Annotated in this window: 113 protein-coding genes, 2 tRNA genes and 1 other RNA gene (2 of these 116 only partly in view); 58 read left to right on the top strand and 58 right to left on the bottom strand. The window is 56.0% G+C overall.

Translation table 11 applies throughout. The annotated features are described in order from the left end of the window. On the top strand, positions 1-447 hold the end of the coding sequence (gene mdh / locus ACWPW2_RS16915) for a malate dehydrogenase (RefSeq protein ID WP_042715833.1). The gene continues 492 nt to the left of window position 1, outside the view; 447 of the gene's 939 nt are visible here — the last part of the coding sequence; its start codon lies off the left edge, out of view; it ends in the stop codon at positions 445-447. Between the two features lie 51 nt (positions 448-498). On the opposite strand, the gene degS is transcribed toward mdh, so the two are convergent. The 3 genes from degS to zapG all read right to left on the bottom strand — a co-directional run bounded on the left by degS (position 499) and on the right by zapG (position 3,598). Beyond that, positions 499-1,566, bottom strand: a complete 1,068-nt coding sequence (gene degS, locus ACWPW2_RS16920; protein ID WP_023480784.1) for an outer membrane-stress sensor serine endopeptidase DegS — start codon at positions 1,564-1,566, stop codon at positions 499-501. A gap of 91 nt (positions 1,567-1,657) precedes the next feature. Continuing rightward, complete coding sequence (gene degQ / locus ACWPW2_RS16925) at positions 1,658-3,028, bottom strand: serine endoprotease DegQ (RefSeq protein WP_279794526.1); 1,371 nt, start codon at positions 3,026-3,028, stop codon at positions 1,658-1,660. 171 nt (positions 3,029-3,199) lie between these two features. Next, complete coding sequence (gene zapG / locus ACWPW2_RS16930; RefSeq protein ID WP_023480758.1) at positions 3,200-3,598, bottom strand: Z-ring associated protein ZapG; 399 nt, start codon at positions 3,596-3,598, stop codon at positions 3,200-3,202. Positions 3,599-3,787: 189 nt separating this feature from the next. On the opposite strand from zapG, the gene zapE reads away from it, so the two are divergent. The 5 genes from zapE to sspB all read left to right on the top strand — a co-directional run bounded on the left by zapE (position 3,788) and on the right by sspB (position 7,454). Continuing rightward, positions 3,788-4,915, top strand: a complete 1,128-nt coding sequence (zapE, locus tag ACWPW2_RS16935) for a cell division protein ZapE (protein WP_312122044.1) — start codon at positions 3,788-3,790, stop codon at positions 4,913-4,915. A 248-nt stretch (positions 4,916-5,163) separates the two neighbouring features. Then, positions 5,164-5,592 (top strand): 50S ribosomal protein L13, encoded by a 429-nt coding sequence (gene rplM, locus ACWPW2_RS16940; protein ID WP_023480976.1) that lies wholly within the window; start codon positions 5,164-5,166, stop codon positions 5,590-5,592. Between the two features lie 15 nt (positions 5,593-5,607). Further along, on the top strand, positions 5,608-6,000 hold the full coding sequence (gene rpsI / locus ACWPW2_RS16945; RefSeq protein WP_023480836.1) for a 30S ribosomal protein S9: 393 nt from the start codon (positions 5,608-5,610) through the stop codon (positions 5,998-6,000). A gap of 309 nt (positions 6,001-6,309) precedes the next feature. Continuing rightward, positions 6,310-6,948, top strand: a complete 639-nt coding sequence (sspA, locus tag ACWPW2_RS16950; protein ID WP_023480809.1) for a stringent starvation protein SspA — start codon at positions 6,310-6,312, stop codon at positions 6,946-6,948. A 2-nt stretch (positions 6,949-6,950) separates the two neighbouring features. Continuing rightward, positions 6,951-7,454, top strand: coding sequence for a ClpXP protease specificity-enhancing factor (sspB, locus tag ACWPW2_RS16955; RefSeq protein WP_023481029.1), 504 nt, complete (start codon positions 6,951-6,953; stop codon positions 7,452-7,454). 93 nt (positions 7,455-7,547) lie between these two features. Here the strand turns inward: sspB and ACWPW2_RS16960 are convergent, their stop codons facing one another. Next, positions 7,548-8,966, bottom strand: coding sequence for a glutamate synthase small subunit (locus ACWPW2_RS16960; RefSeq protein WP_124967172.1), 1,419 nt, complete (start codon positions 8,964-8,966; stop codon positions 7,548-7,550). Between the two features lie 9 nt (positions 8,967-8,975). Continuing rightward, on the bottom strand, positions 8,976-13,436 hold the full coding sequence (gene gltB, locus ACWPW2_RS16965; protein ID WP_454124300.1) for a glutamate synthase large subunit: 4,461 nt from the start codon (positions 13,434-13,436) through the stop codon (positions 8,976-8,978). Positions 13,437-14,103: 667 nt separating this feature from the next. On the opposite strand from gltB, the gene ACWPW2_RS16970 reads away from it, so the two are divergent. The 4 genes from ACWPW2_RS16970 (at position 14,104) to mtgA (ending at position 19,079) form a co-directional block, all read left to right on the top strand. Beyond that, the gene (locus ACWPW2_RS16970) at positions 14,104-15,030 is read left to right on the top strand and encodes a TIGR01212 family radical SAM protein (RefSeq protein ID WP_454125261.1); all 927 of its coding nucleotides are present in this window, start codon (positions 14,104-14,106) and stop codon (positions 15,028-15,030) included. A 100-nt stretch (positions 15,031-15,130) separates the two neighbouring features. Further along, positions 15,131-17,467, top strand: coding sequence for an aerobic respiration two-component sensor histidine kinase ArcB (arcB, locus tag ACWPW2_RS16975; RefSeq protein WP_139567389.1), 2,337 nt, complete (start codon positions 15,131-15,133; stop codon positions 17,465-17,467). A 230-nt stretch (positions 17,468-17,697) separates the two neighbouring features. Further along, the gene (gene elbB, locus ACWPW2_RS16980) at positions 17,698-18,351 is read left to right on the top strand and encodes an isoprenoid biosynthesis glyoxalase ElbB (protein ID WP_454124302.1); all 654 of its coding nucleotides are present in this window, start codon (positions 17,698-17,700) and stop codon (positions 18,349-18,351) included. Then, entirely contained in the window at positions 18,348-19,079 is a 732-nt protein-coding gene (mtgA, locus tag ACWPW2_RS16985; protein ID WP_454124304.1) for a monofunctional biosynthetic peptidoglycan transglycosylase, read from the top strand. The genes elbB and mtgA overlap by 4 nt, the downstream gene beginning before the upstream one ends. On the opposite strand, the gene npr is transcribed toward mtgA, so the two are convergent. From npr to ACWPW2_RS17040, 11 genes are all read right to left on the bottom strand, one after another. Next, the gene (gene npr / locus ACWPW2_RS16990; RefSeq protein ID WP_023481048.1) at positions 19,080-19,352 is read right to left on the bottom strand and encodes a PTS phosphocarrier protein NPr; all 273 of its coding nucleotides are present in this window, start codon (positions 19,350-19,352) and stop codon (positions 19,080-19,082) included. After that, the gene (gene rapZ / locus ACWPW2_RS16995; protein WP_023480906.1) at positions 19,349-20,203 is read right to left on the bottom strand and encodes an RNase adapter RapZ; all 855 of its coding nucleotides are present in this window, start codon (positions 20,201-20,203) and stop codon (positions 19,349-19,351) included. The genes npr and rapZ overlap by 4 nt, the downstream gene beginning before the upstream one ends. A gap of 45 nt (positions 20,204-20,248) precedes the next feature. Continuing rightward, positions 20,249-20,740, bottom strand: a complete 492-nt coding sequence (ptsN, locus tag ACWPW2_RS17000) for a PTS IIA-like nitrogen regulatory protein PtsN (RefSeq protein WP_023480947.1) — start codon at positions 20,738-20,740, stop codon at positions 20,249-20,251. Between the two features lie 80 nt (positions 20,741-20,820). Next, positions 20,821-21,108, bottom strand: a complete 288-nt coding sequence (gene hpf, locus ACWPW2_RS17005) for a ribosome hibernation promoting factor (RefSeq protein WP_023480744.1) — start codon at positions 21,106-21,108, stop codon at positions 20,821-20,823. 22 nt (positions 21,109-21,130) lie between these two features. Further along, positions 21,131-22,564: an RNA polymerase factor sigma-54 gene (gene rpoN, locus ACWPW2_RS17010; RefSeq protein WP_454124307.1), complete on the bottom strand. Its 1,434-nt coding sequence runs from the start codon at positions 22,562-22,564 to the stop codon at positions 21,131-21,133. A 48-nt stretch (positions 22,565-22,612) separates the two neighbouring features. Beyond that, positions 22,613-23,338, bottom strand: coding sequence for an LPS export ABC transporter ATP-binding protein (gene lptB, locus ACWPW2_RS17015; RefSeq protein ID WP_023480831.1), 726 nt, complete (start codon positions 23,336-23,338; stop codon positions 22,613-22,615). Between the two features lie 6 nt (positions 23,339-23,344). Next, the gene (lptA, locus tag ACWPW2_RS17020) at positions 23,345-23,905 is read right to left on the bottom strand and encodes a lipopolysaccharide ABC transporter substrate-binding protein LptA (protein WP_023481020.1); all 561 of its coding nucleotides are present in this window, start codon (positions 23,903-23,905) and stop codon (positions 23,345-23,347) included. Beyond that, a complete protein-coding gene (gene lptC / locus ACWPW2_RS17025) occupies positions 23,874-24,449 on the bottom strand; it encodes an LPS export ABC transporter periplasmic protein LptC (protein ID WP_023480988.1) in 576 nt (191 codons plus the stop codon). The genes lptA and lptC overlap by 32 nt, the downstream gene beginning before the upstream one ends. After that, positions 24,446-25,012 carry a 3-deoxy-manno-octulosonate-8-phosphatase KdsC gene (gene kdsC, locus ACWPW2_RS17030; protein ID WP_023480796.1) on the bottom strand — a complete coding sequence of 189 codons (567 nt, stop codon included), beginning with the start codon at positions 25,010-25,012 and terminating at the stop codon, positions 24,446-24,448. The genes lptC and kdsC overlap by 4 nt, the downstream gene beginning before the upstream one ends. 14 nt (positions 25,013-25,026) lie before the next feature. After that, positions 25,027-26,013: an arabinose-5-phosphate isomerase KdsD gene (gene kdsD, locus ACWPW2_RS17035; protein WP_023481006.1), complete on the bottom strand. Its 987-nt coding sequence runs from the start codon at positions 26,011-26,013 to the stop codon at positions 25,027-25,029. Between the two features lie 13 nt (positions 26,014-26,026). Further along, complete coding sequence (locus tag ACWPW2_RS17040) at positions 26,027-27,001, bottom strand: calcium/sodium antiporter (protein WP_023480902.1); 975 nt, start codon at positions 26,999-27,001, stop codon at positions 26,027-26,029. A 230-nt stretch (positions 27,002-27,231) separates the two neighbouring features. On the opposite strand from ACWPW2_RS17040, the gene mlaF reads away from it, so the two are divergent. The 7 genes from mlaF (at position 27,232) to murA (ending at position 32,030) form a co-directional block, all read left to right on the top strand. Continuing rightward, a complete protein-coding gene (gene mlaF, locus ACWPW2_RS17045) occupies positions 27,232-28,044 on the top strand; it encodes a phospholipid ABC transporter ATP-binding protein MlaF (protein ID WP_023481012.1) in 813 nt (270 codons plus the stop codon). 7 nt (positions 28,045-28,051) lie between these two features. Further along, positions 28,052-28,834 carry a lipid asymmetry maintenance ABC transporter permease subunit MlaE gene (gene mlaE / locus ACWPW2_RS17050; protein WP_023480856.1) on the top strand — a complete coding sequence of 261 codons (783 nt, stop codon included), beginning with the start codon at positions 28,052-28,054 and terminating at the stop codon, positions 28,832-28,834. Positions 28,835-28,838: 4 nt separating this feature from the next. Beyond that, positions 28,839-29,390: an outer membrane lipid asymmetry maintenance protein MlaD gene (mlaD, locus tag ACWPW2_RS17055; protein WP_023480973.1), complete on the top strand. Its 552-nt coding sequence runs from the start codon at positions 28,839-28,841 to the stop codon at positions 29,388-29,390. Positions 29,391-29,407: 17 nt separating this feature from the next. After that, positions 29,408-30,046 (top strand): phospholipid-binding protein MlaC, encoded by a 639-nt coding sequence (gene mlaC, locus ACWPW2_RS17060; RefSeq protein WP_023481036.1) that lies wholly within the window; start codon positions 29,408-29,410, stop codon positions 30,044-30,046. Next, positions 30,043-30,336, top strand: coding sequence for a lipid asymmetry maintenance protein MlaB (gene mlaB, locus ACWPW2_RS17065; RefSeq protein WP_454124312.1), 294 nt, complete (start codon positions 30,043-30,045; stop codon positions 30,334-30,336). Before mlaC ends, mlaB begins: the two co-directional genes overlap by 4 nt. A gap of 126 nt (positions 30,337-30,462) precedes the next feature. Beyond that, entirely contained in the window at positions 30,463-30,717 is a 255-nt protein-coding gene (ibaG, locus tag ACWPW2_RS17070; protein WP_023480818.1) for a BolA family iron metabolism protein IbaG, read from the top strand. 53 nt (positions 30,718-30,770) lie between these two features. Further along, complete coding sequence (murA, locus tag ACWPW2_RS17075) at positions 30,771-32,030, top strand: UDP-N-acetylglucosamine 1-carboxyvinyltransferase (protein WP_454124315.1); 1,260 nt, start codon at positions 30,771-30,773, stop codon at positions 32,028-32,030. 55 nt (positions 32,031-32,085) lie between these two features. On the opposite strand, the gene sfsB is transcribed toward murA, so the two are convergent. Next, a complete protein-coding gene (sfsB, locus tag ACWPW2_RS17080; protein ID WP_023481038.1) occupies positions 32,086-32,361 on the bottom strand; it encodes a DNA-binding transcriptional regulator SfsB in 276 nt (91 codons plus the stop codon). Between the two features lie 213 nt (positions 32,362-32,574). After that, positions 32,575-33,546, bottom strand: a complete 972-nt coding sequence (gene ispB / locus ACWPW2_RS17085) for an octaprenyl diphosphate synthase (RefSeq protein ID WP_454124317.1) — start codon at positions 33,544-33,546, stop codon at positions 32,575-32,577. Positions 33,547-33,806: 260 nt separating this feature from the next. On the opposite strand from ispB, the gene rplU reads away from it, so the two are divergent. The 4 genes from rplU (at position 33,807) to cgtA (ending at position 36,648) form a co-directional block, all read left to right on the top strand. Beyond that, positions 33,807-34,118 carry a 50S ribosomal protein L21 gene (gene rplU / locus ACWPW2_RS17090; protein WP_003025032.1) on the top strand — a complete coding sequence of 104 codons (312 nt, stop codon included), beginning with the start codon at positions 33,807-33,809 and terminating at the stop codon, positions 34,116-34,118. A gap of 19 nt (positions 34,119-34,137) precedes the next feature. Further along, entirely contained in the window at positions 34,138-34,395 is a 258-nt protein-coding gene (gene rpmA, locus ACWPW2_RS17095) for a 50S ribosomal protein L27 (RefSeq protein WP_017457338.1), read from the top strand. Between the two features lie 93 nt (positions 34,396-34,488). Beyond that, positions 34,489-35,454, top strand: coding sequence for a DMT family transporter (locus ACWPW2_RS17100; protein ID WP_023480720.1), 966 nt, complete (start codon positions 34,489-34,491; stop codon positions 35,452-35,454). Positions 35,455-35,469: 15 nt separating this feature from the next. After that, on the top strand, positions 35,470-36,648 hold the full coding sequence (gene cgtA, locus ACWPW2_RS17105; RefSeq protein WP_124967184.1) for an Obg family GTPase CgtA: 1,179 nt from the start codon (positions 35,470-35,472) through the stop codon (positions 36,646-36,648). Positions 36,649-36,727: 79 nt separating this feature from the next. Here cgtA and dacB read toward each other — a convergent pair whose 3' ends face one another. Further along, a complete protein-coding gene (dacB, locus tag ACWPW2_RS17110) occupies positions 36,728-38,161 on the bottom strand; it encodes a serine-type D-Ala-D-Ala carboxypeptidase (RefSeq protein WP_454124322.1) in 1,434 nt (477 codons plus the stop codon). A gap of 247 nt (positions 38,162-38,408) precedes the next feature. Between dacB and greA the strand changes: the two genes are divergently transcribed. Then, positions 38,409-38,885, top strand: a complete 477-nt coding sequence (greA, locus tag ACWPW2_RS17115; RefSeq protein ID WP_023480955.1) for a transcription elongation factor GreA — start codon at positions 38,409-38,411, stop codon at positions 38,883-38,885. A gap of 153 nt (positions 38,886-39,038) precedes the next feature. Here the strand turns inward: greA and yhbY are convergent, their stop codons facing one another. Next, entirely contained in the window at positions 39,039-39,332 is a 294-nt protein-coding gene (gene yhbY / locus ACWPW2_RS17120) for a ribosome assembly RNA-binding protein YhbY (protein ID WP_023480872.1), read from the bottom strand. 118 nt (positions 39,333-39,450) lie between these two features. Between yhbY and rlmE the strand changes: the two genes are divergently transcribed. The 6 genes from rlmE to ACWPW2_RS17150 all read left to right on the top strand — a co-directional run bounded on the left by rlmE (position 39,451) and on the right by ACWPW2_RS17150 (position 45,053). Further along, positions 39,451-40,077 (top strand): 23S rRNA (uridine(2552)-2'-O)-methyltransferase RlmE, encoded by a 627-nt coding sequence (gene rlmE, locus ACWPW2_RS17125; RefSeq protein ID WP_094422249.1) that lies wholly within the window; start codon positions 39,451-39,453, stop codon positions 40,075-40,077. Positions 40,078-40,179: 102 nt separating this feature from the next. Continuing rightward, entirely contained in the window at positions 40,180-42,111 is a 1,932-nt protein-coding gene (ftsH, locus tag ACWPW2_RS17130) for an ATP-dependent zinc metalloprotease FtsH (RefSeq protein ID WP_454124325.1), read from the top strand. Between the two features lie 98 nt (positions 42,112-42,209). Beyond that, positions 42,210-43,058 (top strand): dihydropteroate synthase, encoded by an 849-nt coding sequence (folP, locus tag ACWPW2_RS17135; RefSeq protein WP_454124327.1) that lies wholly within the window; start codon positions 42,210-42,212, stop codon positions 43,056-43,058. Further along, positions 43,051-44,388, top strand: a complete 1,338-nt coding sequence (gene glmM, locus ACWPW2_RS17140; protein WP_279794558.1) for a phosphoglucosamine mutase — start codon at positions 43,051-43,053, stop codon at positions 44,386-44,388. The genes folP and glmM overlap by 8 nt, the downstream gene beginning before the upstream one ends. A 226-nt stretch (positions 44,389-44,614) precedes the next feature. After that, complete coding sequence (gene secG / locus ACWPW2_RS17145; RefSeq protein ID WP_054802976.1) at positions 44,615-44,947, top strand: preprotein translocase subunit SecG; 333 nt, start codon at positions 44,615-44,617, stop codon at positions 44,945-44,947. Positions 44,948-44,966: 19 nt separating this feature from the next. Further along, positions 44,967-45,053 (top strand) — tRNA-Leu (locus ACWPW2_RS17150). A gap of 129 nt (positions 45,054-45,182) precedes the next feature. On the opposite strand, the gene argG is transcribed toward ACWPW2_RS17150, so the two are convergent. Continuing rightward, entirely contained in the window at positions 45,183-46,529 is a 1,347-nt protein-coding gene (gene argG, locus ACWPW2_RS17155; protein WP_023481007.1) for an argininosuccinate synthase, read from the bottom strand. A gap of 377 nt (positions 46,530-46,906) precedes the next feature. Between argG and ACWPW2_RS17160 the strand changes: the two genes are divergently transcribed. The 12 genes from ACWPW2_RS17160 to mtr all read left to right on the top strand — a co-directional run bounded on the left by ACWPW2_RS17160 (position 46,907) and on the right by mtr (position 60,606). Further along, positions 46,907-46,983, top strand: a tRNA-Met gene (locus tag ACWPW2_RS17160). Positions 46,984-47,192: 209 nt separating this feature from the next. Beyond that, complete coding sequence (gene rimP / locus ACWPW2_RS17165) at positions 47,193-47,645, top strand: ribosome maturation factor RimP (RefSeq protein WP_017457352.1); 453 nt, start codon at positions 47,193-47,195, stop codon at positions 47,643-47,645. Between the two features lie 28 nt (positions 47,646-47,673). Further along, positions 47,674-49,161, top strand: coding sequence for a transcription termination factor NusA (nusA, locus tag ACWPW2_RS17170; RefSeq protein ID WP_023480893.1), 1,488 nt, complete (start codon positions 47,674-47,676; stop codon positions 49,159-49,161). 24 nt (positions 49,162-49,185) lie between these two features. After that, positions 49,186-51,900 carry a translation initiation factor IF-2 gene (gene infB / locus ACWPW2_RS17175; RefSeq protein ID WP_023480825.1) on the top strand — a complete coding sequence of 905 codons (2,715 nt, stop codon included), beginning with the start codon at positions 49,186-49,188 and terminating at the stop codon, positions 51,898-51,900. Between the two features lie 95 nt (positions 51,901-51,995). After that, positions 51,996-52,397, top strand: coding sequence for a 30S ribosome-binding factor RbfA (gene rbfA, locus ACWPW2_RS17180; protein WP_023480926.1), 402 nt, complete (start codon positions 51,996-51,998; stop codon positions 52,395-52,397). After that, positions 52,397-53,344 carry a tRNA pseudouridine(55) synthase TruB gene (truB, locus tag ACWPW2_RS17185; RefSeq protein ID WP_454124331.1) on the top strand — a complete coding sequence of 316 codons (948 nt, stop codon included), beginning with the start codon at positions 52,397-52,399 and terminating at the stop codon, positions 53,342-53,344. The genes rbfA and truB overlap by 1 nt, the downstream gene beginning before the upstream one ends. 145 nt (positions 53,345-53,489) lie before the next feature. Continuing rightward, positions 53,490-53,759 (top strand): 30S ribosomal protein S15, encoded by a 270-nt coding sequence (gene rpsO, locus ACWPW2_RS17190; protein ID WP_017457357.1) that lies wholly within the window; start codon positions 53,490-53,492, stop codon positions 53,757-53,759. 244 nt (positions 53,760-54,003) lie between these two features. Beyond that, entirely contained in the window at positions 54,004-56,139 is a 2,136-nt protein-coding gene (gene pnp, locus ACWPW2_RS17195; RefSeq protein ID WP_023480719.1) for a polyribonucleotide nucleotidyltransferase, read from the top strand. Between the two features lie 109 nt (positions 56,140-56,248). Next, entirely contained in the window at positions 56,249-57,133 is an 885-nt protein-coding gene (gene nlpI, locus ACWPW2_RS17200) for a lipoprotein NlpI (protein WP_023481039.1), read from the top strand. A 109-nt stretch (positions 57,134-57,242) separates the two neighbouring features. Then, positions 57,243-57,323: a protein YrbN gene (yrbN, locus tag ACWPW2_RS17205; RefSeq protein WP_124971232.1), complete on the top strand. Its 81-nt coding sequence runs from the start codon at positions 57,243-57,245 to the stop codon at positions 57,321-57,323. Then, the gene (locus tag ACWPW2_RS17210) at positions 57,316-59,220 is read left to right on the top strand and encodes a DEAD/DEAH family ATP-dependent RNA helicase (RefSeq protein ID WP_094422235.1); all 1,905 of its coding nucleotides are present in this window, start codon (positions 57,316-57,318) and stop codon (positions 59,218-59,220) included. Before yrbN ends, ACWPW2_RS17210 begins: the two co-directional genes overlap by 8 nt. A 141-nt stretch (positions 59,221-59,361) precedes the next feature. Then, positions 59,362-60,606, top strand: coding sequence for a tryptophan permease (gene mtr / locus ACWPW2_RS17215; protein ID WP_454124334.1), 1,245 nt, complete (start codon positions 59,362-59,364; stop codon positions 60,604-60,606). Here the strand turns inward: mtr and ACWPW2_RS17220 are convergent. From ACWPW2_RS17220 to ubiU, 4 genes are all read right to left on the bottom strand, one after another. Continuing rightward, positions 60,603-60,764: a hypothetical protein gene (locus ACWPW2_RS17220; RefSeq protein WP_454124336.1), complete on the bottom strand. Its 162-nt coding sequence runs from the start codon at positions 60,762-60,764 to the stop codon at positions 60,603-60,605. The genes mtr and ACWPW2_RS17220 overlap by 4 nt on opposite strands. Before the next feature lie 118 nt (positions 60,765-60,882). Next, entirely contained in the window at positions 60,883-61,890 is a 1,008-nt protein-coding gene (locus ACWPW2_RS17225; protein WP_139567378.1) for a luciferase-like monooxygenase, read from the bottom strand. 140 nt (positions 61,891-62,030) lie between these two features. Next, positions 62,031-62,909 carry a U32 family peptidase gene (locus tag ACWPW2_RS17230; protein ID WP_023480775.1) on the bottom strand — a complete coding sequence of 293 codons (879 nt, stop codon included), beginning with the start codon at positions 62,907-62,909 and terminating at the stop codon, positions 62,031-62,033. Positions 62,910-62,916: 7 nt separating this feature from the next. Beyond that, the gene (gene ubiU, locus ACWPW2_RS17235; RefSeq protein WP_023481062.1) at positions 62,917-63,912 is read right to left on the bottom strand and encodes a ubiquinone anaerobic biosynthesis protein UbiU; all 996 of its coding nucleotides are present in this window, start codon (positions 63,910-63,912) and stop codon (positions 62,917-62,919) included. 240 nt (positions 63,913-64,152) lie between these two features. Between ubiU and ubiT the strand changes: the two genes are divergently transcribed. Both ubiT and ACWPW2_RS17245 read left to right on the top strand, forming a co-directional pair. Then, positions 64,153-64,677 (top strand): ubiquinone anaerobic biosynthesis accessory factor UbiT, encoded by a 525-nt coding sequence (ubiT, locus tag ACWPW2_RS17240; RefSeq protein WP_124967195.1) that lies wholly within the window; start codon positions 64,153-64,155, stop codon positions 64,675-64,677. After that, positions 64,671-65,174 carry a GNAT family N-acetyltransferase gene (locus ACWPW2_RS17245; RefSeq protein ID WP_023481033.1) on the top strand — a complete coding sequence of 168 codons (504 nt, stop codon included), beginning with the start codon at positions 64,671-64,673 and terminating at the stop codon, positions 65,172-65,174. Before ubiT ends, ACWPW2_RS17245 begins: the two co-directional genes overlap by 7 nt. Here the strand turns inward: ACWPW2_RS17245 and ACWPW2_RS17250 are convergent. Then, positions 65,161-65,463, bottom strand: a complete 303-nt coding sequence (locus tag ACWPW2_RS17250) for a GIY-YIG nuclease family protein (RefSeq protein WP_023480774.1) — start codon at positions 65,461-65,463, stop codon at positions 65,161-65,163. The genes ACWPW2_RS17245 and ACWPW2_RS17250 overlap by 14 nt on opposite strands. Positions 65,464-65,516: 53 nt before the next feature. Here ACWPW2_RS17250 and ACWPW2_RS17255 point away from each other — a divergent pair, with 53 nt between their 5' ends. After that, the gene (locus ACWPW2_RS17255; protein WP_454124340.1) at positions 65,517-65,954 is read left to right on the top strand and encodes a YhbP family protein; all 438 of its coding nucleotides are present in this window, start codon (positions 65,517-65,519) and stop codon (positions 65,952-65,954) included. Here ACWPW2_RS17255 and ACWPW2_RS17260 read toward each other — a convergent pair. Beyond that, the gene (locus ACWPW2_RS17260) at positions 65,940-66,458 is read right to left on the bottom strand and encodes a type 1 glutamine amidotransferase domain-containing protein (protein ID WP_023480806.1); all 519 of its coding nucleotides are present in this window, start codon (positions 66,456-66,458) and stop codon (positions 65,940-65,942) included. The two genes, ACWPW2_RS17255 and ACWPW2_RS17260, sit on opposite strands and share 15 nt — an antisense overlap. 119 nt (positions 66,459-66,577) lie before the next feature. Here ACWPW2_RS17260 and ACWPW2_RS17265 point away from each other — a divergent pair, with 119 nt between their 5' ends. Together ACWPW2_RS17265 and ACWPW2_RS17270 are read left to right on the top strand one after the other, a co-directional pair. Then, entirely contained in the window at positions 66,578-67,231 is a 654-nt protein-coding gene (locus ACWPW2_RS17265; RefSeq protein ID WP_454124342.1) for an NAD(P)H-binding protein, read from the top strand. 54 nt (positions 67,232-67,285) lie between these two features. Then, a complete protein-coding gene (locus tag ACWPW2_RS17270) occupies positions 67,286-68,323 on the top strand; it encodes a permease (protein ID WP_454124344.1) in 1,038 nt (345 codons plus the stop codon). A gap of 46 nt (positions 68,324-68,369) precedes the next feature. Here ACWPW2_RS17270 and dolP read toward each other — a convergent pair whose 3' ends face one another. Genes dolP through ACWPW2_RS17290 form a run of 4 tightly spaced genes read right to left on the bottom strand, consistent with a single transcriptional unit; the run spans position 68,370 to position 72,059 of the window. After that, positions 68,370-68,945, bottom strand: a complete 576-nt coding sequence (gene dolP / locus ACWPW2_RS17275; protein WP_023480922.1) for a division/outer membrane stress-associated lipid-binding lipoprotein — start codon at positions 68,943-68,945, stop codon at positions 68,370-68,372. 9 nt (positions 68,946-68,954) lie between these two features. After that, entirely contained in the window at positions 68,955-69,545 is a 591-nt protein-coding gene (gene diaA / locus ACWPW2_RS17280; protein ID WP_023481027.1) for a DnaA initiator-associating protein DiaA, read from the bottom strand. A 22-nt stretch (positions 69,546-69,567) separates the two neighbouring features. Continuing rightward, entirely contained in the window at positions 69,568-69,963 is a 396-nt protein-coding gene (locus ACWPW2_RS17285; RefSeq protein ID WP_023480805.1) for a YraN family protein, read from the bottom strand. Beyond that, entirely contained in the window at positions 69,921-72,059 is a 2,139-nt protein-coding gene (locus ACWPW2_RS17290; protein ID WP_454124347.1) for a penicillin-binding protein activator, read from the bottom strand. Before ACWPW2_RS17290 ends, ACWPW2_RS17285 begins: the two co-directional genes overlap by 43 nt. 62 nt (positions 72,060-72,121) lie before the next feature. Here ACWPW2_RS17290 and rsmI point away from each other — a divergent pair, with 62 nt between their 5' ends. Then, complete coding sequence (gene rsmI, locus ACWPW2_RS17295; RefSeq protein WP_023480862.1) at positions 72,122-72,982, top strand: 16S rRNA (cytidine(1402)-2'-O)-methyltransferase; 861 nt, start codon at positions 72,122-72,124, stop codon at positions 72,980-72,982. Between the two features lie 5 nt (positions 72,983-72,987). Then, positions 72,988-73,986 carry a Fic family protein gene (locus ACWPW2_RS17300; RefSeq protein WP_454124349.1) on the top strand — a complete coding sequence of 333 codons (999 nt, stop codon included), beginning with the start codon at positions 72,988-72,990 and terminating at the stop codon, positions 73,984-73,986. Positions 73,987-74,016: 30 nt separating this feature from the next. Here ACWPW2_RS17300 and ACWPW2_RS17305 read toward each other — a convergent pair whose 3' ends face one another. The 8 genes from ACWPW2_RS17305 to garD form a co-directional block, all read right to left on the bottom strand. After that, a complete protein-coding gene (locus ACWPW2_RS17305; protein WP_023480920.1) occupies positions 74,017-74,790 on the bottom strand; it encodes a DeoR/GlpR family DNA-binding transcription regulator in 774 nt (257 codons plus the stop codon). Between the two features lie 110 nt (positions 74,791-74,900). After that, positions 74,901-75,944: a galactitol-1-phosphate 5-dehydrogenase gene (gene gatD / locus ACWPW2_RS17310; protein WP_454124352.1), complete on the bottom strand. Its 1,044-nt coding sequence runs from the start codon at positions 75,942-75,944 to the stop codon at positions 74,901-74,903. Positions 75,945-75,988: 44 nt separating this feature from the next. Then, on the bottom strand, positions 75,989-77,362 hold the full coding sequence (locus ACWPW2_RS17315; protein WP_454124354.1) for a galactitol-specific PTS transporter subunit IIC: 1,374 nt from the start codon (positions 77,360-77,362) through the stop codon (positions 75,989-75,991). A 4-nt stretch (positions 77,363-77,366) separates the two neighbouring features. Next, positions 77,367-77,651: a PTS galactitol transporter subunit IIB gene (gene gatB / locus ACWPW2_RS17320; protein WP_023481001.1), complete on the bottom strand. Its 285-nt coding sequence runs from the start codon at positions 77,649-77,651 to the stop codon at positions 77,367-77,369. A 29-nt stretch (positions 77,652-77,680) separates the two neighbouring features. Beyond that, positions 77,681-78,145 carry a PTS galactitol transporter subunit IIA gene (gatA, locus tag ACWPW2_RS17325; protein WP_454124356.1) on the bottom strand — a complete coding sequence of 155 codons (465 nt, stop codon included), beginning with the start codon at positions 78,143-78,145 and terminating at the stop codon, positions 77,681-77,683. Between the two features lie 11 nt (positions 78,146-78,156). Next, a complete protein-coding gene (gene gatZ, locus ACWPW2_RS17330; protein ID WP_454124358.1) occupies positions 78,157-79,431 on the bottom strand; it encodes a tagatose-bisphosphate aldolase subunit GatZ in 1,275 nt (424 codons plus the stop codon). A 26-nt stretch (positions 79,432-79,457) separates the two neighbouring features. Further along, positions 79,458-80,312 (bottom strand): tagatose bisphosphate family class II aldolase, encoded by an 855-nt coding sequence (locus ACWPW2_RS17335; protein WP_454124360.1) that lies wholly within the window; start codon positions 80,310-80,312, stop codon positions 79,458-79,460. Positions 80,313-80,503: 191 nt separating this feature from the next. Further along, on the bottom strand, positions 80,504-82,075 hold the full coding sequence (garD, locus tag ACWPW2_RS17340) for a galactarate dehydratase (RefSeq protein ID WP_023480764.1): 1,572 nt from the start codon (positions 82,073-82,075) through the stop codon (positions 80,504-80,506). Positions 82,076-82,494: 419 nt separating this feature from the next. On the opposite strand from garD, the gene ACWPW2_RS17345 reads away from it, so the two are divergent. The 6 genes from ACWPW2_RS17345 to ACWPW2_RS17370 all read left to right on the top strand — a co-directional run bounded on the left by ACWPW2_RS17345 (position 82,495) and on the right by ACWPW2_RS17370 (position 88,871). Then, complete coding sequence (locus ACWPW2_RS17345) at positions 82,495-83,829, top strand: MFS transporter (RefSeq protein WP_454124362.1); 1,335 nt, start codon at positions 82,495-82,497, stop codon at positions 83,827-83,829. A 26-nt stretch (positions 83,830-83,855) separates the two neighbouring features. Beyond that, entirely contained in the window at positions 83,856-84,626 is a 771-nt protein-coding gene (garL, locus tag ACWPW2_RS17350; RefSeq protein ID WP_454124364.1) for a 2-dehydro-3-deoxyglucarate aldolase, read from the top strand. Between the two features lie 30 nt (positions 84,627-84,656). Continuing rightward, positions 84,657-85,547: a 2-hydroxy-3-oxopropionate reductase gene (garR, locus tag ACWPW2_RS17355; RefSeq protein ID WP_023480910.1), complete on the top strand. Its 891-nt coding sequence runs from the start codon at positions 84,657-84,659 to the stop codon at positions 85,545-85,547. 102 nt (positions 85,548-85,649) lie between these two features. Continuing rightward, a complete protein-coding gene (gene garK, locus ACWPW2_RS17360; protein WP_454124366.1) occupies positions 85,650-86,795 on the top strand; it encodes a glycerate 2-kinase in 1,146 nt (381 codons plus the stop codon). A gap of 32 nt (positions 86,796-86,827) precedes the next feature. Continuing rightward, positions 86,828-87,206, top strand: an RNA gene (rnpB, locus tag ACWPW2_RS17365) — RNase P RNA component class A. A gap of 912 nt (positions 87,207-88,118) precedes the next feature. Beyond that, positions 88,119-88,871: a glutamine amidotransferase gene (locus ACWPW2_RS17370; protein WP_454124368.1), complete on the top strand. Its 753-nt coding sequence runs from the start codon at positions 88,119-88,121 to the stop codon at positions 88,869-88,871. A 39-nt stretch (positions 88,872-88,910) separates the two neighbouring features. On the opposite strand, the gene ACWPW2_RS17375 is transcribed toward ACWPW2_RS17370, so the two are convergent. Then, complete coding sequence (locus tag ACWPW2_RS17375; RefSeq protein ID WP_023480931.1) at positions 88,911-89,075, bottom strand: hypothetical protein; 165 nt, start codon at positions 89,073-89,075, stop codon at positions 88,911-88,913. Between the two features lie 24 nt (positions 89,076-89,099). Then, positions 89,100-89,801: a pirin family protein gene (locus ACWPW2_RS17380; RefSeq protein WP_023480793.1), complete on the bottom strand. Its 702-nt coding sequence runs from the start codon at positions 89,799-89,801 to the stop codon at positions 89,100-89,102. A gap of 105 nt (positions 89,802-89,906) precedes the next feature. Between ACWPW2_RS17380 and ACWPW2_RS17385 the strand changes: the two genes are divergently transcribed. Next, positions 89,907-90,803: a LysR family transcriptional regulator gene (locus tag ACWPW2_RS17385; RefSeq protein WP_023480756.1), complete on the top strand. Its 897-nt coding sequence runs from the start codon at positions 89,907-89,909 to the stop codon at positions 90,801-90,803. Between the two features lie 2 nt (positions 90,804-90,805). On the opposite strand, the gene ACWPW2_RS17390 is transcribed toward ACWPW2_RS17385, so the two are convergent. The 11 genes from ACWPW2_RS17390 to ACWPW2_RS17440 form a co-directional block, all read right to left on the bottom strand. Beyond that, the gene (locus ACWPW2_RS17390) at positions 90,806-91,186 is read right to left on the bottom strand and encodes a DUF805 domain-containing protein (RefSeq protein WP_023481024.1); all 381 of its coding nucleotides are present in this window, start codon (positions 91,184-91,186) and stop codon (positions 90,806-90,808) included. A 124-nt stretch (positions 91,187-91,310) separates the two neighbouring features. Beyond that, positions 91,311-92,297, bottom strand: coding sequence for a glutathione S-transferase family protein (locus ACWPW2_RS17395; RefSeq protein WP_054802993.1), 987 nt, complete (start codon positions 92,295-92,297; stop codon positions 91,311-91,313). Positions 92,298-92,371: 74 nt separating this feature from the next. Continuing rightward, positions 92,372-92,764, bottom strand: coding sequence for a DoxX family protein (locus ACWPW2_RS17400; protein ID WP_023480714.1), 393 nt, complete (start codon positions 92,762-92,764; stop codon positions 92,372-92,374). A gap of 212 nt (positions 92,765-92,976) precedes the next feature. After that, complete coding sequence (locus tag ACWPW2_RS17405; protein WP_042715463.1) at positions 92,977-93,267, bottom strand: YqjK-like family protein; 291 nt, start codon at positions 93,265-93,267, stop codon at positions 92,977-92,979. Beyond that, a complete protein-coding gene (locus ACWPW2_RS17410; RefSeq protein WP_034813644.1) occupies positions 93,264-93,662 on the bottom strand; it encodes a phage holin family protein in 399 nt (132 codons plus the stop codon). Before ACWPW2_RS17410 ends, ACWPW2_RS17405 begins: the two co-directional genes overlap by 4 nt. A 1-nt stretch (position 93,663) precedes the next feature. Continuing rightward, positions 93,664-93,966, bottom strand: a complete 303-nt coding sequence (locus ACWPW2_RS17415; RefSeq protein WP_023480772.1) for a DUF883 family protein — start codon at positions 93,964-93,966, stop codon at positions 93,664-93,666. Positions 93,967-94,004: 38 nt separating this feature from the next. Further along, positions 94,005-94,373 carry a DUF1090 domain-containing protein gene (locus ACWPW2_RS17420; protein ID WP_270221562.1) on the bottom strand — a complete coding sequence of 123 codons (369 nt, stop codon included), beginning with the start codon at positions 94,371-94,373 and terminating at the stop codon, positions 94,005-94,007. Positions 94,374-94,518: 145 nt separating this feature from the next. Next, on the bottom strand, positions 94,519-94,905 hold the full coding sequence (gene mzrA / locus ACWPW2_RS17425) for an EnvZ/OmpR regulon moderator MzrA (protein WP_023480845.1): 387 nt from the start codon (positions 94,903-94,905) through the stop codon (positions 94,519-94,521). A 6-nt stretch (positions 94,906-94,911) separates the two neighbouring features. Then, positions 94,912-95,574 (bottom strand): DedA family general envelope maintenance protein YqjA, encoded by a 663-nt coding sequence (yqjA, locus tag ACWPW2_RS17430; RefSeq protein WP_023481014.1) that lies wholly within the window; start codon positions 95,572-95,574, stop codon positions 94,912-94,914. Between the two features lie 333 nt (positions 95,575-95,907). Beyond that, a complete protein-coding gene (gene exuR, locus ACWPW2_RS17435) occupies positions 95,908-96,684 on the bottom strand; it encodes a transcriptional regulator ExuR (RefSeq protein WP_023480820.1) in 777 nt (258 codons plus the stop codon). 121 nt (positions 96,685-96,805) lie between these two features. Next, positions 96,806-98,107 carry an MFS transporter gene (locus ACWPW2_RS17440; protein WP_279794592.1) on the bottom strand — a complete coding sequence of 434 codons (1,302 nt, stop codon included), beginning with the start codon at positions 98,105-98,107 and terminating at the stop codon, positions 96,806-96,808. Between the two features lie 466 nt (positions 98,108-98,573). Between ACWPW2_RS17440 and uxaC the strand changes: the two genes are divergently transcribed. Next, positions 98,574-99,986 carry a glucuronate isomerase gene (gene uxaC, locus ACWPW2_RS17445; RefSeq protein WP_454124375.1) on the top strand — a complete coding sequence of 471 codons (1,413 nt, stop codon included), beginning with the start codon at positions 98,574-98,576 and terminating at the stop codon, positions 99,984-99,986. 17 nt (positions 99,987-100,003) lie between these two features. Further along, a complete protein-coding gene (locus ACWPW2_RS17450; protein WP_454124377.1) occupies positions 100,004-101,491 on the top strand; it encodes a UxaA family hydrolase in 1,488 nt (495 codons plus the stop codon). Positions 101,492-101,564: 73 nt separating this feature from the next. Here ACWPW2_RS17450 and sstT read toward each other — a convergent pair whose 3' ends face one another. The 4 genes from sstT to ACWPW2_RS17470 form a co-directional block, all read right to left on the bottom strand. Beyond that, positions 101,565-102,809, bottom strand: a complete 1,245-nt coding sequence (sstT, locus tag ACWPW2_RS17455) for a serine/threonine transporter SstT (RefSeq protein WP_454124379.1) — start codon at positions 102,807-102,809, stop codon at positions 101,565-101,567. 240 nt (positions 102,810-103,049) lie between these two features. Then, positions 103,050-104,015 (bottom strand): TerC family protein, encoded by a 966-nt coding sequence (locus ACWPW2_RS17460; protein ID WP_454124381.1) that lies wholly within the window; start codon positions 104,013-104,015, stop codon positions 103,050-103,052. Positions 104,016-104,255: 240 nt separating this feature from the next. Beyond that, a complete protein-coding gene (locus tag ACWPW2_RS17465; protein ID WP_312118976.1) occupies positions 104,256-105,254 on the bottom strand; it encodes a Gfo/Idh/MocA family protein in 999 nt (332 codons plus the stop codon). A gap of 82 nt (positions 105,255-105,336) precedes the next feature. Next, positions 105,337-105,828 (bottom strand): M48 metallopeptidase family protein, encoded by a 492-nt coding sequence (locus ACWPW2_RS17470; protein ID WP_023480715.1) that lies wholly within the window; start codon positions 105,826-105,828, stop codon positions 105,337-105,339. A 70-nt stretch (positions 105,829-105,898) separates the two neighbouring features. Between ACWPW2_RS17470 and rlmG the strand changes: the two genes are divergently transcribed. Then, the gene (gene rlmG / locus ACWPW2_RS17475; protein ID WP_454124383.1) at positions 105,899-107,029 is read left to right on the top strand and encodes a 23S rRNA (guanine(1835)-N(2))-methyltransferase RlmG; all 1,131 of its coding nucleotides are present in this window, start codon (positions 105,899-105,901) and stop codon (positions 107,027-107,029) included. Between the two features lie 682 nt (positions 107,030-107,711). Here the strand turns inward: rlmG and ACWPW2_RS17480 are convergent. Together ACWPW2_RS17480 and ygjG are read right to left on the bottom strand one after the other, a co-directional pair. After that, complete coding sequence (locus ACWPW2_RS17480; protein WP_454124385.1) at positions 107,712-109,733, bottom strand: oxidoreductase; 2,022 nt, start codon at positions 109,731-109,733, stop codon at positions 107,712-107,714. 375 nt (positions 109,734-110,108) lie between these two features. Next, positions 110,109-111,488 carry a putrescine aminotransferase gene (gene ygjG, locus ACWPW2_RS17485; protein WP_454124387.1) on the bottom strand — a complete coding sequence of 460 codons (1,380 nt, stop codon included), beginning with the start codon at positions 111,486-111,488 and terminating at the stop codon, positions 110,109-110,111. Between the two features lie 430 nt (positions 111,489-111,918). Here ygjG and ACWPW2_RS17490 point away from each other — a divergent pair, with 430 nt between their 5' ends. Then, a protein-coding gene (locus ACWPW2_RS17490) for a methyl-accepting chemotaxis protein (protein WP_023480707.1) crosses the window boundary here: on the top strand, positions 111,919-113,375 show its 5' portion. It continues 64 nt past the right edge of the window; the window shows 1,457 of its 1,521 coding nt (coding positions 1-1,457); the start codon lies at positions 111,919-111,921; its stop codon lies off the right edge, out of view.

Consider the following 113,375-nt stretch of genomic DNA (forward strand, 5'->3'; position numbering starts at 1 on the left):
AAACCAGCAGAGATTGAAGTGCCGGTTATTGGCGGGCACTCTGGCGTGACAATTCTGCCGCTGCTGTCGCAGATCCCGGGCGTGACCTTCAGCGAGCAGGAAGTTGCCGATCTGACCAAACGTATTCAGAACGCGGGCACCGAAGTGGTGGAAGCGAAGGCGGGTGGCGGTTCAGCAACCCTCTCCATGGGCCAGGCGGCTGCACGCTTTGGTCTGTCGCTGGTTCGCGCCCTGCAGGGCGAGAGCGGCATCGTTGAGTGCGCCTATGTTGAAGGCGATGGCGAACATGCGCGTTTCTTCTCGCAGCCGCTGCTGCTGGGTAAAAACGGCGTTGAAGAGCGCAAGGCGATTGGCCAGCTCAGCGCGTTTGAACAGCAGTCGCTGGAAGGCATGCTGGATACGCTGAAAAAAGATATCGAACTCGGTGTCGACTTCGTCAACCGCTAAGCGCGGCTGAGATGAGAAACCGGAGCCTGTGCTCCGGTTTTTTTATGGCTGTCAGTTGGTAGCCGGGTACTCCTGAATCGTGACGTGCAGGGTCAGCTTTTTGTCGTCGCGCATCACTTCAACCGGGATCTCTGAGCCAGGCCGGATCTCTGCCACCTGGTCCATGGTCTCCAGCGCGGATACCGCCGGTTTGCCGTTCACAGAGGTGATCACGTCATTGACCTGAATACCCGCGCGCGCCGCCGGGCCGTCTGGCGATACTTCATTAACTACAATGCCCTGAATCGGATCGATACCGGTGCCCTGAGCGTGCAGCGGGGCAATCTCGCGCCCGCCGATACCGATATAGCCGCGGATCACCCGCCCGTCGCGAATCAGCTTATCCATAATCTTGGTGGCCAGCTGGAACGGAATGGCGAAACCAATCCCCTCAGGCGTCTCTCCGTCGTTACTCTTATCAAACGACAGGGTATTGATGCCCATTAACTCGCCCAGCGAGTTGACCAGCGCGCCGCCGGAGTTGCCGTGGTTGATGGAGGCATCGGTTTGCAGGAAGTTTTGCCGCCCGCTGGGGTTGAGGCCGATACGCCCGGTGGCGCTGATAATCCCCTGGGTGATGGTCTGCCCGAGGTTATAGGGGTTGCCGATCGCCAGCACCACATCGCCAATATGCGGCGTGCGCTTGGCATTGATCGGGATCACCGGCAGGCCGGAATTAGCGTTCACCTTCAGCACCGCCAGGTCTGTCAGGCTATCTGAGCCAACCAGTAAGGCTTCAAAGACGCGTCCATCCTGCAGGGCGACGATAATCTGATCCGCATCGTTAATCACATGCTTGTTGGTGATGATATAGCCGCGCTGATCCATGATGACGCCGGAGCCGAGGGTGCGGATTTCGAGGCGGTCGTGCGTGGAGCTGTTCAGGCTACGGTTATAGACGTTGACCACTGCGGGCGCGGCGCGGCGCACGGCCGGGTTATAGGACGCAGGCGTCTCATCGGCGCTGTCTAACTGATGCGTCGCGAGCGGGTTATTCTGACGTAGCGACGGCATGGCGGCGATGATCAGGCCACCGACGACAACACCGATTGCAATCGAACGTAAAAGCTTCACATACATGATGGGATAGTCGTTAAAAGAAGGACCGCAGCAGCATACCATGAGTTATCCGGACATCACACGCAGCGGTGATGCCCGGACGAGGAAAGGGTTAACGCAGCAGCAGATAGATGCTGTCGTTACCCCGCACAATGTGCAGCGCCATTATCGAGGGCCTGGTCTCCAGCACTTTGCGCATTTCGGCGATGGACTGCACGCGCGTACGGTTAACGCCGATGATCACATCATCTTTATGCAGACCCGCCTGTGCCGCCGAGCTGCCTTTCTCAACTTCACCGACCCGAATGCCTTTGGTGCCATCCTTCAGCTGACCGTCGCTCAACTCTGCGCCCTGCAATGCCGGGGAAATCAGCTCTGCGCTGGCGGAAGCGGAGGTGCTCTTATCCAGCGTCACTTCAACGTCGAGCGGTTTACCGTCTCGCAGCAGCCCAAGCTTCACTTTCGCGCCCGGTTCGGTCGTGGCGATGCGCGAGCGCAACTCCGCGAAGCTGTTCAGCGCTTTACCGTTGAGGCTGACAATCACATCCCCGGATTTGATCCCCGCTTTTGCCGAGCCAGAGTTAGGCAGCACTTCGCTGACAAACGCCCCGCGCTGCACATTCAGGTTAAAGGCTTTGGCGATATCCGCGCTCATCTCCGTGCCCTTAATACCGAGCAGGCCGCGCTTAATCTCACCAAACTGAATCAGCTGGTGGGAGAGGGTTTGCGCCATATTGCTGGGGATAGCAAAGCCGATGCCGACGCTGCCGCCGCCGGGAGCGAGAATGGCGGTGTTAATGCCGATCAGCTCACCGTTGAGATTGAGCAGCGCGCCGCCGGAGTTGCCGCGGTTAATCGAGGCATCGGTCTGGATAAAGTTCTCCAGCCCTTCGAGGTTAAGTCCGCTGCGCCCGAGCGCTGAGACAATCCCGGACGTTGCGGTCTGCCCGAGGCCAAACGGGTTGCCGACCGCGACGACAAAATCACCGACGCGCAGCTTATCGGAGTCCGCAATGGCGATTTGCGTCAGGTTGCTGGGGTTTTGCAGCTGTATTAGTGCGATGTCGCTCTGGTCATCGCCGCCGATCAGTTTGGCGTCGAATTCACGGCCATCATTAAGCTGTACGCTGATTTTTTGCGCCTGGTTGATGACGTGATTATTGGTCAGGACGTAGCCCTTCGCGGCATCAATAATTACTCCGGAGCCTAGCCCTTCAAACGGCTGCGGCTGTTGCGGCTGATCGGGCGCCTCTTCACCGAAGAATTTTTTTAGCTCTTCCGGCACCTTCTGGCCCTGTACCGCCGTGCCTTCAACCTGCACGCTGACCACGGCGGGAAGCACTTTCTCAAGAACCGGCGCAAGACTGGGTAACGCCCCCTGGCCAGGCACCTGTGACGGCATCGCCGCCGTTGCCAACGGTGCCGAGAGAGATAAGCCGACACTTAACGCGATTGCACTCAACAGCTGGGTTTGTTTCTTCATCGATGCTGGCTCTCAGTAACCTGAAGTGGAAGGATAGATGCCCAAAACAGAGTGATGTTATTGAAATTTCAACCCGGTAACAATGCGAAGAATGACTAAATAATAGCTGGAATGGGGAAGTTGCGACGGGCGCGGGGGACGCGCCCGTATAAATAAGGAGGGTGAGATGCCTTATTTGCGATTGGCGCGACCGCGCAGCAGACCCGATGCGCCTTCAGAGTAGTCGCGCGGGATCTGTACCGGGGCCTGATCGTTGTTCGCTTCAGACTCTGACAGACGGTTGCGGAACGGATTCTCTTCCGCGGACATTTCCGGCAGCAGGCTTGAGGAGCTCTTCGCCATATGTTGATAGAGCTGACGATAGTCGTCCGCCATGTTGTCGAGGAGTTCAGCGCTGCGGGCAAAGTGGCTCACCAGCTCTTCGCGGTACTCTTCCAGTTCTGCTTTGTTTTTTTCCAGTTCATACTGCAAGGCCTGCTGTTGACGCAATTTCCGGTTTCCGAAACGCATGCCCACGGCACCAATAATAATGCCGACAACTAACCCAATTAGCGCGTATTCCCAGGTCATGACTTCTCCCATTGTTGTTCGATTCCGTAGGGGGTGGGCTGCAAGCTTCTTGCCTGCGCCGGAGAGTGCCACTATAACCGCTAAAGGTGCAGAAGTGGAATCCTGACGCTGCATCGCGTAGTGTAGAGCGGCCTTTTTTTCGTCAACCCTGTGGGGGCGGATCGATTTTCAAGGAACAACAATAACACCATGCAAAGCCTTTCCCCGACATCGCGATATCTTACTGCCCTGAAAGAGGGTAGCCATCAGCCGGACGATGTGCAAAAAGAAGCTGTCACCCGACTGGATACGATCTATCAACAGTTGATTGCCGAACAGGAGCCCGCCGCGCAGCAAAGCGGAGGCCTGATGGCGAAGTTCAGCAAGCTGCTGGGCAAACGCGATACCCCTTCGCGCGAGCCGGTACGCGGCCTCTATATGTGGGGCGGCGTCGGGCGAGGCAAAACCTGGCTGATGGATCTCTTCTATCACAGCCTGCCGGGCGAGCGTAAACAGCGTCTGCACTTTCACCGCTTTATGCTGCGTGTGCATGAAGAGTTAACCACGCTGCAAGGACAGAGCGATCCGCTGGAGATTGTCGCCGACCGCTTTAAGGCGCAAACCGACGTGCTCTGTTTTGACGAATTTTTCGTTTCTGATATCACCGATGCGATGCTGCTTGGCGGATTAATGAAGGCGCTCTTCGCGCGCGGCATTACGCTGGTGGCGACATCGAATATTCCGCCGGATGAGCTCTATCGCAATGGCTTACAGCGCGCCCGTTTCCTGCCCGCCATTGAGGCGATCAAACAGTTTTGCGATGTAATGAATGTCGATGCCGGCATCGATTACCGCTTACGCACGCTGACCCAGGCCCATCTGTGGCTGTCACCGCTTGGTGAAGAGACCGCGCAGCAGATGGATAAACTGTGGCTGGCGCTGGCGGGCGCACCGCGCAGCCATGCGCCGGAGCTGGAGATTAACCACCGGCCGCTGGCGACGCTTGGCGTGGAGAATCAAACCTTAGCCGTCTCCTTTGCCACATTATGTGTTGATGCGCGCAGCCAGCATGATTACATCGCGCTGTCGCGCCTTTTCCACACCGTGATGCTGTTTGAGGTGCCGGTGATGACGAAGCTGATGGAGAACGAAGCGCGCCGTTTTATCGCGCTGGTGGATGAATTTTATGAACGCCACGTGAAGCTGGTGGTGAGCGCGGCGGCGCCGCTGCATGAGATTTATCAGGGCGAGCGGGTTAAGTTTGAGTTTCAGCGCTGTTTATCGCGCCTGCAGGAGATGCAGAGCGAGGAGTACCTGAAACGCGAGCATATGCCGTGATCCTTTTTTCATTGCCACCAGGCGCAGAAATCGAACAGCAAAAGACGAAAAGGGGTCGATCTTTGACCCCGACTTCTCTATAATCCTGCGACCCCACGTTACGGGAAAGTTTTTTTTCCCCAAAACTTTCTATGCGCCGGCATAGGCTATTCGAAGGGGTAGGTTTGCCGGACTTTGTCGTGTGAACCTCAACTGACAAACGTTTGGGTGTTCACCAACGTGAAACTAATTATTTGGGTAAGCTTTTAATGAAAACTTTTACAGCTAAACCAGAAACCGTAAAACGCGACTGGTATGTTGTTGACGCGACCGGTAAAACTCTGGGTCGTCTGGCTACCGAACTGGCTCGTCGCCTGCGCGGTAAGCACAAAGCGGAATACACTCCGCACGTTGATACTGGTGATTACATCATCGTTCTGAACGCTGAGAAAGTTGCTGTAACCGGCAACAAGCGTGAAGACAAAGTGTATTACCACCACACTGGCCACATCGGTGGTATCAAACAAGCGACCTTTGAAGAGATGATTGCCCGCCGTCCTGAGCGTGTGATTGAAATCGCGGTTAAAGGCATGCTGCCAAAAGGCCCGCTGGGTCGTGCTATGTACCGTAAACTGAAAGTTTACGCTGGCAACGAGCACAACCACGCGGCACAGCAACCGCAAGTTCTTGACATCTAATCGGGATTATAGGCAATGGCTGAAAATCAATACTACGGCACTGGTCGCCGCAAAAGCTCCGCCGCTCGCGTGTTTATCAAACCGGGCAACGGTAAAATCGTAATCAACCAGCGTTCGCTGGAACAGTACTTTGGTCGTGAAACTGCCCGCATGGTAGTTCGTCAGCCGCTGGAACTGGTCGACATGGTTGAGAAATTGGACCTGTACATCACCGTTAAAGGTGGTGGTATCTCCGGTCAGGCTGGTGCGATCCGTCACGGTATCACCCGCGCTCTGATGGAGTACGACGAGTCCCTGCGCGCTGAACTGCGTAAAGCTGGCTTCGTTACTCGTGACGCTCGTCAGGTTGAACGTAAGAAAGTCGGTCTGCGTAAAGCACGTCGTCGTCCGCAGTTCTCCAAACGTTAATTGTCTTCTGCTTCGGCAGAACGATTGGCGAAAAACCCGGTGCAAGCCGGGTTTTTTTATGGATAAAAATTGTGTTATCCACAGCAATCAGTCGCTTATCTCCTCTTTTTCAGCATTTCCGGAATCCCCTCACCACAAAGCGCGCAAAATCTGGTAAACTATCATCCAATTTTCTGCCCAAATGGCTGGGATTGTTCGTTTTTTGTTTGTTTTTTGAACAAGAGAGACAGTACGCGCGGGTAGCTAACTAACATCTGACCGGTCGAGTTAGTCCGGTAGCAGTATTTCTGAATATACCTGGAGGTTTTCATGGCTGTCGCTGCCAACAAACGTTCGGTAATGACGCTGTTTTCTGGTCCTGTGGACATCTATAGTCATCAGGTCCGCATCGTGCTGGCCGAGAAGGGTGTCAGCTTTGAAATTGAGCACGTGGAAAAGGATAATCCTCCTCAGGATCTGATTGACCTCAACCCGAGTCAAAGCGTACCGACACTTGTAGATCGTGAGCTCACCCTGTGGGAATCACGCATCATTATGGAATATCTGGACGAGCGTTTTCCGCACCCGCCATTAATGCCGGTTTATCCGGTGGCGCGCGGTGAAAGCCGTCTCTACATGCACCGCATCGAGAAAGACTGGTACTCGCTGATGAACGTCATCGAGAACAACAGCGGTGCGCAGGCCGATGCCGCCCGTAAACAGCTGCGTGAAGAGCTGCTGGCGATTGGCCCGCTGTTTACCCAGAAGCCTTACTTCCTGAATGACGAATTCAGCCTGGTTGACTGCTACCTCGCGCCGCTGCTGTGGCGTCTGCCGGTACTGGGCATCGAGCTGAGCGGCACAGGCGCGAAAGAGCTGAAAGGGTACATGACCCGCGTCTTCGAACGTGATTCATTCCTTGCCTCTCTGACAGAAGCCGAGCGCGAAATGCGCCTTGGTCGGGGTTAATCATGGATTTGTCGCAACTGTCTCCACGCCGCCCGTATTTGCTGCGGGCCTTTTACGAATGGCTGCTGGATAACCAGCTGACGCCGCATCTGGTTGTTGATGTGACGTTGCCGGGCGTACGCGTGCCGATGGAGTATGCGCGTGACGGCCAGATCGTGTTAAACATCGCACCGCGTGCGGTGGGCAACCTGGAGCTGGGCAACGACGAAGTGCGCTTCAACGCGCGTTTCGGCGGTGTGCCGCGCCAGGTGGAAGTGCCGATGGCTGCCGTACTGGCCGTTTATGCCCGTGAAAACGGTGCCGGCACCATGTTTGAGCCAGAAACCGCCTACGACGAAGAGCTCGTTAGTCTCAACGATGATGGTGAGATGCCCGAGCAGGAGAACGAGACGGTGATGTCGGTTATCGACGGTGATAAACCCGATCATGCAGTGGATCAGGATAACGATCCGGACGACGATCCGCCGCCGCGCGGTGGGCGTCCATCACTGCGTGTGGTGAAATAACCTGAGAAAAGCAGAACCCCGGTTCTGCTTTTTTATTGCCCGCAGAGCATAAAAAAAGGAGGCCGCAGCCTCCTTTTTATCGTTTTCGCAACATCACACTTCGAGATAGTTGAGGATGCCGTCCGCGGCTTTACGCCCTTCGGCAATCGCTGTCACCACCAGATCCGAACCGCGAACGATATCGCCACCGGCGAAGATTTTCGGGTTGCTGGTCTGGAACGCGTTATCGCTCCCTTCCGGGGCAATCACGCGGCCCTGCGAATCCAGTTCAACGCTGTGTTTCGCCAGCCACTCCATACTGTGCGGGCGGAAACCAAACGCCATCACCACCGCATCAGCCGGAACAACGTGCTCGGAGCCGGCAACGATCTCGGCGCGGCGACGGCCTTTCTCATCCGGCGCGCCCATTTCGGTGCGCGCCATCTTCACGCCGCTCACTTTACCGTTGGCATTCACTTCAATTCCCAGCGGCTGTACGTTGAACTGGAACTCAACGCCCTCTTCACGCGCGTTTTTCACTTCGCGGCGTGAGCCCGGCATGTTCTCTTCGTCACGACGATAGGCGCAGATTACGTGAGTTGCACCCTGGCGCACTGAGGTACGCACGCAGTCCATCGCGGTATCGCCCCCGCCCAGCACCACGACGCGTTTGCCTTCCATGCTGATATAGGGTTCTGACGGCGTTTCACCATAACCCATAATCTGCTTGGTATTGGCAATCAGGAACGGCAGCGCGTCAAACACACCCTGCGCATCTTCATTCTCAAGGCCGCCACGCATCGACTGATAGGTGCCGACGCCCAGGAACACGGCGTCGTACTCTTTCAGCAGATCGTCAATCTGCACATCGCGACCCACTTCGGTGTTGAGCTGGAACTCAATGCCCATGCCGGTGAAGATCTCACGGCGACGCGTCATCACCTCTTTTTCCAGCTTGAAGGCCGGAATACCGAAGGTCAGCAGGCCGCCAATCTCCGGGTGACGGTCATAGACCACCGCTTTCACGCCGTTACGGGTCAGCACATCCGCGCACGCCAGACCAGCCGGGCCCGCGCCAATAATCGCCACGCGTTTATCCGTTTGCTTCACACCGGTCAAATCGGGACGCCAGCCCATCTCGAAGGCTTTATCGTTGATATAGCGCTCGATATTGCCGATGGTCACCGCGCCGAACTCGTCGTTCAGCGTACAGGAGCCTTCACACAGGCGATCCTGCGGGCAGACGCGCCCGCACACTTCCGGCAGGGTATTGGTCTGGTGCGACAGTTCTGCCGCCTCAAAAATACGCCCCTCATTAGCCAGCTTCAGCCAGTTCGGAATGTAGTTATGAACCGGGCACTTCCACTCGCAGTAGGGGTTGCCGCAGGCGAGACAGCGGTCAGCCTGCGCTTTTGCTTGCCCTTCCGAGAAGGGCTCGTAGATCTCGACAAAGGCAATCTTACGCAGCTTCAGCGGTTTCTTTGCCGGATCAACGCGCTGTAAGTCGATAAATTGGTAAACGTTCTGACTCATCTCAATTCCTTACTGCGCCTGCACGCGCAACTCTGCCGCGCTACGACTACGGTGACCCAACAGCGCTTTCACATCGCTGGACTTCGGCTTAACCAGGGCAAATTTGGCGGCAAATGTCGGCCAGTTGGCCAGCATCTCTTCGCCGCGCTGCGAGCCGGTGTGCTGCACATGCTCGGTAATCAACCCGCGCAGATGCTCTTCGTGGATCGCCAGATCGTCGACGCTCAGCACTTCCACCAGCTCCGGGTTGACGCGCTTGCGGAACTCGCCATCTTCATCCAGCACGTAGGCGAAGCCGCCGGTCATGCCCGCGCCAAAGTTGACGCCGGTTTTACCGAGTACGCAGACGATACCGCCCGTCATATATTCACAGCCGTTGTCGCCGATGCCTTCAACAACGGTGATCGCACCGGAGTTACGCACGGCGAAACGCTCGCCCGCGCGGCCTGCGGCGTACAGACGACCGCCGGTTGCGCCATACAGGCAGGTGTTACCGATAATGCTCGCCTCGTGGCTACGGAACGCCGAACCGACCGGCGGACGTACCGCCAGCAGCCCGCCCGCCATGCCTTTACCGACATAGTCGTTGGCATCGCCGGTGAGGTAAAGCTCAACCCCGCCCGCGTTCCAGACGCCGAAGCTCTGGCCTGCGGTACCGCTGAAGTAGGCTTTGATCGGATCCGATGCCAGGCCCTGATCGCCATGAGTCTGGGCGATATAACCAGAGAGCAGCGCGCCAACCGAGCGGTCAGTGTTGCGGATATCAAACCAGAAAGTTTTGCTCTGGCGCTCATCAACAAACGGTTTCGCCTGCTGCAACAGCTGGGCATTCAGCACGCCATTGTCGAACGGCGGGTTGCTCTCGGTGCAGTAGAGCGCTTTGCCGGCATGCGGTTCAGCGGTCTCCAGCAGTTTGGAGAGATCCAGCTTCTGCTGACGCGCGGTAAAGCCATCAAGCTCTTTCAGCAGGTCGGTGCGGCCAATCAGATCCACCAGACGTTTCACGCCCAGCTGCGCCATCAGCTCGCGGGTTTCACGGGCGATAAATTCAAAGTAGTTGGTCACTTTGAACGGCAGGCCGTGGTAGTGATTCTTACGCAGCTTCTCATCCTGGGTTGCAACACCGGTCGCACAGTTGTTGAGGTGACAAATACGCAGGTATTTACAGCCCAGCGCCACCATCGGGCCGGTACCGAAGCCGAAGCTCTCCGCACCCAGAATCGCCGCTTTGATAATGTCCTGGCCAGTTTTCAGGCCGCCATCGACCTGCAGACGGATTTTATGACGCAGACCGTTCGCCACCAGCGCCTGCTGGGTTTCCACCAGGCCAAGCTCCCACGGGCAGCCAGCGTATTTTACGGAGGAGAGCGGGCTTGCGCCGGTACCGCCGTCATAACCGGCAATGGTGATCAGATCGGCATAAGCTTTCGCCACGCCGGTCGCGATAGTGCCAACGCCCGGTTCGGAAACCAGTTTGACGGAGATCAGCGCCTTCGGGTTGACCTGTTTCAGGTCGAAAATCAGCTGCGCCAGATCCTCGATCGAGTAGATATCATGGTGCGGCGGCGGCGAAATCAGCGTCACGCCCGGCACGGAGTAACGCAATTTGGCGATGTACGGGGTCACTTTATCGCCCGGCAACTGACCGCCTTCGCCCGGCTTCGCGCCCTGTGCCACTTTAATCTGGATAACATCGGCGTTCACCAGGTAGGCCGGGGTTACGCCAAAGCGACCGGAAGCGACCTGTTTGATGCGCGACACTTTGTTGGTGCCGTAGCGCGCCGGATCTTCGCCGCCTTCGCCGGAGTTGGAGAAGCCGCCGAGGCTGTTCATCGCTTCCGCCAGCGCTTCGTGTGCTTCCGGGCTGAGCGCGCCGATAGACATCGCCGCCGTATCGAAGCGTTTAAACAGCTCTGTCGCCGGTTCAACGTCGTTAAGACTTACTGCGTCACTGCCTGGTGTAATGGCCAGCAGATCGCGCAGCGTTGCCGCCGGGCGCTCGTTAACCAGCTTCGCGTACTGCTGATAATCGCTGTAGTCGCCGCTCTCAACCGCTTTTTGCAGCGTGCGCACCACTTCCGGGTTATAAGCGTGGTATTCGCCACCGTGAACGTACTTCAGCAAGCCGCCTTGCTCCAGCGGTTTGCGTGCCAGCCAGGCACGTTTGGAGAGGTTCAACAGATCCTGCTGGAAGTCCGGGAAGCTGGCACCGCCAATACGGCTGACCACGCCCTGGAAGCAGAGTTCGGTAACATCATCATGCAAGCCAACCGCTTCAAACAGTTTTGAGCAGCGGTAAGAGGCGATAGTTGAGATGCCCATTTTGGACATGATCTTGTACAACCCTTTGTTGATGCCGTTGCGGTAGTTCAGCATCACCGTGCGGTAATCTTTCTCAATCGCTTTGCTGTCGATAAGCTTCGCCAGCGTCTCATACGCCAGGTAGGGGTAGATCGCCGTCGCGCCGAAGCCCAGCAGCACCGCAAAGTGGTGCGGATCGCGGGCGCTGGCGGTTTCAACAATGATGTTGGCGTCGCAGCGCAGGTTCTTATCCACCAGGCGCGCCTGAATCGCACCCACTGCCATCGGTGCCGGAACCGGCAGGCGGTTTTTGGCAATGTTGCGATCGGAGAGCACCAGCAGAACGGTACCGGCACGCACCATCGCTTCCGCTTTGTCGCACAGCGCTTTAATGGTCTCTTCCAGCGTCGTTGCCGTGGCGTCGAAGGTGATATCGAGCGTATCCGCGCGATAGTGCTCCTCGGTCATGGTGGTGAGCTGTTTGAAATCGGAGTAGAGCAGAATCGGCGATTTGAAGCTCAGACGGTGCGCCTGGCCTTCCGCTTCGCAGAAGACGTTCATTTCACGGCCGATGCTGGTCGCCAGCGACATCACATGTGCTTCGCGCAGCGGATCGATAGGCGGGTTGGTCACCTGCGCAAACTGCTGGCGGAAGTAGTCATAAATGATGCGCGGCTGGCTGGAGAGCACGGCGAACGGCGTATCATCGCCCATCGAGCCGACCGCTTCCTGGCCGTTTTCGCCCAGCACGCGGATCACCGAGTCCAGCTCTTCAAAGCTGTAGTTAAACTGTTTCTGGTAGCTGGTGAGCAGATCGTCATCCATCTCGCGGATGCCGACTTCATCGTCGGAGAGATCTTCAAACGGCACCAGGCGGCGGACGTTTTTCTCCATCCACTCTTTATAGGGGTGGCGGCTTTTCAGATCGTCATCGGTCTCGGCAGAGTGCAGAATGCGCCCGCCGCGAGTATCGATAACCATCAGCTCGCCCGGCCCAACGCGGCCTTTCTCAACTACTTCATCCGGCTGGTAATCCCAGATGCCCACTTCAGAAGCGCAGGTGATGAGCTTATCTTTGGTGATGACGTAGCGCGCCGGACGCAGACCGTTACGGTCGAGGTTACAGGCGGCAAAGCGCCCATCGGACATGACGATGCCCGCCGGGCCGTCCCACGGCTCCATATGCATGGAGTTAAAGTCGAAGAAGCTGCGCAGATCCGGATCCATCTCCGGGTTATTCTGCCAGGCTGGCGGCACCAGTAAGCGCATGGCGCGCACGATATCCATCCCGCCTGCTAACAGCAGTTCCAGCATGTTATCCATCGAACTGGAGTCAGAGCCGGTTTCGTTCACGAACGGCGCGGCATCATGCAGATCGGGGATCAGCGGCGTCTGGAATTTGTAAGTACGCGCGCGCGCCCACTGGCGGTTACCGGTAATGGTGTTGATTTCACCGTTGTGCGCCAGATAGCGGAAAGGCTGCGCCAGCGGCCAGCGCGGCACGGTGTTGGTGGAGAAGCGCTGGTGGAAGAGGCAGATGGCCGATTCCAGACGCAGATCCGCCAGGTCTAAATAGAAGCGCGGCAGATCCGCCGGCATACAGAGACCTTTATAGATGTTGACGAGGTTAGAGAGGCTACAGACGTAGAACTCTTTATCCTCCTGTAAACGCTTTTCAATGCGGCGGCGGGCAATAAAGAGACGGCGCTCCATATCGCGCGGACGCCAGCCAGCCGGGGCGTTTACGAAAACTTGCTCAATACGAGGCAGTGAGGAGAGGGCGATTTCACCGAGTACGCCTTCATTGGTCGGCACATCGCGCCAGCCAACGAGCGAGAGAGTCTCACGCTGAAGTTCTTCTTCTACAACACGACGCGATGCAGCGGCTTTTTCCGGATCCTGATTGAGGAACAGCATGCCGACGGCGTAGTTTTTAGCTAAGCGCCAGCCGCGCTCTTCGGCGACGATGCGGAAGAAACGGTCAGGTTTTTGCAACAGCAGGCCGCAACCGTCGCCGGTTTTACCATCGGCAAGGATCGCGCCGCGGTGCTGCATGCGGGCCAGTGCGTGAATAGCGGTACGCACTACCTTGTGGCTAGGTTCGCCTTCTATGTGGGCGATCAGGCCGAAACCACAGTTATCTCTCTCAAGAGATTTATCGTACAACATATCAGTGAACCTCCCCAGGCTCTGCGAGAGCCCTCCCGATCGTTACGCACAGGCGCAGAAAGAGCATGGCGACGGGGCAATGGCCTCGTATGTCGCCCTCTTCATTTCCTTTTCGCATCGATTCACAAGTGTTGAGGACTTGCTTAAGAGGGAATCTCAATTACTGCATAAATATGATGAGCAGACTGCTCATCCAGAAAGCTTCCAGCGGATTTCCAACTTATCGGGAATCCGCACACAGGTCAAATGCCGAGCTTATTTATCCAAAAATGTGCTAACGCGCATTCATCTAATTGATTTAAAAGGATTTTTAATCAGTTTTACATTCAGTTATGGCAGCATAATGCAGGGGGAGAGTGTGATCTGACTCACTATAGTAATGCGCTGTTTCCGCTCTTCTGTTCTGACCTGACTTTTATTAGCAGATTATTATCCTGCTTGTGTGGCTGGCGCCGCATAATCCCACTGTTTTTGAGATAGAGACCTATTTCTGCAAATTTACCTTTCAGCATAAGGAAAAGTAATCGCCCGGAGGATGAATGAAATAGCGGTTATGTTGACTGATTATGCAATGGATAAAGCCTTCCCGGGCGATTGATCCAGGTCATCGCCGATGAAAGCTAATAGTGGCAGGCTACGCCCTTTGATTTGGGCGGCCTTTCAGATTATGCAGTTACAGAAATTAGTCAATATGTTTGGTGGGGATCTTGCCCGGCGCTATGGCGAAAAAGTTCATAAGCTGACCCTGCATGGCGGCTTTAGCTGCCCAAACCGCGATGGCACGCTGGGCCGCGGCGGCTGCACTTTCTGTAACGTTGCCTCGTTTGCCGATGAGGCTCAGCAGTATCGTTCAATTGCGCTGCAGCTTGCCGAACAGGCGCAGCGCATGAACCGCGCCCGGCGCTATCTCGCCTATTTTCAGGCCTATACCAGCACCTGGGCGGAAGTGCAGGTGCTGCGCGATATGTATCAGCAGGCGCTGAGCCAGGCCAATATGGTTGGGTTGTGCGTCGGAACGCGTCCCGACTGCGTGCCGGATGCGGTGCTGGATCTGCTGTGCGAATACCGCCAGCAGGGCTTTGAAGTATGGCTGGAGCTGGGGCTACAAACCGCGCACGATAAAACCCTGCACCGCATCAATCGCGGCCACGATTTTGCCTGCTATCAAAACACCACGCGGCTCGCCCGCGCGCGCGGCCTGAAGGTCTGTACCCATCTGATTGCTGGCCTGCCGGGCGAGCGGCTACCGGATTGCATGGCGACGCTTGAGCGCGTGGTCGAAACCGGCGTCGACGGCATCAAGCTGCACCCGCTGCATATTGTGAAAGGCAGCATTATGGCAAAGGCCTGGGAAGCGGGGCGCCTGAACGCCATCGGGCTTGAAGAGTACACCGTCATTGCTGGCGAGATGATCCGCCACACGCCGCCAGAGGTAATCTACCACCGTGTTTCTGCCAGCGCGCGTCGTCCTACTCTGCTGGCGCCGCTGTGGTGCGAAAACCGCTGGACCGGCATGGTCGAAATTAATACCTACCTTAATGCACACGGCGGCCAGGGTTCGGCGCTCGGTCGCTGCTGGACGCCGCCCGCCTGAACCTGGGTCAACCACACATTATTGCCGCATTTTTCGCACAAGCTTCAACGCCTTGCTCAGAATTGAGTATTATTGAGCGGACTTGTTTAAGGAAAACGCTATGAAGCAAATCCGTTTACTGGCGCAATATTACGTCGACCTGATGATGAAGCTGGGTCTGGTGCGCTTTTCCATGCTGTTGGCGCTGGCGCTGGTGGTGCTGGCCATCGTGGTGCAAATGGCGGTCACGATGGTATTGCAGGGGCAGGTTGAGCGTATTGACGTGATCCGCTCTATCTTCTTTGGTCTGCTGATCACCCCCTGGGCGGTCTACTTTTTATCGGTGGTGGTTGAGCAACTTGAGGAGTCACGCCAGCGCTTATCGCGGCTGGTGGAGAAGCTGGAAGAGATGCGCGAGCGCGATCTTAAGCTCAACGTGAAGCTTAAAGACAACATCATGCAGCTTAACCAGGAGATCAGCGATCGCGAAAAAGCCGAGGCGGAACGACAGGCAACCTTTGAGCGGCTAAAGATTGAGATGCAGGAGCGTGAGCAGACGCAGATCCAGCTTGAACAGCAATCCTCTTTTTTGCGCTCCTTCCTTGATGCTTCCCCCGACCTTGTCTTCTATCGCAATGAAGATAAAGAGTTTTCTGGCTGCAACCGCGCTATGGAACTGCTCACTGGTAAAAGCGAGAAGCAGCTGATTCACCTCAAACCGCAGGATGTCTACTCGCCGGAGGCGGCGCAAAAAGTGATTGAGACTGACGAGAAAGTGTTTCGTCACAATGTCTCGCTCACCTATGAACAGTGGCTGGATTATCCCGACGGGCGCAAAGCCTGCTTCGAAATCCGCAAAGTTCCCTATTATGACCGCGTTGGTAAACGCCACGGGCTGATGGGCTTCGGGCGCGATATTACCGAGCGTAAGCGCTATCAGGATGCGCTGGAGCGCGCCAGCCGCGACAAGACCACCTTTATCTCTACCATCAGCCACGAACTGCGCACGCCGCTTAACGGCATTGTCGGTTTGAGCCGCATTCTGCTGGATACCGATCTTGCGCCGGAACAGGAGAAGTACCTCAAAACGATCCATGTCTCTGCGGTGACGCTGGGCAATATCTTCAACGATATTATCGACATGGATAAGATGGAGCGGCGCAAAGTGCAGCTCGATAACCAGCCGCTCGACTTCACCAGCTTCCTGGCGGATCTGGAGAACCTCTCCGGGTTGCAGGCGCATCAAAAAGGGCTGCGTTTCGAACTCGAGCCGACGCTGCCGCTGCCGCACCAGGTGATCACCGACGGCACCCGTTTGCGGCAGATCCTCTGGAACCTGATCAGCAACGCCGTGAAATTTACCCGCGAAGGGCAGGTGACGGTGCGCGTGCGCTACGACGAAGGTGAGATTCTGCATTTTGAAGTGCAGGACTCCGGGATCGGTATTCCGCGCGATGAGCAGGACAAAATCTTCGCCATGTATTACCAGGTGAAAGATAGCCATGGCGGCAAACCGGCCACCGGTACCGGCATCGGGCTTGCTGTCTCGCGTCGTCTGGCGAAAAGCATGGGCGGCGATATCACCGTCAGCAGCCAGCCTGGCAGCGGTTCGCTCTTTACGTTGACCGTCCATGCCCCTGCGGTGGCGGAAGAGGTCGACGACGCCTTCGAAGAGGATGAGATGCCCTTACCGGCGCTGCATGTGCTGCTGGTAGAAGATATCGAACTCAACGTGATCGTCGCGCGCTCGGTGCTGGAGAAACTCGGCAACAGCGTCGATGTGGCGATGACCGGCGGTGCCGCGCTGGAGATGTTCGCCCCGGGCGAATATGACCTGGTACTGCTTGATATTCAGCTGCCGGATATGACCGGGCTGGATATCTCGCGCGCGCTGACCAGCCGCTATTCGCGCGACGAACTGCCGCCGCTGGTGGCGCTGACCGCAAACGTGCTGAAAGATAAGCAGGAGTATCTGGATGCCGGCATGGATGATGTCTTAAGCAAACCGCTGGCGGTGCCAGCATTAACGGCGATGATCAAGAAGTTTTGGGACGCCGGAGATGAGGAGGAGGAACAGGTGGCAACGATAGACAACGACAAAGCGCAAACTCTGCTGGATACCGCCATGCTTGAGCAGTACCTCGAGCTGGTTGGGCCGAAGCTGATTACCGATGGGCTGGCGGTGTTTGAGAAGATGATGCCAGGCTACCTGAGCGTGCTGGAGTCGAACCTCACCGCGCGCGACCAGAAAGGGATTGTTGAAGAGGGGCACAAAATTAAGGGTGCTGCTGGATCCGTCGGCTTGCGCCATCTGCAGCAGTTAGGCCAGCAGATCCAGTCCCCGGATCTTCCCGCCTGGTGGGATAATGTCGGCGAATGGGTGGAAGAGATGAAGCAGGAGTGGCGCAATGATGTCGCGGTGCTCAAAGCCTGGGTGGCAGACGCTGCAAAAAAATGACCCCGGATTAACCGGGGTGCGCGAATACTGCGCCAACACCAGGGAAACCGTGGCTGCGCCGTAATTTTTGGTTTTAATTGCAAGGGCGCAGTCTATTAAAATTCGACCACACGCACATAAGATAGCAAATCTTAAATGATTTGTTACAGCAATCAGTGAAATGTGTGAAGCAAGGCTCCCTTATCAAAATTTTTAGTTATTGACCGCAATTCGCAGAAAGGATGTTTGGCATGAAAAGAGTCGGCGTTGTTCTTAGTGGGTCTGGCGTGTATGACGGTTCCGAGATCCACGAAGCGGTAATTACCCTGCTGGCGCTTGCCCGCAACGGCGCAGAGGCCGTCTGTTTTGCGCCCGATAAAGCGCAGAGTGATGTCATCAACCACCTCACCGGCGAAAGTAGGGCGGAAAGCCGTAACGTGCTGGTTGAAGCTGCCCGCATTACCCGCGGCAAGATCGCGCCGCTGGCGCAGGCATCGGTAAACGATCTGGATGCGCTGATTGTCCCCGGCGGCTTTGGCGCGGCGAAAAACCTCAGCAGCTTTGCCAGCCTCGGCGGCGACTGCGCGGTGGATAACGATCTGAAAAGCCTCGCGCTGGCGATGCACCAGGCTGGAAAACCGCTCGGTTTTATGTGCATTGCACCGGCGATGCTGCCGAAAATTTTCGACTTCCCGCTGCGTCTCACTATTGGAACCGATGTCGATACCGCCGAAGTTTTGGAAGAGATGGGCGCGGAGCACGTGCCGTGTCCGGTGGACGATATTGTTGTCGATGAAGAGAACAAAGTGGTGACCACACCGGCTTATATGCTGGCGGAAGATATTGCCCAGGCGGCAACAGGGATTGAGAAGCTGGTGACGCGCGTGCTGGTATTGTGCGAATGAAGCGAGGCGGACGCGGTACGCTGAAGACCGTGCTGAAACGTCTTCTTCTGCGTGTTCTGTTAGTGCTGGTGGCCTTCTGGGGCGGCGGTATTCTGCTGTTCAGCTTCTTGCCAGTGCCGTTTTCCGCGGTGATGGTCGAGCGGCAGCTGAGTGCGTGGCTGAGCGGGGACTTTAGCTATGTCGCCCACTCCGACTGGGTCAGCATGGATGAGATCTCGCCGTGGATGGCGCTGGCGGTGGTTGCCGCTGAAGATCAGCGCTTTCCCGATCACTGGGGATTAGATGTGGAAGCCATCGAAAAAGCGCTTTCGCATAATGAAAAGCATGAGAACCGCATTCGCGGCGCTTCGACCCTGTCGCAACAGACGGTGAAAAACCTCTTTTTGTGGGACGGTAAAAGCTGGCTGCGAAAGGGGCTGGAAGCGGGGCTGACGGTAACGACGGAAGCGGTGTGGACGAAACGGCGCATCCTGACGGTCTACCTGAATATTGCGGAGTTTGGTGACGGCATATTTGGTGTGGAAGAGGCGTCGCAGCGCTATTTTCATAAACCCGCGAGCCGGCTGACGATGTCGGAAGCCGCGCTGCTGGCGGCGGTGCTGCCGAACCCGATTCGTTATAAAGCGGCAGCGCCTTCAGGTTATGTGCGTAACCGTCAGGCGTGGATCATGCGCCAGATGCAGCAGCTCGGTGGCGAAGGCTTTTTGCAGAGTAACAACCTGCACTGATTACTCTTCGTCGAACCCGGCGATAAACAGCGCCACCACCGCGGCCAGCGCTTCCTCTTCCTGGGGGCCGCTGGCTTCGACTTCAATCTGTCGGCCTTTGGCGGAATCCAGCATCAGCAGAGCGATCACGCTGCTGGCTTCCGCTTCGGTTCCCTCTTCGTTACGCAGCAGCACTTCCGCGTCAAAGCCCTGTACCAGTTCAAACAGTTTCATCGCCGGGCGCGCGTGCATGCCCAGCTTATTGGTGATCTCAACGGTTTGTTTTACGGTCATGTTTTGCGTTTTTCCAGCGTACGGTGACGGGACTGCACGTTTTTGCCGCGCGAGCGGAAGTAGTCCGCCAGCTGTTCGGCGATATAGACAGAGCGGTGTTTACCCCCGGTACAGCCGATGGCCACCGTCAGGTAGCTACGGTTGTTGGTCTCCAGCATCGGCAACCACAGCTCGAGGTAACTGCGCGTCTGATAGATAAAGTTATGCACTTCGGTGTGCCTGTCGAGGAACGCGGCAACGGGCTTATCGAGGCCGGTCATCGGACGCAGCTTCGGATCCCAGTGCGGGTTCGGCAGGAAGCGCACGTCAAAGACGTAATCAGCATCGATAGGGATGCCGTGCTTGAAGCCGAAGGATTCGAAGACCATGGTCAGTTCGCGCTCGCGTTTGCCTAAAAGGCGAGTGCGCAGCATCTCCGCCAGCTCATGCACTGACATCTCTGAGGTATCAACAATCAGATCGGCACGCGAACGCAGCGGCTCAAGCAGATTGCTCTCTTCATCGATGGCGCTCTCCAGCGACAGGTTTTTGCTTGAGAGCGGGTGCAGGCGACGCGTGTCGCTGTAGCGGCGAATCAGGGTGTTGCGATCCGCATCTAAAAAGAGCAACTGCGGCGAAAACGCCTCCGGCAGATTGCTCATCGCCTGCTCAAAGATCTCCGGCGACTCCGGCATATTGCGCACATCGATACTGACGGCGGCAGAGATCTGGCGATCGGCGAGGGTTTGCGCCAGTTCCGGCAACAGCACAACCGGCAGGTTATCAACACAGTAGAAACCCATATCTTCCAGTGCGCGTAGCGCCACGGATTTCCCTGAACCCGAACGACCACTGACGATCATCAGGACCATGGGTCATTTCTCCTCAGAACGACTGACAAGTAGAGTCTTACCCGGTTACGCATCGCCGCGCTCGCCTTCTGTCTGCGTGATGATCTCATACAGCTCTTCATCACTCTGCGCGCCGCGCAGGCGTCGACAAATGGTTTTATCCGCCAGCCGTTTGGCGACCAGCGAAAGGGTATGCAGATGCGTTTTGGTCTGATCTGCCGGCACCAGCAGGGCAAAGAGCAGATCGACGGGTTGATTATCGATAGCGTCGAAGGCAATAGGCGTTTCGAGTTGCACAAACACGCCGACGGCGCGCAGTGTATCTTCCTCGAGCTTGCCGTGAGGAATGGCGATACCGTTACCAATGCCGGTACTGCCCATCTTTTCACGCGTAAGAACCGCCTCGAAGACCACCTGCGGCGGCAGGCCTAACTGTTTCGCCGCCAGCTCGCTGATAATTTCCAGCGCGCGTTTTTTACTCTGGCAGTGAACGCCGCTACGGGTGCATTCCTGGTTAAGTACTGTGCTCAGTTGAAGAGCCGAATCGTTATTCATCATAATTTCACCTAAGCGACGCCGGAGCCAGCACCCAACCGGGTTGCGGTCGGGTGCAACGCGCCAGACGGACGCCCGGACAATTAGTGTTGTTTCAGTTTATCTTTATGCTTCGTGAGCTGCCGCGCCAGTTTATCAATTAAACCGTCAATAGCAGCATACATATCTTGTCCTTCCGCACTGGCATGCAGCTCGCCTCCATTCACATGCAGCGTGGCATCTGAAATGTGCGTCACCTTTTCCACTTTCAACACAACATAAACCTGATTAATCCTGTCGAAATAGTGCTCCAGCTTGGCAAATTTGCTGTTTACAAACTCGCGCAGGGCATCGGTAATCTCAACGTTTTGTCCGGTGATGTTTAGCTGCATAGTGTCTTCCTTATCGGTTGGGTCACACCAGCTGTTTACGCTGGTTAGACGGCGGAATGGATAAAGATTCTCGATACTTCGCAACGGTTCGCCGCGCGACCATGATCCCCTGATCGGAGAGCAGCGTCGTCAGCTTACTGTCGCTCAGCGGTTTTGCAGGGTTTTCCGCGGCGATCAACTTCTTCACCAGTGCGCGAATGGCCGTGGAGGAGGCTTCGCCGCCGCCTTCGGTATTCACGTGGCTGGAGAAGAAATACTTCAGTTCAAAAATGCCGCGAGGACTGTGCAGGTACTTCTGGGTGGTCACACGAGAGATGGTCGACTCGTGCATCTCGACGGCCTGGGCGATATCCGCCAGCACCATCGGTTTCATAAACTCTTCGCCCTGCTCAAAGAACGCCTGCTGCTGCTCGACGATGCAGCGGCTGACGCGCAGCAGCGTGTCATTGCGGCTCTCCAGGCTTTTGATCAACCACTTCGCTTCCTGCAAATTACTGCGAATGAACTGCGTATCGGCGTCATTACGCCCGCCGCTGCCCATCGCTGCATACTGCTGGTTGATCTTAAGACGCGGAATGCTGTCGGCGTTAAGCTCCACCGTCCAGCGCCCGTTGTGCTTGCGCACCAGCACATCGGGGATCACATACTCTGGCTCGCTGGTCTGGATCGACTGACCGGGGCGCGGATCGAGGGACTGGATCAGAGTGACAGCCTCTTTCAGCACATCCTCTTTCAGGCGCGTCACGCGCATCAACGAGCGAAAGTCGTGATTGGCCAGCAGATCGAGATGATCGCAGATAATCAGTCGGGCCTCTTCACACCATGGCGTCGCTTTCGCGAACTGGGAGAGCTGAACCAGCAGGCAGTCGCGCAGATCGCGCGCCGCTACGCCAACGGGATCGAAACGCTGAACGCGCTTTAGCACCGCTTCGACTTCATCCATGCCGATCTCGTCATTTCCCATGCTCTCGAGGATCTCCTCCAGCGTCACGGTGAGATAACCGGTTTCGTCCACGGCATCAACGATCGACGTCGCAATGGCGCGATCCGTATCGGAGAAGGGCGTCAACTCAACCTGCCACATCAGGTAATCCTGCAGCGACTGGGTGGTTTCGCCCTGGTAGATCGGCAGTTCATCATCAATGTAATCGTTACTGCTGCCTGATGGGGTGCCCGCGGTGTAGATCTCATCCCAGCTGGCATCGAGCGGCAGTTCGTCGGGCATCTCTTTCTGTTCAAGCGCATCTGCGGTGTCCAGGCCATCTTTTTCCTGAACCTGTTCGCTATCCACTTCTTCGTGAAGATCGGTTTGTTCCAGCAGTGGATTGCTCTCCAGCGCCTGCTGAAGTTCCTGCTGAAGTTCCAACGTGGACAACTGCAAAAGGCGAATGGCCTGTTGCAGTTGCGGCGTCATGGCTAGCTGTTGGCTAAGCCGTAGTTGCAAACCTTGCTTCATATTCAGAGCAGCACTCTCCGACAAAAAATGTCAATAAACCTTACCCTATCAGAGTCTGAAGTCTTCCCCAAGATATACGCGCTTAACATGTTCGTCTTCAAGGATTTGCTGCGGCGTGCCGTGGGCGATGAGATGTCCCTGGCTGACAATATAGGCGCGCTCACACACGGCCAGCGTTTCGCGCACATTGTGGTCGGTAATCAGCACCCCAAGCCCGCTGTCGCGCAGATGCTCGATAATGCGTTTGATGTCGATAACCGAGATCGGGTCAACGCCCGCAAAGGGTTCATCGAGCAGGATAAATTTCGGGTTTGCCGCCAGCGCGCGGGCAATCTCGACGCGGCGACGTTCACCGCCGGAGAGCGCCTGGCCCATGCTGTCGCGCAGGTGATCGATGTGGAACTCTTCCATCAGCTCATTGGCGCGATCTTCTCGCTGTTCCGCGGTGAGATCGTCACGAATTTGCAGCACTGCCATCAGGTTGTCGTAAACGCTGAGGCGGCGGAAGATGGAGGCTTCCTGCGGTAAATAGCCGATGCCGCGGCGCGCGCGCGCATGCAGCGGCAGCAGGCTGATATCTTCATCATCAATAATGATGTTGCCGGCATCGCGCGCAACAATCCCGACCACCATATAGAAGGTGGTGGTTTTCCCTGCGCCGTTAGGGCCAAGCAAGCCGACGATTTCACCGGAATTAACGGTCAGACTGACGTCTTCGACCACGCGACGGCCTTTGTAAGCCTTGGCGAGATTCTTTGCAGTTAATGTTGCCATAACGGATTAATTACTCTTCTTTTGCGCCGGGGCCGGGGCGGATTTATTGCTCTTGTCCTGCAACTGCGACGGTACCAGCACGGTAGTTACGCGCTTGCCTTTGTCGCTGAACGCTTGCATCTTCTGCTCTTTCACCAGGTAGGTGATTTTGTCGCCAGCAATATTGCTGTCTAACTGCTCGAGATAGGCGTTACCGGTCAGGATGACGAAATCTTTTTCCAGTTCGTAGTGCATCTGCGAAGCGTGGCCTTTCACCGGCTTGCCGTTGTCCTGCATCTGGTAGAAGGTGGCCGGATTACCGTAACCGTCGATAATCTCTCTGCCCTGCTGGCCGCCCGGACGGGTGACCACCACCTTATCGGCGTTGATCTTAATGGTCCCCTGCGTCACGACGACATTGCCGGTGAAGGTGACAACATTCCCCTGCATATCCAGCGACTGCTGATCGGAGTCGATGTGGATCGGCTGTTCGGTATCCCCGGTCACAGCGAGCGCCGGAAGCGCGGCAGCGAAGAGCGTACCCGCCAGGAGAAGATTAAGGCTGCGTTTGTTTGTTTTGAATTTCATAGGAGCTTCTAACCTTTTCAATCAGCTCGGCGTTTTTGCTGCGTAAATTGCCGCGCATTTTCAGGCCGGTGGAATTAAATGTTGTTCCGTATAACGTAACCTGATCGTCTGAGAAAACATCCTGGGTGACCAGGTTGATCCGGGCGTTATCCGTGGTGATTTTGCGTAATTGTGCGTCCGCAGTCAGTGCGTTAACTTCGACATGTCCATAGAGGTAAAGCATTTTGTCGTCGGTGAGCTTTGCTTTATCCGACTTGATAGACCAGGTCGGTACTTTGTTCTCATCGAAGGTGGTTAACACCGGTTTGGCAAACCAGCTAATACTATCGGCAGAGTAGTACTCCACATTCTGCGCGATCAGGCGATAGTTCAGCGCGCCTTCCGGGCTGTAAACGACAGTATCCGTATGTTGGCTTTTATAAGTCGGATCTGAACTGTTTGCGGCGCTCTGTTCCGGCGCATCCTGAGTGGTGAAGTTAATACCAATCAGAACCAGTGCGACCAGCGCCAGCAGAATAATGACCCAACGTCTGGTTTTACTCATATTGATTGCCCTTTGGCTTCATCCAGCTTGCCCTGTGCCAGCAGCAGTAAGTCACACACTTCACGCACCGCACCGCGACCGCCGTTAATCCGCGTTACGTAATCGGCGCGCGCGCTGAGCAGCGGGTGTGCATCGGCAACGGCAACGCTCAGGCCAATCTCCGCCATTACCGGCCAGTCGATCAAATCGTCGCCGATATAGGCAACCTGATCGGCGGTCAAATCGAGGCGGGCAAGTAGCTCCCGGTAGGCGATCATTTTGTCGGATTGCCCCTGGTAGAGATGTGTGATGCCCAGCGTTTCACAGCGATCTTCTACCAGTTTAGCGTTACGCCCGGTAATGATCGCCATCTCAATACCGGAGGTGAGGGCGCTGCGAATGCCGTAACCGTCACGGACATTGAACGCTTTTAGCTCTTCGCCATTATTGCCCATATAGATGAGCCCATCGGACAGCACGCCATCCACATCGAGGATCAGCAGGCGAATCTTCGCGGCTTTCTCCATGACTTGCGTGCTTACCGGCCCATAGCAGGTGGCAAGCGACGCGCCAGCATTACTCATTCTTATGTCCTTCTTTACACCACGCCCGCGCGCAGTAAGTCATGCATATGTAACACACCCAGTAACTGCTCACCATCGGCAACCAGTACGCAGGTAATGTGACGGGATTGCATCAGGTTCAGGGCATCGACCGCCAGCGTATTGGGACGTACGCGCACGCCGCCTGGCGTCATCACATCGGCGATGCCGAGGCTGCGCACATCGGCACCCATATCAAACACCCGACGCAGGTCACCATCGGTAAAGATACCCTCGATCTTCATCAGATCGTCGCAGATCACCGTCATGCCTAAATTCTTACGCGTGATCTCCAGTAACGCATCACGCAGGCTGGCCTCTTTGCTGACGTGCGGGATCTCATCCCCGGTGTGCATGATGTCATTCACTCGCAGCAGCAGTTTACGGCCCAGCGCGCCGCCCGGATGGGAGAGGGCAAAATCTTCGGCGGTAAAGCCGCGCGCTTTCAGCAGCGCCACGGCCAGCGCGTCGCCCATTACCAGCGCCGCGGTGGTGCTGGAGGTTGGTGCCAGGCCCAGCGGACAGGCCTCTTTCGGCACTTTTACGCATAAATGAATATCCGCCGCGCGCGCCATGCTGCTCTCAGGGCGGCTGGTCATGCAAATCAGCGCGACCTTGAGGCGCTTGAGCACCGGGATCAGCGCGAGGATCTCGTTGGACTCACCGGAGTTCGACAGCGCAATCACGACATCCTGCGGGCTGACCATACCCAAATCGCCGTGCGCGGCTTCACCGGGGTGGACGAAAAACGCGGGCGTGCCGGTGCTGGCAAAGGTCGCCGCCATTTTCCGGCCGATGTGGCCCGATTTGCCCATGCCCATCACCACGACTTTGCCAGCACAATAAGCGATGCTTTCGCATGCGCGGGTGAAATCTTCATTAATGTACTGATCCAGCTGTGCGAGGCCTTCACGTTCAATCGCCAGAACTTCTTTGCCGGCTTGTTGAAAGTCAAAACCCGGCTGCAAATCTATTTGCGACATAGTGCGTATCCGATTATCCCGTCAAAAGCGGCGACAGCCAGTAGAGCATCGCCAGCCATATGATAAATCCACCGAACAACAGCCCCCCGATGCCACGGCCGATCTGCTTGCGTCGCCAGCAGATAAGCGCGAAAAGGGCGCTGACCAGCACCATTACCCCGTAGTCGCGTGTGAACGCCATCGGGTTAAAGCTGCCTGGCGCAATCAGTGCCGGCAAGCCAAGCACGATCGCGATATTAAAAATGTTGGAGCCGATAAGGTTGCCGATGGCGATATCGTCTTCCCCTTTGCGCGCGCCGGCGATGGCGGTGGCAAGCTCAGGAAGGCCGGTACCGATGGCGATAACCGTCAGGCCGATAGTCAGTTCGCTAATGGCGAAGAAGTTCGCCACCACGGTGGCGTTATCCACCACCATGCGTGTCGCCATCGGCATGATAATCAGCGCCACGCCCAGCCAGAGGCAGGCAACCGACACACTTCCTTCTCGCGGCAGCTCGGCCAGCTGCTCGCGCGTCAGGCTATCATTACCCTGGCGTTCGGCCAGACGGGCGATTTTAACAATGAACACCAGCCATAGCACGGCTAATAACAGTAAAAAGATGCCGTCTACGGGCGTAAGCTGCCCATCATACAGCACGACGCCCGCCAGCAGGCTAGCTACTAAGGTTAACGGCAATTCACGGCGCAGAATATCGGAATGCACGGTAAAAGGGTGTAATAGCGCAGCAACGCCGAGGATCAGCAGGATATTGGTGATGTTCGATCCGATGGCGGTGCCAATAGCGAGATCGAGCTGGCCATGCAGCGAGGCGGCAACAGAGGTGATGATCTCCGGCAACGAGGTGCCAATACTGACCACCGTCATACCAATAATTAATGGCGGAATACCGAGAGCGCGGCAAAGAATGGAGGCGGCAAACACCAGACGATCGGCACTGTAGACCACAAGAAGTAAACCAATTATCAATAGCGCCGTCGCTAAGAGCATCTAACGTCCTTTCTTCAGGTATAATTTCGCCGGTTCGCAGGCTGCTATACCGGGTTAAAACCGGAACTTACGCGTAGCGTAATGATTCCTAATTTTGACTTTATGCGGCTCAAAAGTAAAACAAATGCCAGCTTTCGCTAACCTGGGCGGGTAATATTCTGTAAAAATGTTGGGTTCGTGATGATATCAAGCGTAATGCTTGCGGCCCACAGGGTGATAAGGAAGAGGAAATGAGCCAGACAGTGGCGAATTTGGTCGATGTTCGTGGCGTCAGCTTCTCCCGAGGCAGCCGCCCGATCTTCGACAATATTTCACTGACCGTGCCGCGCGGGAAGATTACCGCCATTATGGGGCCGTCAGGGATCGGTAAAACCACCTTACTGCGCCTGATTGGCGGGCAGATCCCGCCCGATAGCGGCGAAATCTTATTTGATGGCGAAAACGTGCCGGCCATGTCGCGTTCGCGCCTCTTCACGGTGCGCAAAAGAATGAGCATGCTCTTTCAGTCCGGCGCGCTCTTCACCGATATGAATGTGTTCGATAACGTCGCCTATCCGCTGCGCGAACATACCACTTTGCCCCCGGCGCTGTTGCACAGCACGGTGATGATGAAGCTCGAAGCGGTCGGGCTGCGCGGTGCGGCAAAATTAATGCCCTCCGAACTCTCTGGCGGTATGGCGCGGCGTGCAGCGCTGGCGCGCGCGATTGCGCTGGAGCCGGATCTGATCATGTTTGATGAGCCCTTCGTCGGCCAGGATCCCATTACCATGGGGGTGCTGGTCAAGCTTATCTCTGAGCTGAACAACGCGCTGGGCGTCACCTGTATCGTTGTATCCCATGATGTGCCGGAGGTGTTGAGCATCGCGGATTACGCCTATATTGTGGCGGACCGGAAAATTGTCGCCCACGGCAGCGCGCAGGGGCTGCAGGAGAATAGCGATCCTCGCGTGCGTCAGTTCCTTGATGGCATCGCCGACGGGCCGGTTCCGTTCCGTTATCCTGCTGGTGATTACCAGCGCGATCTTTTAGAAACAGGGAGTTAATACACTCATGCTGTTAAATGCACTGGCTGCGCTTGGCCATCGTGGGATCAAAACGATCGCGACGTTCGGGCGTGCCGGGTTAATGCTGTTCAACGCCCTGGTTGGCAAGCCGGAGTTTCGCAAACACGCGCCGCTGCTGATTCGCCAGCTCTATAACGTCGGTGTGCTGTCGATGGTAATTATCCTCGTCTCCGGCGTCTTTATCGGCATGGTGCTGGGATTGCAGGGCTACCTGGTGCTGACGACTTACAGCGCGGAGACGAGCCTCGGCATGCTGGTGGCGCTCTCGCTGCTACGCGAATTAGGCCCGGTTGTTGCCGCGCTGCTGTTTGCCGGGCGCGCAGGCTCGGCGCTCACCGCAGAGATTGGCTTGATGCGCGCCACCGAGCAGCTCTCCAGCCTCGAGATGATGGCGGTCGATCCTTTACGTCGGGTTATTTCGCCGCGTTTTTGGGCCGGCGTCATCTCTCTGCCGCTGCTGACGGTTATGTTTGTCGCGGTTGGCATCTGGGGCGGCTCGCTGGTGGGCGTTAACTGGAAAGGGATCGACAGCGGCTTCTTCTGGACTGCGATGCAGAACGCCGTCGACCTGCGAATGGATCTGGTTAACTGTCTGATTAAAAGCGTGGTCTTTGCTATCACCGTGACCTGGATTGCGCTGTTTAACGGTTACGATGCGATCCCGACTTCGGCCGGGATCAGCCGCGCGACAACACGCACCGTTGTGCACTCCTCGCTGGCCGTTCTCGGTCTGGATTTTGTGCTCACCGCATTGATGTTTGGGAATTGAGTTCATGCAAACGAAAAAAAGTGAAATTTGGGTCGGCCTGTTTCTTCTGCTGGCGTTACTGGCGGGGCTCTTTATCTGCCTGAAAGCGGCGGATGTCGCCTCGATGCGTACAGAACCGACGTACCGCGTTTATGCCACCTTTGACAATATCGGCGGCCTGAAAGCCAATTCGCCGGTGCGTATCGGCGGGGTAGTGATTGGGCGCGTATCGGATATCTCACTCGACCCGAAAACTTACCTGCCGCGCGTGACGCTGGATATCGAAGAGCGTTACAACCAGATCCCGGATACCAGTTCGCTGGCGATCCGCACATCAGGCCTGCTGGGCGAACAATATCTGGCGTTGAACGTCGGGTTTGACGATCCCGAGATGGGAACATCTATGCTTAAGGAAGGCAGCACGATTCAGGACACCAAGTCCGCGATGGTGCTGGAAGATCTCATTGGCCAGTTCCTTTACAACAGTAAAGGCGGCGACAATAAGAATTCAGGCGATGCGGCGGCGCAAAATGAAGGGAATACTCAACCTGCGCCGTCTGCGGATCAGACGCATTAACGAGGAGAAGTGACGCAATGTTTAAACGTCTCATGATGGTTGCTCTGCTGGTCGTTGCACCGTTGAGCTCGGCTTTGGCTGTTGATCAAAGCAACCCGTACACCGCAATGCAGGGGGCGGCGAAGCAGACTTTCGATCGCCTTAAAAATGAACAACCGAAAATCCGTGCAAACCCGGATTACCTGCGCGAGGTGGTCGATCAGGAGCTGCTGCCCTATGTTCAGGTGAAATATGCCGGGGCGCTGGTGCTAGGCCGTTATTACAAAGAAGCGACCCCCGCGCAGCGTGATGCCTACTTCAAGGCGTTCCGCGAATATCTGAAGCAGGCATACGGTCAGGCGCTGGCGCTCTATCACGGCCAGACTTACCAGATTGCCCCGGAACAGCCGCTGGGCGATGCCACCATCGTGCCGATCCGCGTCACCATCGTCGACCCGAACGGTCGTCCGCCGGTACGCCTGGATTTCCAGTGGCGTAAAAATAGCCAGACCGGTAACTGGCAGGCTTATGACATGATCGCTGAAGGCGTAAGCATGATCACCACCAAGCAGAATGAGTGGAGCGATCTGCTGCGTACTAAAGGTATCGATGGCCTGACCGCTGAGCTGCAATCTATCTCCCGCCAGAAAATTACCCTGGACGAGAAGAAACAATGACCCAGCAGCTAAGCTGGTCGCGTGACGGCGAACGCCTGGCGCTGCTGGGCGAGCTGGATCAGGACGTGTTAAATCCTTTATGGGATGCGCGCGCAGAGGCGATGAAAGGGGTAACCGTCATCGATCTGCAGGGCGTAACACGGGTTGATACCGCGGGCGTTGCGCTGCTGGTTCATCTGGTTGAGCTGGGTAAAAAGCAGGGTGCGGAGGTAACGCTGCTGGGCGTAAGTGAGAATGTGAGCACTCTCGCGGCGCTCTATAACTTGCCGCAAAGTGCCTTGCCACGCTAATTTTTTCAATACGTTACTATTTAAAGCCCCGTCCAGAGAGTGGATGGGGCTTTTTGCTTATTTAAGACCGTCGCACTTTCCTCTAAGATGTGTGACTGTTTTCACTTTTAGATGATATTTACGCCCATGGAAAATCATGAAATCCAGACCGTGCTGATGGAAGCACTCTCTCTCCAGGAAGCCCACGTCACTGGCGATGGCAGCCACTTTCAGGTTGTCGCTGTGGGTGAAGTTTTTGACGGCATGAGCCGGGTCAAGAAGCAGCAAACCATTTATGGCCCGCTGATGGAGTACATTGCGGATAACCGCATTCATGCCCTGTCGATCAAAGCGTATACGCCGCAAGAATGGGCGCGCGATCGCAAACTTAACGGCTTTTGAGCGCAGGCGGTATGACCCGCCGCGCGTGTGAATTCTTAACAGAGATCAGATAAATGGATAAGTTTCGTGTACAGGGGCCAACGCGTCTCCAGGGCGAAGTGACAATTTCAGGTGCCAAAAACGCCGCACTGCCGATTCTTTTCGCCGCGCTGCTGGCGGAAGAGCCGGTCGAAATCCGCAACGTGCCGAAACTGAAAGATATCGACACGACCATCAAGCTGCTGAGCCAGCTGGGTACCAAAATTGAGCGTAATGGCTCAGTGTGGATCGATGCCAGCAAGGTGAACGTCTTCTGTGCGCCGTACGACCTGGTGAAAACCATGCGCGCCTCGATTTGGGCGCTGGGTCCGCTGGTTGCCCGTTTCGGCCAGGGTCAGGTTTCCCTTCCGGGCGGTTGCGCGATTGGCGCGCGTCCGGTCGATCTGCATATCATCGGCCTTGAGCAACTGGGCGCGGAGATTAAGCTGGAAGAGGGCTACGTTAAAGCCTCTGTCGACGGCCGACTGAAGGGCGCGCACATTGTAATGGACAAAGTGAGCGTTGGCGCGACGGTGACAATTATGTCCGCCGCGACGCTGGCTGAAGGCACCACCATTATCGAAAACGCCGCGCGCGAGCCGGAAATCGTCGATACCGCCAACTTCCTCAATACGCTCGGTGCCAAAATTACCGGCATGGGCACTGACCGCATCACCATTGAGGGCGTAGAGCGCCTTGGCGGCGGCGTTTATCGCGTGCTGCCGGACCGTATCGAAACCGGGACCTTCCTGGTGGCAGCCGCCATCTCCGGTGGAAAAATTGTTTGCCGCAACGCCCAGCCGGATACGCTGGATGCCGTGCTGGCTAAACTGCGTGACGCGGGTGCGGATATTGAGCTGGGCGAAGACTGGATTAGCCTCGATATGCACGGTAAGCGTCCGAAGGCCGTTAACGTGCGCACCGCGCCGCATCCGGGCTTCCCGACAGATATGCAGGCGCAGTTCACGCTGCTGAACCTGGTGGCCGAGGGTACCGGTGTGATCACCGAAACCATCTTCGAGAACCGCTTCATGCACATCCCTGAGCTGATTCGTATGGGCGCTCATGCAGAGATTGAGAGCAACACCGCGATTTGCCACGGCGTAGAAAAGCTCTCCGGCGCGCAGGTAATGGCGACCGATTTGCGTGCATCGGCGAGCCTCGTGCTGGCAGGCTGTATTGCGGAAGGGACCACTTTTGTCGATCGCATTTACCACATCGATCGTGGTTATGAGCGTATTGAAGATAAGCTCAGCGCGCTGGGCGCGAAGATTGAGCGTGTGAAGGGCGAATAACCTTTATGCCGTTAATAAAGGGAGCGAAAGCTCCCTTTTTTTATCTGCAACATTTTCACGCTTCACTGCGTTTTTTCCTGATGAACTTCGTTTTATCAAGAAACGCGTGCGTTATGGGATCGTGGTAACGCGAGGGCCATATAACCCAGGGATCGGTATCCAGCGCCCGGGCAATAATCAACTCACCTTTCGGCCAGGGCCGGGTCAGTGCATTGGCGAGGGTGGATGAACTCAAGCCATTTTTTCGAGATTCAGCCGCCAGCGACGTCCCCTTCTTTCGCAGCCCGGCAATGATATCGGCTTGATGCCAGTCGGTATATTTCGTTTCCATAACATCTCCCTGATGAGAATCGGTTTCAACCATCGTTCGCCAACAACGCAGATTACTATACGCACATGGGAATATTTGTTCTAAAAAGTTCAGGGAGGTTGTTGTGTTTTCAGATTATGCCAAGGCTTGCGCCGCAAGGATTCGGCACTTGAAAATAGATGTTATTAGAGCTTATTGGAACTTTCCCGCGATAAATCGCGGGAAACAGAGAGTTTAACGATCGCGCTGAACGGCGATGTGGGCGAGGGCAATGAGGGCGTCGCGCCACTCAGAGTTAGGGAGAACCTGCAGCGCGGCGATGGCTTTATCCGCCTCTTCTTCGGCACGACGGCGCGTCCACTCCAGCGACCCGCACTGCGCCATTGCTTCCAGAACCGGTTCCAGAAGATGACGTCCGCTTCCCTGTTCAATTGCTTCGCGGATCATCTGTGCCTGCTCAGGCGTACCGTTATGCATCGCATGCAGCAGCGGCAGCGTCGGTTTGCCTTCGTTAAGATCATCGCCGGTATTTTTACCCAGCGTTTCGCCATCCGCGCTGTAATCGAGCAGATCGTCAATCAGCTGGAAGGCGGTGCCCAGGTAGCGGCCATAATCCTGCAGCCCCTTCTCCTGTGCCTCCGAACAGCCCGCCAGTAAACCAGAACACTGGGCGGCCGCTTCGAACAGGCGCGCGGTTTTGCTGTAAATCACCCGCATGTAGTTCTCTTCGGTAATGTTCGGGTCATTAACGTTCATCAATTGCAGCACTTCGCCTTCTGCAATCACGTTTACCGCTTCTGACATCACCTCCAGCACTTTCAGCGAGCCGAGGCTGGTCATCATCTGGAATGCACGGGTATAGATAAAATCCCCGACCAGTACGCTGGCGGCATTACCAAAGGCGGCGTTTGCCGTGGCTTTGCCGCGGCGCATATCTGATTCATCCACAACGTCGTCGTGGAGGAGGGTTGCTGTGTGGATAAATTCGATTAATGCAGCGATGGTGACATGCGCGTTGCCTTCATAGCCAACTGCGCGCGCCGCCAGTACAGCGATCATCGGACGTATGCGTTTGCCGCCGCCGCTTACGATGTAATAACCCAACTGGTTGATTAATTTCACATCCGAGTTGAGTTGTTGCAGAATCGTCGCGTTCACACCCGCCATATCTTGCGCGGTTAACTCATTGATTTTTTCTAAATTCATCGCAAAAGCCGGGCTTTCAGTCCTGTTTACCACATATCAAAAGTGGGATAACAAAGGGTTACGGGTTTGAATAGTATTGTCGATTGTACTGAAAAAACGCGCCAGATAAACGTTACCTTACACGTTGTGTTTTTTTTCTGCGAGGAGTGACGATCACACTTGTCAACGGCTCGCAATTTGCGTAATATTCGCGCCCTATTGTGAATATTTATAGCGCCCTCTGAATTAATCAGGATAGGTGCGCGGAAGCGGAGTTTTATATGTACGCGGTTTTCCAAAGTGGTGGTAAACAACACCGAGTAAGCGAAGGTCAGACCGTTCGCCTGGAAAAGCTGGACATCGCAACTGGCGAATCTGTTGAATTCGCTGAAGTTCTGATGATCGCAAACGGTGAAGAAGTCAAAATCGGCGTTCCTTTCGTTGATGGCGGCGTAATCAAAGCTGAAGTTGTTGCTCATGGTCGTGGCGAGAAAGTTAAAATCGTTAAGTTTCGTCGTCGTAAACACTACCGTAAGCAGCAGGGCCATCGTCAGTGGTTCACTGATGTGAAAATTACTGGCATCAGCGCCTAAGACCTGAGGAGAGATTTAAATGGCACATAAAAAGGCTGGCGGCTCAACTCGTAACGGTCGCGATTCAGAAGCTAAACGTCTGGGCGTAAAACGCTTCGGCGGTGAAGCAGTTCTGGCAGGTAGCATCATCGTTCGTCAACGTGGTACTAAATTCCACGCTGGTTCCAACGTAGGTTGCGGCCGTGACCACACTCTGTTCGCTTTGACTGACGGTAAAGTTAAGTTCGAAGTTAAAGGCCCGAAAAACCGTAAATTCATCAGCATCGTTGCTGAATAAGTTTTTCGCGTCCCGGTAACGGAAGAAAGCCCCGCAACACGTTGCGGGGCTTTTTACATTAGAAGCCCGGCAAAATTCGGGCAGGGAAGAAGTATGAAACAGCAGGCGGGCATCGGTATTCTCCTGGCGCTGACAACAGCGATGTGCTGGGGAGCGTTGCCGATTGCAATGAAGCAGGTGCTGGAAGTGATGGAGCCGCCGACGGTGGTCTTTTATCGCTTTTTAATGGCGGGTATTGGTCTTGGTCTGATCCTGACCTGGAAAAGAAAACTGCCGCCGCTGCGTATTTTCCGCAAGCCTCGCTGGCTGCTGCTGCTGGCAATCGCCACCGGCGGGTTGTTTGGCAACTTCATATTGTTCAGCTCTTCTCTGCAGTACGTCAGCCCGACCGCGTCGCAGGTGATTGGCCAGCTCTCGCCCGTCGGTATGATGGTCGCCAGCGTCTTTATCCTCAAAGAAAAGATGCGTATCACGCAGGTGATTGGCGCGCTGATGCTGATAAGCGGTCTGGTGATGTTTTTCAACACCAGCCTGATTGAGATCTTTACCCGGCTGACGGATTACACCTGGGGCGTTATTTTCGGCGTCGGTGCGGCGACGGTATGGGTAAGCTACGGCGTGGCGCAAAAAGTTCTTCTGCGTCGTCTGGCCTCCCAGCAGATCCTCTTTTTGCTGTACACTTTATGTACGCTTGCGCTGCTGCCACTGGCGAAGCCCGCCGTGGTGTTCCAGCTGAGCGACTGGCAACTGGCCTGTCTGGTTTTTTGCGGGCTCAACACGCTGGTTGGTTACGGCGCGCTGGCAGAAGCGATGGCGCGCTGGCAGGCGGCGCAGGTAAGCGCGTTAATTACCTTAACGCCGCTGTTTACACTGTTTTTCTCAGATTTGTTATCAATGGCCTGGCCCGATGTTTTCGCCAGACCGATGTTAAACCTTGTCGGTTATCTCGGTGCGTTTGTCGTGGTTGCGGGCGCGATGTTTTCCGCTATTGGCCATCGTCTTTTGGGACGCAGGCGTAGTCGTGAAGTGGTCGTCACTGTGCCCCGCTCAGGCGAATGAGTTACGGAGAGTAAAATGAAGTTTGTAGATGAAGCTACGATTCTGGTCGTAGCGGGTGATGGCGGTAACGGCTGCGTAAGCTTCCGCCGCGAAAAGTATATCCCGAAAGGCGGCCCTGATGGCGGCGACGGTGGCGACGGCGGTGATGTCTGGCTGGAAGCGGACGAAAACCTGAATACCCTGATCGACTACCGCTTTGAAAAATCTTTCCGCGCAGAACGTGGGCAGAACGGCCAGAGCCGTGATTGCACCGGTAAACGCGGAAAAGATATTACGGTGAAAGTACCGGTTGGTACGCGCGTGATCGACCAGGGCACTGGCGAAACCATGGGCGATATGACCAAACATGGTCAGCGCTTGATGGTGGCGAAAGGCGGCTGGCACGGTCTCGGCAACACCCGTTTTAAATCCTCGGTAAACCGTACTCCGCGTCAGAAAACGATGGGTACGCCGGGCGACAAGCGCGATCTGCAGCTGGAGCTGATGCTGCTGGCAGATGTCGGGATGCTGGGGATGCCGAATGCCGGTAAATCCACCTTTATCCGCGCGGTCTCCGCCGCAAAACCAAAAGTGGCGGATTATCCGTTTACCACGCTGGTTCCGAGCCTGGGCGTTGTTCGTATGGACAATGAGAAGAGCTTCGTGGTTGCCGATATTCCTGGGCTGATTGAGGGTGCGGCTGATGGCGCTGGCCTCGGTATCCGCTTCCTGAAACACCTTGAGCGCTGCCGTGTGCTGCTGCACCTCATCGACCTCGATCCGATCGACGGTTCCGATCCGGCAGAAAACGCCCGTATCATCGTTGGCGAGCTGGAAAAATACAGCGAGAAGCTGGCTGCCAAGCCGCGCTGGCTGGTATTTAACAAGATCGACCTGATGGATAAAGACGAAGCAGAAGCGAAAGCGAAAGCGATCGCCGAAGCGCTGGGCTGGGAAGATAAGTTCTACCTGATCTCTGCTGCCAGCCAGCAGGGCGTTAAAGACCTGTGCTGGGACGTGATGACCTTTATCATCGAAAACCCGATTGCGCAGGCGCAGGAAGAGCAGCAGCCGGAGAAAGTCGAGTTCATGTGGGATGATTATCATCGCCAGCAGCTCGAAGAGGCCGAAGCGACAGAAGAAGATGACGAAGAGTGGGATGACGACTGGGACGAAGACGACGAAGAGGGCGTCGAGTTCATCTACAAACGTTAATCTCTGCTTCCTCCCCGCTCAGGCGGGGAGAAGAGATAAAAAAATGCCGGGTCAGCATGATGCTTCCCGGCTTTTTTTATTAGTTGTTCTGATAGATATCTTTGTAGAGGCGGCTTTCGAAACGGACCAGTGGAATACGACGATTACGCTGATCGGCAGGTTCAACCGCATACCCCGATAGATACTGCACAAACGCCATTCGCTGACCGCTGGCGGTGGTGATAAAGCCTGCCAGGTTGTAGACGCCCTGCAGCGAGCCTGTTTTGGCTGATACCTTGCCGTCGACGCCCGCTTCGTGCAGCCCTGCCCGGTATTGCAGCGAGCCATCATAGCCCGCCAGCGGCAGCATCGAGATGAAGTTAAGCTCGGTATCATGCTGAGCAATATATTGCAGCACCTGCATCATGGTCGCCGGTGCCAGCAGATTATGGCGCGAGAGGCCGGAACCATCCGCAATGATGGTATTACCCAGATCGACCCCGGCCTGCTGGCGCAGGATCTGCCTCACCGCATCCGAGCCCGCTCGCCAGGTACCCGGCACGCCAAAGCGCGCATGACCAATCATGCGAAAGACGGTATCCGCAATCATGTTGTCGGACTTCTTCAGCATGATCTTCAGCAGATCGTGTAGCGGCGCGGATTGTTTACTGGCGATAACGGTACCGGGCTGATTAACCTGCGTCTGGCGCAGCAGCGTGCCGGTATAGGTAATGCCCGCCTGGGTCAGCTCCTGCTTGAGAATAGCGCCTGCATAGCTGGCACCATCCTGCACCGCAAAGGCGAGCGGCAACGGATCGGCGCGCTGGGGCAAACAGCCTGTTAACGTGAAACGGTTGAGATCGCCCGGCACTACATCGAGTTCGCAATATTGTGCTTCCGACGATCCGCGCGCCAGGGTGCGTACCTGGCTGAACATATTCACCGGATAGTAAGAGGCGACACGAATATAGGCCAAATCACCGGCGTTTTGCGCGCTATACAGCGAAATGGAGAAACAGTTGCGATCGATGATGGCGGCAGCGGGCGGGGCGCTAAAACATTGCGTCATATCGTTCCACGGCCAGCCTGGCGCTTTATCGTGACTGGCAAAGATCGAGGTATCGATCCGCACGTTGCCATCGATTTTTTGCACGCCTGACTTTTTAAGCGTTGCGACCATATTGCGAATATCCTGACGTTTTAGCGTCGGATCGCCACCAAATCGTGCAACTAAGTCGCCTTTGAGCGTACCGCCATCGACAGAACCTTTGCTTTCCAGCGTGGTTGTAAAGCGAAAGTCCGGCCCCAGTTGTAGTAGTGCAGCCAGCGCGGTGATCACTTTTTGCGTGCTCGCCGGCAACGCCATCTGTTTGGCGTGGTAATCAATTTCGGGAGCCTCGGCGCCGACCTTCTGCACCATCAACGCCAGGTTGGCACCATCCGGAAGCTGGTTGATGTACTCGTCGACATTCGCGGCCTGAACATTCAGGGCTATACTGGTGGACAATCCGATGATAAAGCTGGGAAATCGCATAATCTCGCGCTAACAAGCTGGAAACAGGCCGACATACTACGGCGCATCGACCCGGAAAGTAAACGATGACCCACGGTGAACTTCCGGTTAAAATACGTATCAAATTGAAAAATTGCGCTGACCTGGGGCTTTGTCTCCGGGTCAGTTTTCTTTTGCTCCTGCCCGGCTGTTTACGCCTGAATGCGGGGAGGTAACGCTGACGGGGTGGGGGACTACTCCTAACAGGAATGTTTAAGAGGTATAACAAATGCAAGCTATTCCGATGACCCTACGTGGTGCAGAAAAACTGCGCGAAGAGCTGGAATTTTTGAAAACCGTTCGTCGCCCTGAAATCATCGCCGCTATTGCGGACGCCCGCGAACATGGCGATCTCAAAGAGAACGCTGAATACCACGCCGCGCGTGAGCAGCAGGGCTTTTGTGAAGGCCGCATTAAAGATATCGAAGCGAAACTGTCGAATGCGCAGGTTATCGATATCTCCAAAATGCCGAAAAATGGCCGCGTCATTTTCGGTTCTACGGTGACCGTGCTGAACCTTGATAACGACGAAGAGCAAACCTACCGCATCGTTGGCGATGACGAAGCCGACTTTAAGCAGAATCTTATCTCGGTGAACTCGCCTATTGCACGCGGTCTGGTGGGGAAAGAGCAGGATGATGTGGTTGTCATTCGCACCCCTGGCGGCGAAGTGGAGTACGAAATCATCAAGGTGGAATATCTTTGATTACAGCGTCAGCGTTAATTGTTGACGGATTGTAAAGATAAGAAAAAGGCCGCATTGCGGCCTTTTATGAACTCCTGGAGCGTGGCATTTTGCTCATCTGCTGGCGGAAACCCCTCGTTTTACACTGATTTTGTGTTCAACTCAGGATATCCTTTAGCGCGGCAGCGAAATTTTACGCTCTGCGGTCGGGCGATAAAGCACCAGCGTTTTACCGATGACCTGGACATTACAGGCACCGGTTTCGCGAACGATAGCTTCCACGATCAAGGTCTTAGTTTCTCTCTCTTCAGAGGCGATCTTCACCTTGATAAGTTCATGGTGCTCAAGCGCTTGTTCGATCTCGGCCAGTACCCCTTCGGTCAAACCATTGTTGCCAAGCATAACTACCGGCTTGAGCGGATGTGCCAGACCTTTCAGGTGCTGTTTTTGTTTAGTACTCAGATTCATCGTATATTTTGCTTACGTTGGGATTGAAAACGGGTCATTCTACCGCCATCTCCTCTGTATCGCCAAATTGCGCGTCGAAATTTCTCGGTGACGCCGATGAAACCGGATGGAAAGTTAAATGACAGGTAAAAAGCGTTCTGCCAGTTCAAGCCGCTGGCTTCAGGAACACTTTAGCGATAAATATGTTCTTCAGGCGCAGAAAAAAGGGTTACGTTCCCGTGCCTGGTTTAAACTTGATGAAATACAGCAAAGTGACAAGATTTTTAAACCGGGGATGACCGTGGTTGACCTGGGTGCTGCACCCGGTGGATGGTCGCAATATGCGGTCACACAGATTGGTGGGAACGGGCGCATTATCGCGTGCGATCTTTTACCGATGGATCCAATCGTCGGCGTAGACTTCCTTCAGGGCGATTTTCGTGATGAATTAGTTCTGAAAGCGTTACTGGAACGTGTTGGTGACAGTAAAGTTCAGGTTGTCATGTCAGATATGGCTCCTAATATGAGCGGAACGCCAGCGGTGGATATTCCCCGCTCTATGTATCTGGTAGAGCTGGCGCTGGAGATGTGCCGCGATGTGTTAGCGCCAGGCGGTAATTTTTTAGTGAAAGTGTTCCAGGGCGAAGGTTTCGATGAGTACCTTACGGAAATTCGCTCCCTGTTTACGAAGGTTAAAGTGCGTAAACCGGACTCTTCGCGTGCTCGTTCGCGCGAAGTGTATATTGTAGCGACCGGGCGAAAATGATACCCCGTTGATTTCGGCCTTCGGTTTGAATGAAACGGGATATGTTGTATCCTGCCGCTGTTTTTAACACAGTTGTAATATGAGGTTAATCCCTTGAGTGACATGGCGAAAAACCTAATACTCTGGCTGGTCATTGCCGTCGTGCTGATGTCAGTATTCCAGAGCTTTGGGCCCAGCGAGTCAAATGGCCGTAAGGTGGATTACTCTACCTTCCTGCAAGAGGTCAACCAGGACCAGGTTCGCGAAGCGCGTATCAACGGACGTGAGATCAACGTTACCAAGAAAGATAGTAACCGTTACACGACTTACATCCCGGTCAACGATCCTAAACTGCTCGATAACCTGCTGACCAAAAACGTCAAGGTTGTGGGTGAACCACCTGAAGAACCGAGCCTGCTCGGTAACATCTTCATCTCCTGGTTCCCGATGCTGTTGCTGATTGGGGTATGGATTTTCTTCATGCGCCAGATGCAGGGCGGCGGTGGCAAAGGCGCCATGTCGTTCGGTAAGAGCAAAGCGCGCATGCTGACTGAAGATCAGATCAAAACCACTTTTGCTGACGTCGCGGGCTGCGATGAAGCTAAAGAGGAAGTGGGCGAGCTGGTTGAATATCTGCGTGAGCCGAGCCGTTTCCAGAAACTGGGCGGTAAAATCCCGAAAGGCGTCCTGATGGTCGGCCCTCCGGGTACCGGTAAAACGCTGCTGGCGAAAGCGATCGCCGGCGAAGCAAAAGTGCCGTTCTTTACGATTTCCGGTTCTGACTTTGTTGAAATGTTTGTCGGCGTGGGCGCATCCCGCGTACGCGACATGTTTGAACAAGCCAAGAAAGCCGCACCGTGCATCATCTTTATCGATGAGATTGACGCCGTAGGCCGTCAGCGTGGCGCAGGTTTAGGCGGTGGTCATGATGAACGTGAGCAGACCCTGAACCAGATGCTGGTTGAGATGGATGGTTTCGAAGGCAATGAAGGCATTATCGTTATTGCTGCGACCAACCGTCCGGACGTACTGGACCCGGCGCTGCTGCGTCCAGGCCGTTTCGACCGTCAGGTTGTCGTTGGGCTGCCGGACGTTCGCGGTCGCGAGCAGATCCTGAAAGTGCATATGCGCCGTGTGCCGCTGTCGCCGGATATTGACGCTGCGATCATCGCGCGTGGTACTCCGGGCTTCTCCGGTGCGGATCTGGCCAACCTGGTCAACGAAGCTGCGTTGTTTGCTGCGCGCGGTAACAAACGCGTTGTCTCAATGGTTGAGTTCGAAAAAGCGAAAGACAAAATCATGATGGGTGCGGAACGTCGCTCCATGGTGATGACGGAAGCGCAGAAAGAGTCCACCGCGTATCATGAAGCGGGCCATGCGATTATTGGTCGACTGGTGCCGGAGCACGATCCGGTACATAAAGTGACGATTATTCCGCGCGGTCGTGCGCTGGGCGTAACCTTCTTCCTGCCGGAAGGGGATGCGATTAGCGCCAGCCGTCAGAAGCTGGAGAGCCAGATCTCTACGCTCTACGGCGGTCGTCTCGCAGAAGAGATCATCTACGGTGTTGAGCATGTTTCTACCGGTGCGTCGAACGACATTAAAGTCGCGACCAACCTGGCACGTAACATGGTGACGCAGTGGGGCTTCTCGGACAAACTGGGTCCGCTGCTCTACGCCGAAGAAGAGGGCGAAGTGTTCCTCGGACGTTCCGTCGCGAAAGCGAAACATATGTCTGATGAAACCGCGCGTATTATCGACCAGGAAGTGAAGGCGCTGATTGAACGTAACTACAATCGCGCACGCCAGATCCTGAATGAGAACATGGATATTCTCCATGCGATGAAAGATGCTCTGATGAAATATGAGACCATCGACGCACCGCAGATTGATGACCTGATGTCTCGTCGTGATGTACGTCCGCCAGCGGGCTGGGAAGATCCTGGCGCGAATAACTCTGACAATAACGGTACCCCGCGCGCGCCGCGTCCGGTTGATGAACCGCGTACGCCGAACCCGGGCAACACCATGTCAGAGCAGTTTGGCGACAAATAAGCTTTCTGCAATTGATGAACTGTCTGTAATGAAACCCTGGGGCCTGCTCCGGGGTTTTTCTTTTCTGTTCAACCGTAATACCTTCAGGGACTTCAGTCATGAAACTTCATGCCCAGGGCTCCACACTTGAGCTGTCTCATCCCCACGTGATGGGGATCCTCAACGTCACGCCGGACTCCTTTTCTGATGGCGGTAGCCACAACACGCTGATTGAGGCGGTCAAACATGCCAACCTGATGATTAACGCAGGGGCGACCATTGTGGATATCGGCGGTGAATCTACGCGACCTGGTGCCGCGGAAGTGAGCATTGAAGAGGAACTGGCGCGCGTCATCCCGGTTGTGGAAGCGATAGCGCAGCGTTTTGAAGTGTGGATCTCGGTTGATACGTCAAAGCCTGAAGTGATCCGTGAAGCCGCGCGGGCAGGCGCGCACATCATCAATGATATTCGCTCTTTGACAGAGCCTGGCGCGCTTGAAGCGGCGGCACAAACCGGATTGCCTGTCTGCCTGATGCATATGCAGGGTCAACCGAAGACGATGCAGGAAGCGCCAAAGTATGATGACGTCTTTGCCGACGTGAACCGCTTTTTTGTGGAGAATATTGCGCGCTGTGAACGTGCGGGGATCGCAAAAGAAAAATTGTTGCTCGACCCTGGGTTCGGTTTCGGTAAGAATCTCTCCCACAATTATGCGCTGCTTGCCCGGTTAGGCGAGTTTCACCACTTCGGCTTACCGTTGTTGGTAGGAATGTCGCGTAAGTCGATGATCGGCCAGTTATTAAATGTCGGGCCCGCAGAGCGGTTAAGCGGCAGCCTGGCATGTGCAGTGATTGCTGCGATGCAGGGTGCGCAGATTATTCGTGTCCATGACGTAAAAGAAACGGTAGAAGCTATGCGGGTGGTGGAAGCCACACTGTCAGCGAAGGAAAATAAACGCTATGAGTAATCGTAAATATTTTGGCACTGATGGCATTCGTGGCCGTGTTGGCGACGCACCTATCACCCCTGATTTCGTCCTCAAGCTGGGCTGGGCCGCGGGCAAGGTGCTGGCGCGTCACGGCTCACGTAAAATTATTATCGGCAAAGATACCCGCATCTCGGGCTATATGCTGGAATCGGCACTGGAAGCGGGGCTCGCCGCTGCTGGTCTCTCTGCTTCCTTTACTGGACCGATGCCGACACCTGCCGTCGCTTACCTGACCCGTACCTTCCGTGCGGAAGCGGGTATCGTCATTTCTGCTTCCCATAACCCGTTCTATGACAACGGGATCAAGTTCTTCTCCATTGACGGTACTAAGCTGCCGGACGCGGTTGAAGAGGCGATTGAAGCGGAGATGGAGAAAGAGCTGACCTGCGTTGACTCTGCCGAATTGGGTAAAGCCAGCCGTATCGTCGATGCCGCTGGCCGTTATATTGAGTTCTGCAAAGCGACCTTCCCGAATGAGCTAAGCCTCAACAGCCTGAAAATTGTGGTGGATTGTGCCAATGGCGCGACATACCACATCGCCCCGAATGTCTTCCGCGAGCTGGGTGCTAAAGTCATTGCGATTGGCTGCGATCCGGATGGCGTCAACATCAATGAAAAATGTGGTGCGACAGATGTGAAAGCGCTGCAAGATCGTGTTCTGGCAGAGAAGGCGGATCTGGGCATCGCTTTTGACGGCGATGGCGATCGCGTGATCATGGTTGACCACGAAGGTAATAAAGTCGATGGCGACCAGATTATGTATATCATCGCGCGTGAAGGCCTGCGTCAGGGGCAGTTGCGCGGTGGTGCGGTCGGCACGCTGATGAGCAATATGGGGCTCGAACTGGCGCTTAAGCAACTGGGCATTCCCTTTGCGCGCGCGAAAGTGGGCGACCGTTACGTGCTGGAAAAAATGCAGGAGAAAGGTTGGCGCATCGGTGCGGAAAACTCAGGCCATGTGATCCTGCTGGATAAAACCACCACTGGCGACGGAATTGTTGCCGGGTTACAGGTTGTCGCGGCGATGGTGCGTAACCATATGACGCTGCACGATCTCTGCAGCGGCATGAAAATGTTCCCGCAGGTTCTGGTGAATGTCCGCTTTACCGCTGGTAATGGCGATCCGCTGGAAGATGAGAACGTTAAAACCGTGATGGCAGAGGTTGAAGCGACGCTGGGGAACCGTGGTCGCGTGCTGTTGCGTAAGTCTGGCACTGAGCCATTGATCCGCGTAATGGTTGAAGGCGAGGATGAAGCGCAGGTTACCGCGCTGGCTAATCGCATTGCCGATGCCGTTAAAGCGGTTTAACGATTCGGTAAGTGGCTAAAAAGGCAGCTTTTGCTGCCTCTATCTTCGCCATGTTGCGAGCTTTTGCTGTTTTTTTCCGCACTTGATAAAAAGCGTCGAAATTGCCCTTGCGCAGGTCAGTCGCTTTAGTTAGTATTCACACCCGCTTCAGTGGGAAAGCATGAAACATCCCGCGTTATTGGTTTGAAGCATTGGCTGCGGCAACCCCGCAAGGAACAGGTTGATTATGTACGAAGCTCTTTTAGTAGTTTTCCTTATTGTGGCTCTGGCTCTTGTAGCTCTGATTATGCTGCAGCAAGGTAAAGGCGCTGACATGGGAGCCTCCTTTGGCGCTGGCGCGTCCGGTACGCTGTTCGGTTCAAGTGGTTCTGGTAACTTCATGACTCGTGCAACTGCTGTGCTGGCAACACTGTTCTTTATTATTAGCCTTGTGCTGGGCAACATTAACAGCAATAAAACCAATAAGGGAAGCGAGTGGGAAAATCTGAGCGCACCGGCGAAGAGTGAACAGACTCAGCCAGCAGCGCCGGCTAAGCCGACCAGCGATATCCCGCAGTAAGTTGTGAGAAGTAAGTCGTGCCGAGGTGGTGGAATTGGTAGACACGCTACCTTGAGGTGGTAGTGCCCAATAGGGCTTACGGGTTCAAGTCCCGTCCTCGGTACCAATATTCCGAAAGAAAGACATCGAAAGATGTCTTTTTTTTCGTCTGTCGTTTGTGTGCCTGAATGGTTTGGCTACTCAACCGACAATAAAAAAGCGCCCGCAGGCGCTTTTTGCATTTCAGTGGCGGCGATTATTTCTTATCGCTGTGCTCCAGGTTTTCAACCTGCGGCAGGCCATTACCTGCGGTGGTGGAGATCAGGCCAGTCTGTACATAGTTGAAGAGCTTGGCACGGGTATCGGTAATGTCGAGGTTACGCATCGTCAGCTGACCAATACGATCGTCCGGAGAGAATACCGAGTCGCCTTTCTCCATGGTCAGACGTTCTGCCTGGTAGGTCAGGTTGTCGGAAACCGTATTCAGAATTGAGTAGTCATTCCCGCGACGCAGCTCGAGCGTCACTTCGCCAGTAATGGCACTTGCCACCCAACGTTGCAGGGCATCACGCAGCATCAGCGCTTGCGGATCGAACCAGCGGCCCTGATAGAGCAGGCGTCCGAGCTGACGGCCGTGCGCATGATACTGTTCAATGGTGTCTTCGTTATGAATGCCGGTCAGCAGACGTTCATAGGCGATATGCAGCAGCGCCATCCCCGGGGCTTCATAGATACCGCGGCTTTTCGCTTCAATGATACGGTTTTCGATCTGATCGCTCATGCCCAGACCGTGACGGCCACCAATACGGTTGGCTTCCATCATCAGTTCGACATCGTCGCTGAAAGTTTTGCCGTTCAGCGCGACAGGATGGCCCTGTTCAAAACGTACGGTAACTTCCTCGGCCGGGATCTTCACACTCTCATCCCAGAACTTCACGCCCATAATCGGGTTAACGATTTTGACGCTGGAGTTGAGGAATTCGAGATCTTTCGCTTCGTGGGTGGCACCCAGCATATTGGAGTCCGTCGAGTAGGCTTTTTCGGCTGACATTTTGTAGTCGAAGCCCGATGCGGTCATGAATTCGGACATTTCCTGACGGCCGCCCAGCTCGTCGATAAAGTCAGTATCGAGCCACGGTTTGTAGATCTTCAGTTCGGCATTGGTCAGCAGGCCGTAACGATAGAAACGTTCGATATCGTTGCCTTTATAAGTGCTGCCGTCACCCCAGATGTTGACGCCATCCTCTTTCATTGCCGCAACCAGCATGGTGCCGGTTACCGCACGACCGAGTGGGGTGGTATTGAAATAGGTCAAGCCGCCGGTGGTGTTGTGGAACGCACCGCACTGAATAGCCGCGATGCCTTCAGCGACCAGCTGTTTACGACAATCGATCAGGCGAGCATTTTCCGCACCGTACTCTTTCGCGCGACGCGGGATCGCCTCATAGTCATCCTCGTCAGGCTGGCCCAGGTTAGCAGTATATGCATAAGGAACTGCGCCTTTCTGACGCATCCACAGCAGCGCTGCGCTGGTGTCCAGACCGCCTGAAAAAGCAATACCAATACGTTGACCTGCGGGAAGATGCTTGAGAATCGTTGTCATAAAAAAATCCCTGCTTGATAGACTGATGGTGAGAGACTTAACAGCCACGCCACGCTATTTACACCACTCATTCTTACTTCTTTAGTGAATGGTTATGCAAAATAAATGAGTTTTCATTTAATCATCTTTTGGCGCGCACCGGAAGAGAGAAGCGCAATTTTCATTGTATAACTGAAAGAAAAAGCGGCATCTGTGCATAAAAACTCTCTTAATAATATGCAACAACGGCGGAGCACGTGATGCTATAGATGAGCGGTTGACACAACGCGATGTTTTTCAATATACTGCAAGCCGGTTTTACGTCCCGTCTTCGGTACCAAATCCCAGCATTATTTGCAAGTTGACGCTCAATCGAGTAAAATTTGCCACGTTTCAGGCGCGGGGTGGAGCAGCCTGGTAGCTCGTCGGGCTCATAACCCGAAGGTCGTCGGTTCAAATCCGGCCCCCGCAACCACTTTCCCTTAGTGTTCTTTTTCAAATATACTGTGAAGACTTAACGCCTTCTTTAGCGGGATTTGAAAAGAGTTCTTCCGGAAGGTTATCCAGGCCGCAGTTGCGGCTATAGGGTTCAGTTATTTAAAGCCCCGATTTATCGGGGTTTTTTGTTATCTGAGTACGAAATAACTGGGCTATATGCCCTTTTTTTATGTCTTGGGGGTGGACTTGTCCACATTAGAGCAAAAATTAACAGAGATGATTACGGCGCCGGTTGAAGCACTGGGCTACGAACTGGTCGGTATCGAATTTGTGCGTGGTCGCACATCTACACTGCGCATCTATATTGATAGTGAAGATGGCATCAATGTTGATGATTGCGCTGATGTCAGCCACCAGGTCAGTGCGGTACTGGATGTCGAAGATCCCATTACCGTAGCGTATAACCTGGAAGTTTCCTCACCAGGTCTTGAGCGACCTTTGTTTACGGCTGAGCACTACGCGCGCTTTAAGGGCGACGAAGTTTCGCTGGTGCTGCGGATGGCGGTGCAGAACCGTCGTAAGTGGCAGGGCATCATTAAAGATGTCGATGGCGAAATGATCACCGTTACGGTCGAAGGTAAAGATGAAGTGTTCGCCTTGAGCAATATTCAAAAAGCGAACCTGGTCCCCCACTTTTAACAGTCTGGATTGAGGTGAAAGGCCCCCAATGAACAAAGAAATTTTGGCTGTTGTTGAAGCTGTTTCTAACGAAAAGTCGCTTCCGCGTGAAAAAATCTTTGAAGCGCTGGAAAGTGCTCTGGCTACAGCAACCAAGAAAAAATATGAGCAAGAGATTGATGTGCGTGTAAGCATCGATCGCAAAAGCGGTGATTTCGACACATTCCGTCGCTGGCTGATCGTAGAAGAAGTGACGCAGCCGACGCGTGAAATCACTCTCGAAGCGGCACGTTACGAAGATGAGAGCCTGAACCTCGACGATTACGTTGAAGATCAGATTGAATCCGTGACGTTTGACCGTATCACCACCCAAACCGCGAAGCAGGTTATCGTACAGAAAGTACGTGAAGCAGAGCGCGCAATGGTTGTCGATCAGTTCCGCGAACACGAAGGTGAAATCATCACCGGCGTGGTGAAAAAAGTGAACCGCGACAACATCACGCTGGATCTGGGTAGCAACGCTGAAGCCGTGATCCTGCGCGAAGATATGCTGCCGCGTGAAAACTTCCGTCCGGGCGACCGCATTCGCGGCGTGCTGTACGCAGTGCGCCCTGAAGCGCGCGGTGCGCAGCTGTTCGTTACGCGTTCCAAGCCGGAAATGCTGATCGAACTGTTCCGCATTGAAGTGCCAGAAATCGGCGAAGAAGTTATCGAGATTAAAGCCGCAGCCCGCGATCCGGGTTCTCGTGCCAAAATTGCGGTGAAAACCAACGACAAGCGTATCGACCCGGTTGGGGCATGCGTTGGTATGCGTGGTGCCCGCGTTCAGGCCGTTTCTACCGAACTCGGCGGCGAACGTATCGATATCGTACTGTGGGACGACAACCCGGCCCAGTTCGTTATCAACGCGATGGCACCGGCTGATGTTGCTTCTATCGTGGTGGATGAAGATAAGCACACCATGGATATTGCTGTTGAAGCGGGCAACCTGGCGCAGGCGATTGGCCGTAACGGTCAGAACGTGCGTCTCGCGTCTCAGCTGAGCGGCTGGGAACTCAACGTTATGACCGTTGAAGATCTGCAGTCCAAGCATCAGGCTGAGGCTCACGCAGCGATTGATACCTTCACCCGTTATCTGGACATTGACGAAGATTTCGCCACTGTTCTGGTCGAAGAAGGTTTCTCAACGCTGGAAGAACTGGCCTATGTGCCAATCAAAGAGCTGCTGGAAATCGATGGCCTGGATGAAGACACCGTCGAAGCGCTGCGTGATCGTGCGAAAAGCGCACTGACTACTCTGGCGCTGGCGCAGGAAGAAAGCCTGGGGAATAAAGAACCGGCTGAAGACCTGCTGAACCTGGACGGTCTGGATCGTGCACTGGCTTTCAAACTGGCTGCTCGTGGTGTTTGTACGCTGGAAGACCTCGCCGAGCAAGGTGTGGATGACCTGAGCGATATCGAAGGGTTAACTGCCGACAAAGCCGGTGAGCTCATCATGGCCGCGCGTAATATTTGCTGGTTTGGTGACGAAGCGTAATAAACTGTAGCAGGAAGGAACAGCATGACAGATGTAACCGTAAAAACGCTGGCCGCTGAGATTCAAACCTCTGTGGACCGCCTGGTACAGCAATTTGCTGATGCAGGGATCCGCAAGTCTGCTGATGATTCAGTGACGGCGCAGGAAAAACAGACGCTGTTAGCGCATCTGAACCGTGAACACGGTTCTGCGCCTGATAAGCTGACGTTGCAGCGCAAAACGCGCAGCACATTAAATATTCAGGGCACCGGTGGGAAAAGTAAATCGGTGCAGATCGAAGTCCGTAAAAAGCGCACCTTTGTAAAACGCGATCCACAAGAGGCTGAACGTCTCGCTGCGGAAGAAGAGGCGATGCGTGAAGCGGAGGAGAAGGCCCGTCGTGAAGCAGAGGAAGCCGCTGAGCGAGAAGCCGAGGAAAAAGCCAAGCGTGAAGCCGAAGTGCGTCTGAAACGTGAAGCTGAAGAAAAAGCTAAACGCGAAAATGCCGAAAGCACGAAACGCGAAGCTGCGGAAAATAGCAAAGTGAGCAACCATCAAACTGACGAAGTGACCAGGGCAGCCCAGACGGAAAAAGCCCGTCGTGAATCCGAAGCGCAGGAACTCAAGCGTAAAGCGGAAGAAGAGGCTCGTCGTAAACTGGAAGAAAATGCACGTCGCGTAGCGGAAGAAGCCCGTCGAATGGCAGAACAGAACGAAGCAACCTGGACGGCAACGCCAGGCGAAGAAGAAGAGACGACCGGCGATTATCACGTCACCACCTCCCAGCATGCACGTCAGGCTGAAGATGATAACGATCGTGAAGTCGAAGGTGGCCGCGGCCGTACCCGTACCGCTAAAGCCCCGCGTCCGAAGAAAGGCAACAAGCACTCTGAAAGCAAAGCTGACCGTGAAGAAGCGCGTGCCGCGGTTCGCGGTGGTAAAGGCGGCCGTCAGCGTAAAGGCTCTGCACTGCAGCAGGGCTTCAACAAACCGGCCCAGGCCGTTAACCGTGACGTTGTGATCGGTGAAACCCTGACCGTCGGCGAGCTGGCTAACAAAATGGCAGTTAAAGGCTCTCAGGTCATCAAAGCGATGATGAAACTGGGCGCGATGGCAACCATCAACCAGGTCATCGACCAGGAAACCGCACAGCTGGTTGCGGAAGAGATGGGCCACAAAGTTATCCTGCGTCGTGAAAACGAACTGGAAGAAGCGGTAATGAGCGACCGTGACACAGGTGCTGCGGTTGAACCGCGCGCGCCGGTCGTGACCATCATGGGTCACGTTGACCACGGTAAAACCTCGCTGCTGGACTACATTCGTTCAACGAAAGTGGCATCCGCTGAAGCGGGTGGCATTACCCAGCACATCGGTGCTTACCACGTTGAAACCGACAACGGCATGATCACCTTCCTGGATACCCCAGGCCACGCCGCGTTTACCGCAATGCGTGCCCGTGGTGCTCAGGCAACGGATATCGTTGTTCTGGTTGTTGCAGCAGACGATGGCGTGATGCCGCAGACTATCGAAGCTATTCAGCACGCGAAAGCGGCGAAAGTGCCGGTTGTTGTTGCGGTGAACAAAATCGATAAACCGGAAGCCGATCCGGATCGCGTTAAAAACGAACTCTCTCAGTACGGGATCATTCCGGAAGAGTGGGGCGGCGAAAGCCAGTTCGTTCACGTCTCCGCGAAAGCCGGTACCGGTATCGACGACCTGCTGGATGCAATTCTGCTGCAGGCTGAAGTTCTGGAACTGCACGCTGTCCGTAACGGCATGGCGAGCGGTGTTGTTATCGAATCCTTCCTCGATAAAGGTCGTGGTCCGGTAGCTTCCGTGCTGGTACGTGAAGGTACGCTGCATAAAGGCGACATCGTACTGTGCGGCTTCGAATATGGCCGTGTGCGTGCGATGCGTGACGAGCTGGGTCGCGAAGTGACCGAAGCGGGTCCGTCCATTCCGGTGGAAATCCTCGGTCTTTCCGGCGTTCCGGCGGCGGGTGACGAAGCCACCGTGGTACGTGACGAGAAGAAAGCGCGTGAAGTTGCGCTCTATCGTCAGGGCAAATTCCGCGAAGTTAAACTGGCTCGCCAGCAGAAATCTAAGCTGGAGAACATGTTTGCCAACATGACCGAAGGCGAAGTGCACGAAGTGAACATCGTGCTGAAAGCTGACGTTCAGGGCTCCGTGGAAGCGATCTCCGACTCACTGCTGAAACTTTCTACTGAAGAAGTGAAAGTGAAGATTGTCGGCTCCGGCGTAGGTGGTATCACCGAAACCGACGCCACGCTCGCAGCTGCGTCCAACGCTATCCTGGTTGGCTTCAACGTTCGTGCCGATGCCTCTGCGCGTCGCGTGATCGAAGCGGAAGGTCTGGATCTGCGCTACTACTCCGTCATCTATAACCTGATCGACGAAGTGAAAGCGGCGATGAGCGGTATGCTCTCACCTGAGCTGAAACAGCAGATCATCGGTCTGGCTGAAGTGCGCGATGTGTTCAAATCGCCGAAATTCGGCGCGGTCGCTGGCTGTATGGTTACCGAAGGCGTCGTCAAACGTCACAACCCGATCCGCGTCCTGCGCGACAACGTGGTTATCTATGAAGGCGAGCTGGAATCCCTGCGCCGCTTCAAAGATGACGTTAACGAAGTCCGTAACGGCATGGAGTGTGGTATCGGCGTTAAGAACTACAATGACGTACGTACCGGCGATATGATCGAAGTCTTCGAAATTATCGAAATTAAGCGCTCTATCGAATAATCGACGCATTAGCGCAACGTAGGCCGGGAGCGAAGCGCCACCCGGCAAGAGATATCTAAAGGGGCTACGGCCCCTTTTTAGTCTGGAGAAGTAATATGGCGAAAGAATTTGGTCGCCCGCAGCGCGTCGCTCAGGAGTTGCAAAAAGAGATTGCCACTATCCTGCAGCGTGAAATCAAAGATCCGCGCCTGGGCATGATGACCACCGTATCCGGTGTCGAAGTCTCCCGCGATCTGGCGTATGCCAAAGTGTTCGTGACCTTCCTGAATGACAAAGATGAAGAGTCGATCAAAGCGGGCATTAAAGCCCTGCACGACGCTTCTGGTTTTATCCGCTCCCTGCTGGGGAAAGCGATGCGTCTGCGTATCGTGCCGGAACTGACATTCTTCTACGACAACTCGCTGGTTGAAGGGATGCGCATGTCGAACCTGGTCACCAGCGTGGTGAAGCATGACGATGAACGTCGTGTGAACCCGGACGACAGCAAGGAGGACTGATGAGTCGTCCTCGTCGTCGCGGTCGCGACGTGCATGGCGTACTGCTGCTGGATAAGCAGCAGGGCGCATCAAGCAATGATGTCCTGCAGAAAGTAAAGCGCCTCTATAATGCCAACCGCGCGGGTCACACCGGCGCGCTGGATCCGCTGGCAACCGGCATGCTGCCGATTTGCCTCGGTGAGGCGACGAAATTTTCCCAGTATCTGCTGGATTCCGATAAGCGTTACCGGGTGATTGCCCGTCTTGGTCAGCGCACCGATACGTCGGATGCCGATGGCCAGGTCGTTGAAGAGCGCCCGGTGACCTTTACCGCCACAGAGCTGGCGAGTGCGCTGGAGAGCTTCCGCGGTAACACGCAGCAAATCCCTTCGATGTACTCGGCCCTGAAGTATCAGGGCAAGAAGCTTTACGAGTATGCGCGGCAGGGCATTGAAGTGCCGCGTGAAGCGCGCCCTATCACCGTGTATGAACTGCTGTTTATTCGTCATGAAGGTGATGAGCTCGAGCTGGAAATCCACTGCTCCAAAGGGACTTACATTCGCACGATTATTGACGATCTGGGCGAGAAGCTGGGCTGCGGCGCGCACGTAATCTATTTGCGTCGTCTGGCGGTCAGCCGTTACCCGATTGAGCGGATGGTTACCCTTGAGCAGTTGCAGGAGTTAGTCCAGCAGGCCGAGCAGCAGGACGTTCCTGCGGCAGAGCTGCTCGATCCGCTGTTGATGCCGATGGATAGCCCGGCGTCCGACTTCCCTGTTGTAAACATTCCCATCGTGGTTGCTGCCTATTTCAAAAACGGCCAACCGGTACGCGCTTCCACTACGCCGGCCGAAGGGCTGGTCCGCGTGACGGAAGGCGAAGAGGGTAAGTTTATCGGCATGGGCGAAATTGATGATCAGGGACGAGTTGCGCCGCGTCGTCTGGTTGTTGAGTATCCTGCTGACTGACGGGCTTACCTTGCGGGAATGCCCGACTACGAGTAGAATATTGCCGCTTAACGCCGGGCTATGTATTTAACATACCCGGCGTTAAACCTGGGGGAGCTGAATTAGAGATCGGCACCCTGTCATTCTTATATCACTGGAGTTGAAAATGTCTCTAAGCGTTGAAGCTAAAGCAAAAATCGTTTCCGAGTTTGGTCGTGGTTCTAACGACAGCGGTTCTACCGAAGTTCAGGTTGCACTGCTGACTGCTCAGATTAACCACCTGCAGGGTCACTTTGCAGAGCACAAAAAAGATCACCACAGCCGTCGTGGTCTGCTGCGTATGGTTTCTCAGCGTCGTAAACTGCTCGACTATCTGAAACGTAAAGACGTTGCACGCTACACCGCGCTGATCGAGCGTCTGGGTCTGCGTCGCTAAGTCTGGCGAGTTTCAAGAAGGGGCCTTTACGGCCCCTTTTTTCAACCAGGCGGCAGCAATTGGCACTAAACTGATGTATTGTTGCCAGGTATGATCTTCATTGCAGAGGTTCGCGCGGCTAATGAGAGGCTTTATCCGTAATGGGCGGGTTAAGGTTGTCATTAGTCGCGAGGATGCAAGAAGGTCCGGTTTAATTATCAGCACGCCCTGGGTGTGCTGATGTTCATTAAGAAAGGATAGAATTTTGCTGAATCCGATCATTCGTAAATTCCAATATGGTCAACACACCGTCACGCTGGAAACCGGCATGATGGCCCGTCAGGCAACCGCTGCCGTGATGGTAAGCATGGACGACACCGCGGTATTCGTTACCGTTGTTGGCCAGAAAAAAGCAAAACCAGGTCAGGACTTCTTCCCGCTGACCGTTAACTACCAGGAGCGTACCTACGCTGCCGGTAAAATCCCGGGTGGCTTCTTCCGTCGTGAAGGCCGTCCGAGCGAAGGCGAAACCCTGATCGCGCGTCTGATTGACCGCCCGGTTCGCCCGCTGTTCCCGGAAGGTTTCGTCAACGAAGTCCAGGTTATCGCTACCGTAGTTTCCGTTAACCCGCAGGTTAACCCGGATATCGTAGCGATGATTGGTGCTTCTGCTGCACTGTCTCTCTCTGGTATTCCGTTCAATGGCCCGATCGGCGCCGCGCGCGTTGGTTACATCAACGACCAGTATGTGCTGAACCCGACTCAGGAAGAGCTGAAATCCAGCAAGCTGGATCTGGTTGTTGCCGGTACCGAAGCAGCTGTGCTGATGGTTGAATCCGAAGCAGAACTGCTGAGCGAAGATCAGATGCTGGGCGCGGTGGTTTATGGCCACGAGCAGCAGCAGATTGTTATTCAGAACATCAACGATCTGGTGAAAGAAGCGGGTAAACCGCGCTGGGACTGGCAGCCGGAAGCGGTCAACGAAGCGCTGAACGCGCGCGTTGCAGCGCTGGCAGAATCCCGTCTGAGCGATGCTTACCGCATCACCGACAAACAGGAGCGTTACGCTCAGGTTGACGTGATCAAATCTGAAACCATCGCGACGCTGGTTGCAGAAGATGAGACCCTGGACGCTAACGAGCTGGGCGAAATCCTGCACGCTATCGAGAAAAACGTTGTTCGTAGCCGCGTACTGGCAGGCGAACCGCGTATCGATGGCCGCGAAAAAGATATGATCCGTGGTCTGGACGTTCGTACCGGCGTTCTGCCGCGTACTCACGGCTCCGCGCTCTTTACCCGTGGCGAAACGCAGGCGCTGGTAACAGCAACCCTGGGTACCGCACGTGACGCGCAGAACATCGACGAACTGATGGGCGAGCGCACTGACAGCTTCCTGTTCCACTACAACTTCCCTCCGTACTCCGTAGGTGAAACCGGTATGGTCGGTTCGCCGAAGCGTCGTGAAATTGGTCACGGTCGTCTGGCGAAACGCGGCGTGCTGGCTGTTATGCCGGAAGCTGATAAATTCCCGTACACCGTGCGTGTGGTTTCTGAAATCACCGAATCCAACGGTTCCTCTTCCATGGCTTCCGTGTGCGGCGCATCGCTGGCACTGATGGATGCAGGCGTACCGGTGAAAGCCGCTGTTGCCGGTATCGCAATGGGCCTGGTGAAAGAGGGCGAAAACTTTGTCGTTCTGTCTGACATTCTGGGCGATGAAGATCACCTGGGCGACATGGACTTTAAAGTGGCCGGTTCCCGCGACGGTATCTCTGCGCTGCAGATGGATATCAAAATCGAAGGCATCACCAAAGAGATCATGCAGGTTGCGCTGAACCAGGCGAAAGGTGCACGTCTGCATATCCTCGGCGTGATGGAGCAGGCGATTAACGCGCCGCGTGGCGATATCTCTGAGTTTGCGCCGCGTATCCACACCATCAAGATCAACCCGGACAAGATCAAAGACGTTATCGGTAAAGGCGGCTCCGTTATCCGTGCCCTGACCGAAGAGACCGGCACGACCATCGAAATCGAAGATGACGGTACCGTGAAAATCGCGGCAACCGACGGCGACAAAGCGAAATTCGCGATTCGTCGTATCGAAGAGATCACCGCTGAAATCGAAGTGGGCCGTATCTACAACGGTAAAGTCACCCGTATCGTCGACTTTGGTGCGTTTGTTGCCATCGGTGGCGGTAAAGAGGGCCTGGTACACATTTCTCAGATCGCCGATAAGCGCGTAGAGAAAGTGACCGACTACCTGCAGATGGGTCAGGAAGTACCGGTGAAAGTTCTGGAAGTTGACCGCCAGGGCCGTATTCGTCTAAGCATTAAAGAAGCAACTGAACAAACTCAGCCTGCTGAAGCGTCAGAAGCGCCGCAAGCAGAACTGGGCGAGTAAGGTTTGCCTTTGCCCTCCGCGCAGGCGGAGGGCTTATTCTCAGGCAGGACGCCATGTTTGCAGCCGGGGGACAGGACGTTCATCCAATTGTTGTCTTCGGGAGTAGGAAATGAAGCCTTTTTTGCGCTGGTGTTTCGTTGCGACAGCTCTAACGCTGGCAGGATGCAGCAACTCTGCCTGGCGTAAGAGCGAAGTCCTCGCGGTGCCATTGCAACCGACTTTGCAGCAAGAAGTGATTCTGGCACGCATGGAACAAATTCTTGCCAGTCGGGCTTTATCCGATGATGAACGCGCACAGCTTTTATATGAGCGCGGAGTATTGTATGATAGTCTCGGTTTGAGGGCGTTGGCGCGGAATGATTTTTCACAAGCGCTGGCCATCCGACCCGATATGCCTGAAGTATTCAATTACTTAGGCATTTATTTAACGCAGGCAGGCAATTTTGATGCTGCCTATGAAGCGTTTGATTCTGTACTTGAGCTTGATCCAACTTACAACTACGCGCACTTAAACCGCGGCATCGCTCTGCACTATGGCGGTCGTGATAAGTTAGCGCAAGATGATCTGCTGGCGTTTTATCAAGACGATCCTAATGATCCTTTCCGTAGCCTGTGGCTTTACATCGTTGAGCGGAAGCTCGATGAGCACAAGGCGAAAGAAGCACTGAAACAGCGCTTCGAAAAATCGGACAAGGAACAATGGGGATGGAATATTGTCGAGTTCTACCTCGGTGACATTAGCGAATCTGAGCTAATGGATCGCCTGAAGGCGGACGCAACGGATAACACCTCGCTCGCTGAGCATCTCAGTGAAACCAACTTCTATTTAGGTAAGTACTACCTAAGTCTGGGGGATAAGGACAGCGCTACGGCACTGTTCAAATTAGCGGTTGCTAACAACGTCCACAACTTCGTTGAGCACCGTTATGCATTGTTGGAATTATCGCTCTTGGGCCAGGAGCAAGACGACCTGGCAGAATCGGACCAGCAATAGCTGACGACATAAACATCAGCCCGTAATCTTTTTTGATTGCCATCACCTTAACTGGTGAGGGCGTTGTTGTTCGTCAATACACCTACTTTGAGCCGGTTCACACTTTTCAATGAAAATTGCCAAATATTTTCACGATGAGTTATGTAGACTGGCCGCCAATGACATAGAGGCACTTGTACTACATGGCTGAATTCGAAACCACTTTTGCAGATCTGGGCCTGAAGGCTCCTATCCTTGAAGCCCTTAACGATCTCGGTTACGAAAAACCATCTCCGATCCAGGCTGAGTGCATTCCGCACCTGCTGAACGGTCGTGACGTGCTGGGCATGGCCCAGACTGGTAGCGGGAAAACCGCAGCGTTTTCTCTTCCGCTGCTCCATAACATCGATCCGGACCTGCGTGCGCCGCAGATCCTCGTGCTTGCTCCGACCCGCGAACTGGCGGTTCAGGTAGCTGAAGCGATGACCGATTTCTCTAAACACATGCATGGCGTGAACGTGGTTGCTCTTTACGGCGGCCAGCGTTATGACGTGCAATTACGCGCCCTGCGTCAGGGCCCGCAGATCGTTGTCGGTACGCCGGGACGCCTGCTGGATCACCTGAAACGCGGCACCCTGGACCTCTCCAAACTGAGCGGTCTGGTGCTGGATGAAGCCGACGAAATGCTGCGCATGGGCTTTATCGAAGACGTAGAAACTATCATGGCGCAGATCCCGGAAGGTCATCAGACCGCTCTGTTCTCCGCCACCATGCCGGAAGCGATTCGTCGCATTACCCGCCGCTTTATGAAAGAGCCGCAGGAAGTGCGCATTCAGTCCAGCGTGACAACTCGCCCGGACATCAGCCAGAGCTACTGGTCTGTCTACGGCATGCGTAAAAACGAAGCGCTGGTTCGCTTCCTTGAAGCTGAAGATTTTGATGCCGCGATCATCTTCGTACGCACCAAAAACGCAACTCTGGAAGTGGCTGAAGCGCTGGAGCGCAACGGTTACAACAGCGCCGCGCTGAACGGTGACATGAACCAGGCCCTGCGTGAGCAGACTCTGGAGCGTCTGAAAGATGGTCGTCTGGACATCCTGATTGCAACCGACGTTGCGGCCCGTGGCCTGGACGTTGAGCGTATCAGCCTGGTTGTTAACTACGATATCCCGATGGACTCCGAGTCTTACGTTCACCGTATCGGCCGTACCGGTCGTGCGGGTCGTGCTGGCCGCGCGCTGCTGTTCGTTGAGAACCGCGAGCGTCGTCTGCTGCGCAACATCGAACGTACGATGAAGCTGACCATTCCGGAAGTAGAACTGCCGAACGCAGAACTGCTGGGCACACGCCGCCTGGAAAAATTCGCCGCGAAAGTACAGCAGCAGCTGGAAAGCAGCGATCTGGACCAGTACCGCGCGCTGCTGGCGAAAATCCAGCCCTCTTCTGAAGAAGAGATGGATATCGAAACGCTGGCTGCCGCACTGCTGAAAATGGCACAGGGCGAACGTCCGCTGATCCTGCCGCCGGATGCACCGATGCGTCCTAAGCGTGAGTTCCGCGAGCGTGATGAGCGTTTCGAACGCCGTGGCGATCGTAACGACCGCAATGATCGTGGTCCGCGTACCGAACGTGCCGGTGAAGACCGTCCGCGTCGTGAGCGTCGCGATGTTGGCGATATGGAACTGTACCGTATTGAAGTGGGCCGTGATGACGGTGTTGAAGTTCGTCATATCGTTGGCGCGATCGCTAACGAAGGCGACATCAGCAGCCGCTACATCGGCAACATCAAGCTGTTCGGTTCGCACTCCACCATCGAACTGCCGAAAGGCATGCCGGGCGAGGTTCTGCAGCACTTTACCCGCACGCGTATTCTCAACAAACCGATGAATATGCAGCTGCTGGGCGATGCACAGCCGCGTGAGCGCAGCGAACGCCGTCCTGGCGGCGGTGAGCGTCGTAGCTTCGGCGGCGGCGAGCGTCGTGAAGGTGGCCGCGGTCCGCGTCGTGATGGTGCAGCACCGGCTGGTGCAGGCCGTTTCAGCGGTGAGCGTCGTGAAAATCGCGGTCCGCGCCGCGAAGAAGGTACTACCCGTCGTCGTGACGCGTAAACCTTACGCTTCAATCGTAAAGTAATAGATACAGCCCCGATCGAAAAGATTGGGGCTTTTTTTATCCGCAATGTACTCCTGTACTGGTACAATGCATCGGCTTTACTTTCGGCATAGCGCCATTACAGGAGAACGTTTCAGATGTCGACACTGACAACCACCCAGGCTACCCCTTCGCTGTTCGGCGGAGTGGTGATTATCGGCGGCACAATTATTGGCGCAGGCATGTTTTCCCTGCCGGTGGTGATGTCCGGCGCGTGGTTCTTCTGGTCACTTCTGGCGCTGGTCTTTACCTGGTTCTGCATGCTGCACTCGGGCCTGATGATCCTGGAAGCCAACCTCAACTACCGCAGCGGCGCGAGCTTCGACACCATCACCAAAGATCTGCTGGGCAAAGGGTGGAACCTGATCAACGGCCTCTCCATCGCCTTTGTTCTCTATATTCTGACCTACGCCTACATCTCGGCGAGCGGCTCGATCCTGCACCACACCTTTGCTGAAATGTCGCTGGATGTGCCGCTGCGCCTTTCAGGGCTGGGGTTTGCGCTGCTGGTAGCGTTTATCGTCTGGCTCTCAACCCACGCGGTCAGCCGCATGACGGCGATTGTGCTGGGCGCAAAAGTGATCACCTTCTTCCTCACCTTCGGCAGCCTGCTCGGGCATGTGCAGCCGACAACATTGTTTAATGTTGCGCAGAGCGATGCCTCTTACACGCCGTACCTGCTGATGACACTGCCGTTCTGTCTCGCCTCTTTCGGCTACCACGGCAATGTGCCGAGCCTGATGAAATATTACGGCAAGGATCCGCGCGTGATTACCCGCTGCCTGGTCTACGGCACGCTGCTGGCGCTTGGGCTGTATGTGGTTTGGTTACTGGTGACGATGGGAAATATTGCCCGTCCGGCGTTTATCGATATCGCGGCAAAAGGCGGCAATATCGATGTGCTGGTGCAGGCATTGAGCGGGGTGCTGAACAGCCGTAGCCTCGATCTGCTGCTGGTGATTTTCTCTAACTTTGCCGTTGCCAGCTCTTTCCTCGGCGTGACGCTGGGGCTGTTTGATTACCTGGCGGATCTCTTTAAGTTTGATGATGCGCCGCTGGGGCGTTTTAAGACCGCATTGCTGACATTCCTGCCGCCGATTGTTGGTGGTCTGCTGTGGCCGAACGGCTTTTTATACGCCATTGGTTATGCGGGTTTAGCCGCCACCATCTGGGCGGCGATTGTGCCAGCGCTGCTGGCGAATGCTTCACGTAAACGCTTCGGCAGCCCGGCGTTTCGCGTCTGGGGCGGTAAGCCGATGATTGTTTTAATCCTGCTTTTCGGCGCAGGCAACGCGGTAGTGCATCTGTTATCAAGCTTTGATCTGCTGCCGGTCTATCACTAATCAAACCCGGCCTGCGCAATCGCGTAGGCCGGATAAGCGCCAACGCCATCCGGCATAAAGACCGCACAATCCCCGTAGGCCGGATAAGCGTCAGCGCCATCCGGCATAAAGACCGCACAATCCCCGTAGGCCGGATAAGCGCCAGCGCCATCCGGCATAAAGACCGCACGATCCCGTAGGCCGGATAAGCACCAGCGCCATCCGGCATAAAGACCGCACGATCCCCGTAGGCCGGATAAGCGCCAGCGCCATCCGGCATAAAAGCCGGGCAACGCCCTAACCGAACAACTCCTCTTTCACCTGCATCGCCAGCTCAAACGAGTGTAGCCGCGCCTGGTGATCGAAAATCTGCCCGTTAACCATAATCTCATCCGCCTCGGTTTCCCGCAGGATCGACTCAAGACCGTGGCGCACTTTCGCTTTATCACCCACCAGCGACATGCTCAGCGCCTGCTGCACGCCATACTTTTCAGACGGCGACCAGAAGTGATCCATATTCTCAATCGGCGGCGGCAGCTGGCTCGTCTCACCGCGGCGCAGCTTCACAAACGCCTGCTGCATCGAGGTAAAGAGATACTCCGCATCGCGGTTGCTGTCGGCGGCGACAATATTGATACACACCATCGCATAGGGTTTTTCCAGCCGCGCCGAGGGCTTGAACTGGGTGCGATAGAGATGCAGCGCCTGGAACAGCATATCCGGCGCAAAGTGTGAAGCGAAGGCAAACGGCAGGCCAAGCTGGGCGGCAAGCTGCGCACTGTAAAGGCTGGAGCCTAACAGCCACACCGGGATCTTCTCGCCATAGCCCGGTACCGGGCGCACGTGCGGGTTCGGATCGTTGGCGTCAAACCAGTCGACCAGTTCCTTCACATCGCGCGGGAAATTATCAACATCGCCGCTCATATGGCGGCGCAGCGCCATCATGGTGCGCTGATCGCTGCCCGGCGCGCGGCCAAGCCCGAGATCGATGCGCCCCGGATAGAGCGTATTCAGCGTACCGAACTGCTCGGCAATCACCAGCGGAGCGTGGTTCGGCAGCATCACGCCGCCAGAGCCGAGCCGCAGGGTTTGCGTATTCGCTGCCAGGTAACCGATCAACACCGACGTCGCCGCGCTGGCGATACCGGTCATATTGTGGTGCTCTGCCAGCCAGAAGCGATCGTAACCGCGCTTCTCCGCCAGCTTCGCCAGATCGAGGGAATGGGTAAACGCGTCACGCGCGCTTGAGTTTTGTGGAATCGGCGCTAAATCCAGCACCGAAAACGCAACGGTTTTCTCAGACATAAACACTCACTTTGCTACAGCATCGTCATCAGATTGAAGGTCTTCTTCCAGCCTGGCGCAAGGAGCCGCGTCAGGCCAGAAAAGCTGCAACTTTCATACTGCATGAACGGGCGACGATTGCTGTTAACAAAGTGAGCCTTTTACGCCTCAAGCATCAGCCCCGGTAGCCTGCGCCAGTAACCATTGCAGTCGCTATTGGACGCCAGCGGCAGCGGCGCGTTGCCTGTTTCATTCCCTTTAAACGCCTCCAGCATGGCGAAGGTTTCGCTACCCATCGGCGAGAGGCGCACAACATCGACCAGCCCCTGCATTGAGGTCAGCTCGTTACCGAGGTTATAGACATAGCCGCTCATGGTCTGAATACCGTTAAGCACAAAGACCTGCTGATCTTCCTGCGAACGCATGCTGCGCCCGGTCGGGTATTTAATGCAGCAGGTTTCGCACTCATCTTTTGCCCGATTCTCCGAGCGCGCGGTAAAGCAGCGGGCAGAGTAGGCGAGAGGCAGATGGCCGTAGCTCAACACTTCAACTTCAAACTGCTGGCGAATACCGAGCGTTTCGCACTGATCGAGCAGGTTTACCAGCCAGTCGCGGGAGAGCTCCACCGGCATGCACCAGCGCACCATCCCCTGTTTCAGCAGTAAACGCAGGGTAACGGCGTTATAGCAGTTGAGGGCATGTCCGGCGACAAACGGCAGCTTGCGCTCGGCGCACAGATTCACCACCCCGAGATCGCTCGCCTCAAGCAGAAACTCGCCGTTATCGACATAGCGCTTCAGTTCGTTGAGCTCCGATGAGGCCTGCACCAGCGCCAGCGTCGAAATCACCACCTGTTTGCCGCTGTCGGCCAGCGCTTTCGCCATCGCCAGCCAGTCACCGACTTTGGTGGCGCGGCGTTTGCTGCACACCGCTTCGCCGAGATAGACCACATCGGCGCGGCTGTTTGCTGCCTGCTGATAAAAGTCCTCAAGCGTCTCTTTTGACCAGTAGTAAAGCACCGGCCCTAATGAATATTTCATGGTTTACCTACTGCCATTTACGGTGATATGCGCCGAGGGTGGTCTGGGTGCCTTCTGACATGGCACCGAGTGTTTCCATCCACGCCGGCTGCGGCACAAAATCCTGCGGTGAGGCGATGCAGCGGTCGATCGCCTGTCGCCACACTTTTGCCACCTGGCTGACATACGCCGGGCTGCGCTGGCGTCCCTCAATCTTCACCGAAGCGATATTCGCTGCCAGCAGATCCGGCAGCAGCTCAAGCGTATTGAGGCTGGTCGGCTCCTCCAGCGCGTGATAGCGCTCGCCGTCGACCCGATAGCGCCCTTTGCACAGCGTCGGATAACCGGCGTTTTCCCCCTCCTGATAGCGATCGATCAGCACATCGTTGAGGCGTGACTCCAGCCCCTGCGGCGTCTGCTGCCAGCGCACAAAGCGCGCCGGAGAGCAGGCACCGACAGTATTCGGTGACTCGCCGGTCAGGTAAGAGGAGAGGTAACAGCGCCCCTCGGCCATGATGCAGAGGCTGCCGAAGGCAAACACTTCCAGCGGCACCGGCGTCACGCGGGCAAGCTGTTTGACTTGATGAATGGAGAGTACGCGCGGCAGCACCACGCGGGCGACATCAAAGTGACGGTGATAGAAGCGGATCGCCTCTTCGTTGGTCGCCGAGGCCTGTACGGAGACGTGGCGCTCGATGTGCGGATAGCGCGCGGCGGCATACTCCAGCATCGCGAGGTCGGCCAGAATCAGTGCATCGGCACCAATCTGCGCCGCCATATCCACCGCGTGCTCCCAGCGCTGATAGCCATCCGGGTGCGCAAAGGTGTTGATGGCAATATGCAGCTTGCGGCGGTGCTGGTGGACGAAATTGACCGCTTCCTGCAACTTCTTCTCGGTAAAGTTGAGTCCGGCAAAATGGCGGGCGTTAGTGTCATCTTTCAGGCCGATATACACCGCATCGGCACCGTTTTCGATGGCCGCTTTCAGTGCCGGTAGGTTCCCGGCAGGGCAGAGCAACTCCATAGTCTTTCCTGCAATCTGGGGCGCAGTGGCCCGGGCGTACCCCGAAGGGTCACTGAATTGTTAATGAACTGGGATTCTAGTTAACCTGTCAGCGACAATTTTTGATTTGAGGCAGTTAAATGCGTATTGATGACGGCAATAATCGTTGCCCATTTATTCCGTAATTGTTGATGTGCGCCGCTATGCACACGGCTGATTGTGGCAAAATAGCGCGCATTATCACTTCAGGGAGTCATCGTCGTGTTGGAAAAATTGCGCTCACAGCTTGTTCATCTTGGCCCGTCACTGCTTGCTTTTCCGGTAAAGCTGACGCCGTTTGTCCTTAAACGTCAGGTACTTGAACAGGTGCTGCGCTGGCAATTCCAACAGGCGCTGGCGGAAGGTGAGCTTGAGTTTCTCGAAGGGCGCTGGTTAAGTATTCAGGTACGTGATATTGGCCTGACGTGGTATACCTCTGTTGAGGATGGGCAGATGATAGTACGTGAGTCTGCCGACGCGGATGTCAGCTTTAGCGCCGATGCCAGCGATTTACTGATGATTGCCGCGCGAAAACAGGATCCGGATACGCTTTTCTTCCAGCGTCGCCTGCTTATTGAAGGGGACACGGAACTGGGGCTGTATGTTAAAAACCTGATGGACGCCATTGAGCTGGAGCAGATGCCAAAACCCCTGCGGGTGATGCTGCTACAGCTGGCGGATTTTGTTGAGGCGGGCCTGAAAACGCCGCCTGCAACGACACAACCTTCTGTAGGTGAGCCATGCTGATTAGAGTTGAAATTCCCATTGATGCACCCGGTATTGATGCCCTGCTGCGCCGCAGTTTTAACGGCGAGGCTGAAGCGTCACTGGTGCACGATCTGCGTGAAGACGGGTTGATCACGCTGGGATGCGTTGCCACGGACGATGAAGGGCAGGTAGTGGGCTATGTGGCATTTAGCCCGGTCGCTGTCGCAGGTGAAGAGTTACAGTGGGTCGCGCTCGCGCCGCTGGCGGTGGATGAAGCCTACCGCGGTCAGGGCATCGCCCGCCAGCTCGTCTATGAAGGGCTGGATTCCCTCAACGAATTTGGTTACGCCGCTGCGGTAACGCTCGGCGATCCTGATTTCTACCAGCGTTTGGGCTTTGAGCGCGCCTCGCAGTACGATTTACGCTGCGCCTGGTCGCAAAGCGAAGCCGCATTCCTGGTACATCGCCTTGCTGACGACGCCTTCAATGGCGTCAGTGGCCTGGTGGAGTACAGCGATCACTTCAATCGCTTTTAACCGCTGACGTCATCAGCGTTTCCCGCAGCGCCTCGAAGATGCCCTCTCCGGCAACGAGGCGCTCTTTCTGGTGCTTGGTCAACTGCTTAATGCGGTACTCGAGGCGTAGCGCCAGCGAACGCTCACCAACCTGCGCCGAAAAGACCAGTTCCAGCGCGCCCTTACCGCGCAACGCTTTTGCTCCCTTTCCCGTTTGATGCTGCGTAAAACGCCGTGCAACATCGGTCGTAATACCGGTGTAGAGCAGGTTGTCGCGCGTGCGGATGAGATAGAGAAACCAGGGCGTCATGGCAATCTTCGCTGTGTTAAGGTGGGCGAAAAATAGCATGAGAAGGAGAAAAAATGGAGTCCCTTGCGGCGATTAACCGCTGGCTGGCAAAGCAGCATGTTGTGACCTGGTGTGTGGCGAAGGAGGGCGAACTTTGGTGCGCCAACGCCTTTTATATCTACGATCCGCAGGCCGTCGCCTTCTATGTGCTGAGCGAAGATAAAACGCGCCATTCGCAGATGACAGGAGCACACGCCCCGGTAGCGGGTACGGTTAACGGGCAGCCGAAAAGCGTTGCCTTGATTCGCGGCATACAGTTTTCGGGTGAGATAAAATGGCTGGAAGAGGGGGAAAGCGCGGTGCTGCGCGAACGCTACAACCGACGCTTTCCGATAGCCCGCGCGCTGTCAGCCCCGATGTGGGAGATTCGCCTTAGCGAAATCAAATTCACCGACAACACGCTGGGGTTTGGCAAAAAGTTTCACTGGTTACGCGACTCAGGCACCGAGTAGACGCAGCGCTTCGCGGTTAAATGCCGGTAAGTCATCAGGCGTACGGCTGGTGACCAGCTGATCTTTATCGATTACTACTTCCTGGTCGAAGAACTCAGCACCGGCGTTTTTCACATCAATCACAATCGGTTTTACCGCCGTCAGCTTACGGCCGCGAATGACGTCGGCACTAATCAGCAGCTGTGGGCCGTGGCAGATGGCGAATACCGGTTTGCCGGAGTCAACAAACTCGCGGGTAAAGGTGACAAAGCGATCGTCGCCACGCAGGGAGTCAGGAGAGTGGCCGCCAGGTAACAGCAGGGCGTCAAATTCATCCGGGCTTACGTCATCAATGGCTTTATCGATCTTAACTTTTGCCTCGCCCTGTTTGCCGGTGACGGTTTTTCCGGCCTCTTTCTCAATCGTCACAACCTCGTGTCCGGCCTTGCGATAGGCTTCTGCCGGAGAGGTGAATTCTGAATCTTCAAACTCGTCGGTGATCAAGACCGCTATTTTCTTGCTCATACTTCCTCCGTTGTTTTGGCTTCAGAAAGGGAGTTATCCATACTGTAACTCACCAGTAACCGTAAGCCTGGTTCACGAGGCTGACATTGCAAGGCAGATTCGTCTGTAAAGGAGAAGGGATGGAGCGAATATTGATCACCGGTGCGACCGGTTTAGTGGGCGGACATCTGTTGCGGTTGCTGATGGCGGATCCCAGCGTCAGCGCCATCTGTGCGCCCACGCGTCGCCCACTGCAAAGTGCCGAAGGCGTTATAAATCCGCACGACCCGCAGCTCAGCGATGCGCTGGCGCAGGTCACCGAACCGGTTGATACGGTCTTCTGCTGCCTCGGCACCACGCGGCGCGAAGCGGGCAGCAAAGAGGCGTTTGTGCTGGCCGATTACACGCTGGTGGTGGACACGGCGTTAACCGGCCAAAGGCTCGGAGCCAGACAGATGCTGGTGGTGAGTTCAATGGGCGCTAATGCACATTCGCCCTTTTTCTATAACCGGGTGAAAGGGGAGATGGAGGCGGCGCTTATCGCGCAGCAGTGGCCATCGCTGACGCTGGCGCGCCCGTCGATGCTGCTCGGCGAACGCGAGAAAAAGCGCGCTAACGAATCGCTGCTGGCACCGCTTTTTCGCCTGCTGCCCGGCAACTGGAAGTCGATTGCCGCACAGGATGTCGCCCGCGCGCTACTGGCGGCTGCGCATTCTGGCGACAATCGCGGCGTTGAGATTATCGAATCGGCACAGCTGCGGGCGATGGCAGCCCAGAGCCCGTTTGCAAAATAGCAATTCAGGCGTACTATGCCGGGGCTAAAAACTACACTATCCCCGGGGCATGTTATGGCTGGTCAGTCTTCACCTCAGGCGGCGACACCGATCCAATGGTGGAAACCCGCGCTGTTCTTTCTTGTTGTTATTGTTGGTCTCTGGTTCGTGAAATGGCAGCCTTATTACGGCAAAGCCTTCACCGCCGCCGAGACGCACAGCATTGGTAAATCGATTCTTGCCCAGGCTGATGCCAGCCCGTTTAAAGCGGCACTGGATTACGCCATGGTCTATTTCCTCGCCGTCTGGAAAGCCGCCGTGCTTGGCGTGCTGCTCGGCTCGTTAATTCAGGTGCTGATCCCACGCGACTGGCTGCTGCGCACGCTTGGTCAACAGCGCTTTCGCGGCACGCTGCTCGGCACACTCTTCTCCTTACCTGGCATGATGTGCTCCTGCTGCGCGGCACCCGTTGCGGCCGGTATGCGTCGCCAGCGTGTTTCGATGGGCGGTGCGCTCGCCTTCTGGATGGGTAACCCGCTGCTTAACCCGGCCACGCTGGTGTTTATGGGCTTTGTGCTCGGCTGGCACTTCGCCGCTATTCGCCTGGTGGCAGGGCTGGTGACGGTGCTTGGCGTGGCGATGATTGTGCAGACCGTGGTTAAAGAGAGCCCGCAGCAGGCGGAAGCCGTCGATATTACGCTGCCGGAGCCGCAGGGCAGCTTTATGTCACGCTGGGGCAGAGCGCTGTGGCAGCTCTTCTGGAGCACCATCCCGGTCTATATTCTCGCCGTGCTGGTGCTTGGCGCAGCGCGCGTCTGGCTCTTCCCCCATGCTGATGGCGCGGTGGATAACACGGTGCTGTGGGTAGTGGCAATGGCGATTGCCGGCTGTCTGTTTGTCATTCCAACGGCGGCCGAGATCCCGATTGTGCAGACCATGATGCTGGCGGGGATGGGCATGGCGCCTGCGCTGGCGCTGTTGATTACGCTGCCGGCGGTAAGCCTGCCGTCGCTGGTGATGCTGCGTAAATCCTTCCCGGCAAAAGCCCTGTGGCTGACCGCCGCGCTGGTGGCGGTGTGCGGAATGCTGACCGGATTTGTCGCGCTGGTGTAACGCGTGAAGTGAAAGAAAAAAGCCCGGTTGATACCGGGCTTTTTCATTATTTGAGCAGGGTAAAGGCGGTGGTGACGTGCTTGACGCCGCTGACGCGGCTGGCGATATCCGCCGCGGCTTGGCCTTCACGCGCGGTTACCAGGCCCATCAGGAACACTTCACCGTTCTCGGTGGTGACTTTCACGTTAGAGGATTTCACCTGGTCGCTGCCAAGCAGCTGCGAGCGCACTTTGGTTGTGATCCAGGTATCGGAAGAAGCCGTACCGAGACCGATCGGCTGACCCGGGCGGATCTCGTTAAAGACTTCCGTTGCGCCTTCCACGCCGATGGCAATCTGTTTCGCCCGTGACGAGAGTTCGGTATTCGGCGCCTGGCCGGTTAACAGCACTTTCCCCTGGTAGGCGGTGACGTTAACACGCGCCTCTTTCTTCAGCTGCTGATCTTTCGACAGTGCGCTGTTGACGCGCAGCTCCAGGGTGCCGTCATCCACCTGGGTGCCCACGGTGCGGGGATCCGTCGCGGCTTTGGTGCCGACGGCGGCAGACCCGACCACCACTGCGCCAACGCAACCCTGTAGCAGCAGTGCGGAAATAAGGACTGCGAGGGGCGTAAATGCCTTCATGTGTACTCCTTAATCATCCTGGTGAGGAAAAAGCGTGTTATCAATCAAATCGCACAAGCAATTCACCGTCAGCATGTGCATCTCCTGGATGCGCGCGCTGCGGTGAGAAGGAATACGAATTTCCACATCCTGCGGGCCCAGCAGGCCGGCCAGCTCGCCGCCGTCATAACCGGTCAGCGCGATGATCGACATATCGCGCGTCACCGCCGCTTCCACGGCTTTCACGATATCGCGGCTGTTACCCCGGGTGGAGATCGCCAGCAAAATGTCGCCGTTGTGACCCAGGGCGCGCACCTGCTTGGCATAAATCTCATCATGCAGACGGTCATTCGCTATCGCGGTTAAGACCACATTATCGGTATTAAGTGCAATGGCAGGTAAACTGGGACGCTCTGTTTCAAAGCGGTTGATCATACTGGCAGCAAAATGCTGTGCGTTGGCGGCGGAGGTGCCGTTGCCACAACAGAGGATTTTGTTGCCGTTGAGCAGGGAGTGCACCATTGTCATGGCTGCGCGGGAAATCGCATCGGGCAGCGCTTCCGCAGCTGCAATTTGAGTTTGAATGCTTTCCGTAAAGCAGACTTTAATTCGTTCGAGCACGGTAATCCCTATGATTGAGCAATTATGCGTGGCCGCCAAAGGCGTTCTGTAGCCACTCAACATCATTTCCGGTGAAGGCTACCACATCAAACCGGCAATCCACAGTATCAAAACTCCCATTGTGCCGGGCAAGCCACAAATGGGCGGTATGCAGCAGTTTGCGCTGCTTGGCGAGGGTTACGCTGCTTGCCGCGCCGCCAAAACGCGCCGAGGCGCGGTAGCGCACCTCGACGAAGACGGTGGTGCTACCGTGGCGCATAATCAGGTCGATTTCGCCGCCGCGCTCGCGCACGTTGGCGGCGATAAAACGCAATCCCTTGCTCTGCAGAAAACGGCGAGCCTCCATCTCCCAGGCGTCGCCGCTCTGTTTGCGGGTTAGTTTGCCGGGACGATCTGCCCCTGCTGGTATTTGAGCCATGACAACTTCCTGTTGATCACGCAATCCTGGGTGGCGGTGAGGTCGCCGGTGTTGCCGTTCAGCTCAAAGCCCGGCACCTGACGCATTTGCGAGAAGTTATTCGCCAGCGACCAGGCATCCGCGCCCATCGCATAGAGACGCGCCAGCGAGTAGTCGTTATTCACACTGCGCAGCGCTTGCTGCATCAGGGAAGGATTCGCGCCTGCGAGCATCGGGATCTCATTGTATTGCAGCCCTTCCATCTCAAGACGGAAGTCCGGCCCTGCGCCTCCCTGGGCGCTACGCGAGCTGGCGTAGAGCATGACACCACTCTGGCTGCCGGTGCGCAGGGTGATCATCGGTTTGATCAGCGCAATTTCATCCTGCGTCGCCAGAATATAGACCGCATCAACTTTGCCGCCGCCGCTAATCTGCGCATCGCTCGGCGGAGCCGGAATATTGAGACCGCCAATAGTGACGCCCTGCTGCTGCGGCAGGCTGGCGGAGACCGGGCTGCCGGTCATTGAGATGCCGGAGCGGCCATTCAGCCCCATACGCAGCTCAGCGGTGGACCCAAATTTCTGCGCCAGCACAACGCCGCCGCCGATTTTCTGCCACTCGTCAGCAAACGCGGTGCTGACGCGATCGCCCAGCGCGCTACGCGGGATCAGCAGCAGCGGTGCCTGGCGGCCCTGATCGTGAATATGGCGCGCCGCGTCGCGGGCTTCATCTTCCGGCGACAGGGCGAAGTAGCAGATATTCGGCCGGTTCTCGACCTGCTCCGGCTGGTTAAGCGCCAGCACATTGAGCGTGGTATGGCTGCGCATCAACTCTTCAACATGGTTTTTCAACAGCGGGCCGACGACGATGCTTGCGCCATCCTGCTGAACCTGGTTAAGGATCTGATCCATCGGCTGCGCGCTGGTGTCGTAGATTTTCAGCTCCGCGCCCGCATTAGATTGGGCGGTAACGGCGACGGGCTGAGATGGCGTGGTTTGTGGTGCTGTCACCGCAGCCGGTTGCTCCGTATTTGCCGCTGGCTGCTGCGCATTTTCAGCAGGCTGCGCTTCGCTGGCAGGAGCGCTTTGCGCCGCGCTATCCGGAGCCTGTACCGGCTGGGCATTCGGTGCGGCGATGTTCTGCTGCGCATCGCCACTGGTCAGGTCGGCAACATTTGCCTGCGAAGGGCTTACCACGTCAGAGGTGGCGGCCTGCGCGACCTGCTGCGGGACAGCCGGGCCGGAGACCGGAGAAGCGCCGTTTTTCGCCGCTTCAAAACCCTGCTGGATGGCGCGACCAAACACCGCCGCCTGGCCGTTTAACGGCAGCAGCAGGGCGATTTTACTGGTCGATGCCGGTTTGAAATTTTGCAGGTTGGAGAGCTGAGTCGGCAGCATTTTCGCCGCCGGGTTCTGCGGGTAGCGGGTCTGCCAGTCGCTGATACCGGCTTTCAGCATTTTGGCATCGTTGCGGTTGTCGAACCACATCCGTTGCAGATCGAGCCAGCCCTGTAAGGTCACTTCATCGGCGTTGATCACCAGCGCTTTGGCCTGATCCTGGGTCATGGAGGAGAGCGCCTGCCAGGTGGCATCGATATTTTTCTGCTGCTCTTCCGGCGTCGTCAACAGCGGCTGGCGGGCGATAAGGGCGCGCAGCAGCGTCAGGGAGGGTTTACCCTGCGCGGCGGCAATGGCGATCTGCCAGTAACGCGCCTGCTGGTTCTTCTCAAGCTCAGCGGGATCGATCTTATCAAGTAACGCCTGCGCACCGGCTACATCGCGCTGCGCCAGCTTCATTTCGGCGGCGAGCAGCGCGTACTCTTTACGCTGCGTATCGTTCAGATTCTGCGGCAGCTGACCAAACAGCTCGTTGGCGTGCTGGGTTTTGCCCTCTTTGAGCAGTGCACGAATGGCGAGTAATTGCCAGTTGGTCTTGCTATCATCTGTGCTTTGCTGCATCTGATGCAGATAGTAGGCAGAATCAGCCTGCGCTGAGCCCTCCATATGCGAGGTGCTCTGGTCTGTTGACTGTGTGCCGCAGCCCGCGAACAGCAGGGCGGCCAGCACCACAGGCAGGCAGCGCGTGGCTTTCGAACGAAGAAATTTTGACGGTAGCATACTGTATCCAGTGATATTTTTTACGCAGTGCTCAATATTAAATCGGCAATACGGATGAAACAATGAAACAACACGAATCGGCGGAGAATTCTCAAGGTCAGCTTTACATTGTACCTACTCCCATCGGGAATTTGGCTGATATTACCCAACGCGCATTAACCGTGTTGCAAGACGTTGATTTGATTGCCGCTGAGGATACCCGCCACACCGGTTTACTGCTGCAACATTTCGCCATCAACGCGCGGATGTTTGCCCTTCACGACCATAACGAGCAGCAAAAAGCGCAAATGCTGGTGGCGAAGCTGAAAGAGGGGCAGAACATTGCCCTCGTCTCGGATGCGGGCACGCCGCTGATTAACGATCCCGGCTACCACCTGGTGCGTACCTGCCGCGAAGCCGGTATCCGTGTCGTGCCGCTGCCTGGTCCCTGCGCGGCGATTGCCGCCCTCAGTGCGGCAGGATTGCCCTCCGATCGCTTCTGTTACGAAGGCTTTCTGCCAGCGAAATCAAAAGGCCGCCGCGACGCGCTCAAAGCGATTGAGGCCGAGCCGCGCACGCTGATCTTCTACGAATCAACCCATCGCCTGCTGGAGAGCCTGGAGGATATGGTCGCGGTTTGGGGCCCGTCCCGTTACGTGGTGCTGGCGCGCGAGCTGACCAAAACCTGGGAGAGCATTCAGGGCGCGCCGGTCGGCGAGCTGCTGGCGTGGGTGAAAGAGGATGAGAACCGCCGCAAAGGCGAGATGGTGCTGATCGTCGAAGGCCATAAAGCGCAGGAGGACGCGCTGCCCGCCGATGCGCTGCGCACGCTGGCGCTGCTGCAAGCCGAACTGCCGCTGAAAAAAGCCGCCGCGCTGGCCGCAGAAATCCACGGCGTAAAGAAAAACGCCCTCTATAAATACGCGCTGGATAACCAGGGGTAACACCGATGAGCCGCTATGTGCCTCCCTTTACCATCACCGCCGCGATCCTTAATCAGGTCGTTGAGATCGCGGAGTTGCTGGGACACTGGGCGGCGCAATCCGGGCGCTCTTCACCGCTGCTGCGCAAGAATAACCGTATTCGTACCATTCAGGCTTCGCTGGCGATTGAGCATAATAGCCTGACGACAGAGCAGGTTACCGCCGTGCTGGAAGGGAAGCGCGTGCTGGCACCGGCAAAAGATATTCAGGAAGTGCGCAATGCGATAAACGCCTATGAGTCCATGACTCGCTGGAAAAGCGGACGTGTTGCCGACTTGCTGGAAGCGCATCGCCTGCTGACGTTTGGGCTGGTGGATAATCCCGGCCATTTTCGGCGCGGTAACGTCGGTATCTATCGTGAAACGCAATTAATCCATATGGCACCGCCCGCTTCACGGGTTGTGCACCTTATGGATGAGCTACTGGAATGGCTCGCCACCACGGATTTGCATCCGTTAGTCGCCAGTTCAGTTTTCCATTACGAATTTGAATTTATTCACCCCTTTGCCGATGGCAACGGACGCATGGGCCGCTTATGGCAGACGCTTATCCTTAGTGAGTGGCGCTCCGAACTGGCCTGGCTGCCGGTAGAAACCATCATTCATTACCAGCAGGACCGCTATTACCAGGTGCTCGGAGAGTGCGATAAAGCCAGTGACTGTACGGCGTTCGTCGCCTTTATGCTCTCGGCGGTCAATGCGGCATTGATCGAGGGGCTTAATCCGTCATTCACCTTGTCGGATAGCGTGTCGGAAGAGATGTCGGAACAAAATTTCTCCCTCACCGAGGCTGAACGCGCGGTGTTAAGCCTGCTTAAAAGGCGGCCGGATCTCTCTGCAAAGGCGCTCGCCAGCGAACTGGCGGTAAGCGCGCGCACGATGGAGCGCTATCTGCACTCGCTGCAACAAAAGGGAAAGTTGCAGCGTGTCGGTGCGAAGAAAGGGGGCCACTGGCAGGTAAAATGACAGGGGCCCGCTAACCACGGCAGCAGGGCATTAAACCACCCGAAGATCCTTACCCAGCTTTCTCAGTGCCGCTTTCTCTTTCTCACCAATCCCTTCGTCGGTGATCACGCAGTCGATCTTCTCCATCGGCAGCACCTGATTAAAGCCGCGGCGGTTGAATTTGCTGGCGTCCACCACTGCCACAACCTTATGCGCCGCCGCTGCCATGACGCTGCTAATGGAGTAGCCTTCATTAAAGGTGGTGATGCCATGGGTCGGATCGATGCCATCTGCACCGACAAACATAATATCGGCGCTGATACCCTGCAGCGATCGCTCTGCAATCGTGCCGTGCATCGAGTGGGTTTTATGTCGCAAGGTGCCGCCACATACCACCAGCGTAATGTCCTTATTTTCCGACAGAGCAAACGCGGCGGGGAGGTTATTAGTGATGACGGTGATATTGCTTTTTTTCGCCAGCGCTTCGGCAATCAGCATGGTGGTGCTGCCGCTGTCGAGGATAATTGTCATCCCTTCATCGATCATCGCCGCCGCTGACTGAGCGATACGCTTCTTCGGGTCGCTCGCCAGTTTGTAGCGATCTTCCAGCACCACTTCCTGATTTTCGCTGTCGAGCATATAACTGCCCGGCTTCGCTGCGCCGCCGTGAAAGCGCGTCACCAGACCTTTCTCTTCCAGCAGCCGCAGATCGGCGCGGATAGTGACTTCTGAAATACCAAAGCTGTTGGAGAGGTCAATAACCAGCACACTTCCTTGCGCATTCACCAGATCGACGATCTTATTCCTTCGTTCAAATGAGTTCATGTTGATTTGCCTGCGAATTAACTCTCCGTAGTGTAATCGAAGGTTTGTGAAACGTGAACGTTAACTTTCGAAAGGAAATGTGAGCCAGCGCAGGTTGCTGGCTCTGTCGCTTAATCAAGGCGCAGCAGGATTTTTCCCTGCATCGGTTTGCCATTCAGCGCCTGCACCGCCTGCGCGTAGCTTTCGGGGCCACCACGATGGGCGATCAGCGGCTCAAGGGCGAGGCGTTTTTCCGTCAGCAAACGCGCCGCGGTATACCACTCCTCTCCGGGCCAGGGGCCGGAGTAGTTCATCCAGCTGCCGATAAGCGTCAGCTCTTTACGCAAAATCAGCCCAAATATCGCGGCGGTAAGCGTAAGGTCGTGATGGAGCGTCCCCACCAGCGCCACCTGCGCACGCGGCCCGGCAATTTCGATAGCCAGCGAGACCGTTTGTGGCGTACCCGCGGTTTCCAGCACAAGCTGATCAAAACACGCCTCTTCCAGCCCGGCGAGAATGTCAGCCGCGCTCTGCTCGCGGCTGTTAAAGGTGCGGGTAGCACCGAGCGCAGTGGCCAGTGCTAATTTGTCAGGGTTGATATCGATGGCGGTGACGCTTTTCGCCCCTAAGGCTCGTGCGCACTGCATTGCCAGCAGCCCGATGGTGCCAGCCCCGACGATCACCACGTTTTTATCTTTGCAGCCGCCGGCGAGGTGAAACGCGTGCAGGCCAACGGTTATCGGTTCAATAAACGCCCCATCTTCAATGGGCAGATCCGCAGGTAAGCGAACCAGGTTGGGCCGCTTAACAACAATGTATTCGGCATTGCCGCCGTCGCAGCGTGACCCGATAAACTGGTAGCGTTTGCACAGCGAGTAGTACTCCCGGCGGCAGGCAGGGCAGTCAAAGCAGGGCAGCAACGGTACGCAGGCCACGGCGTCGCCAGCGTGCAGATCGGTGACCGCCGAGCCGCAGGCTTCGACATAACCGCTGAACTCATGCCCAAGGGTAATAGGGTAAAAATGCGCACCGTTAGCGAAGATGCGCGGAATATCCGAGCCGCACAGGCCGGAGCTGACTACTCTCACCTTCACCTCATCCGCATGCTGCAACCGGGGTTCAGGGCGATCTTCAACGCAGACGTTGCCCTCAGCATGAATAACCACTGATTTCATAACACTCTCCAGGATGTAACAGGGGAGCGAAAGCTCCCCAACGATCACGATGCGGGCTGGCTTTCCGGCGTAGCAGCCGCTTTCTCTGCCGCTTTAAAGTGGCGGGCTCTGCGCCAGGTAAGCAGGACGCCGGTCAGGTAAATCGCGGCGATAACCATGAAACCGAGCAGATTTTGCCAGGTAAAGAGCTGAATGAGCAGCCAGGTGACGGGGGAACCGCCCTGGTCCATCGAGGCCACCATCCCGCCTGATTTTAGCGCGCCCGCGTTGGCGGCCAGCTGCGTATGCAGACCGATGGTTTGTGTGGCGATCCACAGGGTCATGCTCATAATAATCACCCCGGAGATCAGCGTGCGGAACAGGTTGCCCTGATGCACCGCAACTGCCATCGCCACAAAGAAACCAATGGTCGCCAGGTCGCCGAATGGCAGCACCTGGTTACCCGGCACCAGTACCGCGATCAGAATGCTCAGCGGGATAAAAATCAGGCTGGCGGAGACCACTGAGGTATGGCCCAGCAGCAGCGCCGGGTCGAGACCGATTAAAAACTCCTGGGTGCCAAACTTCGCCTGCAGACGTTTACGCGCCTGTTTCGCAATCGGCGTCAGTCCATCCATAATCGGTTTGATTACCCGTGGCATCAGCAGCATAACTGCCGCGGTTTTCACCGCCAGTTGCAGTACGCCTTTCAGGTCATAACCAGCCAGCAGCCCAATCACAATCCCCATCACAAAACCGACGGTGACCGGTTCGCCGAATGGCCCGAAGCGTTTCTGAATATCGTCGGCGCTGAAATGAATACGCCTCAGGCCGGGGATTTTGTCGATGAGGGTGTCCACCAGCACGGCAACCGGCCCCAGCCAGGCAGAGGTGCCATGAGGAATGGCGATGCCTTCGAGGCCAAAGAAGTCCCGCGTATCTTTGGCAAACCAGTCGCCCAGTTTATAGACGAACGCCGCGTGCGCCGCCACGCCGAGAATGCCAATCCAGTAAGAGCCGGTAGCGAGATGCAGCATCGCGCCGGTAAAGGTCATGTGCCAGATATTCCAGATATCGACGTTGACCACCCGCGTCATGCGCGTTACCAGCATGATGATATTCACGGCGATGGCGACAGGGATGGCAACCAGCGCAATTTGCGATGCCCATGTCATCGGTGACGATCCCGGCCAGCCAACATCAATGACCTGTAGATTGATCTGGAAATGTTCCGCCATGGCTTTTGCCGCCGGGCCGATGGAGTCGAGCATCAGGCCGATCACCAGGCCAATGCCGACAAAGCCGATGCCAATATGCAGACCCGATTTAAAGCAGTCGCCGAGTTTCATCCCCAGCAGCTTAGAGAAAATAATGATCACCACCGGCAGCATCACGGTAGGACCTAAGTCGAGGATATAACGCATTATTTCGCTAAACATAGCGTTACCCCACGAGAATGGTCAGGATTTTTTGCTGTAGCGCCTCAATGCCGACTCCTGAAACGAAGGGCATACCGTGCACAACAGGAATATCACCGAAGGCGCGATCCACTTTCGCGGTGGTGCAGATCAGATCCGCGCCGTCCATATAGGTTTCGATCTCATTTACCCGACACTGCACAAGATCGAGTTCGATGTGGTGCGTATCGCATAGCTCTTTGATCTCTTCTGCCGCCATCGTGGAGGTGGCGACCGCACCGCCGCAGGCGACAATCACTTTACGTTTCATAGGGTACTCCTTTTATTATCAGTATGTTATTAAGCCTGACCGCATGTCTCAGGCTCCAGGAACGCCTCCCGAAAACATCTCGCCAGATCGTCATCCGCAGCGTTCAGCAGCGCGTCCAGCGTGTTCGGGTTTTGTAGCTCACTAAACAGTTTTCTCAGTAGCGTCAGCTGCGCCGCCGGGTTTTCAACAATCAGAGCAATAATCAGCGAGACGGCAACCTCGCCATCATCGTCAGCCTGTTGAAAAAAAATAGGTTTGCGCGGACGAATCAGATAGAGCGCCGGCGAGAGGGCGTGGCTCGCCTCGCAGTGAGGGATAGCGATCGCATGACGCTCCAGCGCGATGCCGGTTGGGTAGTTTTCCTCGCGCGCCAGCAGCGCGGCGGGGTAGCTTTCATGGACGACGCCTTTTGCCAGCATCTCCTCGCCAATATGTGCCAGCAGCTGCTGGCGCGAGGCAAAATCCACTCCGGTTCGGACAAACAGTTGGCTCATACACACTCCGCTTAACAGGCAGTTTCAGGGGCGCATCCGTAGCGATAGGCACGCAGTACGTCCTGTATTTTGTCAATAATCAGGCTGCGTGGCGTTGTGGCTATCTCGTTTAGCGACGCGCGTTCCAGTTGTAGAGGCATAAACTGGCTAATCAGCCCCAGCGGCAGCCTGACGGTGTCGAGATTAGCGAGCAATTTTTCCACCGCCTGGCGGATGCGCGGATGGGGCCAGTAGTAGCGGATGCGGTCAGAGAGGCTGAAGTGGATATCGACCATCGCCTGGCTCCAGGTGGGGTGGTAATACTTCTTCCAGTAGTCCGGCTCGTTCAGCATCACTTCGTCAATCACCTCCAGCACCCGGCTACGGCTCTCCGGAGCAATCAGCTCGTTTTCCATCTGCGCGAGGGCGAAAATCGCTTCGCGCAAGGCAAAGGTCAGCGCCGGGCCAACTTTCAGGATGGCGAAATGATCGCGTACCAGCGCGCGATAGGCGTGGCGGGACTGGTAATCCGTCGAGTGGGCTTCATAGACCATCGGCGTCTGGCGGATCCAGCCCGAAAGCGCTTCGGCGGCTTGAGGCTGGTAATGAATCACCTGCGTATGATCGAACTCCACTCCGGGCTGAACCACGATGGCGATAACCCGCTTCATCGCCGCTTCAAGCCCCAGCGCCTCGAAGGCGACACGGTGAGTTTCCAGCGTGCGTGCGGCATCTTCCACATGGGTAACGTGCACCGTGCTGATGCTGCTGGCCTCGCCGCCCGGCACCGGTACTTCCGTGCCGATGACATAGGTCAGCGCCTGTTTCTGCACCTCGCTTGCCGTCTGCTCCGCAGCCAGACACAGGCGCGCGGCGCGCTCCGCCACCACCTGCGGAGCCAGCGGAACGGGATCGTCCGCGCAGGACATTGAGGCATCAAGGTGGATCTTGCTAAACCCGGCGGCAACGTAAGCTTCGATCAGCGCGATCGCTTTCTCCATCGCCGCATCGGCATGCTCGTTCTGCCAGCAGTTAGGCCCAAGATGATCGCCGCCGAGGATCAGCCGCTCCAGCGGAAATCCGACCTCGCGGGCGATGGCATAGACAAAGTCGCGGAAATCGGCCGGCTGCATACCGGTATAGCCGCCAAACTGGTTAACCTGGTTGGATGTCGCTTCGATCAGCACACTGTTATCGGTATGCAAATCGAAGCGCAGCGCGGCTTCAATCACTAACGGATGGGCCGAGCAGACGGAACAGATGCCAAGGTGCTCTCCCGCTTTATGGCGGGCAATAATCTCTTTCACGTGATTCTCCGGTTAAATGGGTGGGCTTACAGCTTCCCTTCACAGCCGCAATCGTGGATGACTTTGCGTACCACATTCTTCATGGCGGCTTTGGCCGGTACCATGTAGTGGCGCGGATCGCTGGCATTCGGGTTTGAGAGCAGGTACGCCTTAAGCGCGTCGGAAAAGGCGATTTTGAGTTCGGTAGCGACGTTGACCTTACAGACGCCAAGGCCGATAGCGCGGCGAATATCGGCCGCAGGCAGGCCGGAAGCGCCGTGTAACACCAGCGGAACCTCGACGGCCTGACGAATCTCCGCCAGCCGGTCGAAATCGAGCTTCGGCTCCTCACTGTAGAGGCCGTGCGCGGTGCCGATCGCCACCGCAAGCGAGTCGATGCCGCTCTTTGCGATAAAATCCTGCGCCTGCTGCGGATTGGTAAAGCGCGTGTCTTTGGCGTCGACGATCAGGTCGTCCTCCTGGCCACCAAGACGACCCAACTCCGCCTCAACGCTGACGTCATAGCGATGGCAGAAGTCGGTAACGGCTTTTACCACCGCCACATTTTCGGCATAAGGGAGGTGAGAGCCGTCGATCATCACCGAGCGCACCCCGGCGTGAACTTTGCGCTCGATATCGGCAAGCTCTTCATGGTGATCGAGGTGGATCGCCAGCGGTTGGTTATAGGTTTTTGCCAGATCGGCGGCGATGGCAACAATATTGCCGATTCCGGCGTAGCTAAAGGTCCCTGGTGTACCCGCTACAATTAGCGGTGAGCGCAACTCGGCGGCGGTCTCAACGACAACCTGAAGTGTTTCGAGGTTATGGATATTAAAGGCAGGCACCGCGTAGCCCTCGCGCTGCGCCTTAGTGAGCATGGTTTTTGTTGAAATGATAAACATCCTGCCTCCGAACCCTTTCGTTTATTTTCTTCGAAAGAAGATATAGTCTTTCGTAATGTTTTTTTGTGATTTGAATCGTAAAAACGAAAGTTACGAAAGGGAGGGAAAGAGAATGAAAGGCGTTGAGGGGCAAAAAAAAAGCATGGCCGGAGCCATGCTAATGGTGAGGTTTACACATTTTCTTGCGGGGATCAGGTCACCGGTGCCGGGTTAAATACCGCCAGCTGGTTATGCAATCCCCATTGATCGGAAAAGGTTTTTTTGCGCCCGCTGGCGACATCGAGAATAAAGTGGAACAGCTTCCAGCCCACCTCTTCTATGCTCTCCTCGCCGGTAGCGATGGTGCCCGCATTAATATCCATCAAGTCATACCAGCGGTTTGCCAGCTCGGTACGGGTCGCCATTTTGATCACCGGTACCGCCATCAACCCATAGGGCGTGCCGCGACCGGTGGTAAAGACCTGCACGGTAATGCCGGAGGCCACCTGCTGGGTGCCGCAGACGAAATCGCTGGCTGGTGTGGCGGCGTAGATCAGGCCGCGTTTGGTCGGGCGCTGTCCGGGAGAGAGCACCTCGGAAATGGCGCTCTTGCCTGATTTGGCAATCGAGCCCAGTGCTTTTTCCACCACGTTAGCCAGCCCGCCTTTTTTGTTGCCGGGCGATGGGTTGGCGCTGCGATCGGTTTTGCCAAGATCGAGGTAATTATCGTACCAGGCCATCTCTTCCAGCAGGCGTTTGCCCACCTCTTCGTTGATAGCGCGCGGAGTGAGCAGGTGGATCGCGTCGCGCACTTCCGTCACTTCCGAGAACATCACCGTGCCGCCGCAGCGGATCAGCAGATCGGAAGCAAAGCCCACCGCCGGGTTAGCGGTCACGCCGGAGAAGGCGTCGCTGCCGCCGCACTGCATGCCGACCACCAGTTCCGAAGCCGGGCAGGTTTCGCGTTTGCGCTGGTTCAGTTTTATCAGATGCCGCTCGGCGACCTGCAAAATGTCATCCACCATTGAGCGGAAGCCCACGTGGTGCTCATCCTGCAAACGCACAATGCTGGCGCCGTCTGCCGGGATCGCCTGCACATCATCTGTTCCCTGTAGCAGCCGCTCCGGCTGCAATTTTTCACAGCCGAGGCCAATTACCATCACTTCGCCGCCGAAGTTCGGGTTAAGGGAGATGTTGTGGATAGTGCGAATTGGGATCACCGCCGCCGGGGCATTAATCGCCACGCCGCAGCCGTAAAGGTGATTAAGGCCAACCACGCCGTCGACATTCGGGTATTTTGGCAGCAGATCGCGCTCGATCAGCTTCACTACATAATCGACCACCCCGGCAACGCAGTGCACGCTGGTGGTTAAGCCGAGCAGATTTTTCGTGCCGACGCTGCCATCCGCATTGCGGTAGCCTTCGAAGGTGTACCCTTCCAGTGGCGGCAAGGGTTCGGGCACTTTGGTCGCCAGCGGCAGGGTGTTGAGCGGAGGGGCCGTCGGCAGCTCAACGAGGGATTCGTCGATCCAGCTGCCGCGCGGGATCGGGCGCACGGCGTAGCCGATCACTTCGCCATAGCGCACGATCTCGCCGTGATGAGGAATATCGACCAGCGCGACTTTATGCCCCTGCGGAATATGTTCAATCAACTCCAGACCATCCGGGAAGCGGGTACCGGCTTTTAAGCCGTTGTCGTTAACGATAATCGCGACATTATCGGTGTCGTGAACCTTAATATAAAACGCGCCAGGCATTTGCTCTCTTATTTCAATGTCGGACATTATTAATTTATCTCCCGCTCACTGTACGCTGCATCACTCACAATAGAGAAACCCGTTCTTTACTCTGGAATTAATATCAGCAAGAAAAGTCTTGTTTACTGGAAATAAGAATGTCAGGTGTTCAACTATTAAAATGTGACGCATATCACCTATTCACGCCGCGCGGCATGCTGCGCGGCGGCATAATGCAAGAAGTGTGCATCAGCGCCCAGCTTTATGGGCATATGCTCAAAATAATCTTTTAGAATAGTTAAAAAATTGAGCAAGGTTACAATGTGTGCTCTCCCGGCGCTGTTTATACTGAGGGCTAATTAAATCTCTGTATCTGTTATCTGAATTAACTCTACGTTGTTAAATACCATCAGATAAACCACCCAAATAAATATATTTAAAAGTTAGCGGTGTCCGAGGAAATTAAAATGGCTATTGAACAAACCGTCGAAGCAAAACGGGCGATTCCTACCCGTTATTTAATTCTGCTGATTATATTTATTGTCACCGCAGTTAACTACGCTGACCGTGCCACGCTCTCTATTGCCGGAACTGATGTCGCCAAAGAGCTGCAACTCGATTCCGTCTCGATGGGTTACATCTTCTCCGCCTTCGGCTGGGCCTACCTGCTGATGCAGATCCCCGGCGGCTGGCTGCTCGACCGCTTCGGCTCCAAACGCGTCTACACCTACAGCCTCTTTTTCTGGTCGCTCTTCACTTTCTTGCAGGGTTTTGTCGATGTATTCCCGCTCGCCTGGGCCGGGGTGTCGATGTTTATCATGCGCTTTATGCTCGGTTTCTCTGAAGCGCCCTCCTTCCCGGCGAACGCGCGCATCGTTGCGGCATGGTTTCCGGCGAAGGAGCGCGGTACCGCCTCGGCGCTCTTTAACTCAGCGCAATACTTCTCGCTGGCGCTCTTCTCGCCGCTGCTCGGCTGGCTGACCTACGCCTGGGGCTGGGAGCATGTCTTTACGGTGATGGGCGGGATCGGTTTTGTGCTGACCTTTGCGTGGGTGAAGTTTGTGCATAACCCAACCGACCATCCGCGTATGAGTCGCGAAGAGCTGGATTACATTGCGGCGAACGGTGCGGTGGTTGATATGGACCACAAAAAAACGGGCGACGACAAGAAAGCCGGGCCGAAGCTCGATTACATCAAGCAACTGCTGAGCAACCGCATGATGCTGGGCATCTTCTTTGGTCAGTACTTCCTCAACACCATCACCTGGTTCTTCCTCACCTGGTTTCCCATCTATCTGGTGCAGGAGAAGGGGATGTCGATCCTCAAAGTGGGCTTTGTGGCATCCATTCCGGCGCTGTGCGGCTTTGTCGGCGGCGTGCTGGGCGGGCTCTTCTCCGATTACCTGATCAAACGTGGCTCATCGCTGACCGTGGCGCGTAAAGTGCCAATCGTGATGGGGATGCTGCTCGCCTCCAGCATTATCCTCTGTAACTACACCAACAACACCGCGCTGGTGGTCGCGCTGATGGCGCTGGCCTTCTTCGGCAAAGGTTTTGGGGCGCTCGGCTGGCCGGTGATTTCCGACGTCGCGCCAAAAGAGATTGTCGGCCTGTGCGGCGGCGTGTTTAACGTCTTTGGTAATGTGGCCTCTATCGCGACGCCGCTGGTTATCGGCTACATGGTAAAAGAGTTGCACTCCTTCAACGGTGCGCTGGTATTCGTCGGCTGTTCAGCCCTGATGATGATGGTCTGTTACCTGTTTGTCGTCGGCGACATCAAACGTATGGAACTGAAGAAATAAGCACCAACACATTTAAGGTACAAAAGATGACTAACGATATCTTCCCTAACAAATTCAAGGCCGCGCTGGCCGCGCAGCAGGTTCAGATTGGCTGCTGGTCTGCGCTGGGTAGCCATATCAGCACGGAAGTGCTCGGGCTTGCGGGTTTCGACTGGCTGCTGCTCGACGGCGAACACGCGCCCAATGATGTGCTCACTTTTGTACCGCAGCTGATGGCGCTCAAAGGCAGCGTCAGCGCGCCGGTTGTACGCGTGCCCACCAACGATGCGGTGATCATCAAGCGCCTGCTCGATATCGGTTTCTATAACTTCCTGATTCCCTTCGTCGAGGGTGAAGAGGATGCGCTGCTGGCCGTGGCGGCGACGCGCTATCCGCCGGAAGGCATTCGCGGCGTCTCCGTATCGCACCGCGCCAATATGTTTGGCACCGTGCCGGACTACTTCCGCCAGTCCAACGCCAATATCTCGATTCTGGTGCAGATAGAGAGCCAGGCGGGCGTCGATAACCTTGACGCGATCCTCTCGACCGACGGCGTGGACGGCGTGTTTGTCGGGCCAAGCGACCTGGCGGCGACGCTCGGTTACCTCGGCAACGCTGCGCACCCGGAAGTGCAGCGCACCATTCAACATATTTTCGCCCGCGCGAAGGCACACAACAAACCGAGCGGCATCCTGGCACCGGTTGAGGCGGACGCGCGTCGCTACCTGGAGTGGGGCGCGACCGTGGTTGCCGTCGGCAGCGATCTGGGCGTATTCCGTGCGGCGACGCAGCGACTCGCCGACGCCTTTAAAAAATAACCTCACCATCTGAAAGAGAGAGACGCAATTATGACGATGAAAGTCGGTTTCATTGGCCTCGGCATCATGGGTAAACCCATGAGTAAAAATCTCATCAAAGCCGGTTACTCACTGGTGGTCGTTGACCGGAACAGTGACGCGGTGGGCGAGCTTGTTGCCGCTGGTGCCGAAACCGCGAGCAATGCCAAAGCCATCGCCGAGCAGTGTGATGTCATCATCACCATGCTGCCGAACTCGCCGCATGTGAAAGAGGTGGCGCTGGGTGAAGGCGGCATTATTGAAGGGGCGAGAGCGGGCACGGTGCTGATCGACATGAGCTCCATTGCGCCACTGGCAAGCCGTGAAATCAGCGAAGCGCTGAAAGCGAAAGGTGTGGAGATGCTGGATGCGCCGGTCAGTGGCGGCGAACCGAAAGCGATCGACGGCACGCTCTCAGTGATGGTTGGCGGCGATAAAGCGGTGTTTGATAAGCACTACGACCTGATGAAAGCGATGGCGGGATCGGTGGTGCATACCGGTGATATCGGTGCGGGGAACGTCACCAAGCTGGCAAACCAGGTGATTGTGGCGCTCAATATTGCCGCCATGTCGGAAGCCTTAACCCTGGCGACGAAAGCGGGCGTTAACCCGGATCTGGTCTTCCAGGCAATTCGCGGCGGTCTTGCGGGCAGCACGGTGCTGGAGGCGAAAGCGCCGATGGTGATGGATCGCAACTTCAAACCGGGTTTCCGCATCGATCTGCATATCAAAGATCTGGCGAATGCGCTGGATACTTCGCACGGCGTGGGCGCGCAGTTGCCGTTGACCGCCGCAGTGATGGAGATGATGCAGGCGCTGCGTGCAGACGGTATGGGCACCTCCGATCACAGCGCGCTGGCGTGCTACTACGAGAAACTGGCGAAAGTCGAAGTCACTCGTTAATCAGAAAGGGCGCAGGCGCGCCCTTGCTTCTCTTGATCTCCACCTTTGCAGTCTACCTCTGGCCTGCAGGGTGACGTGCGCGGCTTGACCAGGCTCACCACTATGAAAATCGTAATCGCCCCAGACTCTTATAAAGAAAGCCTCTCTGCGACGCAGGTCGCGCAGGCAATAGAAAAAGGATTTCGGGAGATCTTTCCCGATGCGCACTATGTCTCTGTTCCTGTCGCGGATGGCGGTGAGGGTACCGTTGAGGCCATGATTGCCGCCACGCAGGGCGCTTTGCATACCGCCCGCGTGACCGGCCCGCTGGGCGAGCCGGTTGAGGCCTGCTGGGGAAGCTCGGGCGATGGCGCGACCGCTTTTATTGAGATGGCGGCGGCAAGCGGGCTGGCACTGGTTGCGCCCGAATTACGTAATCCATTAATTACCACGTCGCGCGGCACCGGGGAGCTTATTTTGCAGGCGCTGGATAACGGTGCGAGTAACATCATCATCGGCATTGGCGGCAGCGCGACGAATGATGGCGGAGCCGGTATGGTGCAGGCACTGGGCGCGCGTCTTATGGATGCCAACGGCAAAGAGATTGGTCACGGCGGCGGAAGCCTGATCGGCCTTAATCAAATCGATCTCTCTGGCCTCGATCCGCGTTTGCAGAAGTGTACGATCCGCGTGGCGTGCGATGTGACCAACCCGCTCACCGGGGAGAGCGGCGCATCGCGTATTTTCGGCCCGCAAAAGGGTGCGACAGAAGCGATGATCGTCGAGCTGGATCGCAGCCTGGATCACTTCGCCGCGGTGATCAAAAAAGATCTGCATATCGATGTGAAGGATGTTCCGGGATCGGGCGCGGCGGGCGGCATGGGCGCGGCGCTGATGGCGTTTCTCGGTGCAGAGCTGCGCAGTGGCATTGAGATTGTTACCCAGGCTCTCAACCTGGAGGAGCATATTCACGACTGCACGCTGGTAGTGACGGGCGAAGGGCGCATCGACAGCCAGAGCATTCATGGCAAGGTGCCGGTGGGCGTGGCGCAGGTAGCGAAAAAATACCATAAGCCGGTGATTGGTATCGCCGGCAGTTTGACCAGCGATGTCGGCGTGGTGCATCACTACGGTATCGACGCGGTGTTCAGTGTGTTGACCTCTATCGGCACGCTGGAGGAGGCGTTTCGCGGCGCGTTTGACAACATTTACCGCGCCTCACGAAATATCGCGGCGACGCTGGCGGTGGGAATGTCGACGGAAGGGTGACACGCGGGCGCAAACCCTCTATACTGCGCGCCGAAGCTGACCAGACAGTCGCCGCTTCGTCGTCGTCCTCTTCGGGGGAGACGGGCGGAGGGGAGGAAAGTCCGGGCTCCATAGGGCAGGGTGCCAGGTAACGCCTGGGAGGCGCAAGCCTACGACCAGTGCAACAGAGAGCAAACCGCCGATGGCCCGCGCAAGTGGGATCAGGTAAGGGTGAAAGGGTGCGGTAAGAGCGCACCGCGCGTCTGGCAACAGTTCGCGGCACGGTAAACTCCACCCGGAGCAAGGCCAAATAGGGGTTCACAAGGTACGGCCCGTACTGAACCCGGGTAGGCTGCTTGAGCCAGTGAGCGATTGCTGGCCTAGATGAATGACTGTCCACGACAGAACCCGGCTTATCGGTCAGTTTCACCTCTTAAAAAACCCCGCCTCGGCGGGGTTTTTGCTTTTCCTTGCCAACAACAACAGCTGATCCCGGCATTTACGTAGGCCGGATAAGGCGTAAGCCGCCATCCGGCGATGGGTGTAAATGCCTGATGGCGCTGCGCTTATCAGGCCTACAACGACCGCTCCCGGCATTCGCTTAGGCCGGATAAGGCGTGAGCCATCCGGCGATGGGTGCAAATGCCTGATGGCGCTGCGCTTATCAGGCCTACAACGACAACTGGTCCCGGTATTTGCGTAGGCCGGAGAAGGCGTGAGCCGCCATCCGGCGATGGATGCAATGCCTGATGGCGCTGCGCTTATCCGGCCTACAACGACAGCTAATCCCGGCATTTGTGTAGGCCGGATAAGGCGTAAGCCGCCATCCGGCGGTTGATGCAAATGCCTGATGGCGCTGCGCTTATCAGGCCTACAACGGCAGCTGATCCCGGCATTTACGTAGGCCGGATAAGGCGTGAGCCGCCATCCGGCGGTGGATGCAAATGCCTGATGGCGCTGCGCTTATCAGGCCTACAACGACAGCTAATCCCGGTATTTGCGTAGACCGGATAAGGCGTAAGCCGCCATCCGGCGGTGGATGCAACTGCCTGATGGCGCTGCGCTTATCAGGCCTACAACGACAGCTAATCCCGGCATTTGTGTAGGCCGGATAAGGCGTGAGCCGCCATCCGGCGATGGATGCAAATGCCTGATGGCGCTGCGCTTATCAGGCCTACAAATTGCGCTTATCACGCCTACAAACGGCTTCGACGCTGGGCTTTTTTTACGCTCTCTAAGCTGATCCTGTCTAATTCATAAACAATTAATCGATCATCCTGGCGGCGAAACGCGCTAACCTGTCTGGCACATGTCTATTTTTTCGCCATGGGAGGCGTTGCTGTTATGGAACAAAAATCGATTTTGATTCTCCAGATGGGGAACGCTCCGCAGACCATGCGCGACGCGCACGGCGATGTGCCGCTCTGGTTTTGCCAACTGCTGGGATGCGAACTTGATGATGTCGAGGTGATCCGCGTTTTCGAAGGCGAAGCGCTGCCGGCACCGGATCCGCGCCGGGCGGCGATCATCACCGGATCCTGGGCGATGGTTACGGACAGATTGCCCTGGAGCGAGCAGACCGCCGCATGGATCCGCGAGGCGATGGCGGTGGAAATGCCGCTGTTTGGCGTCTGTTATGGTCATCAACTGATGGCCTGGGCGCTGGGCGGCGATGTGCAGTATCACAAGGATGGCCGTGAAGCGGGAACCAAAACCGTTTATCTCAATGCCGCCGCCGCTCACGATCCGCTGCTTACGCATCTGCAAGAGAGCTTTCCCGCGCACCTGACCCATCGACAGACGGTTACCCGTTTACCCATTGGCGCTACGGTTTTGGGCGCATCGGTGCACGATCCGCATCAGATCGTGCGTTACGGGCCAAATGCGTTTTCGGTGCAGTTTCACCCCGAAATGCGACCGGAGATCGCCACCGATCTGTTACGGCTTAACCGTCCCCATATCGAAAAAGAGGGTGGTGACACAGATAGCTTAATCGCTGGCGTAACGCCCGCGCCGGGTGCGGCAGAGATTTTACGGCGGTTTATGCAGGAGGTGTTCAGAGAGGAGAGGGCGCTTTCACTGCGCGCGGCCTCGTAAAGGCAGGAACAGAACCCCGGCGTGCGCCGGGGCTGGCAATCAGGCGGCTTCTTCTTCCTCAGCAAGACGGACAACGGCTTCTTCGACGATCACTTCCAGTTCCGTCAGCATCTCTTCAAACCCGAACGCCTGGTTGGCGGCGGCGGAACTCTCCTGGCTCGTGGTGACACGATCGAACGAACTGTACATAGTGCGGATACTCATTTACTCACCTGATAAAAATGTTCATTACACTGGTAAATCCACCAACAGCGCGCGAAGCGGCGTGTCGGCGACCAGCGTGATAGTGGCTTCATCACGAATGAAAGCGCCATCACCGCAGGTGAGGGCTTCTTGCTCTTTGTGATGGGTGACGGCATGCACCGTCCCGTGAATGGACTGCAGATAGGCTCGCGGTCCGTGTAATTCGATTTTCAGCTCTTCGCCTTTATTCAGCGAAATATGGTGCAACCACACTTGTTGGCGCAACTGCAGGCTACCTTTGTCGCCATCCGGCGAAGCCAGCAACTGACAGGCATCATCAGCAAGGGTCAGCTTCTGCACCGGCGCGTTTTCCCGCTCCGGGCACGCATCCAGCCATAGCTGCATGCGCGTAAGCGACTTGTCTTTACTCAGATTGTGCTCACTGTAACTGATGCCAGGCTGGGTTGCGATAAGCAGCGCTTCACCCGCTTTGGCCTGCACATGATGACCTTCGCTGTCACGGTACTCCGCTTCACCTTCCAGAATCAGGTTCAGAATATCCACTTTCGGGTAGGCGCGCGGTTGAAAAGAAGCCCCTGGTGCGAGCACTTCCTGGTTCAACACGCGCAATGACGCATAACCCAGCAGTTTGGGATCAAAGTAGTGTCCAAAGGAGAAGGTGTAGCGGGCTTTAAGCCAGCCGAAGTCAGCTTGTCCGCACTGTTTTGCCGTTCGGGTAGTAATCATTATTCTTGACCTCTCTTTACTTAAAACAATGTTAAATGGATGGACGCTGCATTGTTAGCCAGATATTCTGCCCGGTATGTTCAAATTTCCTGAATGAGAACACCTATGGCCAAAGAAAGGGCACTGACGCTGGAAGCACTGCGCGTGATGGATGCAATTGACCGCCGCGGAAGCTTTGCCGCCGCTGCGGATGAACTGGGGCGTGTCCCCTCCGCGCTCAGCTACACCATGCAAAAACTTGAAGAAGAGCTGGATGTGGTGCTGTTTGACCGCTCCGGTCACCGCACCAAATTCACCAATGTCGGGCGTATGCTGCTGGAGCGCGGGCGCGTTCTGCTGGAAGCGGCTGATAAGTTGACGACCGATGCCGAAGCGCTGGCACGCGGCTGGGAAACCCATTTAACGCTGGTAACGGAAGCGCTGGTGCCAACGGTAGAGTTGTTTCCGCTGGTGGAGAGGCTGGCGGCTAAAGCCACTACCCAGCTATCGATTATCACCGAAGTGCTGGCTGGTGCCTGGGAGCGGCTCGAGCAGGGTCGGGCGGATATTGTTATCGCGCCGGATATGCACTTTCGCTCTTCGTCGGAGATCAACTCCCGCAAGCTCTATACCGTGATGAACGTCTATGTCGCCGCGCCCGAGCATCCGATTCATCAGGAGCCGGAGCCGCTCTCCGAGATCACACGCGTGAAGTATCGCGGCGTGGCGGTGGCAGATACCGCCCGCGAACGCCCGGTGCTTACGGTTCAGTTGCTGGATAAACAGCCGAGGCTGACGGTCAGTACAATTGAAGATAAACGCCAGGCGCTACTCGCCGGGCTGGGCGTCGCCACCATGCCCTATCCGTTGGTTGAGCGTGATATTGCCGAGGGCCGCCTGCGCGTAGTCAGCCCGGAGTACAGCGGCCAGGTGGATATTATTATGGCCTGGCGCCGCGACAGCATGGGCGAGGGCAAAGCCTGGTGTCTGCGCGAGATCCCCAAGCTTTTTGCCGGTAAATAACGCTACGCGCCGCGCTCGGTCGCATGCACGGTTTGCGGGAAGGGCTGCGGTTCCGGGCCGAACTCATTCTCCTGCGGCGTGCCGCGCTGGCTATAAAACGCGAGCAGCACCAGCGAGCCAAACAGCGGAATAATCATCAGCAGCAGCCAGCGCCAGCTGCGGTTGGTGTCATGCAGGCGGCGCACCTGTACCGCCAGCGTCGGCACCAGCATCAGCAGGGCATAAACAAGGCTTAAGATGTGGTGCCAGCCCACGATACGATCAATCACATTCAGCACGCCGAACAGGATGATGTTAACGAGTGTGAACATCCAGAATTCGCGGCGATGGGCGCGTCCGTGGAAAGTGGCGTAATTACGAAGTACCCAGAAATACCAGTCCATTTTTACCTCGGTCAACGGTCAATCCGTTGTTTTAACAACGATAAGAGTAAGAATAGACGGCAAATTTACAAAGGGATAAGTCGGGCGGGGAATTATTTGGGCGCGATGTGACGCGCCCGAAAGTTCAGGAAAAACGGCTGTCACGACCGTGCGGTTCATCAAGATCCTGCCACGGGCCGATAGAAATAATCCCTGTCGGGTTCAGCGTTTTATGGCTGCGATAGTAGTGATTGCGGATATGCGCAAAATCAACCGTCTCGGCAATGCCCGGCATCTGGTAGAGGTCGCGCAGGAAACCATGCAGGTTAAGGTAATCACTGATGCGGCGCTTATCGCATTTAAAGTGCGTCACATAGACCGGATCGAAGCGCACCAGCGTTGTCCATAAACGGATATCCGCTTCGGTCAGGCGATCGCCCGTCAAATAGCGGTGCCGCCCAAGGATCTGCTCCAGGCGCTCCAGCGCACTAAACACCCCGGTTACCGCTTCATCATAGGCCTGCTGGCTGGTGGCGAAACCGGCTTTGTAGACGCCGTTATTCACATTGTCGTAGATCCAGCCATTCAGCTCGTCAATCTTCTCGCGCAGCTCAGGCGGGTAGTAATCCCCGGCTTTAGCACCCAGCCCATCAAATGCGGTATTGAACATGCGAATAATATCCGCCGATTCATTGCTGACGATGGTGTGGTTCTTCTTATCCCACACCACAGGCACCGTTACGCGCCCGGTATAGTGCGGATCGGCATGCAGATAGAGCTGGTAGAGAAATTCGTGCTGATAGAGGGTGTCGCCCGTTGCGGCGGGAAAATCATCGCCAAAGGTCCAGCCATTTTCCAGCATCAGCGGATGCACGACCGAAACCGGTAAAAACGGCTCCAGTCCCTTCAGCTTACGCAGGATCAGCGTGCGGTGTGCCCAGGGGCAGGCGAGCGAAACATAGAGATGGTAGCGATCTTTTTCAGCGGCAAACCCGCCTTCGCCAGAGGGGCCGGCAGCGCCATCGGCGGTTAGCCAGTTGCGAAACGCCGATTCTGAACGTTTAAAGCGCCCGCCGGTGGATTTGGTGTCATACCAGGTGTCGTGCCAGACGCCGTCAATCAGTTGTCCCATTGCTGCTTCTCCTTCTGATAGCAAAAGCGAGGAGTGAACTCCTCGCTTTGGTGTATTCAGTCAGTATAGAGCGCTTACCACTTTTTATTCAGTACGCGGTCAATGCTGAACGCGCCCGGACCGGTGATGCCCAGCAGCAGGTAGCCGCCAGCGATGGTCAGGTTTTTCATGAACATAATGGAGTTCGCGCCTTCCGCAAAGTTGTTGTGGAAGATAAACGCCGTCAGCAGCGTAAAGCCAGCGGTGAACAGCGCCGTGGTGCGGGTCAGGAAGCCGAACAGAATAGCCAGACCGCCGCCAAACTCAAGCAGGATGGTCAGTGGCAGGAAGAAGCCCGGTACGCCCATCGATTCCATATATTGCTGAGTGCCTGCATAGCCAGTGATTTTGCCCCAGCCCGCAACGATAAACAGGATCGGCATCAGAATACGAGCAACCAGGAAACCAACATCTTCTAATTTTTTCATCTTTCTCTCCAGGAACCGCATAGGCGCTATGCAGTAAAAATTGTGTAAGAAACGGCGTGTGCCGTGGGCTTGCAGTTGATGGGGAGGATAGTAATCGCGGAGTGAATATATTGTTAGCTAGGAAAACTGTCGAAATCTTTCAAAAAAATTGCCTAAGCAGAAAAGCAAACGGGCGATCCCAGGATCGCCCGTGTTAGCAAGCAAGTGACGCTTTAGCGCTGCGCATTAACGGTGGATTTCACCAGCCGCCACATGCTCCAGGCACCGAAACCGCGTCTGGCCCAGCGCACCAGCATATTAGGATGGCGAACGCTCCAGATAGCCATTGCGCTACTGCCTACCAGCGCCCATGAGCGCAGGCTTAACAGCGTGTTCCAGCCGCGATCGTAAGCGCCGGTGGCTTCAAGCCAGTCCCGGCGCCCGGCGGTAAGATCCAGACGTTGCTGCTGGATCATGCTGAGCAATTGCGCTTTACGCTTCAGACGTTCGGCTTTGCTGCTCACGATTTATCGTCCTCCAGCAAGGCGCGATCGTTCGACAACTCCTGGCGTGTGTGACGCAGCAGTGTCGAGGCCCGCGCTTTACGCAGTGTCGAAATGCCGCCTATCAGCGCCAGCACCAGTAACACTACGGTGGTTGCAATCATCACATTCAAGCGATATTGCGGATCGACGGCCCAAATAATTAGCACCATCAGACTCATCAGGCCAAATGCGGCGAAAAGCATGGTCAGCCCCACCATAAGGAGCAGCTGGAATAAGTTGGCTTTCTCTTCTTCAAGCTCAACAACCGCCAGCCGCAGGCGGGTCTCAACCATTTCAACCAGAATGGTCAGCATACGCTGACCAATCCCGAGCGCGCTTTTGCCAGGCCCTTGCGCGTATCGTGAATCCGCCATATCAGCGACGCGACATCAGAACGCCTAACACCACGCCGATTGCGGCGCCGATGCCAACGCTGGCCCACGGATTGTCACGCACGTACTCATCGGTACGGGCAGCGGCTTCGCGGGTCTGGCGAGCAATAACATCGCCGGTATCGCCCAGGCGGTCGCGGCTGTTACGCAGCGCTTTTTCCGCTTTGGTACGCAGCTTGCTCAGCTCTTCTTTCGATTTTTCACCAGAATTACCCAGCACTTCTTCCAGGGTGTCCGCCAGCGATTTCAACTCAGCGCGCAGATGGTCAGCATTATCTTTCGACATAATTCTCTCCAGGTGAGTGTGTGGTCATTTCCATTTAATCAGTAGTCACGCGCTTCAAGAGATTTCAGCTCCTGCTGAGCCTCTTTCAGCTTGTGCTCCCGCTTGTGTATCTTGTCCGCATCGCCTTTCTCTTTCGCTTCGCTCAGGTCACGACGGCGCTCGGCAATCTCTTCTTTCTGTTCAGCGATTTTCTTCTGATGCGCAGCGCGCAGCTTCTCATCAGAACAGTTGGCGCGAACTTCACGCAGGGCTTTATTCAACCCGTCAATACGGCTCTGATTGTTATGCTTTTCGGCATAGCTGATTTCGCGTTGGATCTCATGCTCCTTTTCCTGACACGGGGAAGCAGCATGGGAAAGAGCGCTAACGGAAAAAAGAGCCAGCGCCATAGCGATGCGGTTTTTCATAATCGATAACCTTCCGTTGTTAGCTGGCGAAACAGGGTACGCCAGCATCCAGTTACGTAATGTGAACCCTGGTCCCGTTACTCAAGCATAGTTAAGTAACGGCTAAACACCAAAGTTAGTGAAAAGATTCAGAATCCTGGAGAGATTATCCGAATCGATGCGTGCTGTTGCGCAGGCGGTTAAGCCACGCAGAAGTTTGGGTGTCGGCGTCATCCTGAGCGGCAATGACATACCCCTGGGGGAGAGTGCGATCCAGTACGGCCTTGGCGGCGGCGCTCTGCTCGCTGGAGTCGAATTTAATCAGCAGGGTGTCATCCTGCGGGGTGATGCTTTTAAAGTGAATGCCGTTGGCGTCGAGATGATGCCAGATGGAGAATCCATCCGGCACGGTAATATTTTGCGTCAGCGGGCGGATCGCAAGCGTCGACTCGCGATTTTGCACCGCCGTCCAGGCGAGAAACAGCACGCAAAAGAGCGCCGCAGCAGTGAGGCTTGTAAATACCCAGCGCAGAAAAGGCGCACGCAGTTCCATTGTCTTTTAACTCCGATTGCTATGTTTTTTCTTCCACAACACCACCAGCGAGCCAACCAGGCCAATCACCAGCAGCACCACCGGAAGCAGCATCAAACAGGACATCAGCGCATCTTCATACTTTTTAAACACCGGCGTGATGCCCAACAGGTAACCCAGCGTTGTCAGGATCAGCACCCACAGCAGGCCGCTCATCCAGTTGAAAAATTGAAAACGCGTATTGCTCAGACCAGAGAGTCCGGCAATAGTTGGCAATAACGTGCGAACAAATGCGATAAAGCGCCCAACTAACAGCGCCGACAGCCCATGTTTATGGAATAGATGGTGCGCGCGCTGATGATAGTGGGCCGGAAGATGAGAGAGCCATTTCTGCACCAGCCGCGTGTTGCCAAGCCAGCGCCCCTGAATGTAGCTCAGCCAGCAGCCGGTACTCGCGGCGACGGTAAGCAGCAGCAGGGTTTGCGGATAGCCCAGCGCACCTTTGGCAATCAATACGCCAACCAGCACCAGCAGGCTATCACCGGGCAGAAACGCCGCCGGCAGCAAACCGTTTTCCAGAAATAAAATGACAAATAAAACGAAATAGAGCATGCCGATCATGCCAGGCTGCGACAGCGTCTCAAAATCCTGGCTCCAAAGGGCATGAAGTAACTGGCTTAAAAGTTCCATTCGGTGTTCCTGGTACATCGGTTTACGTCACGTCTGCTACGTACGAAACAGCACGGCGATACGTTCTCATACATTATGGTCGCTCGTGGCACATCCGGTGCAGGGGTCATCCTGGTGAGGCGCTGTGAGCAAGCGCTGACTCACACAGAAGCGAAATGCATCCAATTGTAACAAAGGCTGAGGTAATGCGTCAGTCAGAAAAGCGCTCAGAAGTGATTTTGCCGGGGGAAGGCGGAAAGAGGCGAGGGTATTTACACACGCTGACACTCTATACTTTTCACTTACCCAAAATTCTTACAGGCGCAGTGTAAGTATGCGCCTGCAGAGGATTTTTTATTTCGTGCCGTTAGCGGCCGCATCGAGATGAACGACCGGGTTGTCGGCGAAGAGATAGCGGTCGGCGTTGAACTCAAAGTCGTCGCTGGTTTCGTTAAACAGCATCTGTTTGGTGTTTTCAAGATGCTGCCACATCGCCAGTTTCGCGCCGTGGGGATCTTTACGGATCAGCGCTTTCAGGATCTGGTCGTGATCGTCGCACCAGTTATCAACAGTGCGCAGGTCAATATGGTCGTGGAGTTTTTTCCAGTAGGGGTTGTGCACGCGCTGCGTCCACATTTTTTCAACGATAGCGGCCAGGGCCGTATTCTGCGTTGCCAGCGCCACCTGTACGTGGAACTGCAAATCCCATTCGGAGTCGCGAAAGCACTTCTCTTTGCGGGCTTTATCCTGAATCTCCATCAGCTTCATGATGTCTTGCTTCGTCACCTGCGTAGCAGCGAACTCCGCGATATTGCTCTCAATCAGCTGGCGCGCCTGCAGCAGCTCAAAAGGACCGTAGCTGGCGAACTCAAGATTCTCATCCGGCGCTTGTGTATGGCGCGCCTGGTTGGAGATGACATGAATGCCGGAGCCTTTACGCACTTCGACATACCCTTCCACCTCGAGCATGATGATCGCTTCACGCACCACGGTCCGGCTGACGCTCTTCTCATCGGCGATAAAGCGTTCGGCGGGCAGCTTCTCTCCCACAAGATAAACGCCTTGCTCAATCCGGCTTTTAAGCTCGGCGGCAAGTTGCTGGTAGAGACGTCGTGGTTCGGAGATTTCCATACAGGCTCCAGAGGAGAGGGCAATAATAGGATTTGTTATACCACTTTTAGCGCCTTCTCACCATTGTCAATAACGAAAAAGCCGCCCTCAGGCGGCTTTAAATAGTTTTAAAAAAGCGGGGCTAACTTTGTGCGGCGGGCGAGCCGACAGCCTGCTCTTTTGCTACCTCTTCGGCAGATTTGTTTTTCAGCACCGTCCAGATGAGCACTGCACCCATCAGGTCAAACAGCGCCAGTACTGCGAACAGCGGGCTAAAGCCGATGGTATCCGCCAGCGCGCCCACTACCAGAGCGAACATGGTGCTTGCCATCCACGCTGCCATCCCGGTCAGGCCGTTGGCAGTTGCCACTTCGTTACGACCAAAGACATCGGAAGAGAGCGTAATCAGTGCGCCGGAGAGAGACTGGTGCGCAAAGCCACCGATACAGAGCAGGCCAATCGCCACATACGGGCTGGTGAAGAGACCAATCATGCCTGGGCCAATCATCAGCAGCGCGCCCATGGTGACCACCATTTTACGCGACACAATCAGGTTCACGCCGAAGATGCGCTGGAACAGCGGCGGCAGATAACCACCCACGATACAACCGAGATCCGCGAACAGCATCGGCATCCAGGCAAACATCGCAATCTCTTTCAGGTTAAAGCCATACACTTTGAACATGAACAGCGGGATCCAGGCGTTAAAGGTACCCCATGCTGGCTCAGCCAGAAAACGCGGTAGCGCGATACCCCAGAACTGGCGGGTGCCCAGGATCTGGCGAACAGACATTTTCTTGCCGTTGTTGGTCTGATGCTGTGCTTCCTGGCCGCCAATGATGTATTCACGCTCCTCTTCGCTCAATTTTTTCTGATCGCGCGGGTGCTTATAGAAGATGAGCCAGGCCATCGCCCAGATAAAGCTCAGTACGCCGGAGATAATGAACGCCATCTCCCAGCTGTGCATAACGATCGCCCATACCACCAGCGGTGGTGCAATCATCGCACCAATTGATGAACCGACGTTGAAGTAGCCGACGGCGATGGAGCGCTCTTTTGCCGGGAACCATTCAGAAGCCGCTTTCAGGCCCGCCGGGATCATCGCCGCTTCAGCTGCGCCCACCGCGCCGCGTGCCAGTGCCAGACCGCCCCAGCTGCCAGCCAGTGCGGTCGCGCCGCAGAAGATGGCCCAGGTAATTGCGAAGAAGGCGTAACCAACTTTGGTACCGAGAACGTCGAGGACGTAGCCCGCAACCGGCTGCATGATGGTGTAGGCCGCGGAATAGGCCGCGATGATATACGAATATTGCTGAGTCGAAATGTGCAACTCTTCCATCAACGTGGGAGCGGCTGCCGCTATGGTGTTACGTGTCAGGTAGCCAAGCACGGTGCCGACCGTCACCAGCGCTATCATGTACCAACGTAATCCTTTGATTTTACGCATGTAAACCTCATCGTTATGTTATTACCGCTTGCGCGGACACCCTTCGCTCGCATCGGAGGGTGGAAACGGGAGGGCGTAACCGGAAAGAGGTTCCGCTACGGCCCAAGCCTGCCATCAGTAAACGTTCTGTTTGTAAGTCGGCGTCCGTACCGTTAATTCCGATTAACGTTTTATCGGGAATGCATTCCGTCGGGTTATCAATTCGACGGCAGCAAGATAACTTGTCATACAACTTGAAAAGGTGAGTGACATCACAAAAGCGTTTTTCTTTGTGTGGTCTTTAACTCAGGCGTGGAGAGCCAGATTTGGCGCGGCCTGGCGGGGGATTTAACGAATTAGCGTGTCAGTTTTTGTCTGCTTTTATTGATCCAACTCACGAAAATACCTTCGGTCTATAGAAATTGGTGTGATAACTTTGACAGCATTAAGGTAGACATCAGACGCACTCGTTGAGAGGAAGACGATAATGACCCCGTTTATGACCGAAGATTTCCTGCTAGATACCGAATTTGCCCGCCGTCTGTACCACGACTACGCCAAAGACCAGCCGGTTTTCGACTACCACTGCCACCTGCCGCCGCAGCAGATCGCGGAAGATTACCGTTTCAAAAACTTGTATGACATCTGGTTGAAAGGTGACCACTACAAGTGGCGCGCGATGCGCACTAACGGCGTGCCGGAGCGTCTCTGTACCGGCGATGCGTCGGATCGTGAGAAGTTTGACGCCTGGGCGGCGACCGTACCACACACCATTGGCAACCCGTTATACCACTGGACACATCTTGAGCTGCGCCGCCCGTTTGGTATTACAGGTAAGCTGCTGTCACCCGCGACGGCTGATGAGATCTGGGAGCGCGGTAACGCACTGCTGGCGCAGGATAGCTTCTCCGCGCGCGGCATCATGCAGCAGATGAACGTCAAAATGGTCGGCACCACCGATGATCCGATTGACTCCCTGGAGCACCACGCGGCAATTGCTAAAGAGACGGCTTTCAGCACCAAAGTGCTACCGAGCTGGCGTCCGGATAAAGCCTTCAATATTGAACAGGCGACCTTTAACGACTACATGGCGAAACTGGGTGAAGTCTCTGATACCGAGATCCGCCGCTTTACCGATCTGCAAACCGCGCTGACTAAACGCCTCGATCACTTTGCCGCACATGGCTGTAAAGTCTCTGACCACGCGCTGGACGTGGTGCTGTTTGCCGAAGCCTCTGAATCAGAGCTCGACGCCATTCTGGCGCGTCGCCTGGCGGGTGAAACCCTGAGCGAAAAAGAGGTGGCGCAGTTTAAAACCGCTGTGCTGGTGTGGCTCGGCGCGGAGTATGCCCGTCGCGAATGGGTGCAGCAGTACCACATCGGCGCGCTGCGTAATAACAACCAGCGTCAGTTCAAACTGCTCGGCCCGGATGTCGGCTTCGACTCCATTAACGACCGTCCGCTGGCGGAAGAGCTCTCTAAACTGCTGAGCAAGCAGAATGAAGATAACCTGCTGCCGAAAACCATCCTTTACTGCCTGAACCCGCGCGATAACGAAGTGCTGGGTACGATGATCGGTAACTTCCAGGGCGAAGGCATGCCGGGCAAAATGCAGTTCGGTTCCGGCTGGTGGTTTAACGATCAGAAAGATGGCATGGAGCGTCAGATGACCCAGCTTGCACAGCTTGGCCTGCTGAGCCGCTTTGTCGGCATGCTGACCGACAGCCGCAGCTTCCTCTCCTACACCCGTCATGAATATTTCCGCCGCATCCTCTGCCAGATGATTGGCCGCTGGGTGGAAGCGGGCGAAGCTCCGGCTGACATTCAGCTGCTGGGTGAAATGGTGAAAAACATCTGCTTTAACAATGCGCGTGATTACTTCGCGATTGAACTGAACTAGGGCCGTTTGAGGTTGATATGCAATACATCAAGATCCATTCGCTGGATAACGTCGCAGTAGCGCTGGCCGATCTTGCTGAAGGCGCGGAAGTCGTTATCGACAACCAGACCGTACAGCTGCGCCAGGCCGTATCGCGCGGGCATAAGTTTGCGCTGCACGCCATTAAGCAGGGCGAAAATATTGTCAAATATGGTCTGCCGATTGGTCATGCGACGTCAGATATCGCGTCGGGCGAGTATATCCATTCCCACAATGCGCGGACGAACCTCAGCGATCTGGACGAGTATAGCTATCAACCTGATTTTCAGGATGAGGGCAGCCAGGCGGGCGATCGTGACGTGCAGATCTACCGCCGGGCGAACGGGGAAGTTGGGATCCGTAATGAGTTGTGGATCCTGCCGACGGTCGGCTGCGTCAATGGCATCGCCCGTCAGATCCAGAACCGCTTCCTGAAAGAGACCCACGACGCCGAAGATATCGACGGCGTTTACCTCTTCAGCCACACCTACGGCTGTTCGCAACTGGGCGATGACCACATCAACACGCGCACCATGCTGCAAAATATGGTGCGTCATCCAAATGCGGGCGCGGTGCTGGTGATCGGCCTTGGGTGTGAAAACAACCAGGTTGACGCTTTCCGCCAGACGCTGGGCGAATTTGATGCTGAACGCGTCCACTTTATGGTCTGCCAACACCAGGACGACGAAGTGGAGGCGGGGCTTGAGCATCTGCACGCGCTCTATGAGGCGATGCGTAACGATAAGCGCGAGCCGGGTAAACTGAGCGAGCTGAAGTTTGGCCTCGAGTGCGGTGGCTCTGACGGGCTTTCCGGTATTACCGCCAACCCAATGCTGGGCCGTTTCTCTGATTATGTGATTGGCAACGGCGGCACCACGGTGCTGACCGAAGTGCCGGAGATGTTTGGCGCTGAGCGCATTCTGATGAGCCATTGCCGCGACGAAAGTACCTTTGAGAAGACCGTGACCATGGTTAACGACTTCAAACAGTACTTTATTGCCCACAATCAGCCGATCTATGAGAACCCGTCGCCGGGCAACAAAGCGGGCGGCATCACTACGCTTGAAGAGAAGTCGCTGGGCTGTACGCAGAAAGCGGGTGCCAGCCAGGTGGTTGATGTGCTGCGCTACGGCGAGCGTCTGCAAACTCACGGCCTCAACCTGCTGAGCGCACCGGGCAACGATGCGGTCGCGACCAGCGCGTTAGCCGGTGCCGGCTGCCATATGGTGCTGTTCAGCACCGGTCGCGGGACGCCCTACGGCGGTTTTGTGCCGACGGTGAAAATTGCCACCAACAGTGAGCTGGCAGCCAAAAAGAAACACTGGATCGATTTTGATGCGGGTCAGTTGATCCACGGCAAAGCAATGCCGCAGCTATTGGAGGAGTTTGTTGATGTGATTGTAGAGATCGCCAACGGCAAGCAGACCTGCAATGAGAAAAATGATTTCCGTGAGTTAGCCATCTTCAAAAGTGGTGTAACTTTATAAATCGCACTGAGAAGTGCAGTAAGCAAAGCGGCGCTACCCTGACAGCGCCGCTTTTTTTTGGCTTCTCCACTGGTCAGCTACGTAGCGCGTTCTTTACCAGCCGCTCATCTTCCGCCTGACACACCGCAGCGGTAAACAGCACATCGGTTGAGGAGTTGAGTGCGGTTTCGCAGGAGTCCTGCAACACGCCGATGATAAAGCCGACCGCCACCACCTGCATGGCAACATCATTAGAGATACCAAACATGTTGCAGGCCAGCGGGATGAGTAGCAGCGAGCCGCCTGCCACGCCGGATGCGCCGCAGGCACAGAGCGAAGCCACCACGCTCAGCAGCAGCGCCGTCGGCAGATCGACAGTAATGCCGAGCGTATGCACCGCCGCCAGCGCCAGCACGGTAATGGTGATCGCCGCGCCCGCCATATTAATCGTCGCCCCAAGCGGAATGGAGACTGAGTAGGTGTCGCGATCGAGATTGAGCTTTTCACACAGCGTCATATTGACCGGGATGTTCGCCGCCGAGCTGCGGGTGAAAAAGGCCGTTACGCCGCTTTCGCGCAGGCAGGTAAAGACCAGCGGGTAGGGGTTGCGGCGGATCTTCCAGTAAACCAGCAGCGGGTTAATGACCAGCGCGACAAACGCCATGCAGCCCACCAGCACCACCAGCAGTTGCGCATAGCCTAACAGCGCACCAAAACCAGAGGTGGCAAGGGTCGAGGAGACGAGACCGAAAATGCCAATCGGCGCAAAACGGATCACGATCCGCACCATAAAGGTGACGGCACCCGACATATCCTGCACCATCTTTTTCGTCGTCTCGCTGCTGTGACGCAGGGCAAAACCCAGCCCGACGGCCCACACCAGAATGCCGATATAGTTTGCTTCCATAATTGCCGTTACCGGGTTGGCGATCATGCTGGTCAGCAAGCCGCGCAGAACCTCAATTATGCCGGAAGGCGGCGTAATATCGCTGGCACCGGGCGCAAGCTGCAGCGTGGAAGGGAAGAGAAAGCTAACCAGCACGGCGGTCAGCGCGGCAGAGAAGGTGCCGAGAAGATAAAGAAAAAGTACCGGGCGAAGGTGGGTGCGCTGGCCTTGCTGGTGCCCGGCAATGGACGCCATCACCAGCATCAGTACCAGCACCGGCGCAACGGCTTTCAATGCGCTGACAAATAGCGTACCGAGAATACCGGTAGCGATAGCGGCGGGCGTTGAGATCCACGCCAGTAAAATCCCCAGAACGAGGCCAAGAAGAATTTGTTTCACCAGGCTGCCATCAACGAAACGTTGCAGCAACCCTGACGAGCGGTGCGTTGTCATGCCATTTTCCTTTCGTGTTGTGGAATCACATCCCGCGGCCCTTTTAAACAGAGATTTGTCAGGATGTAACAATTGTTTGCTGAAAGGAGTATATGAACTCTGTGAGAACAGGGAAGAGAGAGATTTCTACTTTTACGCTCTGGCGCGTCTTTTTCATTTTTGCTGTCGGCATTTTGTGACCAGCACGACAGGGCGCGATGAATCGCCGCTCACCAGGGTGGCAGAGCGGCGATTTACGGCTTACGCGCGGTTTTTCTTGTCGTTCTGGTAGTTAACCCAGCTATTAATCAGCAGCGTCAGCACCAGAATACCGCCCACCACGCCAAGGGAGATGGCAATCGGGATATGGAAGAAATCGACAATCAGCATCTTGATACCGATAAACACCAGGATCATCGACAGGCCATATTTGAGCATTGAGAAGCGCTCCGCTACGCCCGCCAGCAGGAAGTACATCGCGCGCAGCCCGAGAATGGCAAACAGGTTAGAGGTGAGGACGATAAAGGGATCGGTGGTGACGGCGAAGATCGCCGGGATGCTGTCGACGGCAAAGATCACATCGCTCAGCTCCACCAGAATCAGCACCAGCAGCAGCGGCGTGGCATACAGCAGACCGTTTTTGCGCACAAAGAAGTGTTCACTTTCGATGCTGTCGGTCATGCGCAGATGGCTACGTAGCCAGCGCACCACCGGTTTATCGCCGATGCCCTTCTCATCCTCTTTCGCCAGCGCCATCTTCACGCCGGTAAAGAGCAGGAAGGCACCGAAAACGTAGAGCAGCCATGAGAACTGGGTAATCAGCCAGCTTCCGGCGAAGATCATGATGGTACGCAGCACAATCGCCCCGAGCACGCCGTAGATCAGTACCCGGCGTTGCAGTGCCGCAGGGACGGCAAAGTAGCTGAACAGCATCAGCCAGACGAAGACGTTGTCCACCGCCAGCGCTTTTTCAATCAGATAACCGGTTAAGAACGCCAGCGCCTGGGTATCTGCGACCGCGCGCCCTTCGGTTTGCGTCAGATACCACCAGAAGGCGGCATTAAACAGCAGCGACAGGCTAACCCACACCACTGACCAAACGGCCGCCTGCTTCATGGTCATCGTATGCGCGCCGCGACGCCCCTGAAGCAGAAGGTCGATCGCCAGCATAACCACCACGGCAACGGCAAAAACGCCCCATAACATCGGTGTGCCAACACTATTCATCACCAGATCCTCACGCAAACAAAAACGGCCAACGTCAGAAGACGTTAGCCGCTTGCCTGGTGCAGGGGGATCTCGCCTTCCGGCAAGGTCTCACTTACGTCGATCACGACGCCCGGCGACCGGGTGCTTAACGCACCGTAATGACGGCCCACCGGCGAAGAAGTTACTCCCCTTTGCTGGTAACAAATTATGTCAACACATTGAGCTGGTCAATGTGTCGCCAGCGCTTCTTACGAAGCTTTACGCAGGGAGTTGGGTGCTGAGATCATCGGCCGGGAAGACGACACCGGTCTGGCGGCGGATCTCCGTTAGCAATTTTGCCGTAATACGGCTGATCGCAAGCCCCGGATGATTGACCTCATTCTCCTCCACCAGCCGCGCGAAGGTTTCGGCTTCATACAGCATGGTGTTGATATGCTGGGGCTGGGTCAGCTCCTGCGCTTTGCCGCCGCGCGGGATAAAGGAGAGCTTCTGGCATTCGGAAATCTTTTCAATCACCAGTGAGCCCGCTTCGCCCTGAATCTCACTCGCCAGCACCGAATCGCTCACTTTCGAGTGTTGCAGCGTGACGCTGAAGTCGCCGTAATTCATCACCACCACGCCGTGCGCGTCGACGCCGCTTGAAAGCAGGCTCGCTGAAGCCTGCACGCTGTGCGGTTCGCCCCATAGCGCCACCGCTGAGGCGAGGCAGTAAAAGCCGATATCCATAATCGACCCGTTAGAGAACGCGGGGTTGAAGGTGTTGGGGTTTTCGCCGTCGAGAAAACGCTGATAGCGTGACGAGTACTGACAGTAGTTAATAAAGGCTTTGCGCAGCTTGCCCGCTTTCGCCAGCGACTGCTTCAGCGCCAGGAAGTTTGGCAGGCTGGCAGTTTTGAAGGCTTCAAACAGCACCACCTGATTTTCACGGGCGCAGGCGATGGCGGCTTCTACTTCACGCAGGTTTGAGGCCAGCGGCTTTTCGCAGATCACATGCTTTTTATGGCTGAGAAACAGCTGCGTCTGGGAAAAGTGGAGGGAGTTGGGGCTGGCAATATAGACCGCGTCAATCGCATCGCTCTGCGCCATCTCCTCAAGTGAGGTAAAGAGATGCTCGACAGGGTAGTCGGTGGCGAAGGTTTGCGCCTGTTCAAGGCTGCGGGAATAGACGGCGGTGAGTCTGTATTTGCCCGTTTCATGGGCGGCATCGACAAACTGGCGCGAGATCCAGTTCGTCCCTATGACAGCGAAACGTATCATAAAGGCGCTACTTCTCCGTTAAAGGGTTCCGCTGTCACTCTATCACGTCAACATGACAAAACCAGTGCGCTGGCGCGCATGCTTAGCGTAAGGCGAGATGGGTCAACCACAGCCTGGTATCGAACTCGAGCTGGTGGTACTGCGGCTCCATATGACAGCAGAGCTGGTAAAAAGCTTTGTTGTGCTCTTTCTCGCGCAGGTGCGCCAGTTCATGCACCACAATCATGCGCAGAAAAGCTTCCGGCGCATCGCGGAAAACGGTGGCGACGCGGATCTCCGCTTTCGCTTTCAGCTTGCCGCCCTGCACGCGGGAAATGGCGGTGTGCAGGCCAAGGGCATTATTGAGCACGTGAATTTTGCTGTCATACATCACTTTATTGACCGGCGCGGCGTTACGCAGAAACTGGTTTTTCATCTCTTGCGTATAGTGATAGAGCGCTTTATCGGTGGTGACGCCGTGGCTGTCGGGGTAGCGTTTTGCCAGCACCTCGCCCAGACGGTTCTGCTCAATCAGCGTATGTACCTGCGCCAGCAGGGATTCAGGATAGCCCTGAAGATAGGTGAGGGTCTTCATGGTGAAATGTGTTTACATCCTTACGTAATTGAGCGATAAAACGCGCGAATTTTAGCATTGCGGAGGGTCGATGAGCCAGGTTGAGTTAAACGGACAGTCATTCACTTTAGACAGATTCCCTGTCGGCGTGGAAGAGGCGTCGCTACAGGCGTGGGATGCAGCGGATGAATATCTTCTGCAACAGGTGGATGCGGTCGATGGCCCGGTTCTGATCTTCAATGACAGCTTCGGCGCGCTGGCCTGCGCGCTGGCGGCCCATCAGCCGGTGTCGGTTAACGACTCCTTTATTGCCGAGCTGGCAACGCAGCATAACCTGCGCATTAACGATCTCGATGAAGAGGCGGTCACCTTTCAGGACTGCCTCAGCCCGCTGCCGGCCAATCCGGCTTTAGTGCTGATTAAAATACCAAAACAGCTGGCGCTGCTTGAGCAGCAGCTGCGCGCTCTGCGTGACGTGGTTACGCCGCAGACGCGGATTATCGCTGGCGCGAAAACCCGCGATATTCACAATTCAACGATGGCGCTGTTTGAAAAGATCCTCGGCCCGACCACCACGACGCTGGCATGGCGCAAAGCGCGCCTGATCAACTGCACCTTTAACGCTCCCGCGCCTGTTGAAACCTCGCTGCTGGCAAGCTGGACGCTGGATGGTACGCCCTGGACCATTCATAACCATGCGAATGTTTTTTCCCGCAGCGGGCTGGATATTGGCGCACGCTTTTTCCTACAACATCTGCCGGAAAATGTTGAAGGCGAGATGGTCGATCTCGGCTGCGGCAATGGCGTGATTGGCCTGCAGCTGCTGGCGAATAACCCGCAGGCGCAGGTGCTGTTTGTTGATGAGTCGGCCATGGCGGTCGCTTCTTCGCGTCTCAACGTGGAGAGCAACCTGCCGGAGGATATGGAGCGCTGCGAGTTTATGATCAACAACGCGCTCTCCGGCATTGAGCCGGATCGCTTTGCGGCGGTGCTCTGTAACCCGCCGTTCCATCAGCAGAGCGCCATCACCGATCATATTGCCTGGCAGATGTTTAACGATGCGCGCCGCTGCCTGAAGTATGGCGGTGAATTACGTATTGTCGGCAATCGCCATCTCGACTATTTCCGCAAGCTGAAACGCGTGTTCGGCAACTGCGAAACCGTAGCGACCAACAATAAGTTCGTGATCCTCAAATCGGTTAAAGTGCGCAAGAAGCGCTAAACGCAGCGCCATCAAACCTTTGCCGGATGGCGGCTTACGCCTTATCCGGCCTACAACGTCTCAAACACGTAGGCCTGATAAGCGCAGCGCCATCAGGCGCTCTGCCGGATGGCGGCTCACGCCTTATCCGGCCTACAAGTCTCAAACTCCGTAGGCCTGATAAGCGTAGCGCCATCAGGCGCTTTGCCGGATGGCGGCTCACGCCTTATCCGGCCTACAACGTCTCAAACTCCACAGGCCTGATAAGCGCAGCGCCATCAGGCGCTCTGCCGGAGGGCGGCTTGCGCCTTATCCGGCCTACAAATTCTCGAACCCTGTAGGCCTGATAAGCGCAGCGCCATCAGGCATTGTTGCCGGATAGCGGCTTACGCCTTATCCGGCCTACAACATCTCAAACACGTAGGCCTGATAAGCGCAGCGCCATCAGGCGCTCTGCCGGATGGCGGCTCACGCCTTATCCGGTCTACAACTTCTCAAACACGTAGGCCTGATAAGCGCAGCGCCATCAGGCATTGTTGCCGGATGGCGGCTCACGCCTTATCTTGTCGACAACGTCTCAAATACGTAGGCCTGATAAGCGCAGCGCCATCAGGCATTTTGCCGGATGGCGGCTCACGCCTTATCCGGCCCACAACTTCTCAAACGCGTAGGCCTGATAAGCGCAGCGCCATCAGGCATTTTGTTAAATGGTTAACGCCAGTTGCGTGCCCTGGGCTATCGCCCGGCGGGCATCCAGCTCCATCGCCACATCGCAGCCGCCAATCAAATGCACCGGTTTACCGGCTTCGCGCAGCGGTTCGGCCAGCTCGCGTCGCGGCTCCTGGCCTGCACAAATCACCACATTATCCACCGCCAGCACCTGCGGCTCGCCGCCGACCAGAATATGTAAACCCTCATTGTCGATCTTCTGGTAACTCACCGCCGGGATCATCTTCACCCCACGCGACAGCAGCGTGGCGCGGTGGATCCAGCCGGTGGTTTTCCCCAGCCCGTCGCCTGGCTTGCTGGCTTTGCGTTGCAGCATCACAATCTGCCGCGGGCTTTTCGGCAACTGCGGCCCTTCCGGACGCAGGCCGCCGACCTCATTCAGGCTGGTATCAATGCCCCACTCAACGCAGAATTCAGCGATATTCTGGCTGGTGGACTCCCCCGGCTGGCTTAAATAGACCGCGGTATCAAAGCCGATCCCGCCGCAGCCGACGATCGCCACGCGCTCGCCGACCGGCGCTTTATCGCGCAGCACCTCAAGATAGTTCAGCACTTTCGGATGATCGATGCCGTCAATAAACGGCATGCGCGGCTCAATGCCGCAGGCGAGGATCACCTCATCAAACAGCGTTAGCATGCCGGGATCGACGCGCTGATTGAGGCAGAGCGCGACGCCGGTTTTGTCGATCATCCGCCGGTAGTAACGCAAGGTTTCATAAAACTCCTCTTTACCGGGGATCTGTTTGGCGACGTTAAACTGCCCGCCGATCTCTGCCTGCGCATCAAACAGCGTTACGCTATGCCCGCGCGCAGCGGCATTCACCGCAAAAGCCAGCCCGGCGGGGCCTGCGCCAACCACCGCGAGGTTTTTCTTCTGCTCTGCCGGGTAGATCGGCATCAGCGTTTCATGGCAGGCGCGCGGGTTGACCAGGCAGGAGGTGACTTTGCCGTAGAAGATCTGATCCAGACACGCCTGGTTGCAGCCAATGCAGGTGTTGATCTCCTCTTCCCGGCCGCTCTGCGCTTTGCTTAGCAGCTCCGCATCAGCGAGGAAAGGGCGCGCCATCGACACCATATCCGCATCGTCACGGGCAAGGATCGCTTCGGCCACCTGCGGATCGTTAATGCGGTTGGTGGTGATTAGCGGGACGTTGACTTTGCCTTTCAGCTTGCGCGTCACCCAGCTAAACGCCCCGCGCGGCACCGGTGTGGCAATGGTTGGGATCCGCGCTTCATGCCAGCCGATCCCGGTATTGATAAGCGTGACGCCTGCCGCTTCAACGGCCTGCGCCAGCGCGATGGTTTCATCCAGCGTGCCGCCGCCCTCCACCAGATCGAGCACCGACAGGCGATAGATCAGGATAAAGTTTTCCCCGACGCGCTCGCGGATCGCCCGCACCACCTCGAGGGGAAAACGCATCCGGCGCGCGTAATCACCGCCCCATTCATCTTCGCGCTGGTTGGTGCGCGCGGCGAGAAACTGGTTAATCAGATAGCCTTCTGAGCCCATCACCTCGACACCGTCGTAACCGGCCTGTTGTGCCAAGTGCGCGCAGCGGGCGAAATCCTCAATCAAGCTTAGAATTTCATCATGGCTTAGTTCGTGAGGTTTGAAGCGATTGATCGGTGCCTGAATGGCGGAAGGGGCGACCAGGTTGGGCTGAAAACTGTAGCGCCCGGTATGCAGGATCTGCAGTGCGATTTTGCCCCCCTCCTGATGCACCGCATCGGTAATGTGCCGATGGTGCGGCAGTTGGCTGATATCGTTCAGCACCGCGGCACCCTCCATTGTCACGCCGGAAAGAGCGGGGGAGATGCCGCCCGTGACAATCAGCGCCACACCATGACGAGCGCGCTCGGCATAGAAGGCCGCCAGCCGCTCTGCGCCGTCCGGGCGCTCCTCCAGACCGGTGTGCATCGACCCCATTAGCACACGGTTTTTAAGCTGGGTAAAACCCAGATCCAGCGGGGCGAACAGCGACGGGTAGTGGCTCATGCTCTCTTCCAATGTAAAATTATTGTTATGTGGTCGGATGAGTTCTACTGTAGCCGTCGCGACAACAGAAGGGAAAAGCGGGAGCGAATGATTGTGATGGGATTCAAAAAAGTGCGGGCAGAGGAAATGCCGGATGGCGGCTGACGCCTTATCCGGCCTACGGGGAGTGCGGTTTGTCGGTGCGGTAAGGGAAGCGCCATCGGGCAAGAATGCCGGATGGCGGCTACGCCTTATCCGGCCTACGGTGAGTGCAGTTTGTCGGTGCGGTAAGCGAAGCGCCATCGGGCAAAAGGCCGGATGGCGGCTGACGCCTTATCCGGCCTACGGTGAGTGCAGTTTGTAGGCCCGATAAGCGAAGCGCCATCGGGCAGAGTGTTACACCGGCTCCACTGAAACGCGCAGCGCGGACAACGCTTCGCCTGCGGCGCGCAGCACCTGCTCGCACTGTTCAATGGTGAGCGTCAGCGGCGGCTCAATACGAATGGTTTTCGCATTATTGAGCGTACCGGCCACCAGCACGCGCTGGCGGAACATCTGGCTGGCAAAGTTGTACCCCGTCTCGTTATTCACAAACTCAAGCGCCATTAGCATGCCGCGCCCGCGCACATCCTGTACCAGATCGGGATACTCACGCGCCAGTGCACGGAAGCCATCCAGCAGCATGTCGCCTTTCTGCTCCGCCTGCGCCGGCAGGTTCTCTTCCAGCAGCACATTAATGGTTGCCAGCGCCGCCGCACAGGCCAGCGGATTACCGCCGAAAGTAGTGGTGTGCAGGAACGGGTTATCAAACAGCACCGAGAAGACCTCTTCGGTGGCGATGGTCGCGCCAATCGGCATCACGCCGCCGCCAAGGGCTTTGGCTAAACACATAATGTCCGGCTGCACGTTTTCATGCTCGCAGGCGAACATCTTGCCGGTGCGCCCCATACCGGTTTGTACTTCATCAAAGATGAGCAGCGCGCCAAACTCATCACACAGCTTACGCACCGCAGGCAGGTAGCCCGGCGGAGGCAGGATCACGCCGCCTTCACCCTGAATCGGCTCGAGGATCACCGCCGCAACGTCATCCCCGGTTCTCTGCCCTTCGCTGAGGGCCGTGCGCATGGCATCGATATCGCCAAACGGCACATGGTGGAAGCCCGGCAGCAGCGGCATAAAGGGTTTACGGAAGGTCGACTTCGCCGTCGCCGAGAGCGAACCAAGGGATTTACCGTGGAACGCGCCGCTGGTGGCGATAAAGGAGAATTTCCCGCGCGGAGATTGATAGGCTTTCGCCAGTTTCAGCGCCGCTTCGACGGACTCCGTGCCGCTGTTGCTAAAGAAGCTGTATTTGAGTTTGCCGGGCGCGAGCGCCGCCAGCGTTTTTGCCAGCATCGCCCGTAGCGGGTCGAGAAGCTCCTGGCTGTGCAGAGGTTGTTTGGCGAGTTGGTTCTGTACGGCGGAAACGACAACTGGATTACGGTGCCCCACATTGAAAATACCAAATCCACCCAGGCAATCTAAAAACTCCACTCCCTGGGTGTCGACAAGCGTATTCAGACTGCCTGCTTGCCACTCTACGGCTCCGTAATCCCCGCCGGCAGTTACAGATTTTCGATACTCTAAAAACCCCGGGTTAACATGCTCTTTAAAGTAATCCACCACCTCTCGGTTTAAAGCTTTCATCTCCTCATGATCAAGCGTTCGCTTCTCAATGAGATTCAGGGCGTGAGCGCTGCACGCTAAAGCGGATGCGCTGGAAGGTAACCTGTTCAAAATAAGCTCCAGGAGTCGCGTATCACATGATACTGATTAAAGTATTGCAGGGATTACGCCACTTCGGCGGCGGGCAGAGAAATCGGGATAAACGCCAGGTGAAAGCCAAATCGTACAAGATTTAATCATGCCGCCTGGGCAAAAAATAGGTTACAGCATTGTTAAAAGAGGCATCGCAAGAGAGTGAAAAAGCCCTTTGCGCCAAAAAAGTGCGTCGAGTGCATGAAAATGGGGCATAACCGGTAAGCTTAACTAAGTGTTTTCAAGCTGAAACTATTAAAATCAATATCTTAACAAACCTATCAAAATCAGGGTTTTCTGCCGATTTGCGATCTAAATCAAATTTAACAACTAAAGATAAATTCATTATCGCCGAAATAACATTCGCAATAATTTTTTCACGGCAATATAACCTGCACAGGACGCAACCATGTCTTCTCCTCTTTATGTCAGCCAGCGCAACTTTCCGCTGGACGATGACGCCACGCTGATGTCCACCACTGATACGCAGAGCTACATTACTCACGCTAACGATGCGTTTATTCATGCCAGCGGTTATCACCTCAATGAGTTAAACGGCCAACCGCACAATGTTGTGCGCCATCCCGATATGCCGAAAGCGGCATTTGCCGATATGTGGTTCACCCTGAAACAGGGCGAGCCGTGGAGCGGTATTGTGAAAAACCGCCGTAAAAATGGCGATCACTACTGGGTGCGCGCGAATGCCATTCCGATGGTGCGTAACGGCGAAGTGACCGGCTATATGTCGATTCGCACCCGCGCAACGGAGCAGGAGATCGCGGCAGTCGAGCCGCTTTACAGCGCATTAAATGAAGGAAGCAGCAAAAAGCGCCTGCATAAAGGCCTGGTGCTCGGTAAAGGCGTACTCGGGAAAGTGGCCACGCTGCCGCTGCGCTGGCGCGCGCGCAGCGTCATGACGCTGCTGTGGGTGGCGCAGCTAGCGGCGCTGTGGTTTACCGGTGCGCATCCCGTGTCGATGCTGGTCAGTACGCTGGTAATGCTGCTGGGCGCGCTGGCGTTTGAGTGGCAGATTGTTCGTCCGGTCGAGAATGTGGCAAAGCAGGCGCTAAGTGTGGCAACGGGCGATCGTAACAGCGTCGATTTCCTTAACCGCAGCGATGAAGTGGGGCTGATCCTGCGTTCTGTCGGACAACTGGGGCTGATGTGCCGCTGGCTGATTAACGATGTCTCTGGTCAGGTGAGCAGCGTGCTTAACGGCAGCGAAACGCTGGCGAAGGGCAACGATGATTTGAATGAGCGTACGCGCCAGACGGTAGTTAACGTGCAGCAGACCGTGGCGACAATGGGCCAGATGGCCGCGTCGGTACAGAGCAACTCGGAAACGGCGTCTGCTGCGGATAAACTCTCCAGCTCTGCCAGCAACGCTGCCGCTCACGGCGGTAAAGCGATGGAAACGGTGGTGAAAACCATGGATGAGATTGCCGACAGCACGCAGCGTATCGGCTCCATCACCGCGCTGATTAACGATATCGCTTTCCAGACCAACATTCTGGCGCTGAACGCCGCGGTTGAGGCTGCGCGGGCAGGGGAGCAGGGCAAAGGCTTTGCGGTGGTTGCCGGGGAAGTTCGTCACCTGGCCAGCCGCAGCGCTAACGCCGCGAATGATATCCGTAAACTGATTGATGCCAGTGCCAGCAAAGTGCAGTCTGGCTCCGACCAGGTTCACGCAGCGGGCCGCACGATGGATGATATTGTGGCCCAGGTAAAAGATGTCACCGCCTTGATTGCCCAGATTAGCCAGTCTACTTCTGAGCAGGCGACGGGGCTTGCGGATCTGACGCGCGCCGTGGCGGAGCTGGATGCAATTACGCAGAAAAACGCCGGGCTGGTTGAACAGAGCGCGGA

The sequence above is a fragment of the Kosakonia sp. Marseille-Q7440 genome, from assembly GCF_965119485.1.

Coding starts and splice junctions, on each gene's coding strand:
- ACWPW2_RS17250 (WP_023480774.1), bottom strand. CDS start 65,463: ATGACGCCCTGGTTTCTCTATCTCATCCGCACGCGCGACAACCTGCTC.
- truB (WP_454124331.1), top strand. CDS start 52,397: ATGAGTCGTCCTCGTCGTCGCGGTCGCGACGTGCATGGCGTACTGCTG.
- ACWPW2_RS17300 (WP_454124349.1), top strand. CDS start 72,988: ATGAGCCGCTATGTGCCTCCCTTTACCATCACCGCCGCGATCCTTAAT.
- ACWPW2_RS17410 (WP_034813644.1), bottom strand. CDS start 93,662: ATGGCGGATTCACGATACGCGCAAGGGCCTGGCAAAAGCGCGCTCGGG.
- rplM (WP_023480976.1), top strand. CDS start 5,164: ATGAAAACTTTTACAGCTAAACCAGAAACCGTAAAACGCGACTGGTAT.
- degS (WP_023480784.1), bottom strand. CDS start 1,566: ATGTATGTGAAGCTTTTACGTTCGATTGCAATCGGTGTTGTCGTCGGT.
- gatD (WP_454124352.1), bottom strand. CDS start 75,944: ATGAAATCAGTGGTTATTCATGCTGAGGGCAACGTCTGCGTTGAAGAT.
- mtgA (WP_454124304.1), top strand. CDS start 18,348: ATGAAGCGAGGCGGACGCGGTACGCTGAAGACCGTGCTGAAACGTCTT.
- folP (WP_454124327.1), top strand. CDS start 42,210: ATGAAACTTCATGCCCAGGGCTCCACACTTGAGCTGTCTCATCCCCAC.
- rlmE (WP_094422249.1), top strand. CDS start 39,451: ATGACAGGTAAAAAGCGTTCTGCCAGTTCAAGCCGCTGGCTTCAGGAA.
- ACWPW2_RS17285 (WP_023480805.1), bottom strand. CDS start 69,963: ATGGCTCAAATACCAGCAGGGGCAGATCGTCCCGGCAAACTAACCCGC.
- elbB (WP_454124302.1), top strand. CDS start 17,698: ATGAAAAGAGTCGGCGTTGTTCTTAGTGGGTCTGGCGTGTATGACGGT.
- dolP (WP_023480922.1), bottom strand. CDS start 68,945: ATGAAGGCATTTACGCCCCTCGCAGTCCTTATTTCCGCACTGCTGCTA.
- rapZ (WP_023480906.1), bottom strand. CDS start 20,203: ATGGTCCTGATGATCGTCAGTGGTCGTTCGGGTTCAGGGAAATCCGTG.
- ACWPW2_RS17395 (WP_054802993.1), bottom strand. CDS start 92,297: ATGGGACAACTGATTGACGGCGTCTGGCACGACACCTGGTATGACACC.
- ibaG (WP_023480818.1), top strand. CDS start 30,463: ATGGAAAATCATGAAATCCAGACCGTGCTGATGGAAGCACTCTCTCTC.
- cgtA (WP_124967184.1), top strand. CDS start 35,470: ATGAAGTTTGTAGATGAAGCTACGATTCTGGTCGTAGCGGGTGATGGC.
- mtr (WP_454124334.1), top strand. CDS start 59,362: ATGTCGACACTGACAACCACCCAGGCTACCCCTTCGCTGTTCGGCGGA.
- sspB (WP_023481029.1), top strand. CDS start 6,951: ATGGATTTGTCGCAACTGTCTCCACGCCGCCCGTATTTGCTGCGGGCC.
- rpsO (WP_017457357.1), top strand. CDS start 53,490: ATGTCTCTAAGCGTTGAAGCTAAAGCAAAAATCGTTTCCGAGTTTGGT.
- gatB (WP_023481001.1), bottom strand. CDS start 77,651: ATGAAACGTAAAGTGATTGTCGCCTGCGGCGGTGCGGTCGCCACCTCC.
- ACWPW2_RS17440 (WP_279794592.1), bottom strand. CDS start 98,107: ATGCGTAAAATCAAAGGATTACGTTGGTACATGATAGCGCTGGTGACG.
- mlaC (WP_023481036.1), top strand. CDS start 29,408: ATGTTTAAACGTCTCATGATGGTTGCTCTGCTGGTCGTTGCACCGTTG.
- ACWPW2_RS17265 (WP_454124342.1), top strand. CDS start 66,578: ATGGAGCGAATATTGATCACCGGTGCGACCGGTTTAGTGGGCGGACAT.
- garR (WP_023480910.1), top strand. CDS start 84,657: ATGACGATGAAAGTCGGTTTCATTGGCCTCGGCATCATGGGTAAACCC.
- garK (WP_454124366.1), top strand. CDS start 85,650: ATGAAAATCGTAATCGCCCCAGACTCTTATAAAGAAAGCCTCTCTGCG.
- ACWPW2_RS17245 (WP_023481033.1), top strand. CDS start 64,671: ATGCTGATTAGAGTTGAAATTCCCATTGATGCACCCGGTATTGATGCC.
- nlpI (WP_023481039.1), top strand. CDS start 56,249: ATGAAGCCTTTTTTGCGCTGGTGTTTCGTTGCGACAGCTCTAACGCTG.
- uxaC (WP_454124375.1), top strand. CDS start 98,574: ATGACCCCGTTTATGACCGAAGATTTCCTGCTAGATACCGAATTTGCC.
- ACWPW2_RS17270 (WP_454124344.1), top strand. CDS start 67,286: ATGGCTGGTCAGTCTTCACCTCAGGCGGCGACACCGATCCAATGGTGG.
- gatA (WP_454124356.1), bottom strand. CDS start 78,145: ATGAGCCAACTGTTTGTCCGAACCGGAGTGGATTTTGCCTCGCGCCAG.
- zapE (WP_312122044.1), top strand. CDS start 3,788: ATGCAAAGCCTTTCCCCGACATCGCGATATCTTACTGCCCTGAAAGAG.
- ftsH (WP_454124325.1), top strand. CDS start 40,180: ATGGCGAAAAACCTAATACTCTGGCTGGTCATTGCCGTCGTGCTGATG.
- mlaD (WP_023480973.1), top strand. CDS start 28,839: ATGCAAACGAAAAAAAGTGAAATTTGGGTCGGCCTGTTTCTTCTGCTG.
- exuR (WP_023480820.1), bottom strand. CDS start 96,684: ATGGAAATCTCCGAACCACGACGTCTCTACCAGCAACTTGCCGCCGAG.
- ubiU (WP_023481062.1), bottom strand. CDS start 63,912: ATGGAGTTGCTCTGCCCTGCCGGGAACCTACCGGCACTGAAAGCGGCC.
- kdsC (WP_023480796.1), bottom strand. CDS start 25,012: ATGAGTAATGCTGGCGCGTCGCTTGCCACCTGCTATGGGCCGGTAAGC.
- ACWPW2_RS17260 (WP_023480806.1), bottom strand. CDS start 66,458: ATGAGCAAGAAAATAGCGGTCTTGATCACCGACGAGTTTGAAGATTCA.
- ACWPW2_RS17460 (WP_454124381.1), bottom strand. CDS start 104,015: ATGAATAGTGTTGGCACACCGATGTTATGGGGCGTTTTTGCCGTTGCC.
- npr (WP_023481048.1), bottom strand. CDS start 19,352: ATGACCGTAAAACAAACCGTTGAGATCACCAATAAGCTGGGCATGCAC.
- ACWPW2_RS17315 (WP_454124354.1), bottom strand. CDS start 77,362: ATGTTTAGCGAAATAATGCGTTATATCCTCGACTTAGGTCCTACCGTG.
- ACWPW2_RS17465 (WP_312118976.1), bottom strand. CDS start 105,254: ATGATACGTTTCGCTGTCATAGGGACGAACTGGATCTCGCGCCAGTTT.
- rpmA (WP_017457338.1), top strand. CDS start 34,138: ATGGCACATAAAAAGGCTGGCGGCTCAACTCGTAACGGTCGCGATTCA.
- murA (WP_454124315.1), top strand. CDS start 30,771: ATGGATAAGTTTCGTGTACAGGGGCCAACGCGTCTCCAGGGCGAAGTG.
- sspA (WP_023480809.1), top strand. CDS start 6,310: ATGGCTGTCGCTGCCAACAAACGTTCGGTAATGACGCTGTTTTCTGGT.
- lptC (WP_023480988.1), bottom strand. CDS start 24,449: ATGAGTAAAACCAGACGTTGGGTCATTATTCTGCTGGCGCTGGTCGCA.
- mlaE (WP_023480856.1), top strand. CDS start 28,052: ATGCTGTTAAATGCACTGGCTGCGCTTGGCCATCGTGGGATCAAAACG.
- ACWPW2_RS17385 (WP_023480756.1), top strand. CDS start 89,907: ATGGCCAAAGAAAGGGCACTGACGCTGGAAGCACTGCGCGTGATGGAT.
- lptA (WP_023481020.1), bottom strand. CDS start 23,905: ATGAAATTCAAAACAAACAAACGCAGCCTTAATCTTCTCCTGGCGGGT.
- garL (WP_454124364.1), top strand. CDS start 83,856: ATGACTAACGATATCTTCCCTAACAAATTCAAGGCCGCGCTGGCCGCG.
- kdsD (WP_023481006.1), bottom strand. CDS start 26,013: ATGTCGCAAATAGATTTGCAGCCGGGTTTTGACTTTCAACAAGCCGGC.
- ACWPW2_RS17450 (WP_454124377.1), top strand. CDS start 100,004: ATGCAATACATCAAGATCCATTCGCTGGATAACGTCGCAGTAGCGCTG.
- dacB (WP_454124322.1), bottom strand. CDS start 38,161: ATGCGATTTCCCAGCTTTATCATCGGATTGTCCACCAGTATAGCCCTG.
- ACWPW2_RS17100 (WP_023480720.1), top strand. CDS start 34,489: ATGAAACAGCAGGCGGGCATCGGTATTCTCCTGGCGCTGACAACAGCG.
- yrbN (WP_124971232.1), top strand. CDS start 57,243: ATGAAAATTGCCAAATATTTTCACGATGAGTTATGTAGACTGGCCGCC.
- nusA (WP_023480893.1), top strand. CDS start 47,674: ATGAACAAAGAAATTTTGGCTGTTGTTGAAGCTGTTTCTAACGAAAAG.
- ptsN (WP_023480947.1), bottom strand. CDS start 20,740: ATGATGAATAACGATTCGGCTCTTCAACTGAGCACAGTACTTAACCAG.
- yqjA (WP_023481014.1), bottom strand. CDS start 95,574: ATGGAACTTTTAAGCCAGTTACTTCATGCCCTTTGGAGCCAGGATTTT.
- ACWPW2_RS17345 (WP_454124362.1), top strand. CDS start 82,495: ATGGCTATTGAACAAACCGTCGAAGCAAAACGGGCGATTCCTACCCGT.
- ACWPW2_RS17335 (WP_454124360.1), bottom strand. CDS start 80,312: ATGTTTATCATTTCAACAAAAACCATGCTCACTAAGGCGCAGCGCGAG.
- lptB (WP_023480831.1), bottom strand. CDS start 23,338: ATGGCAACATTAACTGCAAAGAATCTCGCCAAGGCTTACAAAGGCCGT.
- rsmI (WP_023480862.1), top strand. CDS start 72,122: ATGAAACAACACGAATCGGCGGAGAATTCTCAAGGTCAGCTTTACATT.
- rlmG (WP_454124383.1), top strand. CDS start 105,899: ATGAGCCAGGTTGAGTTAAACGGACAGTCATTCACTTTAGACAGATTC.
- greA (WP_023480955.1), top strand. CDS start 38,409: ATGCAAGCTATTCCGATGACCCTACGTGGTGCAGAAAAACTGCGCGAA.
- glmM (WP_279794558.1), top strand. CDS start 43,051: ATGAGTAATCGTAAATATTTTGGCACTGATGGCATTCGTGGCCGTGTT.
- rpsI (WP_023480836.1), top strand. CDS start 5,608: ATGGCTGAAAATCAATACTACGGCACTGGTCGCCGCAAAAGCTCCGCC.
- sfsB (WP_023481038.1), bottom strand. CDS start 32,361: ATGGAAACGAAATATACCGACTGGCATCAAGCCGATATCATTGCCGGG.
- ACWPW2_RS17220 (WP_454124336.1), bottom strand. CDS start 60,764: ATGCCGGATGGCGCTGGCGCTTATCCGGCCTACGGGGATTGTGCGGTC.
- mzrA (WP_023480845.1), bottom strand. CDS start 94,905: ATGGAACTGCGTGCGCCTTTTCTGCGCTGGGTATTTACAAGCCTCACT.
- ACWPW2_RS17040 (WP_023480902.1), bottom strand. CDS start 27,001: ATGCTCTTAGCGACGGCGCTATTGATAATTGGTTTACTTCTTGTGGTC.
- ACWPW2_RS17420 (WP_270221562.1), bottom strand. CDS start 94,373: ATGAAAAACCGCATCGCTATGGCGCTGGCTCTTTTTTCCGTTAGCGCT.
- mlaB (WP_454124312.1), top strand. CDS start 30,043: ATGACCCAGCAGCTAAGCTGGTCGCGTGACGGCGAACGCCTGGCGCTG.
- ACWPW2_RS17370 (WP_454124368.1), top strand. CDS start 88,119: ATGGAACAAAAATCGATTTTGATTCTCCAGATGGGGAACGCTCCGCAG.
- ACWPW2_RS17305 (WP_023480920.1), bottom strand. CDS start 74,790: ATGAACTCATTTGAACGAAGGAATAAGATCGTCGATCTGGTGAATGCG.
- rbfA (WP_023480926.1), top strand. CDS start 51,996: ATGGCGAAAGAATTTGGTCGCCCGCAGCGCGTCGCTCAGGAGTTGCAA.
- rplU (WP_003025032.1), top strand. CDS start 33,807: ATGTACGCGGTTTTCCAAAGTGGTGGTAAACAACACCGAGTAAGCGAA.
- ACWPW2_RS17375 (WP_023480931.1), bottom strand. CDS start 89,075: ATGAGTATCCGCACTATGTACAGTTCGTTCGATCGTGTCACCACGAGC.
- hpf (WP_023480744.1), bottom strand. CDS start 21,108: ATGCAGCTAAACATCACCGGACAAAACGTTGAGATTACCGATGCCCTG.
- yhbY (WP_023480872.1), bottom strand. CDS start 39,332: ATGAATCTGAGTACTAAACAAAAACAGCACCTGAAAGGTCTGGCACAT.
- ACWPW2_RS16970 (WP_454125261.1), top strand. CDS start 14,104: ATGCAGTTACAGAAATTAGTCAATATGTTTGGTGGGGATCTTGCCCGG.
- secG (WP_054802976.1), top strand. CDS start 44,615: ATGTACGAAGCTCTTTTAGTAGTTTTCCTTATTGTGGCTCTGGCTCTT.
- ACWPW2_RS17225 (WP_139567378.1), bottom strand. CDS start 61,890: ATGTCTGAGAAAACCGTTGCGTTTTCGGTGCTGGATTTAGCGCCGATT.
- ACWPW2_RS17415 (WP_023480772.1), bottom strand. CDS start 93,966: ATGTCGAAAGATAATGCTGACCATCTGCGCGCTGAGTTGAAATCGCTG.
- degQ (WP_279794526.1), bottom strand. CDS start 3,028: ATGAAGAAACAAACCCAGCTGTTGAGTGCAATCGCGTTAAGTGTCGGC.
- ispB (WP_454124317.1), bottom strand. CDS start 33,546: ATGAATTTAGAAAAAATCAATGAGTTAACCGCGCAAGATATGGCGGGT.
- ACWPW2_RS17210 (WP_094422235.1), top strand. CDS start 57,316: ATGGCTGAATTCGAAACCACTTTTGCAGATCTGGGCCTGAAGGCTCCT.
- ACWPW2_RS17230 (WP_023480775.1), bottom strand. CDS start 62,909: ATGAAATATTCATTAGGGCCGGTGCTTTACTACTGGTCAAAAGAGACG.
- mlaF (WP_023481012.1), top strand. CDS start 27,232: ATGAGCCAGACAGTGGCGAATTTGGTCGATGTTCGTGGCGTCAGCTTC.
- ACWPW2_RS16960 (WP_124967172.1), bottom strand. CDS start 8,966: ATGAGTCAGAACGTTTACCAATTTATCGACTTACAGCGCGTTGATCCG.
- gltB (WP_454124300.1), bottom strand. CDS start 13,436: ATGTTGTACGATAAATCTCTTGAGAGAGATAACTGTGGTTTCGGCCTG.
- garD (WP_023480764.1), bottom strand. CDS start 82,075: ATGTCCGACATTGAAATAAGAGAGCAAATGCCTGGCGCGTTTTATATT.
- argG (WP_023481007.1), bottom strand. CDS start 46,529: ATGACAACGATTCTCAAGCATCTTCCCGCAGGTCAACGTATTGGTATT.
- rpoN (WP_454124307.1), bottom strand. CDS start 22,564: ATGAAGCAAGGTTTGCAACTACGGCTTAGCCAACAGCTAGCCATGACG.
- ACWPW2_RS17255 (WP_454124340.1), top strand. CDS start 65,517: ATGGAGTCCCTTGCGGCGATTAACCGCTGGCTGGCAAAGCAGCATGTT.
- infB (WP_023480825.1), top strand. CDS start 49,186: ATGACAGATGTAACCGTAAAAACGCTGGCCGCTGAGATTCAAACCTCT.
- ACWPW2_RS17380 (WP_023480793.1), bottom strand. CDS start 89,801: ATGATTACTACCCGAACGGCAAAACAGTGCGGACAAGCTGACTTCGGC.
- zapG (WP_023480758.1), bottom strand. CDS start 3,598: ATGACCTGGGAATACGCGCTAATTGGGTTAGTTGTCGGCATTATTATT.
- ACWPW2_RS17290 (WP_454124347.1), bottom strand. CDS start 72,059: ATGCTACCGTCAAAATTTCTTCGTTCGAAAGCCACGCGCTGCCTGCCT.
- ACWPW2_RS17470 (WP_023480715.1), bottom strand. CDS start 105,828: ATGAAGACCCTCACCTATCTTCAGGGCTATCCTGAATCCCTGCTGGCG.
- sstT (WP_454124379.1), bottom strand. CDS start 102,809: ATGACAACGCACCGCTCGTCAGGGTTGCTGCAACGTTTCGTTGATGGC.
- arcB (WP_139567389.1), top strand. CDS start 15,131: ATGAAGCAAATCCGTTTACTGGCGCAATATTACGTCGACCTGATGATG.
- ACWPW2_RS17400 (WP_023480714.1), bottom strand. CDS start 92,764: ATGAAAAAATTAGAAGATGTTGGTTTCCTGGTTGCTCGTATTCTGATG.
- ACWPW2_RS17390 (WP_023481024.1), bottom strand. CDS start 91,186: ATGGACTGGTATTTCTGGGTACTTCGTAATTACGCCACTTTCCACGGA.
- ACWPW2_RS17480 (WP_454124385.1), bottom strand. CDS start 109,733: ATGAGCCACTACCCGTCGCTGTTCGCCCCGCTGGATCTGGGTTTTACC.